The following is a 109,778-nucleotide window of genomic DNA, read 5'->3' on the forward strand; positions in this document are numbered from 1 at the left end:
GGTATTGCCGTTCCGTTTCGTCATGATGGCTCCTTAATCTCAAGAGGGGGAGCCTCCGGCAATCCCGGCGCGGTTCAGTCATTGGGTGCGATGTTTTCGGCCAAGTCAAGATCACCGGCGCGCAGGTTGAGCAGGCGCACATTGGTGTCGGTTATCGGCAGGTAGGTTACTCTGTCGAACGTGTACTCATCGGCGCGCCAATGGTCAGGAAACTTTTCAATGACCAGACGCTCTTGAGGGAGATATTCAGCAAGCTTGTAGGGTCCGGCGCAGACCGGCGCTTTCGCAAATTCCTCCGGGGTCACGGCTTCGGCAGCGGTCGGCGATACCATCATGCCTGCGCGGTCGGTCAGCTGAGTGAGCAAGGACACGGATGGCGCGGAAAGGATGAACTTGACCGTTAGGTCATCGATCACCTCAACCGTATCGATCACGGCCAACTCGGAAGCGCGGCGGGAACCGGGGAGCGTCCTGTAGCGTTCGATATTATACTTTACCGCTTCAGCGTCGAATGAGGTTCCGTCATGGAACACGACGCCGTCACGAAGCGACAAAGTCACTTCCGTCCCGTCGTCTGACCATTCCCATCCGGTCGCAAGCATCGGAACCAAGTTGCCCATTGGGTCGATATCGACAAGTTTGTCGCAAATGGATTGGAGCGAGACCCGGCCCACGAAAGTCGCGTTGGTCGCAGGATCGAGCGACCCTGGGTCGTCACGCATGCCGATGCGCAATTCGGTTTGAGCGTAACTGTTGCCGCTGGCGAGAACGCCCAGCAGCGCGACTGCAAGGGCGATGCGTTTCTTGGACATGAAGAGCTCCCTTTGAATGATCCGGCCACAGCCCTGCTGGACGCCGTTGCCGGTGCCAGTTGACTTGAAACCAATCTCATGATTGGTTGCAAACCAATTTGCTTAAGCATAAAAGCGAGCAACTTCGTCTCCGTCAATAGGCGGATTGCACTGGATTATCCAAACCACTTAGGTATTGGTTTGATCTTTATTCATCGCAGCACTTCAGATCGTCCGAAACGGAAACGCCGCTACAGTTTGTCATGGGTGGGGATTCAATTTGAGGTCGAAAGCCGCGGAGAATAGGGACGCGCTGCATGCTCGCATCCTGGATGCCCTGGAGTCCGGGGAGCTCGCAAAAGGAGGGAGGCTTTTTCCCGAGCGCGAATTGTGCACGCGCCTTGACGTCGGGCGATATGCCCTGCGCCGGGCGCTAAGCAAACTCGAAGCCGAAGGCGTCATTTGGCGCCGGCAGGGACAGGGAACTTTTCTTTCGGCCGTTTATCCTCCCATGGGAGAAAACTTCCTCCAGCAGACTTCGGATACGAGTCCGGCTGATATGATGGAAGTGCGGATCGAGTTTGAGCCGATTTTGGCGCGGCTCTGTGCCCTGCGAGCCTCTCGCGAGCAAATCCGGGACATCCGTGAAAAGGCGGCAATCGCGGCCCAAGCGGATACATCGCGTCGCTTCGAAAATTCGGATTTCGCCTTCCACCGCGCCGTTGCCCGAGGTACCAATAATGTTCTCTTGCTGGCAATGTACGATCTGGCGACCGCAACGCTGAGGAGGGCCGACTGGCGCGTTGCGCGGCAAAGCACGTTTTCCCATTCCCGCCGCAGCGAGGTTGCCAGAGAGCATGATGACATCGTGACCGCGATCGTGGAGCGCAATCCCCGCGCCGCCGAAGATGCCATGCGCAAACATCTGCAATCCGTTTACGACTATCTGCAACGCCAGCATATCTGATCGCCTTTATTCCAGACGATACGGAGGAAGCGAAGGGATAGCCGAGCTACGGTTCCGGACCGTCCGAGAGAAGGCACGGGCCGATGATTATCGTGGCGTTGGAATCAACCTGAGCAAGAACTGAACGGCATCGTTGGCCAGTACAGAGGGCCGGCCATTCAGCTCACCCTTACGGCAGCTGCAGATCGTAGACCCTGGCGATGTCGTCGAGCATAAGATTGGCCGCGATGACACCGCCAGCGGTGTTCCAAATCGCATCGTCCACGGGATAGACCTTGCCGGTCTTGACGGCCTCGAGGTTCTTCCACAGCGGCTCATCGGTCCACTCGGCGGCGCGCGCCTCAGCATCGCCGTCGCCGGTCTCGTAGACGAAGTAGAAGAGCCGGTCACCATCCATTTCCGGGATGCGCTCCTTGGTGACCTCGTCGGCAAAGGTGTCCTTGTCCTGGCTTGCGGGGCGCGCAAAGCCGATCTGGGACAGGATGATCCCCGCGAACGTATCCTTGTAGTAGATGCGGGTGCGGCCTGCCATGAAGCGGACGAGCGAGATTTTCTCCGCCTTGCGATCACCAAGCGCCTTCGAGAGCGCGGCAAGCTTGGCATCGAAACGGGCGAGCACGTTCTCGCCCTCGACCCTCTTTCCCACGGCCTCGGTATAGACCGCGAAATTGATCTTCCAGTCGCCGCGCAGCCGTTCGGAAAAGACCGTGGGCGCGATCGTCGAAAGCTGTTCGTAGATCTTCTCCTGGCGTGTCTTGTTGCCGATGATGAGGTCGGGCTGGAGCGCGGCAATCAGCTCGAGATTGACCGCGGACTCCTCGCCCACCACTTCGACGCCTTCCATCTGTTCCGCGATGTGGTCGTACCACGGGTCGCCGAGCCAGGACCGGACAGCCCCGACCGGCTTGATGCCGACCGCCAGAAGAGCCTCTGTGCCTTCGTTCGTCAGCACCACGACACGCTGCGGGTTTTCCGGCACTTCGGTGGTGCCCATGGCGTGGGTGATCTCAGCGGCTGAAAGAGCCATCGCGGAGGCAAGAAGAAGCGGCAGGGCGGCAAACGCGGAAAGAATGCGGCGTGGGAACATCTGGCACCTAACTTGACAACACCAGTCAAAATTGAGACAGCAACCAACACCAGAAGAAACAGGACTGTCAAGGTCGTCTTTTAGGAATCACTGGTGCTTGTAGCCCTGCCTGCCGGACAAGGAAGGCTGCCGCTCCTGTACGCGGCGCTCGGCCTGACGCTCTGCCTCATGCTGCTTGGCAGCCTACTGCTCGGCTACAGGATCTATTCACCTGCCGAGCTCTGGGATGCTCTGGCCGGCACGGGCGGCGAGGCGGGAACGGTCATCCGGGAATATCGCTTGCCGCGCGCCGTCGTCGCCCCGCTGGTGGGAGCGGCCCTCGGTGTCTCAGGCGTCCTCGTCCAGACGCTTTCGCGCAACCGCATCGCCTCACCCGACACGCTGGGGCTCAATGCCGGCGCCTCGCTCGCGGTCGTGGCGGCAAGCGCCGGTCTCGGGATCAGCTCGCTTGCCGGTCTTTCCCTCGCAGCAGCGGTCGGCGCATTTCTGACAAGCGTGCTCGTATTTGCGGTGGCGGCGACGGCGGGCGGGCTTTCGCCGCTCAGGATCGTGCTCGTCGGCGTCACCTTCGCCGGGCTCATGAACGCCCTTGTCGAGGTCGTGCTGACGGTGAACGAGGCAGAGCTGCAACAACTGCTGTTCTGGCTCGCAGGCGCCTTCGTCGATCGTCCGCTGAACCTGGTGGCGAGGAGCCTGCCGCTCCTGGCGATCGGTGGAGTCCTCGCGGCAATGCTCGCGCGGCCGCTCGACGCGCTGCAGACGGACGACACGACCGCGCAAAGCCTGGGTGCGCCGATCCGCCTTGTCCGCATCGCAAGCTTCATTGCCGTTTCGCTGCTTACCGGCGCCTCCGTCGCAATGGCAGGGCCCGTCGGCTTCGTCGGCCTCGTGGTGCCGCATGCCGCTCGCGTGCTCTCAGGCTCGCGCCACAGCCGGCAGATTCTCGTCGCAGCGTTGATCGGCGCGATCTACGCGACCGGCGCGGACATCCTTGCCCGCTTCGTGATCTTTCCGACCGAAGCACCGGTCGGTGCGATCACGGCGGTGGTGGGTGCGGCGCTTCTGCTGGTGCTGTTGCGGAGGCGTGCCGCATGAGCAGCGCCGCGCTCGGCATGTCCAGGGAAAGCTTCGCCCGGGACCGTGCAAGGGCGGTGATCGTGCTGCTTGCGCTGCTCGGCGCGGCGGCGGCTCTGCTGCTCGGCAGCACGGCATTCGGTTCGACCTGGATTCCTCTCGACAGGATTTTCGCCGTGCTGGTCGGGAGCGGAGAGCGCACCGATCAACTGATCGTCCTTCAGCTGCGTTTGCCACGCGTGCTATTGTCGGCCCTCGCGGGCGGTGCCATCGCGATCTCGGGCTACATGCTTCAGAAGGTGACGCGCAACGATCTCGCTTCGCCCAGCGTGCTGGGGGTCGTCGACGGCGCGGCCCTGGGAGTCGTCATCTTCCTGGCCTGCCTGTCGGATGAAAGCAACGCGCTCGTAACCAGCATCGCCTGGCAGCCGGTGGCTGCGGCGGCGGGAGCCGTTACGGCCGTCGTACTGGTCTTCGCGCTCAGCGGCAGCCAGGCATCCTCTGCTGTGCGCCTGCTCCTCTTCGGCATTGCAGTGGCTGCCGCAGCCAAAGCTGCCACGATGGTGCTGATGCTGATCGGCCCGATCTACCGCACCACGCAGGCCGCACGTTGGATTGCTGGCGCGGTCAATGAGACCAACTGGAACGAGGTGCAGCTCACCGCACTGCTCTTGGCGCCAGCGCTGCTTGCCGCGCTTTTACTCGCGCGGCAGTTGCCTCCGGCCGACCTCGACGAGATATCCGCCCGTTCGGTCGGCCTCAATCTTCCAGCCTTTCGGCCGCTGGTTTTCGCTCTGGCCGCCACGCTGACGGCGATCGCGGTCGCCTTCGCCGGCGGCGTCAGCTTTGTCGGGCTGCTCGCGCCGCACATGGCCCGTCTGCTGGTGGGCCGTTCGGTGTCGGCGGGTATCATTGCCAGCCTGCTTTGCGGCGCAGCCATGCTGATGGGCGCGGATCTGGTCGTCCGGGTGCTCTTTGCACCCACGGAAGTGCCTGCCGGCACGGTCACGGCAGTGATCGGCGCGCCTTACTTCCTCTACTTGCTTTTGCGGAAAGACCAAATTCATGGATAAGAGGGTCGCGTCGGAAAGCGGCGTAAGCGTCGAGACGCTTTCGGTTTCCTATGGAGCCCGAACCGCGGTGGATGCCGTTTCGCTCGCTATTCCGAAGGGCAAGATCACCGTCCTGGCAGGCCCCAACGGATGCGGCAAGTCGACCCTCCTGCGGGCGATCCGCCGGCTGCACCCCGCCAAGTCTGGCCGCGTGCTGCTCGACGGTTTGGAAACCGGCAGGCTGCGCGAGAAGGAAATTGCGCGGGAGATCGGCCTCCTCGGCCAGTCGCCATCTGCGCCGGAGGACATGCGGGTCGAGGAGCTGGTGCGCCTCGGCCGCTTTCCCCACCAGGCCATGATGCAGCCTTGGAGCGCTGAGGACGCGACCGCCATTGAGGACGCGATGTTCGGCACCGGCATCGGCCATCTGCGCGACAGGCGGCTCGGCTCACTTTCGGGCGGGCAGCTTCAGCGTGTCTGGATCGCCATGGTGCTGGCACAGGAAACCGACGTCATCTGCCTCGATGAGCCGGTGAACCATCTCGACATGGCTCACCAGATCGACTGCCTGGACCTTGTCAGCCGTCTGAACCGCGAGCGCGGGCGCACCGTCGTGCTCGTCCTGCACGACCTCAACCTCGCAGCCCGCTACGCCGATCTTCTGGTCTTCATGAAGGAGGGCCGGATCGTTGAAGCGGGCCTGCCGCGGGATCTCATGCGGGAGGATCTGATCGCCTCCGTCTTCGGAATCCAATGCCGGGTAATCGAAGATCCCGTACATGAGCGCCCCCTATGCATACCCATGCGCAACTCCTCTCCCCGCTTCCGCCCGGTCGAGTGAAGGCATCTCGCTAAAAATTCCGCCGTTTGCCTTCAAGCAAATCGAGGATAGTGTGTGCGGTATCGAGCACGTTGCTGCCGGGGCCGAAGACGGCAGCCACGCCGTGGTCGAGCAGAAACTGGCGGTCCTGCCTCGGGATCACGCCGCCGCAAACGACGATAATGTTTTCCGCTCCCTTGGTCTTCAGCGCCTCGATCAGGCTCGGCACCAATGTCTTGTGGCCGGCGGCGAGCGAGGAGACGCCCAACACATGCACCTTCGCGCGGACCGCCATTTCGGCGGCCTCCTCCGGCGTCTGGAAGAGCGGCCCGGCGAGCACCTCGAAGCCGATGTCGCCAAAGGCGGAGGCGATCACCTTGGCGCCCCGGTCGTGCCCATCCTGACCGAGCTTCGCCACCATCACCTTCGGCTTCTCGCCGATCCGGGATGAGAACTCCTTCAGCCGTGAGACGATCGTTTCGTATTCCGGCTCATCCTTGTAGGCAGCGCCGTAGACCGCTTCCACCACTTCCGGAACCGCATCGTATTCGCGGAAGGCGCGGCGCAGGGCATCGGAGATCTCGCCCACCGTGGCTCGGGCGCGGGACGCCTCGACCGCCGCTTCCAGTATGTTGCCCTCGCCGGAGCGCGCGACCTTCTCCAGCGCCTCCAGCGCGGCCTCCAAGCGCTTGGGATCGCGCTGCCGCTTCACCGTCTCGATGCGGGCGATCTGCGCGTTGCGCACCGCGGTGTTGTCGATGCTGAGGATGTCGATCTCGTCCTCGTTCTCGAGCCTGTATTTGTTGACACCGACGATCACCGTCTCGCCGCGATCCACCGCCGCCTGTTTCCTGATCGTCGCTTCCTCGATCATGCGCTTGGGCAGACCTTCGGCCACGGCCTTCGTCATCCCGCCCATGGCCTCGATCTCTTCCATCAGCGCCCAGGCCTTCTCGGCCAGCTCATGGGTGAGGCGCTCCACATAGTAGGAGCCGGCGAGCGGATCGACGACCTTCGTCACTCCGGTCTCATGCTGCAGGATGAGCTGCGTGTTGCGGGCGATACGCGCGGAAAATTCCGTCGGCAGCGCGATCGCCTCGTCGAAGGAGTTGGTATGGAGCGACTGCGTTCCGCCCAGCACGGCGGCGAGCGCCTCATAGGCCGTGCGTACGATGTTGTTGTAGGGGTCCTGCTCCTGCAGCGACACGCCCGAGGTCTGGCAGTGCGTGCGCAGCATCATGGAGCGCGGGTCCTTCGGGTTGAATTCCTTCATGACGCGCGACCACAGGAGCCGCGCGGCGCGCAGCTTCGCCGCCTCCATGAAGAAGTTCATGCCGATGGCGAAGAAGAAGGAAAGACGGCCGGCGAAGGCGTCCACGTCCAGCCCCTTCCTCAGGGCCGCGCGCACATATTCGCGCCCATCGGCGAGCGTGAAGGCGAGCTCCTGAACCAGCGTCGCCCCCGCCTCCTGCATGTGATAGCCGGAGATCGAGATGGAGTTGAACTTCGGCATCTCCCGCGCCGTATATTCGATGATGTCGGCAACGATCCGCATCGAGGGCTCAGGCGGGTAGATGTAGGTGTTGCGAACCATGAACTCCTTCAGGATGTCGTTCTGGATGGTCCCGGAGAGCTTCCCGCGCGGCACACCCTGTTCCTCGCCCGCGACGATGAAATTGGCGAGAATCGGGATCACGGCCCCGTTCATAGTCATCGACACGGAGACTTTCTCCAGCGGAATGCCGTCGAAGAGGATCTTCATGTCCTCCACGGAGTCGATGGCAACGCCCGCCTTGCCGACATCCCCCTCCACCCGCGGATGATCGCTGTCATAGCCGCGATGGGTGGCAAGGTCGAAGGCGACGGACACGCCCTGCTGCCCGGCGGCCAGCGCCTTGCGGTAGAAGGCGTTCGATTCTTCGGCCGTCGAGAAGCCGGCATATTGGCGGATTGTCCAGGGCCGGCCGGCATACATGGTAGCGCGCGGTCCGCGCACGAAGGGCTCGAAGCCCGGCAGGCTGCCGAGATGCGGGACGCCCGCGACGTCCTCCTCGGTGTAAAGCGGCTTGACCTTGATGCCTTCCGGCGTGTGCCAGGTGAGCGTTTCGAGGTCCGCCTTGATCTCCTTCTCGGCGAGCGCGCGCCACTGGTCGAGCTTGGACTGGGTCATGAGAGGCTCCTGCAGAAGGGCGCCTTATCCTCCCCCTCGTGAGTAGAGCAGTCGTATGTGGCGAATCTCCCCGCGCCGCCTCCCCCTCGATAAGCTAGGGGCAGGCATCTCTCCCACACACTGCAGGGGGGAGGAAACACGGCGCTCGAGCCCAGCCCTTCCTCTGCCCCATTTAGTGGGGGAGAGGCGTCGAGGCGAAGCCGAGACGGAGAGGGGATGAACGGGCGGCTGCAGCCATACGCAATCGCCCTGCACTTGCGGAGAGGATGACAGCGAAGCGACGGGGTGGGGATTGAGGCGGCACGGGTTTTCACACCCTCACCCCGGACCTTCGGTCCAACCCTCCCTACAAGGGGAAGGGTGAAAGCATACCCCACCATCACTCAAACTCCATGATCAGCTCGTCCACGGCGAGGCTCGCCCCGGCGCAGGCGGCGATGCGCTTCACCACGCCCCGGCGTTCGGCGCGCAACGTGTTTTCCATTTTCATGGCCTCCACGATGGCGAGCGCCTGCCCCGCTTCCACCGCGTCACCCTCCGCAACCATGACGGAGGTGATCACGCCCGGCATGGGGCAGAGCAGCATCTTGGACATGTCCGGCGGTCGCTTCTCCGGCATCAGCCGGGCGAGCTCCGCCACGCGCGGCGTGCGCACCCGCGCCACCACGTCGATGCCGCGCCAGCGCAGCCGCCAGCCGGAGCCCGCCGCACTGGTCTTCACCCCCATGCTTTCGCCATTGAGCGTGAAGACCGCATGAGTGCGCCCCGGCAGCCAGTCGCCCGAAACCGTCACGACATCCTTGCCGAAGCGGATGGTGGCCTTTTCCGTCTCGCTGTCGATGGTAAGCGCCAGTTCCTTGCGACCGAGCGTCACGATCCAATCCTTGCCCACCGTGCGCCTATGATTGTCCATCGCCCCGGAAATGAGCACGGCCCGCTTTTGCGCGCGCAGGTTCATCAGCGCGGCGACGGCTGCGAGAGCCTTCGCTTCCGCCTCGTCCGGCTCCACGCCCGAGAAGCCGTCCGGAAACTCCTCCGCAATGTAGGCAGTCGTCAGGCGGCCGCTCCTGAAGCGCTCCTGCCGCATCACGGCCGACAGGAAAGGCAGATTGTGGCCGATGCCCTCCACCTCGAAATCGTCGAGCGCCCGCGCCATAGCGTTCACGGCCGCCTGCCGGTCTGGCGCCCAGGTGCAGAGCTTGGCGATCATTGGATCGTAGTACATGGAAATCTCGCCGCCCTCGCAAACGCCCGTGTCGTTGCGCACGATCGTGCCATCCGGCTGCGCGCCCTCCTGCGGCGGGCGGTAGCGCGTCAGCCTGCCGGTCGAGGGCAGGAAATTGCGGTAAGGATCTTCCGCATAGAGCCGGCTCTCGATGGCCCAGCCGTCGAGCTTCACGTCTTCCTGTGAAATGCGCAGCTTCTCGCCGGCGGCGATGCGAATCATCTCCTCCACGAGGTCGAGGCCGGTGACGAGCTCCGTCACCGGATGCTCCACCTGCAGGCGCGTGTTCATTTCCAGGAAGTAGAAATTGCGGTCCTTATCGACGATGAACTCCACCGTGCCCGCGGAAAAATAGCCGACGGCCCTGGCGAGCGCGACGGCCTGAGCGCTCATGGCCTGCCGCGTTTCCTCATCGAGGAAGGGCGACGGCGCCTCCTCGATGATCTTCTGGTTGCGGCGTTGGATCGAGCATTCCCGCTCGCCGAGATGGATCACGTTGCCGTGCCTGTCGCCCAGCACCTGAATCTCGATGTGGCGAGGCTCGGTGACGAATTTCTCGATAAAAATGCGGTCGTCACCGAAGGAGGATTTCGCCTCGTTTTTCGAAGCCTGAAAACCCTCGCGCACCTCACCGTCGCTGAAGGCGATGCGCATGCCCTTGCCGCCGCCGCCGGCCGACGCCTTGATCATCACCGGATAGCCGATGGAACGCGCGATCCTCACAGCCTCATCGGCCGTCCCGATCAGGCCCATATGGCCTGGGACGGTGGAGACCCCTGCCCCGGCGGCGATCTTCTTCGAGGTGATCTTGTCTCCCATCGCCTCGATGGCAGCGGGCGGCGGGCCGATAAAGGTGACACCCTCCCGTTCCAGCGCTTCCGCGAAGGCCGCGTTTTCCGAGAGGAAGCCGTAGCCCGGATGCACGGCATCCGCGCCGCTCCGCCTCACCGCCTCCATTATCCGGGACATGTCGATATAGGACTGGCTGGAAGGAGGCGGCCCGATATGGACCGCCTCGTCCGCCATCCTCACATGCAGCGCCTCGCGATCCGCGTCGGAATAGACGGCCACAGTGGCAATACCGAGCTTCTTCGCCGTCCGGATGACGCGGCAGGCAATTTCCCCGCGATTGGCGATGAGGATCTTCTTGAACATCACTGCTGTGAAAGCTTGTCCTGCGTCTTCATCTCGAAATCGGACGCATCGTGACGCTCGCGCAGCTGCGTGGCCGGATCGCCGGAGGTTTTGTTGACCATGGCCCCGCGCTTCACCGCCGGGCGCGCGCCGATCTGCTTCGCCCAGCGCACGACATGGGTGTATTCATGCGTGCTCAGGAATTCGCCCGCGTTCGGATAGGACTCGTTGAGCGACAGCCGCCCGTACCAGGGCCAGATCGCCATGTCGGCGATCGTGTATTCGCTTCCGGCCATGAACTCGTTCTGCGCCAGATGCCGGTCGAGCACATCCATCTGCCGCTTCACCTCCATGGCGTAGCGGTTGATGGCGTATTCGATCTTCATGGGTGCGTAGGTGTAGAAATGGCCGAAGCCGCCGCCGAGATACGGCGCCGAACCCATCTGCCAGAACAGCCAGTTAAGCGCCTCGGTACGCCGCCGGATATCAGCCGGCAGGAAAGCACCGAATTTCTCGGCAAGATAGAGCAGGATCGAGCCGGACTCGAAAATGCGAATGGGTTCGCCGCCGCCCTTCGGCGCGCGGTCTAGCATGGCCGGGATCTTGGAATTCGGGTTCACCTTCACGAAGCCGGAGCCGAACTGCTCCCCTTCGCCGATGCGGATCAGCCAGGCGTCATACTCCGCGTCCGCGTGGCCCGCCGCAAGCAGCTCTTCCAGCATGATCGTGACCTTGACCCCATTGGGCGTAGCCAGCGAGTAGAGCTGCAGCGGATGCTTGCCCACCGGCAGTTCCTTCTCATGCGTCGGCCCGGCAACCGGCCTGTTGATCGAGGCGAATTCGCCGCCCGACGGCACCTCCCATGTCCAGACTTTCGGTGGCACGTAGCCGGCGGGGAAGTTCTTCTCGGGAGGGAATTTCTCGTCGCTGTCGCTCATTATGACCTCTATAACGGCATCGTGTCGTGTTTCTTCCAGGGCGACTCGGCGCGCTTGTTCCTCAGCATGGCAAAGGCGCGCGCGATGCGCCGGCGGGAAGAATGGGTCATGATCACCTCATCGATAAAGCCCCTCTCGGCAGCAACGAACGGATTGGCAAAACGCTCCTCATATTCCCTGGTGCGGCTGGCAATCTTTTCTGCGTCCTCCAATTCCGACCGGTAGAGGATTTCCGCCGCGCCTTTCGCTCCCATCACCGCGATCTCCGCGGACGGCCAGGCATAGTTGATGTCGGCGCCGATGTGCTTGGAAGCCATCACGTCATAGGCCCCGCCATAGGCCTTGCGCGTGATCAGCGTCACCATCGGTACGGTCGCCTGGGCGTAGGCGAAGAGCAGCTTGGCGCCGTGCTTGATGACGCCGCCATGCTCCTGCGCCGTGCCGGGCAGGAAGCCGGGCACGTCTACGAGGGTGAGAATAGGGATGTTGAAGGCGTCACAGAAGCGGACGAAACGCGCGCCCTTGCGCGAGGAATCGATATCGAGGCAACCGGCAAGCACCATGGGCTGGTTGGCAACCACGCCCACTGTCTGCCCCTCGATGCGGATGAAGCCGGTGATGATGTTGCGGGCGAAAGCCTCCTGGATCTCGAAGAAATCGCCCTCGTCCGCCACGGCGAGTATCAGTTCCTTCATGTCGTAGGGCTTGTTGGGGCTGTCGGGGATGAGCGTATCAAGTGCCATCTCGAGCCGCGCCGGGTCGTCATAGAAGGGCCGCACCGGCGGCTTCTCCCGGTTGTTGAGCGGCAGGAAGTCGAAGAGCCGCCGCACTCCCTCCAGCGCCTCGACATCATTGTCGAAGGCGCCGTCGGCCACGGACGATTTCTGCGTGTGCGTCTGCGCGCCTCCCAACTCCTCGGCGGTGACGATCTCGTTGGTGACGGTCTTAACTACGTCGGGGCCGGTCACGAACATGTAGGAAGAATCGCGAACCATGAAGATGAAATCCGTCATGGCGGGGGAATAGACGGCGCCGCCCGCACAGGGGCCCATGATGACGGAGATTTGCGGGACCACGCCGGACGCATCCACATTGCGCTTGAAGACCTCGGCATAGCCCGCCAGCGAGGCGACGCCCTCCTGGATGCGCGCGCCGCCCGAATCGTTGAGCCCGATCACCGGCGCCCCGTTTCTCACGGCCATGTCCATGATCTTGCAGATCTTCTGCGCGTGCGTCTCCGACAGGGAGCCGCCCAGAACCGTGAAATCCTGGCTGAAGACGTAAACGAGGCGGCCATTGATTGTGCCCCAGCCCGTCACCACGCCATCGCCGGCAATCTTCTTTTCCGCCATGCCGAAGTCCGTCGCCCGGTGGGTGACGAACATGTCGAACTCCTCGAACGAGCCTTCGTCGAGGAGCACTTCGATGCGCTCGCGCGCCGTCAGCTTCCCTTTGGCGTGCTGGGCCTCGATGCGCTTCCTGCCGCCGCCGAGACGGGCCTCATTGCGCCTCGCCTCGAGCTGATCGAGCACCTGACGCATCAAAAACCCGCCTTCGATGCCGCCGCCGCAAGCGCAGCAAGGAGGGCTGAAGGCGAGCCTGTACGCGCCGCCGCATCCCGCTGCACCCTCGAAGCGCGCCCTACGGTTTCCAAAAACGTCACCATACCCTCCCGGCAAAACGGACTTCGGGACTATAGAACAACGGCATAGGCGGCAAAACCGTTGAAAATGCGCAAAAGCATATTGTACGAATATGCAAACAGCGAATTGCGAAATTGCGAATGGCGCGCGGGAAACTCTATATCGGCCGCAAGGTTCGCGAACTACGAGGCAAGGCGACACAGGCGGCCTTTGCCGAACGGCTCGGCATTTCCACGAGCTATCTCAATCAGATCGAAAACAACCAGCGCCCGGTCTCGGCCGCCGTGCTTCTGTCGCTCGCGGAGAAGTTTCAGATCGATATCGGGTCGATCTCGGGAGGAGACAGCGACCGGCTGCTTTCGGCGCTTGCGGAGGTGATGACCGATCCGCTGTTCGAGGGTCACGCGCCGGGCCTCCAGGAATTGAAGCTCGTAGTGCAGAACGCTCCGGGCCTCGCCCATGCGCTGATCCGCTGCCACCAGGCGTACCGGCGCAACAGCGAGCAGCTTGCCAGTTTCGACGACCAGCTCGGACGTGCGAACACGTTCTCCGAGCCTACAGCTTATGACGAGGTCCGCGACTTCTTTCACTTCGTCGACAACTACGTGCACGATCTCGATGTCGCGGCGGAGCATCTGGCCAGAAAGCTCGGCATCCCGGAACGCGATGCCGGAGGCGCTCTCACCGAATATCTTGAAGCCGTCCACGGCGTGCGCGTGATGCGCGCGGCGCCGGAAGAGCAGTTCCTGCGGCGCTATGATGCGGCTTCACGGGCGCTGTTCCTTAATCCCTACTCGCCGGCCCCCACAAGAACCTTCCAAATGGCGTTCCAGATCGCGGCGCTGGAGCAGCAGGATCTGATGAACGGCATCACAGAAAAGGCCGACTTCCGCTCGGCCGAGGCGGCCGACATCTGCCGGATCGGACTGCAGAATTATTTCGCGGGTGCCCTGATCCTGCCGTACCAGACCTTCACGACGACCGCCAAGGAGCTGCGCCACGACCTCGAACTGCTCGCGGCGCGCTTCGGCGCGAGCCTGGAACAGGTAGCTCACCGCCTGTCGACCCTTCAGCGGCCGGGAATGAAAGGCATTCCGGTGTTCTTCGCCACCGTGGACCGCGCCGGAAACATCACCAAGCGGCACAGCGCCGCGAAGCTGCAGTTCGCCCGGTTCGGTTCGGCGTGCCCTCTCTGGAACGTCCATCAGGCCTTCGAAGCACCCGGCAGGATGGTTCGGCAACTGGCTGAAACGCCGGACGGCGTTCGCTATCTTTCGGTTGCGACCGAAGTCATCAAGAGCGGCGGAGGATACCGGGCGCCGCACCGCCGCTATGCCATCGCTCTCGGCTGCGAAATCTCATACGCTGAATATTTCGTCTATGCCGACGGCCTCGACCTGACCAACCGCGCAGCGTTTGACCCGATCGGCATCTCCTGTCGGATTTGCGAACGCATCAACTGTCATCAAAGAGCGGTGCCTCCGCTGAAGGCAAGGCTGAAGGTCGATCCCAACTTCCGCGCGGCATTGCCCTATTCCATCGAGTAATGGACATGCCGATGGAAACCGCACCGCCCCGGCATCTCACTCCCCGCAGAAGACCGCGTCAGGCCCGCGCCACAGCCACGCTGGATGCGATCTTCGAGGCAACCATCCAGGTGCTAATTGCCGTCGGGCCCAACCGACTGACGACGACCCGTGTAGCGGAACGGGCGGGCGTTTCCGTCGGCACCATGTATCAGTATTTTCCCCACAAGCAGGCGCTCTTCTACGCCCTGAACGAGCGCTATCTGGATGCGCTCGCAGAAAGGGTCGAAGGCACCTGCCGGGCGATGCAAGGAGCGCCGATCGGCCAGATGGTCGAGGCGCTCGTGGCCACCTACTGGAGCGCGAAGACGGAGCGGCCCGAGGTGACCCGCGCGCTCTACCGGTCCGTTGTCGAGCTGGACAACGGGGCGCTGATCGACGCCTTCGCCCGTCGCGTCGACAGGGCCACCGCCGAGATGTTCGCCAGCGCGCCGGACGCCACCTTCGCCGACCTGCAGACCGTGAACCTGACGCTGCTTGCATCGATCTTCGGGACGGTCCGCAGCGCATTCGAGCGTAACCTGCCTGAACTGCAGGGCGAAGCGGTAAAGAGACAGCTCATCACCATGTGCCGCGCCTATATGGAGACGGTCAAACTGCCTTCGCATGAGAGTGAGGCGGCGAAGAAGAACCCATCGCCCGGGCAGGAAGCAGCGCTGGCAGGCATCGGGAAAAGCTGAATCCCTGCCCTGCGATCAGTTTCCTGTAAACCAGAAAGATCAGTCAGTACAACTCTTTAGGCCAGCCATGATGGCGAAAGCTGGATGCGAATCCCGCAACCGAAACATCCTTCATATATTCGCCCCGACTTCAGACCAGCAGAAGGGGCAGTCATGGCCGACACGACACGCATTGCACTCGTCACCGGGGCGAACAAAGGCATTGGATTCGAGATCGCCAGGCAGCTTGGAGAGACCGGAGTCACGGTCATGCTCGGCACCCGCGATCCCGGGCGAGCGGAGGCGGCGCTGGCCGAGTTGAGGCGGACCGGCGGGGCATTCGAAAGCGTCCGCATCGACGACCGATGAGGAGAGCATCACCGAAGCTACAAGGCACATCGAAGAAAAACATGGCCGGCTGGACATTCTGGTCAACAATGCCGGCATTGTCGATGCCGACGACGGCCCTGCGGGAAAAGCTTCCATCGCCGCCATCCAGCGCATCATGGAGACGAACTTCATCGGCGCAGTCGCGGTGACGCAGGCCATGCTGCCGCTGCTCAAGAAATCCAAGGCGGCGCGGATCGTCAACCTCTCGAGCACGCTCGGATCGCTGTGGAGCAACAGCGACCCGGCCTCGCCGTACTATTCGCAGCGTCTGCTCGGCTACAACGCGTCCAAAGCCGCGCTCAACATGCTCACCGCTCAACTCAATGCGGAGCTGCGGGGCACGTCCATCGCCGTCAACTCCGTGAGCCCCGGCTTCGTAAAGACCGATCTTACCGACCACAGGGGTTTCATGACGCCCGCCGAGGGGGCGAGGCTACCGGTCCAATACGCGCTGCTTGAGGACGGCGCGGTTTCCGGAAAGTTCGTCGGGCCGGACGGGGAAACCCCGTGGTGATTTAGAAGCCCCGGCGGGCCGCTATGCGGGCAGGCCCGCCACCATGAAGAACAGCTCGGCCGAGGTCTTGGCTCCCACTTTCGCCATCATGCGGGAGCGATGGGCCTCGATCGTGCGGTGCGAAATTCCAAGCCGCTGGCCGATCTGCTTGTTGGTGAGCCCCTCGACGATCAGCATCGCGATCTGACGCTCGCGGCGCGTGAGATTGACCACCGGGCGCTGATGGGACAGGTCGACAAAAGACCAGACGCAATGGGCGAAGGGATCTTCCTTCGTCGTCGCCGTGCCGTGCACCTGGCACCAGAACTGGGTGCCGTCGCGGCGCTTCATGATGCGGTTGTCGCTGTAGTGCTGGGTCTCCTTCATCTGCACCCAGCCGCGATTGCCGATATCGATGAATTCCTGGGTCGAGGGATAGAGCAGAGCCAGAGACTTCCCTTCCAGTTCCTCAGGCGTGTAGCCGAACATCTGGGCAAAACGAGGCGAGCACTTCTCGATGAGCCGGTAGCGCGTGGCCACCAGGCCGATCGGCGCGTGCTCGACAATGAAATCCGAGGTCCCGTCCATTGTTCGCCAGTGCAGGAATAGCGTGCTCGCACTAATAGCGATTTTAGGTCACGTGTGCAAATTTTAGCATCATTCCAGGGAGGTATAAGAGCGAGCATGGCTGAGACGACCATTGCCGTCATCGGCACCACGGGCCGCACCGGCCGCCCCCTCGTTGCCGCGCTGGAAAGGCGCGGCGCGCATGTCCGCGTTCTCTCACGCAAGCCGCAGAAACCGGACCTTTTTCCCGGCACCGTCGAATGGCGCCTCGGCGATCTCATGGACATCGGTTCCTTGATAGAAGCGTTCCGGAGCGCGAACGCGATCCACTACATTCCGCCTTCGCTCGACAAGCGCGACCCGGATTACATGGGCAACATCATCGCGGCGGCGGAGCGCGCTGGCGTTTCGCGGCTGGTCTATCATTCGGTCCTGCACCCGAATACGCCGGAGATGCCCCATCATATCCGCAAAGCGGGGTGCGAGCGGCTCCTGCGCCACTCGCCGCTCAGCTGGACCGTGATCCAGCCCGCCATGTATGTGCAGACGATGCTGGGCTATCTGGACGCCGCTGAAGGCGTGCTTGCTCCGCCCTTCGACACTGCCCGGCAATTCACGCTGATCCATGAGCAGGACCTCGCGGAAGCGGCCGCCATCATCCACACCACTAGGGGTCATGACTTCGCGACCTACGAACTGGCGGGCGCCGAGCGGCTCGATTCCATGGCGATGGCGGAGATGCTGGGCACCATTCTCGGCCGGCCCGTCACGGCCCGCAAGGCCGACGCGGAAGCCTATGTCGCCCGCTTTGCGGAAAAGCGCGGGTTGACGCCGGAGCAGGCGCGCGAACGCCGGCTGATGTTCGACTATTACGACCGGCACGGGCTTGTGGGGAACCCCAACGTGCTGCGCATGATCCTCGGACGCGAACCCGCCAGTTTCATGGAAGCCGCGCGACACAGCCTGCCTGGCGAACAGAACGGGCCGGCGGCCCGAACCGGAAATGAGGGACGCCAATGATGAGTGAAAAGAAGCCTAAGTCCCTGCAGGACCTATTGGACGCCACGCCCGATCTCGTCAGCTACTTCTATAACGATACCCATTCGCCGCACGCCATGGCGACACCGGGCGCGGCACCGCTTCCGCCGGAATTCACCAACTGGCGGGACGAACAGCGCGCCTGGCGGGAATCGGTGCTGCTGTTCGATCAATCCTACCACATGCCGGAAACCTTCCTGCGCGGCCCGGATGCGCAGAAGCTCCTAAGCGACCTTGGCATCAACAGCTTCGAGAACTTCACCCCCCTGCGCGCAAAGCAGTATTTCTGCTGCAACCACCGAGGCTATGTCATCGGCGAATGCGTGCTGCAGCTTCTGGACGACGGCACCTACGAGCTGATCAGCGGAACTTATGTGCAGAACTGGGTCGAATACAACGCCAGGGCTGGCGGTTATGACGTGACCTTGGAGCGCGACCCTCCCTTTGCGGAAAATCCGCGGGGCCGCCGCATGTACCACCTGCAGCTCGAAGGCCCCTTTGCCCGGGATGTCTTCGCCGAAGCCATCGAGGGCGAGATGCCGGACATCCCCTTCTTCCGCATGGCGAAGGTAAAGATCGCCGGCAGCGACGTCTATGTGCTGCGGCACGGCATGGCGGGGCATTTGGGGGTTGAACTCTCCGGGCCTTTTGCCGAGCTCGACCGGGTCCGTATGCGCCTGCTCGAGGTCGGCGCAAAATACGGCATCAGGCGGTCCGGCACCAAGGCGCAGTATAGCGCTTTGGGTGAATCCGGCTGGTTCGGTTATCCCGTGCCGGCGGTCTATACAGACCCTGAGCTTGCCGATTACCGCAAGTGGCTGCCAGCGGATTCCTGGGAAGGAAGGACGCAGCTCGGCGGCAGCCTCGTCCTGCCTAGCATCGAGCAGTACTACGTGACGCCCTGGGATTTGGGTGCCGACAAACTGCTCAAGTTCGACCACGATTTCATCGGCCGCGAAGCGCTTCAGGAGATGGCCAAGCGGACGGACCACCGCAAGAAGGTAACGCTTGTCTGGAACGAGGAGGACGTTGCCCGGGTCTACGCTTCGCTGATGGGGCCGGACCTGCCCTTCAAATACATGGAGCTGCCGAAGTCTTCCTACAGTTTCCATCAGCATGACGAGGTGCGCAACGAACGCGGCGACATCGTCGGCTTCTCCAAATTCGTGGGCTACACGGTGAACGAGGCGAAGTTCCTCTCCATCGCCATCGTGGCGCCCGAGGCCGCCGCCCCCGGCACCCAAGTCATCCTGACCTGGGGCGAGCCCAATGGAGGATCGCGGAAGCCGATGGTCGAGCGCCATCGCCAGACCACCATCCGCGCGACAGTGGCACCCAATCCTTACGCCAAAGCGGCCCAGCAGCAGAAGAACGCCGCCCTCATGAAGGCGGCGGCCGTCTGAATTCAAAGAGCGAGGAAGATTATGAGGCTCGTAACGTTCCAGGAGATCGGCAGCTCGGAGGCCCGCCTCGGCGCGCTCTCTCCTGCCGACAAGGTGATCGACCTGCAGGAGCGCCACCGTGCGCTCTTCGGAGGCTCGCTGAGCGAGCTTGCATCGATGCTCGCCCTGATCGAAGGCGGGCCCGCCGTGCTTGATCTCGCGCGCTCGCTCGCGGCAAGCGAAGGCGAGGAGCTTTCTATCGGCAAGGATGTGCGGCTGCTTGCCCCGATCCCTCTGCCGCCGCAGATCCGCGACAGCATGAACTTCCTTGGCCACCTCGTGAACGCCATAGACGGCCGCAACAGGCGCAACGGCGTCACCGAGCGGACGAAAGCGCAGTAGGAGAGAATCGAGACCTTCCTGCGCCGGCCCTCCTGGTACAAGTGCAACCGTTTCTCGGTGGCTGGTCCCGACGTGGAGGTTACGTGGCCGCACTATTCCAACTATGTCGACTACGAGCATGAGCTTGCCTGCGTGCTGTGGAAGGGCGGCAAGAACATTCCGGTGGAGGAAGCCGAAAACCACATCTTCGGCTACATGAACTTCAACGATCTTTCCGCGCGCGACGTGCAGCCCGATGAGATGGCCATGTGTGGCCCCACCAAGAGCAAGGATTTCGACGACGGGAACGTGTTCGGCCCGTGGATTCTCACGGCCGACGAGTTCGACCCGAAAACCGCGCGGATGCGCTCCTGGGTGAATGGCGAGCTCATCAACGAAGGGCGGATGGCCGACATGCACTACAGCTTCCCCCAGGTGATCTCCTATATGTCCCAGGACGAAACGCTCTATCCGGGCGAGATCATCGGTTCCGGAACGGTGGCGGGCGGCTGCCGGCTGGAGTTCGGCGAGCAGCTCAACTTCGGCGACACGGTGGAGATCGAGACGGACGGTCTCGGCCGGCTGAAGGTCAGGATCGCCGAGCGTTAGCCCTTTCCGCCCAGAAGCTTCCAGACCCAGCGGCTCGGCCGCACGATAGCCGCGGTCTTCATCGCCGCGCGGCTGCAAGGCCCGCCTGAGGCGGGTTGCCCGGTTGCGTTCGGGGCGGGCGCACGTTCTCCCGTCTCAATCTCTTTCCTCCAGGAGGAAACAGGTGACGACTCCGCTTATCCATCCCGGCTGGGCGCCTCCTGCGGCCAATATGCTCAGCGGCTATTCGCTCGAGATGACGGCGAAGGACATCGATTCGCTTCGCGCGGCAGCACCCGCCATCAGGCCCGGCGCATCGGTCTCCATCGCCTTCCTGCCAAACGAGACTCTTGCCGCGCGCGTGGCCGCGGCGAAGGCCATACGCGAGCTCGGATTCGAGCCAATGCCGCATTTTGCGGCGAGGCGGTTCCGCTCGCCGGCGGAGTTTGAGGACTATCTTGCGGCAGCCGTGGCTGAGGCGGGCGTGCGGCGCTGTTTCGTGATCGCCGGTGATCCGGCAAACCCGCAGGGGCCCTTCGAGAACAGCATGGCGCTGATTGAGACCGGGGCGTTCGAGCGGTACGGAATTGCCGGCCTTGGCGTCGGCGGCCACCCCGAAGGTCATCCCAGGATGACCAAGGAGCAGAGCTTTGCGGTGCTTCAGGCCAAGTGCGCCGAAATCGTCCGTCGCGGCATGGCACCGTTGGTGGTGACCCAGTTCGCCTTCGATGCAGACCGCGTCCTTGCTTGGCTCAAGGCGCTGCGGGCGCGGAGGCTCGACGTGCCCGTGCGGATCGGAATACCAGGGCCGGCCGGCGTCAGCACACTCCTGCGTTTTGCCGCCCGCTGCGGCGTAGGCGCGTCTAAGACGGTGCTTGCGAAATACGGGATCTCGGTGGGCAAGCTTTTCGGCCCGGCGGGCCCTGACAAGCTTGTCGAGGCACTGGACCGCGGACTCGGCCCCGAACACGGGCCGGTGCGCCTTCACTTTTACCCGTTCGGCGGCTTAGAGAAGACCGTCGAGTGGATCAATAGATTCGATCGGGCACACCCATCGCGCATATCGGAAAGGGAAAATTGACGTGAGCAATTCGTATATCCTGCGTGTCGAGGCAAAGGACCGGCCGGGGCTGGTCGCCCGCGTCGCCGGTTTCATCGCCGGGCGGGGCGGCAACATCGTCGATGCCCAGCAGTTCGACGATGGTCTCAACGACCGCTTCTTCATGCGCGTGGCCTTCAGGGCAGCCGAGGACGACACGCTCGAGCGGTTCCGCGGTGCCTTCGCTCCTGTCGGCGAAGAACTCCGGCTCACCTGGTCCGTCCGAGACCAGCACCACCGAAGCAAAGTGCTGCTGATGGTCTCCAAATGGGATCACTGCCTCGGCGATCTGCTCTACCGTCACCGGATCGGCGAATTGCCGATGGAGGTGGTGGGCATCGCCTCCAACCATCCGAGAGAAGCGCTCGTCACCTATCTGCCGGAAGAGATTCCTTTCCACTATCTGCCGGTAACGCCCGAAACACGGCCGGCTCAGGAAGCGCAGATCAAGCAGCTCGTGGAGGAAACGGGGACCGAGCTCGTCGTTCTGGCCCGCTATATGCAGATACTGTCGGACGATCTTGCCGCGTTCCTATCGGGGCGCTGCATCAACATCCATCACAGCTTCTTGCCGGGCTTCAAGGGGGCGAAACCCTACCACCAGGCGCATGAGCGCGGCGTGAAGATGATTGGGGCGACCGCGCACTACGTTACCCGCGATCTCGACGAAGGCCCGATCATTCACCAGGACGTGGAAGCGATCAGCCACGCCGACACGCCGGACGAACTCATCCGCAAGGGGCGCGACATAGAGCGCCGTGTGCTGGCCGAAGCGGTTCGCCTGCATCTTGAAGGCCGCGTCTTCCTCAATGGAACGCGGACCGTGGTTTTCAGGGGTTAGAAGGCCGCAGCGGCGGCGCATAGCAGCAAGCAACGAGGCTGAGGCGACAGCGCAGCGCCGCAGCCTCTCTTCTCCAGCTTTGTACCCAGGCCGGCTTCAGGCGTGCCCGGGAGGCGTAAAGGACCCCATCTCCACCGCCAGCGGCGCGATGAGCCTGTCCAACTCCGGCCGGCTGGTGGCCTGTTTGTCGCCCCTGAAATGACGGTAGCACGTGTCGACATTGATGAGGATGCGCTCCGGCGCCTTCCACGTGCGGAACTCTCCGAGATCGATATCTCTTGCCGCTTCCGCGACGGACATTCCCTTCTTGAAGCGCAAGCGCGCTTCATGTTCCACCATTTCGAGATAGCGGCGCGTCGGCGCCAGCCCCGCCTTGTCCGTGATCGGTCCGTGGCCGGGAACGATGATATCGACGTCGAGCGTTTCCAGATAATCGAGCGCTTTAAGCCAGTTGCTGATCGGCCCGGCCCAGACGGCCGGCGTGTTACCCAGAAAAACGATGTCCGCCGCGTAGACGATGCGCCTTGCCGGCACATGGACGATGGTATCGCTCGGCGTGTGGGCGGGACCGAACTCGATGAACTGGACGTCGAGGCTTCCGACACGCAGATCCTTTCTTCCGGAAAAGGTGCTCGTCGGCATGGCTGGCTCGAAGCCCTCAATGTGAAAGGGCGGCCCCCACGTATAGTGAATATAATCGCCCACGATGCCCGCCGGCCTATTATTCACATAGTCCCGCATGCGCGCCACGGCCGGCGCCCGCTCGCGCATGTTGTTCGCCGTGGTCTCGGTTGCGATGATCTCGGCATGCTCTACGAGCCGATTGCCAAACGTGTGGTCGGCATCGCGATGCGTGTTCAGCACCCTGCGGATGTCCCTGGCCGCCACGCCCGTCTTTTGCTCGATCTCGCGCAGCATCGCCGCCGTAAGGCGCTCATCGCGCAAGGTATCGATCAGAAGCGTATCACCGTCATCGAGAATGAAGCCGGAGTTGCTCCAACCTGAATATGGCGGCCTGTCCGGCTGCATGTATGCGAAGCACCCGCCGCCGAGATCATGGAGACCCTGCGTGTAAGGCCATTTGCCATGGCCCAGGCTGCCCGTTGACGATGGCGACATGGTGCTTCTCCTCAACTTGCTTTTCCCGATGCTTCAGCGCGCAAGACTAGGTAGGAAGGTCACGATCTCCGGCACGAAAGTTAGGATGACGACGCCGACCATCGCGACCAGGATCATCGGAATGACCGCCTTGTAGATCTCGCTCATAGGCACATCCGGAGCGGCGGATTTGAACACGAACATCGTGTAGCCCAGCGGCGGGGTGATCCCGCCGAACATGAGATTGATCAGCAGCATCATCCAGAACCAGAGCGGGTCGAAGCCGAGCTGTTCGATGATGGGTGAGTAAACCGGCACCAGGATCAGCATCACCGCAAGCTGATCGATGAACATGCAGAGGATGAACACGGCGACCATCATAACGAGATAGACAAGCCAGGGATCGACCGTCAGCCCACTGGCAAATTCGATGAGGCCCTGCGTCGCGCCTGTATAGGCGAGAAGCTGGGTGAACAGCCGGGAACTCGCAATGATGAAGAGCACCGTGCCGGTGGTGATCGCCGCGCCGTAAAGCGTCTGCCCGATCATCTTGAAAGAGAATGTCCCGAAGAGGAAGCTCATCAGGATCGCCCCAACCACGCCGACAGCGGCCGCTTCAGTCGGCTGCGCGATGCCCAGCATCACCAGTCCGAGCGTCAGGAAGATGATGCCGCTCAGCGGAATGATGGGCAGGATTGTCTTGAAGCGGGCCCTGGCGTCCATCGGCGTGTCTTCGACGGCGGCGCCTCCGTGGGAGTCAAGCTTGGGATTGATGAGCACCCGCACCAGCGCATAGGCCATATAGCAACCGGCGAGCAGCAGGCCCGGGCCGATGCCGGCGAGGAGAAACTTCTGAATGGAAAGATTGGCAAGCGTCGCCAGGATGATGGCGACGACGCTCGGCGGGATGATCGCGTCGAGCGTGGCGCCGGCGAGGATCGTTCCCACTGCCAGGCGTCGGTCGCAACCACGCTCCACCATCGTCGGATAAACAAAGCGCCCGAGCACCGACACGGACGCCATGGTCGAACCGGAAATGGCGCCGATGAAGGCAGCCACCACCACGGCGATGAAATAGAGCCGGCCGCGGATCACGCCGATGAGCGTGTCGAAGGCCTTGAACAGGAGAGAGACGCCGCCTGTCCGGAACATCAATTCGCCAAGCAGAATGAACATCGGCACGGCGACAAAGGCCTCGACCGTGGTCGTGTCCAGCATCGAGTTGACGAAAAGGCCGAGCCCGTTCGGCCCTACGAAATAGATCACCGCCACCACGTTCCGGATCATGAAGCAGGCGAAGAGCGGAAGGCCGGAGGCGAACATCGCCAGCATGGCCGAGAACATGACGAGAAGGGTCAGCCACCACATGATCAAAATTCCACGGTGTCTTCCGGCGCCTCATCGGCCGGGGCGATAAAATTGAGGGCGGAAAGCACGAGGCCGAAGGTCATGACGGCGGTGAGCCACCAGCGCGGAATCTGGTTCGCCATCGTCGTAAGCACGCCCTGATGATACTGCCGGATGCACAGATCGAGGACGAAAGCGGCGACGATCATCAGCACGGTCGCCGAAACGAGCTCCAGCACGCGCGTCACCTTGCGGAAAAGCGGTTGCGGAAGCGCTTCCAGAACCATGGTGACGGCGATATGCCCCCGCTGCCGGGTGACCAGCGGCAGCGACAGAAAGACCATCACGCACAGCATGTAGCTGCCGGTATCGCCCGACCAGTTGAGCGGATTGTTCAGGCCGTACCGGGCGACCACCTCAGCGACATAGATTACCGCCGCGATGCCGACTGCAGTGGCGGCCAGGATCGCGCATGCTTTGGAGATGAACCGTAAAGCCGAGTTGACGAAATGCATTGAACCTCTCACCCGCGCGCCGCGTGCGCACGGTCTGTTTCAGGTCGGCGGAGGATCCGAGCTTGTTTCGACGCTGTTATTCACGCGTCTTTCGCTGGCGGTTCGTCCGCCGGCCATTCCGACCGGCTAGTTTTTGTCCGAAAGTTCGAGCAGCGCCTTTACGTCGTCGGGCCGCGAGCGCATTGCGATTTCGCGCTGGCCCGCGACGTACAGCTTATCAAGCTCGGGAGCGACTTCAGGGCTGAATTCGGTGAACTGGACGCCGTTCTCCAGCATGATCCTGGTTTCATCCGCCGCCTGCTTGGCGAAGAACTCCACCGCCCTGTGCTCAAGGTCGAGCCCTGCCTTCATGATCGCGTCCTGCTGATCCTTGGGCAGCGAGTCGAATTTGGCGGCGTTCATGAAGACGGCGTTGTGGCTCTTGCCGAATGTGGGCTTCGCCAGGAAACTGGTGACCTCGTAGAGCTTGAACTCGGCCGTAGCGATCTCCGGCCAGACGACGCCGTCAAGCGTGCCCCTCTGCAAGGCGGCGTAGGCGTCTGCGTGCCCCATCGACACGGGTGCACCGCCGAGGGCACGAACGATCCCTTCATAGCTCGCGTTCGAGCGGATTTTCCGCCCCTCAAGCCTAGTATCGCCGGTAAGCGGCTCACGGAAAACGAAGGTGGTCTCGCCGATCGCGAAAATGGCCAGGGGAAAGACGCCGAAATTCTCGCGGTAGTAGTCGTTCAGCCACTGCCTGATGCCGGAGGAAGTCAGAAGCTCCGGATCGGAAGTCTCGGGAATGGCGGAAATGCCCACGCCAATGCCGGTCTGCGCCTGATGATATGAGGGAGCCGTGTACATTATGTCGAAAACCCCCTGGGTGAGGGGCTCGAACTGCTCGAACGGCGGAACGGTTTCCGGGCCGTTGTCCTGAAAGGTAATCTCGCCGCCGGTCGCCTCGGTGACCGCCTTTTGAAAGCCGTAATAAAGTTCCGAGACCTGCTTCAGATTCTGCGGAAAGGCCCTGATCGACCGGAGGGTTTCGGCCGCCGCCGGGTTCGTGAAAGTCGCGACGGCAATTGCCGTGGCTGCCGCGAGAACGCAGGAAAGGTTGAGTCTCATTTTTTCCTCCCAGAGATACTCTGCCTGATGGGGCCGGAAGCGGTTTTTCCTGTCCGGACGGAGCTCTTCTCCCAAGAACTCCGTCTGGCCCAAACACCGCAACTCGTTCGGCAATTTTGAGGCAGGTGACCAAGGGAAGGTAGTCGTGCGAACACGCTATTTTTCTACGGGTGGCCGGACAATACCGCCTGAACGGCCGGCACGCCGTTCGATCCGCAGGAGAGCACCCGCAAGTCCCTCCGCGTTGGAGAGGAAAGGGGAATGATCGCAGTACAGTGTTTCAACCGCCTCCACCGGCAGAGATTCCTGCATCAGACGCTGTTCGGAAAGGGGGATCACGCGATCCTCCGTGCATTCCACGTAGAATCGGGGCACGGTTCCGAACCTGCCTTCGGAAAGGCGAAGCCGCGTGCGGGAAGGCTGAAAAGGATCGGCCATAAGGCGCCCGGCGGCCAAAAGCCGGTCCTCGGGAGCGCAGCAGTTGTAGAAGAACTCCGCGGCCGCGAGAGGGTCCACCCGTGTCCCGGCCTTCTCACCGATGACGGAAATGGCGTTGGCGCGGGAGAAGGGACTTTGCACCGGCTGTCTTGCCTTGAACGACGACGCCGAGTCGCCATCCGGAAGCATGAAAGCGGCGATGTAGACGAGCGCGCGTATGGCTTCCGGCGCGATTTCCGCTGCCGTGCTGATCACCACGCCGCCACGGCTGTGGCCGCACAGGATAACCGGCTCCGGCTGCACCCGCACAAGGCTGGCAACGAACCGGCCCCAGCCCTCAAGGGTGACGGCGGCAAGCTCCGCTTCCTCTCCGCCTATTCCCGGCAGGTCCGGCGCAAGGACGTGATGCCCCTCCCGGCGCAGGGCATCGGCCACCTTGGCAAAGCACCAGCCCGAATGCCACGCTCCATGCACGAAGAGGAAAAACGCCATATCTGAACATCGCCCGCTTCACGTTCGGGATTATGGCCTACCCCTTCCTGCCGGGAAATAGCGTGCTCCCACGAATATGCATTTCGGTTCGCGTGCGCAAATCTTCCATGTCATGAGAGGAGGTGTCATGACAGGCGCATTCATCATCGGCTGGGGCCACACCAAATTTGGCCGCCTCGAATCCAAGTCCATCGAGGATCTCATCGTCGATGCCGCCCGCGAGGCGATCGACCACGCGGGCATTCAAGCGTCGGACGTCGACGCCATCTTTGTCGGGAACTTCAACAGCGGCCTGATACCTGACGGCTTCGTCTCGTCCATGGCGCTCGCGGTCGACCCGTCACTGCGCTTCAAGCCGGCGACCCGGCTTGAAAACGCCTGTGCTTCGGGCTCGGCCGCGGTTTATGCGGCGCGGGACGCCATCCGCGCGGGCTCCGTGAAGACGGCTCTCGTCATCGGCGCGGAGAAGATGACGCTGCGCGACACCGCCGGCGTCACGGAAGCGCTTGCCGGCGCCTCGTACCAGCCAGAGGAAGGCGGCGTCTCATTTCCGCAGGTCTTCGCGCGTTTCGCGCAGGCCTATTTTCAGGCCTACGGCGATCACTCCGGAACGCTCGCCCGGATCGCGTCCAAGAACCACCACAACGCGATGCACAACCCCCTGGCGCATCTGCACAAGCCGCTCGATTTCGAGTTCTGCAACACGGTGAGCGACAAGAACCCGATGATCGCGGCGCCGCTCAGGATGTCCGACTGCTCGCTGATATCGGACGGCGCGGCGGCCCTCGTCATGACGAGCAAGGAGGTGGTCGCCGAGCGCGAGACGGCCATCGCCTTCCGGGCAGCCGTTCAGGTGAACGACTATCTGCCGATGTCGCGGCGCGACCTTCTGGCCTTCGAAGGCCCCTCGGAAGCCTTTCGGCGCGCCTTCGACGAAGCCGGCATCACCGTTCATGACCTCGACTTCGCCGAAGTGCATGACTGCTTCACCATCGCGGAACTCATGATCTATGAAGCCATGGGGCTTGCACCGAAGGGCCAGGGTCGCAGAGCCATCGACGATGGAACCGTCATGCGGGACGGGAGGCTGCCCGTCAATCTGTCGGGAGGCCTGAAGGCCAAGGGGCATCCGGTCGGGGCGACCGGCGTCTCGATGCACGTGCTTGCGGCCATGCAACTCTCCAATCAGGCGGGCGCGATGCAGAAGCCGGGCGCAAGCCTCGGCTGCGTGTTCAACATGGGAGGGTCTGGCGTGGCCAACTACTGCTCGATCCTCGAGCCGGTCAGGGCGGCTTCCCGATGAACGTGGCACTCTGGCTGGAGCGGGCGGCCCGTCTTCATCCCGACGCGCCCGCCCTGATGACCGGTACGTCCCTCGTGGCGGATTATGCTGAGTTCTACCGCGGGGCGAAGGCGATCGCGGGGGCATTCAGATCGCGGTACGGCATCGAGCCGGGCGATCACGTCGCGATTTTCATGGGTAACGCCACTCAGTATCTCGAAGCACTCTATGCAACGCTGATCCTGGGCGGCGCCATCGTGCCCATTAATGCCAAGCTGCATCCACGCGAGGCGGCATGGATCGTGAAGAACTCTGAAGCCAAGCTTGTCGTCAGCAGCGGCAAGGAACTGGCCGGCTTGCAGGCGCAGCCGGAGGCGAAGAATCTGCCCATCATCGACGCGAAATCCCGCGACTGGACCGCGCTTTACGATGCGGCGCCAGTCGACCGGCCGGTCCGGCGCAGCCAGGACGATCTGGCCTGGATCTTCTACACGTCGGGTACGACGGGCAGGCCCAAGGGCGTTATGCAGTCCCACGGAAACATCCAGGCGATGACCTTCGCCTATCTCGCCGATGTCGATCAGGCTGAGCAGACGGATTGCGCGCTCTACGCCGCTCCCATGTCGCATGGAGCGGGCAGCTACAATTTCGTCTTCACTCTCAGGGCGGCCCGGCACGTGGTGCCCCCCTCCGGCGCCTTCAACGCGGCGGAGATTCAGGAGCTCGCCCCGGTACTGCGCAACGTCTGCATGTTCGCCGCACCTACTATGATCCGCCGCATGATCGCCCATGCCAAGGAGACCGGTTATGATGGCGACGGCTTGAAGACCGTCGTCTATGGCGGCGGGCCCATGTATGTGAGCGATATCCTTGAAGCTGTCGAGGTCTTCGGCCCCCGCTTCGTGCAGATATACGGGCAGGCGGAAAGCCCGATGACTATCACCGCCCTGCCCCGCAAGCGGGTCGTGGACCGGGATCATCTGCGCTGGCGCGAACGCCTCGGTTCGGTGGGAACCGCGCATTCCTGTGTAGAGGTCAAGATCGCCGACGCGGAAGGCAACGAGGTGCCGCAAGGTGAGATCGGCGAAATACTCGTCTCCGGTTCAACGGTGATGAAGGGATACTGGCGTAACGACGAGGCGACGCGCGAAACGATCCGCGACGGCTGGCTTTGGACCGGCGACATGGGCTCGATGGACGACGACGGCTTCGTCACGCTCCGCGACCGCTCCAAGGATCTCATCATCTCGGGCGGCACCAACATCTACCCTCGCGAGGTGGAAGAGGTCCTGCTCAGCCATCCGTCGGTGGCGCAGGCCTGCGTCGTGGGCGAACCGGACCCCGAATGGGGCGAGATCGTCGTGGCGTTCATCGTTCTGGAACAGGGATACACCAGGGATGACAAAGCGCTCGACGCGCATTGCATCGACAATATCGCGCGGTTCAAGCGGCCCAAGAAATACGTCTACATCGACGATCTACCCAAGAACGCCTATGGCAAGGTTTTGAAAACCGAGTTGCGGAAGCTATTGTCGAAGGAAGCGCCTGGAGGATAGCAGAGGCGGCAAGCAGTCATAATGGACTTCGGAGGAGGGGCCGCCGCAACCGGCCCTCGCAGCAGGCCGCGCCTGTTTGCCGGCAAGCGCGAGAACAAGAAAGGGGAGGCAGCCCGGTGGACGCACATGGCGGCGAACTGCTCGTGACCAAACACGGCAGGGCGGGAATCGTTGCGCTCAACCGCCCCAAGGCGCTGAATGCGCTGACGCTTCAGATGGTCGATGATTTCACCCGGGCCCTGGAGCACTTCGAGGCGGATGAGGAAATCGCGTCGGTCATCGTCAGGAGCGATGTCGAGAGTGCGTTTTGCGCCGGCGGCGACATGCGCGCCATCTATCACGCGCGTAAAGAAGGCCGGCATGAAGAGGCTGATACATTCTTCGAGCGTGAGTTTGCCCTGAACCGGTTCATCCATGACTTTGCCAAGCCGTACATCTCACTGATAGACGGCATATGCTTCGGCGGAGGAATGGGCATCACGATCCACGGCCGGCATCGCGTCGTGGGCGAAAAGGCCGTTCTCGCCATGCCCGAAACCGCCATCGGATATTTCCCGGACGTCGGGGCGAGCTTTTTCCTCAACAGGCTGAGCAGGCCGATGGCGCGATTCCTGGGCTTGACCGGTTATCGGCTCTCGCCCGGGGACGCGGTCTTCACGGGTCTTGCGACCCGGTTCGTCCCGGTGGACCGTCACCCCGAAATCGTAAGCCGCCTCGCGGCAGGAGCACCGGCCGAGGCTGTTCTGGACGAACTGGCGGAAGCTCCCGGGGACAGCAGCCTTGCCTGCCACATCGATATCGTCCAGCGCTGCTTTTCACTCCCCTCCATTGCGGACATGAAGGAAGCCCTCCGCCGAGAGAAAGGGGACTTCGCAGCCGAAGCACTGGTGAGGTTGGAGCGGGCGGCACCCTCCAGTCTCGCCGTGACGATGAATCTTCTGGACCGTACTGCCGGCCTGTCCTTGTCCGAATGCCTCGCGATCGAACTTGACCTTGCCAAACAAGTCACGCGCAGCCCTGACTTCGCCGAGGGCATCCGCGCTGTACTTGTCGACAAGGATCGCAACCCGCAATGGGCCTCCGGTGAAGCAGAGATGAGCCTATGAGTAGCGAACGCGATGCCCCGTTCACTTTCGATTACATCGTCTGCGGCGCGGGATCGGCCGGCTGTCTGCTCGCCAACAGGCTGAGTGAGAACGGCCGCTATCAGGTCGCCGTGATCGAGGCTGGCGGCCGCGACGGCTGGATCTGGTTTCACATCCCGGCCGGCTATCTGTTCGCCATCGGCAATCCCCGTGCCGACTGGCTATTTAGGACCGAGAAGATCGCCGGTCTCAACGGCCGGGATCTCGCCTATCCGCGCGGCAAGGTGCTCGGCGGTTCCACCGCCATCAATGCGATGATCTACATGCGCGGGCAGCGCGAAGATTACGATTCATGGCGGGATGCGGGCCTCGAAGGCTGGGGCTGGGACGACGTGCTTCCCTATTTCCTCCGCCACGAGGACAATTGGCGCGGCAAGGGACCCTTTCACGGTGTGGGCGGCGAGTGGCGCGTGGAACAGCCCCGCCTGCGGTGGGAGATTCTCGACGCCTTCCAGAAAGGGGCGGAAGAATGCCAGATTCCGCCAAGCGACGATTTCAACACGGGCTCCAACGAGGGTTGCGGCTACTTTGACGTGAACCAGAAGGCAGGCTGGCGGTGGAGCGCCGCCCGCGGCTTCCTTAAGCCCGCTCTCAAGCGAAAGAACCTGCACCTCTTCACCGAGACGCTGGTCGACCGCGTCGTACTGGAGGGAAAGCGGGCTACCGGTGTTGTGGTGAGAGGCCCGGGCGGTAAGAGAACGCTCACGGCGCGGCGCGAGATCGTGCTCGCCTGCGGCGCCGTCGCCAGCCCCGTCATCCTCGAACGCTCCGGCATCGGCAATGCCGAACGCCTGCGTCGGCTGGGCATCGAGGTCACGGCCGATCTGCCCGGTGTCGGCGAAAATCTTCAGGATCACCTGCAGATCCGTCCCATCTTCAAGGTTCGCAACGCTGCGACCATGAACACGATCTACAAGTCGCTGATCCGGCGCGGACTGATGGGGCTGCAATACGCTTTCCTGCGTCGCGGCGCGCTCACCATGGCACCGTCGCAGCTCGGGGCGTTCACCCGGTCAAGTCCGCGGCACGACAGGCCAAACATTCAGTTTCATGTTCAGCCCCTCTCGCTCGACAAGTTCGGCGACGCTCTGCACGATTTCCCGGCGATCACCGTCAGCGTATGCAACTTGCGCCCGACCAGCCGCGGTTCCGTCCACATCCGCTCGGCTGACGCGACGGCGGCCCCCGCCATCGATCCGAATTATCTTGCGACGGAAGAGGACAGACTGGTCGCGGCAGAATCGATCCGTAAGGCGCGCCAGATTATGGGAGCGGAGGCGCTCAGGCGCTATGAGCCCGAGGAGTACCGGCCGGGGCCGCAGTATCAGACGGAGGAGGAGCTCGCCCGCATTGCCGGCGAAATCGCCACGACCATCTTCCATCCGGTCGGCACGGCCCGCATGGGGCTTGAAACCGACCGCCTCCCGGTCGTGGACAGTAAGCTCCGGGTGATCGGGATCAAGGGCCTTCGCGTGGCCGACGCTTCCGTCATGCCGCTCATCATATCGGGCAACACCAACTCGCCAACCATCATGATTGCCGAAAAGGCATCCGAAATGATCCTGTCTGCGGCTTGAGTCCGCTGTTCCCGCGGGCTCAGTTGCGGCGGGTCTTTCGCAAAGCCTTCCCCCCGGTGACGGCGGACGTGCGCTGTGCGCTCTTCCGCTCGCGTGGGGAAGACGGCTTTCCGGCACCGTCTGCCGAGCGGAGCGAGCCGCCCCGCCGCCTGCCGGCCGTGCTTTCGCGGCGCGCCCTTTCGGCCGCGTGCACGGCGCGAAGGCCGCCCGCGATAAAGGGAACCAGCAGCGAAACGGCCCGCGCGAAGTCTTGGGGATCGCACGCATCGTCGGAGAGCCGCTTCACGCGGTCCGTGCGCGAAATCGATGCCGTCATGGCCCCGACGGTAAAAATATAGATCCACGGCAGGCTTTTCATGTCGAGATCCGGCAGCGCCTTTGCCAGCGCGGCGATCGTGATGCGCGCGATGGGATCGAAAAATTCCCGTGAAATCCGTCGGGCATATTCGGCCGGCTCGTTCGAGACCTGGTTTAGGAGGGTCGCATAGTTCGCGCCGCCCGTCTCGTGGTCCCCTGCCCTCATCACCATGGGCTCGACGAGCGCGCGCACGATATCCTCCAGATGCGCATTGTCGAAGCCGGAATCCCGCTCGATCTTGTCGAGGCGCGAAAGCCGGTCTTCGTTTATGGCGCGGATACGCCGCTCAAAGACTGCGTGGTAGAGTTCTTCCCTCGTTTTGAAGTAATATTGCAGGTGGGAGATCCGGATGTCGGCCTTGGCCGCAATCTCCCGCAGCGAAACGCCGTTGATGCCCCGCTCAGTGAAGAGGCTTTCGGCGGCATCCAGGATTCGTCGGCGTGTTTCGGCGGGCGCCATTGTCTGTTACCTCCGTTGCGCCTGGATATCCTCCAGACAGCGCACACTGCTCATCCGGCCCGATGAGCGGCTTTGAACCTAAACGACACGGGCTCCTTACACGATTTTAGGGCATCCGTCCAAAATTTTTGTTGAAACGATCGTTAGCTTGAAATATAGGTCAGTTGTCCAATGGATGGGCAGCCTGCTCGAGACCCGATTGGAGGCAGGGTCGATCCCGGGCTGCCCCGGGAGGAACAACCGTGAAAGAATATCTTACCGGACCTGTTCGGCGGTCCCTACTCAGGCCTGCCGTGAGAGCATTGATTGTGGCTGCTGCGCTTGGTGCACAGATAGGGACAGCAGGCGCGCAGGAGATCGTGCTGAGATACAACAAATGGCTTCCCCAGACGCATCCGCAGGATGTGGAGGGCATGTTCCCGTTCTTCGAAGCGATCGAGCAGGTCACCGAAGGCCGCGTTCGCGTCGAGCCGACGACCGCACCACTGGCTCCGCCGCCGCGTCAGATGGAGGCTGTCCGCAATGGCGTGGTGGATATCGCCTATGGCGGACAGTCCCTTTCACCGGGTCTGTTTCCTCTGGCCGACATCGTGGCCCTGCCCTTCATCGGCGACTCAGCCGAGGCGATCTCGGTGGCGTTCTGGCGCACTCACCACGAATATTTCGCCGATGCGGAACCGTATGAGGGCGTGCATCTGCTCTCTCTTCTCGCCGTGGCCCCTTATCATGTCTATTCGATCGATAGGGAGATCGCGACGGTCGACGACCTCGAAGGCATGAAGCTTCGCGCGACCGGCGCGATTGCGCCCAAGGTCGCCGAAGCGATCGGAACGGTGCCGGTCCCCATCGATATCACCGGGATGTATGACGCGCTCTCGAAGAAGATTCTCGACGGCGCACTCAACAATGACGACCAGATGCGCGCGTTCGGCGTAACGGAATTCGTCAAGTACCGCCTGGCAATCCCCGGCGGAATACTCGGAGCGCCCCTCTATGTCGTCGTCAATGAAGCGAAGTGGAACCAGATCTCGCCTGAGGATCAGGAGGCGATCATGGCGCTTGCCGGTGAGAAGCTGGCCGCCCAGGTGAGCCGCCTCGCGGATATCAGCGCGGCCGAGGGCATCCGTCAAATGGAGGACGGCGGCACGGTCCTCACCACCGCAAGCGACGAAATGCTGGCCGAGCTGAAAGCGAGGCTGAAGCCCATCGAGGATGAATGGATCGCCAAAGCCGAAGAGCTCGGCGTGGATGGTCGGGCCGCGCTTGAGAGGATACGGCAGATCGCCGCCGAAGTCGAAGCGAATAAGGCACCGCTGAGGGTCGAATAGCCCCGTGATCACCCGCCCGGCTAGCAACATGGCGCATCGCGGCGGGTCGCATCAGGCAAACGAATTTCGCCACGAGCAACACTTTCGCATGATTATGCTGGAGCCTGGCGGGAACTGAATCCCACTGGGCAGGAGGAATGGCATCGTGAGTGAATCCATACCGGATACCGGGAGGAGAACGATCCTCAGTCGTAGCATCGTGACCCGGCTGGACCGCACATTCGGCCTTGCGGCCGGAGCCGCGCTGTTCGCTCTGATGCTCGTAGTCGCAGTCGACGTAATCGGCCGCTACGTTTTCAATGCCCCGCTGAGCAGCAGCTTCGAATACGTCCAGATCTGCATGGCGCTTCTGGTATTCCTGGCCCTTCCGGTCGTTGTGGCCCGGCAGGACAATATACAGGTGGAGGTGTTCGAAGTCTTCATCCCCAGATCGTTCCGCCGTTTCACGCGCCTGCTCGGCTTCGCCATTTCCGTCACCATCGTGGCCGGTCTCGTCTGGGTGTCGTACGCAAGGGCGAGCAGCTTTCATGAATCGGGCGAGCGCTTCGTTCTCCTTCCGATGCCGCTTTATCCCGTCGCCTATTTCATCTTTGCGATGTGGGCGGTCTGCCTGGCGATCATGCTTTTCCAGTTCGTAAAATATGCAGGGTTCACCGGGAAATCGGAGGACCAGGAATGATCCTGACCGCGATCGGTCTGGCAAGCCTTTTTCTGCTCCTCGCCCTCGGCGTACCGCTGGGCTACGCCATGGCGCTCGTGGGCTTCGCCGGGTTTGCGCTCCTCATCGGTCCGGACGCTGCAGTCTATTCCGCCGGCCAGGTTATCTTCGACAATGTCATGAGTTTCGACCTGTCGATCCTGCCCCTTTTCATTCTCATGGGCAGCTTCATCGCCCGATCGGGGTTGGCGGAAGACCTGTTCGGCGTGGCCGAAGCCTTTCTCGGCCATCGTCGCGGCGGCCTTGCCATGTTCACTGTCGCGGCGTGCGGCGGGTTCTCCTGCGTCTGCGGATCGAGCATGGCGACGGTGGCCACGATGGCGAAGGTGGCGCTGCCTTCCATGCGGCAGAGAGGCTATGCCAGCTCCCTCGCATCCGCATCGATCGTTTCAGGCGGGACCCTCGGAATTCTCATTCCGCCAAGCACGACGCTCGTCATCTACGGCATCATCACAGAAACGAATATCGGCAAGCTTTTCATGGCCGCGGTGCTGCCGGGCTTGATAGCGGTAAGCCTTCTCATGCTCGCGGTCCTCACCACCGTTTTGCTGCACCCGGAAAGCGGCCCGCGCAGCGAACGGCAGGGCTGGCGGAAGCGCCTGTTCTATCTGCGCAGGACGGGCGGAGTGATTGTGCTGTTCGTTGGGATGATGGGCGGAATCTATCTCGGCGTCTTTACCGTCTCCGAGGCTGCGGGGATTGGCGCTGCCGGCTCGCTCCTGTTCGTTCTCTGGCGCCGGGCGTTGACGTGGCGGGTGCTGAAGGACGCGCTGACCGACGCGGCGCTTACGACCGCGACCATATTCGTCATTCTGTTCGGGGCATTGATCTTTGCCAACTTCATCGAAGTCACCGGCCTGCCGGGCGAGTTGAAAGCCTGGGTCGCAAGCTCCCACCTGACCCCAATCGCCCTCATTCTAATGATCACGGCGGTCTATTTCGTTATGGGAATGGTGCTCGAAATCCTTTCCATGATGCTGCTTACCGTTCCGCTTTTCCTGCCGATGGTCACGGCCATCGGATACGACCCCGTGTGGTTCGGCATCTTCGTGATCCTCGTCTGCGAGCTTGGACTGATCACTCCGCCCGTGGGGCTCAATCTTTTCGTCTTCAGGGCGACCGCCCGCGACATTTCCGTCGCGGCCATCAGCCGTGGGCTCATCCCCTTCATCATCGCTCTCCTCGCCGTGGTCGGGATCATCGTCTCGATGCCGGAAGTGGTCTCGTTCCTGCCGGGCATGATGGGCTGATGACTCCAACAATGGGCTTAAGCCGCACGGCGCGGGCCTGGCGGCCCAAACCACAAAGGCGAAGAAAGGAATGCAAGGAATGGCGCAAATCGACCCTGGTCCGCAGACGTTCCAGGAGAATTACAAACTGATGACCGGTCTGGTCGTGCCCCGCCCCATCGCTTGGATCACGACCCTGTCACCGGAGGGAAAGGTAAATCTGGCACCTTTTTCCGCCTTCACCTTCTGCGCTCACAAGCCGCCGATGGTGACGATCACGGCCGGACTGCATGAATACGACCGCAAGGGCCAGATGAAGGACACGGTGGTCAACATCCTGAGGAATCGGGAATTTGTGGTCAATATCGCCAACCGGTCGCTGCTCAGGCCGCTTCATGCGAGTTCTGCAGAATACCCCGCGGGTCAAAGCGAGGTGGAAGCACTGGGGCTGGAAACCTGCGCGAGCGCGGCAGTAAAGACGCCGCGCATCGCCGCGGCACCTGCCGCGCTCGAATGCCGGCTTCATTCCACGATCGAGCTCGGCGAGGAAGGTGAGCGTATCGTGATCGGCCGGGTCCTGATGTTTCAGATCGCCGATCATCTTCTGCGGAACGGAAAGGTCGACACGCGGGAACTCGATCCCGTCGCTCGGCTAGGCGGCCCCAACTACGCAACCTTCGGAGACATCGTCACGATGCCGGCGGCCGAGGTGACCGTCGCACCTTCTCCATCGGCCGACGATCCATTCTACGCTGACAGACAGGAAGGCTTCCATGAAACTCGTTGATTTAGCGGTGACGCTGGATAACAGCCCCATCTACCCGGAAAATCACCGCCCTAAAATCGACTATTTCGATCACGAAGCGCCTTTCAACAACGGCGCCTTCGAGGCCGCCTTCCCGGGCGTCGGGCGGGAGGCGCTTCCGGAGGGGCAGTCCTGGGCCACCGAGCGGATCTATCTCGGCACCCACACGGGCACGCATATGGATTCGCCCTGGCACTATCATCCGACGACCGATCATGCGCTTCCAGACGGCCCGCGAAAGTCACCTGGGATCGACGAGGTTCCGCTCGAATGGTGTTTCCGGCCAGCGGTCAAGCTCGACTTTACCAGGTTTCCCGCGGGCTATGTCGTCACCGCGAAGGACGTGGAGGAGGAACTCGCCGCAATCGGCTATACGCTGAAGCCGCTCGACATCGTGCTCGTCCATACGCGCGGCGCCGCCCGCTATGGAGCGGAAGATTACGAAGACGCCCATTGCGGCATGGGCCGGGAGGCGACTCTTTACCTTACGGAGCGCGGCATCCGGGTCGTCGGTACGGACGGTTTCGGCTGGGACGCACCGTTCTCCTCGATGACCGCCGCCTATCGGAAGACCGGCGACAAGTCCGTGATTTGGGAAGGCCACAAGGCCGGCATCGAGATTGGTTACTTCCAGATGGAGAAGCTCATCAATCTCGACAAGCTGCCTTCGCATGGCTTCACCGTTGCCTGCTTCCCCATCAAGATCGCCGGCGCATCGGCGGCATGGGTCCGTCCGGTCGCCTTCCTCGAGGAGGACTGATGAGGAAGCCTGGGAGCGGGCGAATTTCCTGGAGGTTTGAGAGATGACCCGGAGCACCAGCAAAGTGGCCATCCTTGGCGCCGGCGGCCTGACGGGGCAGGCGCTCGCCGCAGCCCTCAAGGAGCATCGCATCGAGGCACGTGCCTTATTGCGCCGCGCCGAGTACGCCGGGAGGCTGCCCGAGGGCATGGAGACGGCGGTGGCCGACCTGGAGGACGTCCACGCCCTCACGGAGGCTCTTGGGGGCTGCACGGCTGTTTATCTCATTCCTCCCTCCTTCAATGAGGGAGAGGAGCGTTTCGCCGCCAATGTCATGGCGGCCATGGCGCGAAACGGGATCGAGCGCCTGGTCTATCACTCGGTCCTGCACGCACCGACACCCGGCATGCCGCACCATCTGCGCAAATCGCGGGTCGAGCTGATGGTGCGGGAAAGCGATCTTATCTGGACGATCCTGCAACCGGCCATGTATGTCCAGACCGTCCTGTCTTTTCTCTCCGAGGACGGGCGGACGCTCCGCCCCCCTTTCGACCCTGACCGCCCTTTCAATGTCATCGCCCTTACCGACCTCACCGACGCGATCGTGCGCGTCCTCTCCGATCCCGGTACGGCGTTCGGGACGTTCGAGCTTGCCGGCAAGGAGCGGCTTACCATACGCGAGATGGCGACGGAGCTCTCCAGGGCTCTCGGGCGTCCGATCAGCGTAGAGGTGGCGGACATGGACCGGCAGGTCGAAATACGCTCGAAAAGGCGCGGATGGACCGGCCCCCAGCAGGACGAGTACCGTGCAATGCTTGAATATTATGGCCGGCACGGTCTGCCGGGCAATGGTCTTACCCTCGAAATGCTGCTGGGGCGCGCGCCCACGCCATTCGCCAAGGCGGCTCTGCTGTCCGGCCGCTTCTGAAAAAGCTCTAGGAGACAGGTGCGATGCAAACGCTCGAATCCCGTATCGCCCAAGCCGGCTCGGCTGCGCAAATGCTCTATCACAGCCAGGATCAGTCGGTGACCTTTCCCCTGCCGGCGGAATTCACCAACTGGCGCGACGAGCAGGAGGCCTGGCACAAGACCGCGGCCTTCCAGGACATGTCCTTCCACATGTTCGAACTCGTGCTCGAGGGCCCGGACACCATCCGCCTTCTTTCCGATTTCGGCATCAACAGCTTCGCACGCTTCGGCCCCATGCAGGCGAAGCAGTATGTGGTCTGCAACAGTGACGGGTTCTATATCGGCGATGCGATTCTGACCTGCGAGGAGCCCGACAAGGTTTGCCTCGTGGGTAAATCCGCAGCGCTGCACTGGATACGCTTCCAGCTCGAACGCGGGCACTATGACGCAAAGGTCACGCATTTCGGGACGCCCTCGCCGAGGCTCAGCGACCGCCGCCTGTTCCGGTATCAGGTGCAAGGTCCCGCCGCACTGCGGATTCTCGAGGAAGTGCATGGCGGCCCGCTTCCCGATATCGGCTTCTTCAAGATGGGCCGGTTCACGCTAGCAGGACATGAGGTGACGGCGCTCAATCACCGCATGTCCGGTGCGCCGGGGTTTGAATTCTGGGGTCCTTCCGAATGGGGTCCAGCCGTTAAGGAGGCGATCCTCGCCGCCGGACGCAAATACGGGCTGCGCCAGATCGGCGCCAAGGTGTTCCGGGTGACGGCGATGGAGTCTGGCTGGATCGGAACGGCGCTGCCGGCGATCTACACGGGCGAGGCGACGCGGGCATTCCGCGAATGGCTGCCGGCCGACACATTCGAGGGGCGCGCCTCGTTCGGCGGCAGCTTCCCACTCGATGATTTCGAGGAGCTCTATGTGCGCCCATCCGAGATCGGCTATGGATTCATGACCAAGTTCGACCACGAGTTCTGCGGCAGGGCCGCCCTTGAAAAGGCCATGGGGAAGCCCATCAGAAAGAAGGTGCGTCTTATCTGGAATTCCGACGATGTGCTTGGCGTCCATGCGAGCATGTACGGCGAGAACGAGCGGGCCAAATATATGGAGATGCCTGTCGCCAACTATGCCAATTTCCTAGCCGATGAGGTGACGAAGGATGGTCGGCGTGTGGGCTTTTCCCTGCTTCCCGTCTATTCGGCGGCCGCGCGGGCGTGGATCTCGCTCGCGGTGCTCGATGAGAAGATTGCCGATTCCGCAGGCGAGGTCGTCGTTACCTGGGGCGAGCCCGACGGCGGCTCCACGAAGCCGGGAGTGGAAAGGCATGTGCAGCGCGCGATCCGGGCACGGATTGAGGAGGCCGTTCGCCGGGCATAAGGGCGGTTACGCTCCGAGAATGGGGTAGCTGACGGCCGCCGGTAGTGCGACCGACGCCTATCGCGCAAGCACAGACGCGCCGCCTGCCGCCTGAACGGAGCGGCTGCCGGCATCGATTGCGGCTGAGAGGCATTCGCCCGCGGGCCTGCCGTCCAGCCACGCATCCAGAAAGCCAGCGTTAAACGCGTCGCCGGCTCCGGTGGTGTCGACGACCGCGACCTGAGGCGCGGGGAGGGTCAAGATCTCCTGGTCCATGCTGAGCATGCCGCCATCGGCACCGAGCTTCAGCGCCACGACCGGAAAATGCTCGGCGAGGAACGCAATGGCGCGCCGCGGTTCCGCCGCACCGGCCAGCACGCTCGCCTCCTCCAGATTGGGCAAAAACACATCGATCCCGGCGCAGCGGTCGAGAAACTGGGGATCCCTGATGAGAGTGTCATCCCAGCTCGGATCAAGGGAAACGGTCAAACCCCGCGCTTTCGCGCGCTCCACGATCCCCGGCATCTCCACCAGCGTGGCGTATTCGGCAATGTGCAGATGCCTCGCCTCAGACCATGCTAGCGCCGCCTCGAGTGTCGCCGGCTCCGCCTTGCCGGCCCGCCGCGAGAGGAAAGCTCTTTCCTCGCCTTCGATCATGGCCACGGTGACCTGCGGCCCTGCCTCGGGATGCCGGTCGAGAAAACGCAGGTCGATGCCCTGGATGGCCAGTTGCGGCTCCATAGCCGCCGACAGCGCGTCCGTGCCGAACCGTGCCACGAGTGCGGTGGTCCGCCCGTGGGCGGCGCTGTGCGCAGCGGTGATGAAAGCGCCCCCTCCGAGGGACAGGGTCATGCCCTCGGCAAAAACCTCGCGGCCCAACCGAGGCATGGCCGGCAGTCCAATGAAGATGAGGTCGCAATAGATGCGGCCGAGGCTGAGCACAGCCCCGCCACGCGCCTGCCCAGATGTCATGCCCGACCCAGCGCTTTCTCGGTCTTGGCGTCGAACAGGTAAAGCGAGCCCGGCGCGGCGTGCGCCGTCACCGTGCTGTTCACCGCAGGCACCACCTTCCCGGGCGCCGTGGCGATGACATCCGTACCTGCGATATCGAGATGCACCAGCGTTTCAGCGCCAAGAGGCTCCGCTGCCGTGACGACGCCGGAAAGGGAGAGCCTGCCACCGTTATTTCCGTTGATAACGAGATCGTGCGGGCGGATGCCGACCAGAACATCAGCGTTGGGCAATCCATGGGGGCCGACGCCTTCGAGCGTTGTCTCACCCACTCGAAGACCGCCCTCGCCTGCCATGCCTGGTATCAAATTCATGGCCGGGCTGCCGATGAAGCGGGCCGTGAATACGTCCACCGGGTTCTCGTAGAGTTCGACGGGCGTGCCGACCTGCAGGATGCGCCCGTCGCGCATCACCACGATGCGGTCGGCCATGGTCATCGCCTCGACTTGGTCGTGTGTGACATAGACTGTCGTCGTCGTCAGCCGCTGATGCAGCCGCTTGATCTCGATGCGCATGGCGGAACGAAGCTGCGCGTCGAGGTTGGAAAGCGGCTCGTCAAACAGAAAAGCAACGGGATTGCGCACCATCGCACGGCCTATGGCGACCCGCTGACGCTGGCCGCCAGAAAGCGCCGCCGGCCGGCGGTCGAGGAGATCCTCGAGCCCCAGCGTGGCCGCCGCCTCGCGGATGCGCGCCTCTTTCTCCACCTTCGGCAATTTGGCCGTATAGAGGCCAAAGCCGATGTTCTGCCGCACCGTCATATGCGGGTAGATGGCGTAGTTCTGGAACACCATCGCGATGTTGCGCTGCTTCGGTTCGCGCTGGTTCACGACCTCGCCGCCTATCCTGAGCACGCCTGCGGAAATGTCCTCAAGGCCCGCGATCATGCGCAGCGTCGTCGACTTGCCGCAGCCGGAGGGGCCAACGAAAACCACGAATTCGCCGTCCTCGATGTCCAGATCGATTCCCTTTACCGCGGTCACTCGGCCGTAATTCTTCGTGAGACCTTCGAGTTCGATCCGTGCCATCAGGCCTGCTCCATCAGTGCAGCAAATCTTTCATTGAGCTCGCGCGCAGCCTTCGCCTTCCGCTCGGCAATACGCGTCATCCTTTCGGCAAAATTCCGGGACTGCGCCTCGTAGCTTTCGAGCGCGGCATTAAGCGGCTCCGGGGCGGGGCCGCCAAAGCGGGTCCGCACGGCGACGAAATGCTCCGGCGAAACGAGTTCCGCGAAGGTCTCCGCATCGATCGCCGTCTTGCGTCCCACGGACTTCTCGAAAGCTTCGACAAAAGGCGCATAGCCGTCTGTCGCGAGATCGCCTTCGATGGCCACCACCGCCCGCGCCACGGCGGCGGCGATCTCGTGCCCTTCGCGGAAAGACAGGCCCTCGCGCCGGACGAGACTGTCGGCAAGCTCCGTGATGGTGATGCAGGAGCGACGGATGTTGGCGGCCACGCGCTTGGAATCGATCCTGATCTGGGAAACGAGCGCGGCAAGGAGATCAAGCACGCGATAGGCGCTGTCGAAAGCCTGATAACCCAGGCTTTGAGTCTCGCCTTCCGAATCGTTCATGTCGGTGAAGGGCGTGTTGTGCATCACGTCCAGCATCGTGCGGGCGCGGCCGAAGGTCTGGCTGGCGAGATGCCGCAAATGCTCGATCGGCACGGGATTGCGCTTCTGCGGCATGATCGAGGAGATCTGCACCAGTGCATTCGGCACGTAGACCTGCCCCACTTCGAAGGCCGTCCAGAATTGGAGATCCTGGATAGGGCGGCCCAGATGCAGGAACATCAGCTCCATCGCACCATAGGTGGCGGTGGTGTAATCGACCGCAGCGATGCAGCTGTAGGAGTTCCGCAGCGGCGCCGAAAAGCCAAGGAGCTCGGCCACGCGTGCGCGGTCGATCGGGAAGCCGGAGGTGGTGATCGCCGCCGCGCCCATCGGAGAGAGATCGACAATCTCGCGCGCCGCATGGACCCGCTCGATGTCGCGGATGAGCACTTCGATCACCGCCGAAAGATAATGGCCGAAGGTCGTCGGCTGCGCCGGCTGGCCGTGGGTATAGGCAACGATGAGCGTATCCCTCTCACGCCGTGCCGCCGCGATCAACGCTTCGAGAAGCTCCTGCGCTTTCTGGAGCAGGACGTCGATGCGCTCCTTCAGCGCCAGCTTGAAGAGCGTGTGGTCGATATCGTTCCGAGAGCGCGCGGTGTGCAGCCGGCCGGCGAGATCGGGCCCGAGCCGCGTCTTCAGCTCCTTCTCGACAAGGAAGAAGAAATCCTCCACCTCGCCGGTGTAGCTGAGCTTTGAAACATCCACATTGCGATCGATGTCGACAAGCGCCTTGGCTATCGCCGCCGCCTGGCTCCTGTCCAGAATCCCGGTCTCCGCGAGCATCACGAGATGCGCCCGGTCGATGGCGCGGAAGCCCTCCACATGATGCAGCTTGGCGCCGTCGAACAGCGGCCTCAATACCGTCTCCTTGTAGACGGGATCGGGAAAAACGCTGGTGTCGGTCTTGCGCGGATCGTCCATCGTCACCCCTTGAGCCCCGCTAGCATCACGCCGCGGACGATAAAGCGCTGAAGCACGAGAAACACGATCAGCGTCGGTATCGTGGCGAGCGCTGCTCCTGTCATGATCATCTCCCACTGGATCGACTGCTCTACCGCGAAGCTCGAAAGGCCCACGGGCAGCGTGTAGTTCTCGGGGCTGGTGACGACGATGAGCGGCCAGAAAAAGGCGGTCCAATTGCCGAGGAAGGTGAAGATGGCAAGTGCGGAGATCGCCGGCGTCACCATCGGCATGGCGATCTTCCACCAGATGGTGAACTCGTTGAGGCCATCGACGCGCGCGGCCTCGAGGAAATCGTCCGGAACCGTCTCGAAGAACTGCTTCATGAGGAAGGTGCCGAAGGCCGTCATCATGCCGGGGAACATGATGCCCCAGTAGGTGTCGAGCCACCCGAGCTGGCTGGACATCAGGTACCACGGGATCACCAGCATCTCCGTGGGGATCATCAGCGTGGACAGGATGGCCAGGAAGACAAGATACCGTCCGCGGAACTCGAACTTGGCGAGCGTGTACCCCACGAGGCTGTCGAAGAAGACATTGGAGAGCGTGACGGTAGCCGCGATGAAGATCGAATTCAGGAACCAGCGCAGAAAACGCCCGTCGGAAAGCACGCGGATATAGTTGTCGAGCGTCGGCTCCGCCGGAATGAGCCTCAGATCATAGACCTGACCTGCGGTCTTCAGCGATGTCGAGAACATGTAGAGCAGCGGCGTGACCATGATCAGGCCGCCGATGAAAAGCAGCGTCCACGCCAGGATGCGCCCGGGTCTGATCTTGCGGCTGTTGGCGGCCAGCTCCACGGAAGATGCGTCGGCAGTCATCTGCGCTCCCTCAGCACCCAAAGCTGGACCAGCGAAACGACAAGAAGAATGGTGAAAAGCACCACAGTCTGCGCCGCCGCGTAGCCCATGTCATAGGACGAGAAGGCCGTCTGGAAGATCATCAGCACCAGCGGTTTGGTCGAGTTCAACGGACCGCCGGGATCGTTGGTCGTCATGTTATAGACCTGATCGAAGATCCGCAGGAACCCGATGGAGGAGAAGACGACCAGAAACACCGTGGTGGGCTTCAGGAGCGGCAGCGTGATCTTGCGCAGAATCGCCCATTCGCCGAGACCGTCGATGCGTGCGGCCTCATAGTAGGTGGTCGGGATGGCTCGCAGACCCGCCATGAAGATGATGATCTGGAAGCCCAGCCCAGCCCAGATGGCCGTCACCATGATCGCGGGCAGCGCCTGGTTCACAGAGCGCAGGAATGGCTGTTGCGGAAGGCCCATCAACTGCAGCACGTCGTTGATCACGCCGATGGGCACTGGCTGGTAAAACCACCGCCACACCCAGGCCATGGCCGCGGCTGTGGTGAGAAAAGGCAGGAAATAGAGCGCCCGGATAAATCCGTGCATGAACCGCACGCGGTCGAGATAAAAGGCGATAATAAAGGAGAGCACCAGGCTCACCGGCGTGCCGATGATCAGATAGGTGAACGTATTGCGGAACACCTGCCAGAACAGCGGATCGGCGAACAGGCGTTTATAGTTGTCGAGGCCGATGAAGGTGGCTGGCCTCAGAAGGTCCCAGTCCGTCAGCGAAAGCCAGAAGGCCTGCACGGTGGGGTAGAAGCGGATGGTCACGTAAAAGACGATCGGCAAGGCAAGGAAGCCCCAAGCCCAGATCACCCGCTTGGTGCGGATCGAAAAGCGATCCCAAAGCCCGGCGCTCTGCGCCGGGCTTGCCTGTCTCGCAACCGATACCATGGCGGTTTCGGGTCCTATTTGTTGTAGAACCGGTCGAGAATCGCCTGTTCTTCTTCCGCCGCCTGCGCCAGGGACTCGGCGGGATCCTGCCCTTGCAGGAGAACGCGGTTAGCCATGTCGATGGCGACCTGGCGCTGGGCCTGCTCGTCGACGAAGATCGTCGTATGGGCGTATTCAAGCCCCTTCAGGAACGGCCCGTAGATCGGGTCCGCGAGATTTTCCTCGGTCAGGGCCGCGGCCTTACGTGCGGGAAGTTCGCCCACGACGTCGAGCCAGATGTCCATCGCCTCCGGCGAAGAGATATAGGCCAGGAACTTCTGCGCCGCCTCCAGCTCCTCGCCTTCAGCCGTGGCGCCGATCGCATTCGCAAAGTAGCTGGCATAGTTGGAGCGCAGGCCGTCGGCATTGGCCGGCAGTTCCGTCACGCCCCACTCGAAGGGGTTATCGGCGAAGGCGCCGAGGCGGAACGTGCCGTCGATGGTCATGGCCGCCCGGCCGGCACGGAACGCCGCCTGACCCTCGTCCATGAAGCCGGATAGGCCGACTTTATGCTCAAGCTGCAGGTCGGTGATGAACTTGAGCGCCGCAAGGCCGGCCTCGTCATTATATGCCACGGACCGTCCGTCGTCGGAATAGGGCTGACCGCCGAACTGACGGATCAGCACCTCGCGCCACCACTGGTGGTCTTGTCCCTCCATCGAGACGGTAATGCCTTCGGATGTAATGTTGCCGGAACCGTCACGCTTGACTGTCGCCTTGGCTGCTTCGATGAGCTCATCCAGCGTCTGTGGCGGATTGTTCGGATCGAGGCCCGCCTCCTCGAAAAGCTGCTTGTTGTAGAAGAGGGCCAGAGAACGGACCGCCGTCGGCAGGCCGTAATACGAGTCCCCGCGCTTCATGGCCGAGACGATCGGGAAGAACTCGCTCTCGATCTGGTCATAAGGGAAGACTTCCGGGTCAAGCGGCTGGATCAGCCCGCCGGCAACGAAATTGTCCAGCCAGCCATAGAAAAGCTGCACGACATCCGGGCCCTGCCCGGCGACCTTCGCTGCCACCACGCGAGTTTGATAGTCGGCGTAGGGGAAGGTCACGTGCTTGACCGTGATGTCGGGATTAGCCTCCTCGAACTTGGCGATGAGCTGGTTCATCGCCTCCACTCTGGTGTCGAAGACATACTGCCAGTATTCGATCTCGACAGCCTGGGCCGAACCCATGGCCAGAAAGCTGATGCCGGCGGCGAGCCCGGCCAACCCGATCTTCTTGCGCATATCAAGCCTCCTAGTTTCCGCCGGACGGCACTGGCCGCGGGCGAGTTCCCCGTGGAGCCGCCCATCCGGCCGCTCCGTCCCTCAACGTCATCCAACCATTCGTCGCTTGTCAATAAAATAATCTACTTGAGTTATTCTTCGCGTGAAAATAGCCTCCCTGACAGTCACAGAAGGCGCCGAGGGCGTGCCCATGCAGAAGCAGCACAGGACGATCCGGCAGCGTGCGATTGCCATAGGCAGCAATCCCGAGCGCAACCGTGCGCACAACCGGCGCGTCGTGCTCGACGTGATCCGTATGCATGGACATCTCGGACGGGCGGAGATCGCCCGCTTTGCCCGCCTTACCTCTCAGGCGGTGGCTAACATCGTCCAGGAGCTTATCGAAGAGGGCATGCTGATCGACCTGGGGCGGCAGCGCAACGGACGCGGCCAACCGCCGATCCAGTTCGCGATCAATCCCGACGGGCCGGTGACGGCCGGGGTGGAGGTCGCGGCCGATCACATGGTGACAGTGCTGCTCGACCTTTCGGGACGGCTGAGAGCGAGTGCCACGACGCCTTTGGAGCGCACCGATCCCGAAAACGTACCGAAGCACATAGCCGGCGAGATTCGCACGCTGCGCGGGAGGCTCGGTCCGAAGGCTCCTCGCCTGCTCGGCATAGGTGTGGTTATGCCGGGCCCCTTCGAGATCGAGGGCATGACGTCCGTCGGACCCGCCACGCTGCGCGGCTGGACCGGCGTCGACCCCGTCCCTCTTCTTGAGAAAGCGACGGGTGAGGCCGTAACCCTCGACAACGACGCAACGGCCGCGGCGGTTGGCGAACGGCTCTACGGCGCGGGAAGGCAGATCAGCAACTTCTGCTACCTCTATTTCGGCGTCGGACTCGGGCTGGGCGTGATCCATGAAGGCAGGCCGCTGCGCGGCGCCTTCGGCAACGCCGGCGAAATCGGGCATGTCGTGATCACGCCGCGGCACCGCCGGCCAACCTACGATCCGGACGCCCCGCTGGAGCGCGTCGCCTCGGTGCTTGCCTTGCGCGAGCGCCTGATGGCGGCGGGGATCGCCGCGCCCACCATCGAGGCCCTGGAGGTCCTCTACGAGGAACGCCATCCAGTCATGATGGACTGGATCAGGGAAGCTGCCAACTATCTTGCGCCGACCGTAGCCATGCTGGAAAACATCTTCGACCCGGAGACCGTGATCTTCGGGGGCGGCTTGCCGGATGCAGTGCTCGATGCAGTCGTAAACGCGCTCGAGCCGCTACCCATGTCCGTCGCCACCCGCCGCAACCGCGGATTGCCGCGCGTGATGCGTGGCCAGACCGGGCAACTCACTGCCGCCCTGGGCGCTGCCGCCCTGCCGCTGCTCAACGAGGTTTCCCCGCATCTGAGCGTAGCGCCAGCGCCGCAGCAGCCTTCAGCACCCCTTTCATCTATCGCCCTGAACCAGGAATGAGCCATGCTGACGGATCATGAGCGCCTGCAGCGCCGCAAAGCCCGCCCTGCCCTTGTGGAACTTCATCGCGCCCTCTCGCGCCTCACGTCCACGCTGACCGTGATGAACACGGGCGCGCACCCCGACGACGAGCAGAGCGGCATGCTGGCGGCCCTGCGCCTCGCCTACGGGATGCGCGTCATCATTGCCTGCTCGACCAGGGGCGAAGGCGGCCAGAACAGCCTTGGATCCGAACGCACCGGCGCGCTCGGCGTGCTGCGCACGCGCGAGCTGGAAGAGGCTGCGCGCACGCTCGACGCCGATGTCGTCTGGCTTGGCCATGGCCCAGATGACCTGATACACGATTTCGGATTTTCCAAGAACGGCAAGGACACCCTTCAACGGTGGGGCCGCGAGCGGATCATCGAACGGCTCGTCCGCGCCTACCGCGCCGAGCGGCCGGATATCGTTATCCCCACCTTCCTGGATGTGCCCGGTCAGCACGGCCACCACCGCGCCATGACCGAGGCGGCGGAAGAGGCCGTGCGGCTCGCCGCGGACCCGAACGCCTTTCCCGAGCATCTGGCGGAAGGGCTTTACCCGTGGAAGGTCGCGAAATTCTATCTTCCCGGCTGGTCCGGCGGAGGCGGCACCTATGACGACGAAGTGCCGCCGCCGAACGCAACCGTGACGGTGAACGCACCCGGCCGCGACCCGGCGACAGGTGTTTCCTACTCGGAAATAGGCGAGTGGTCCCGCGCCTGCCACGCCTCGCAGGGCATGGGCTTCTGGAAAGCGGTGCCGCAGACGGAATGGCCGTTGCATCTGAAGCTTGGCGGCAACGGCGCGGAAAATGACATTCGCGATCACCTGCCGGCGACCCTGGCGGATCTCGCGGCGGGCCTGGACAGATCGATTGCCGATCAGCTTGAGGCTGCGCAGGCCCGCATCGAGGCGGCACTTTCAGCTTTCCCGCACCGCGAAAAAATCATCGAGGAGCTCACCGCCGCCGCCCGGCACATCGAAGAGACCCAGAAACAACTCCCGCCGGAAGAAGAGACGCGGTTCGGCCATCGCCTCACAAGGAAGCTGGCAGAAATCGACGCAGCTCTTGCCTGTGCCGCCGGGCTCATGGCGACGGTTTGGGCCGAGCCGGCCGCGGTGGCTCCAGGCGGCGGCACGATTCTGCACGTCCATGCCGATGCAGGCCTGCCCGTGAAAATCGAGCCGGTCCTGCCGGAATGGGCTTCTGCCGGCGCGGTCCGGCACGAGGAGACGATCACGTCCTTCCGCATCACCGTATCCGGAAAGGCTCCGGTCTCGAACGCTTACCCGCCGGCCTTCTCGAGCCTGCTCGGCGGCGCTGCAATCCGGGTGAAGCTCGCCTCGCAGGTGGGCGGGCGAGACATACAGATCTTCGTTGATCCAGAGGAACCAGTTGCCGTCGTCCCGGCACATTCGGTCACCTTGTCTCCCGAGGCTTTGGTGATTTCGACCCATTCGGTTCCGGGACCGGTCCATGTGGCCGCCCGCATCGAGGGCCCAGAAGCGGAGCTCAGCCTGGCCGGTTTGCCCGGCATTGATGCTCGGCCTGACGAAGGCGGCTTTGCCGTCGCGGTTTCTTCGGGCATCCAGCCGGGGCGTTACACATTGCCTGCGACGATCGAGAATGCGCAGGCCTACCGGCAGACGCCGATCGCCTATCCGCATATCGGCCGCACGCGCTTCATCGAGCCGCAAAACCTCGACGTGCTGGTGCTCGACCTGAAGCTGCCGCAAAACGTGCGCGTGGGTTACGTCGGCGGAGGGACGGACCACGTCGGTGTGTGGCTCCGGCGCATGGGTCTCGACGTGACCATGCTTGACGAGACCGCGCTGCGCGACAGCCTTTCCCGTTTCACTACCATCGTGGTCGGCATCTTCACTTTCGGGCTGAGGCCTGATCTGGCGACCGCAACGCAGCGGCTGCGCGAATGGGTCGAGGCGGGCGGTCACCTGGTTACCCTCTACCACCGGCCGACCGACGGTTGGTCGCCCGACACCACGCCCCCGCGCCGCGTGGTAATCGGCTCGCCTTCGCTGCGCTGGCGGGTGAGCGACCCGGCTTCGCCGGTCGAGATGCTGTTGCCGGATCATCCGCTGCTTGCGGGGCCGAACAGGATTACCATCGAGGATTTCGCCGGCTGGGACAAGGAACGCGGTCTCTACTTCGCCTCGGTTTGGGATGACGCTTACGAGCCGCTGCTCGCCATGCACGACGCCGGCGAAGCCCCGCTCAAAGGTTCGCTCATCTCGGCCCGGATCGGCAAGGGCCGGCACACCCATACCAGCCTCAACCTGCACCACCAGCTCGACAGGCTGGTCCCCGGCGCGTTCAGGCTGATGGCCAATCTGGTGCAGCCAGCTTGAGCGTCGTGTCCGCGGAAAATCAGGCGACCAACAGGATTGCCGCGGCATGGCTCCTGACGGACATGATCCTGGTTTCGGCCATGACCGCGCTCGTCAAGCTAGAGGGCGCGACCTACCCGGCGATCCAGATTGTCTTCATCCGGTCGCTGATAGGCCTAGTCAGCGTGCTTCCGCTCGCCTGGCGCTTCAGAAAAGAGGTCTTCGGCACCCGGCGCGCCGGCCGTCACGCTTTCCGCGTCGCCTGCAACGCCATTGCACTCACTAGCAATTTCCTGTCGTTGACGCTTCTGCCGCTGGCGCTCGTATCCGCCATCAGCTTTACCAGGCCGTTCGTCGTGATGATCTTCGCCGTCATCCTTCTCGGAGAAAAAGTGAGAGCCGTTCGCTGGGTCGGCACCGCGATCGGTTTTCTGGGCGTGCTCGTCATTGTCGCGCCCGGCAGCGTCAGCTGGAATATCGGCCTTCTCGCCGCATTCTCCTCCGTCGTATTCGGCTCTCTCGCCTCCGTCCAGATCCGGGCACTCAAGGACGAGAACACCGCCGTCCTTATGGTCTTCTATTCCGTCGGCCTCAGCGTCGTCACGGCGATCCCGGCCGTGCTCTACTGGCAGCCCGTCGCCCTGGCCGACTGGTCCATACTGTTGGCAATTGGCGTCTTGGCACAGCTCGGACAGTATTGCTACCTGCGGGCCTATCAAATGGCGCCCGCCAACTTCCTAGCCCCGCTCAGCTATCTCACGCTGGTTTTCGCAACCGCCACCGGATACTTATTCTTCAACGAAGTGCCTGCGGGGACGACAGTGCTCGGCGTCGCCATCATCCTCCTTGCACTGCACATGACGAACCTTCTGAGCCGCTCGTAGACAGTCGCCCGTCGGTCCCTAAGGCTAGCGTGCGGCGAGAGCGACCAGGCGCTGGTAAGCGGCCCTGAAGCCCATGAGCGAAATGTCGGCCTTGACCTGCTGGCCCGAAGTGGCCGTCATCAGTACGTTCGCCGTTTCGGCCGCTTCCAGCTTCGAGATCGTATCGGCCGGAATCTCCACTTCCGCTATGCAGCCGGCGGGCAGGCAGGTCCGGAAAGCCCCCCTAAGGATTTCTTCGTCAGCCATCTGGATGCGGAATCCTTCCGAAAGCAACAGGCCAAACGGGAGAACCAGGGTCGCTACGGCGCGATCCTCGCTCCTGCGCAGAGCAAAGGTCAGCACACGCTGCTGCGATTCCTTCTGCAAGAGCGTCTGGGACATCTGGCAGACGCGCCGCGTCACCTCGCCCTGCTGCTGATTGACGCACTGGACGGTCCAGGCATCATAGGTTTCCGAAAGCGATGTGGGGCCTTGCATTTCGATTTCTTCCTGGGCAGACGCTGCGTTGAGGGTCAGCAGGCAGATTGACGAAACGAAAAGGCGAATGGCGAGCGCGGCTTTTTTCATGGGGTGTCTCGATTGAAGAAGCTGGAGCGGCCGAGAGCGTGTCAGGGATAGGGGTTCGCCATTCGCTACCCCCTAGAACGCCACCCTGAGGGTTGCGTTGAGGGGGGAACGAGGCTGCCGAGTTCGTCGCCTTGGACGGCGTAGGCCAGCCGGTAAATTGAAAGTGCATGGACGGTGCTTTCTGGTTGGCTGTCGGATAGCAAGCACATGAAGGCCGCCGTAGCGGCCGATAGACTGTTTTCGTCATGGCCTTCCAGCAAGGACGGCCCCCGCACGCGGAAAGTCCGGTGCCTTGCCGCCAATTTGAAAGGAGGCGTCCGGCACAGCCGGATCGCGCAGGATAAGATGGGCGGCAGCGAGGCCAGGCTCGGTCAGCGCCCCCGCAAGCGCATCACGCAACACGTTGATGCGGGCGGCCGCCGGCTCGTCAAGCATTGCCGCGGCGAGCACGCCTCCCGTTCCCCGCCCGCGGAGAACGCCCGCGTGCAGCGCAAGCGCTTGAAGCCGCGAAAGGAGGCGCGCATGCTGCGGCTCCACGCCGTTGGCTCCGCCGGCAGTCGATCAGCGGTTCGGCCGTCCGAATTGCCTCGTCAACAATGCGGGACGAACGGGCGCCCCACGGATCGACGAGGTCGATCTCGACGAATGGCCTCGGTGCTTGCGATCAATCTCACGGCCCCCGTGGCGCTGGTGAAGGCGGTACTGTCGCCATATCCAGGCAGGTGCGGGACAATGAGGGTATTGCATGCGAGCTCCGGAGCGACGAACCGCCATGCACTGCCACGTCCAGATTCGAGAAACCGGGAAAGACAGCGGGCCATCCGTTGCCGTAGTGAAGATGTCACTCGTCCGGATTTTCTTCCTCTCCCCGAAGACATGGGTAAAGCCGCCCGCAGGTCAACGCCGAATGGCATCCCACATCAGCCGCCGAGACAATCCCTAAACCGTCAAGGTTAAGGTGAACCCGGATTGCTGGGACATCGATTTTCCCAAGTGACCTGCCGGCACGGATACCGAGCCGCCGCCGGTTGCCGCGACGAGCTAGTAGGATCCGCCGCGCAGCTACTCGCGAGTGTCGTCGATGAGACGACCAATGTTTGGAGTCACGACCCGAAGCGCCTGCGAAGCTCCGACACCACGTCCGACGGCAGGTGCCGCTGGGGCAAGCCGCGGGTGAGCAGCACGAGCTTCGCCGTTTCCTCTAGCTCTTCGGCGGCGAAGACCGCCGCCTCGAAGCTTTTGCCGGAGACGACCGGGCCGTGGTTCGCCAGAAGCACGGCCGGATGCTCGGCGGCCCGGGCGAGGATCAGGGGCTTCACGTCGGCCGATCCCGGATGGGTGTAGGGGATCACCGGGACGCGGCCGACACGCATCACCATATAGGGCGTGATCGGCGGCAGGGCGTCCTCGGGATCCGTATCGGCCAGGCACGAGAGCGCCGTCGCGAAGGTCGAGTGGAGATGCACCACTGCGCCCGCTTCAGGGCGTGCCTCGTAGAAGGCCATGTGGAGCGGCACCTCCTTGGTAGGAGGATCGCCCGAAACCAGCCGGCCGGCCGTATCGAGCTTCGTCAGGCGGGAAGGCTCGAGGAAGCCAAGGCACGAATTGGTCGGCGTCACCAGAAAGCCGTCGGGAAGCCTCGCCGAGAGATTTCCCGACGAACCCGCGGTATAGCCGCGGTTGAACAGCGAGGCGCCCCAGCGGCAGATATCGTCCCGCAGGCGGCTTTCTTCCAGCGTCATAGCGATTCACCTCCCAACACGGCCACGGCCCTTTCGAAAAAATCCTCCGTGCCGAAATTGCCGGATTTGAGGGCGAGAGCAAGCCTCGGCTCGCCGTCGCGCAGAAGGGCTGGAACGCCCGGCGCGATCTCCGGCCCGATCTCAAAGGCGGTCGGACCGAGCGCGCCGGCGACCGCGCCCGAGGTCTCGCCGCCCGCCACCACGATACGGCGAAAGCCCATCTCGATCGCCGCAAGAGCAAGCTCGGCGAAAAACCGCTCGAAGAGGATGGCCAGAGCTTCTCGGCCGTGGCGTTCCTGTGCCGCCGTTACCGCCTCCGGATCGGCGCTGGAATAGACAAGCGGAACCTTCCCGCGGTTTTCCGCAACGAATTCCAAGATGCGCGGCAAAGCGGCTTCGGCTTCCATGGCGTCCGCGGCATCGACCATGAGGGACGGGCGGCGCGCCCGGTGGTATTCCACCTGCCTGCGCGTCGCTGACGAGCAGCTTCCCGAAATCACGAGAGCCGGCCCTGCCGCGCCCTCAAATTGCCGCTCGCCGGCGCGTTCCGGGAGGATGCCGAAATTCCGCGGCAGACCTTCCGCGATCGCCGAGCCGCCGGTCACCAGTCTGTGGTTCGCCGCCGCCGCAGCAAGCTTCAACAGATCTTCGTCTGCCACGGCATCCGCCACGATCAGCCGCTCCCCGCGGGAAGCCGCTTCGGCCAATGCCCGGTCGAGCGCGCCCAAACGCACGATCGGAAGGGCAATGTGGCCGACCTTCGCCTTAGTCTGGCGCGCGAGCCAGCGTCGGATATCCGGGTCGGTCATCGGGTTCAGCGGATGCTTCTCCATGCCCGACTCGCTCAGCAGGCGGTCGCCCACGAAGAGATGTCCCTGGTAAACCGTCCGTCCGTTCTCCGGAAAGGCCGGGCAAACCAGCGCAAGCGGCGCATCGAGCTCGGCAAGCAGTGCCTCGGCCACGGGACCGATATTGCCGCGGGGGGTCGAATCGAAGGTCGAGCAGTATTTGAAAACGATCTGGACCGCCCCGTTGGCCTTGAGCCAGCGACAGGCCGCCAGCGATTGCTCCACGGCGTCCGACGGCTCGATCGACCGGGTCTTCAAGGAGATCACGGCCGCGTCGATGTTCTCCGGCGCAGCCTCGTCGGGAATGCCCCCGTACTGGATCGTGCGCGCTCCGGCCCGCGCCAGCGTGTTGGCGATGTCGCTCGAGCCTGTGAAATCGTCGCCGATGACACCGATCTTCATGCGTTCCGTCCTTCGCCCCGCTGGCGCCAGAACACCGAGGCGAGCTGCTCGAGATGTGCGCGCATTGCCGCTTCGGCCCGGTTCGGGTCACCGGCCTCGATGCCCTCGTAGATGGCGCAGTGCGCCTTGTAGGCCGTCTGCTCCTGGCCCGGAGCCGTCAGCGTCACAACACGCTGCTCCTTCAGCCATTCCGACATCTGATCGTGCAGGGCGAGGAAGACCGGATTGCGTGCAATCCGGGCGATCTCGAAATGGAAGGCGATGTCGGTGTCGGTGAAGCGCTCGCGGTCTCCTATCGCCTGACCGTTCGCCTCCAACGCCGCTTTCAGCGCATCGAGATCCTCTCGCGTTGCGCCGCGCGCCGCCTCCCGCGCCAGCCCGACCTCGAAGAACAGCCGCGCTCCCTGGAAATGGCGCTGTCCCTCCTCCGTCGACAGCATCTGCCGCACCGCCGGCGCCATGCCTGTGAAGATGTGCGTGGCCGTCGGCATCACCACGCGCGCCCGGGCACCGTTGGTAAGCTCGACGAGGCCTGCCTTCTGCAGCGCGATCAGCGCCTCCCGGATGGCCGGGCGTCCTACGCCGAAGCGCATTTGAAGGTCGCGTTCGGGCGGCAGTTGGTCGCCGGGCTTCAGCTTGCCGGCCAGGATCTGGGCTTCGAGATGTGCGGCGACGTGCTCGAAGAGCTTCTTACGCTCGATGATCAGAGGGTCAACCATAAACCTTTCATACCATTATGCTTAACAATCATGCAAGAGCTTGCAAGGATGAAAGTATAAGACTGCAATCGCGACAGGGACCCTGACTAGCCAGTCCTCGACATTGCGGTGTGACACATGAGATTGCGCCCGGCGTCAGTGCAGAGTCGGGCAGACCACCCGAAGGCGAGCAGCCGATCGGAGCAGTTGTCGAGGCGGCGCGCAGGCCAGGGGCCAGCATCCGGCCCGATACGGGCAGCGTGGGCAAGAATGATCAAAACCAGCGGAAAGGCACTGCTATAACCCTCCGGGAAACATCCGCGTGTCAATTGGCGGCAGCCTTATAGATGGAGATTTCGATCGGAGCGGCGGTTATGACGGGCATGGCTTCTATTTGGGAGGCTACTTCCAGCACGCGCCTGAGGAGGGCTTCCAGTTTCGCGGGTCAGGCGTAGTCGGCCTGTTCGACCTTGATGTCGACCGGACCTATGCAAACGGCAGCGGCACGGCGACGTCCTCCGGTGAGACGTCCGGGGAAAGCTGGGGCGTCGATGCCCGGCTTGGCTGGTCGTTCAAGCTGGATGACGAGACCTTCCTCACCCCGTTTGCACAGATATCATACAACCATGCGTCTGTTGACGGCTGGACGGAAAGCGGCGGTCTCTTCCCCGCGCACATCAATGGCTTCGAGTCGAGTACCACTATCAGCCGTATAGGCCTGTCCGCCAAGAGCTTCGTTTCCGAGACGACGACTGTGTTCGGATCCGTCGCATGGGCTCATGTTCTTGATGCCCAAAACCCGACGGTGACGGGTTCACTGCTGGTTGCGGAATGCGACGACTCCAACCCGCTGCAGGCTTTCTGCAACATCGGCGGCACAAGCGACGGAGTGATTGACGACTGGGCGGAGGTCACCATCGGCACCCGCGTTGAACTGTCCGCCGATGCTGTCTTCGACCTGTCCGTTACCGGAATGCTGGGAGAAGATCTGCTCGGAGGGGCCATCAAGGCCTGCATAAGCAAGGCTTTCTGATGCGTTGGTCCCGGGCGCTGGCCGGATTCGGAGGCTTTCTGCGGTCTGGTCAGCGCATCGCAGACGTCCTTTGCCGCAGAGAGAGCAGCTGTACGGGCTCTGGACACCGCGATACGAACACCATCAGCTAACTCCACGGATCGGTGCTGTCCTCGTCATTGGCCGGCGTGGTATGAGCGCCAGCGGCGCTTTGGCTCACCAGCCCTGCATCCTCGAGCGCTTCGAGGTCCGGCAGGTCGCGCAGGCTGTCGAGCCCGAAGTGCTCCAGGAATTTCCGCGTCGTTACATAAGTGTATGGGGCTCCGGGCTGCGGCGAACGCGGCCCGGAGGCGATCAAATCAAGCCGCCGCAACTGTCCGATCGTGTCGCGTGACACCTCGCGGCCCAATATGTCGGACAGGCCCGCGCGCGTGACAGGCTGGTGATAGGCGATCGTGGCCAGCACCAGCATTTCCCCCTCGGTGATGTCGGCGGCCATGGTGCTGCCGCCGAAGGCGGCCTTCAGCACGCCGGCCATGCGCGGCCGGGTGCGGAACTGCCAGCCGCCGGCGACAGCCACAATCTCGTAAGGCCGGCCGGCAAGCTCATTGACAATATCCTCGATCAGGAGATCGATGCTGCAGTCGCGGCCAACCAGAGGCGCCAGCATCTCACGGGTGACCGGCTCGGCAGAAGCGAAGATCACCGCCTCGACCCGCATCATCCATTCGCGCCAGCGCGCCTCGGGCGGCAGGTGGTCGAGCTCCCGGTCGAAGAGGCCGCCCTCCCCTGCTCCGTTCTGCAGTGTCCGGGCTGCCTTCGCCATGGCCGTCACAACCCGTAGAGCCGGAATGCGGGTCGGCCCGTGAGCTCGCGGACGGCGCCCAGGCTCACGAGCCGGCCAAACAGGCGCCGGCTGGAGCGGTCGCTGGCGGCCCTGCCCTGCCGCGCGGCAAGCGCATCTTCCTTAAGCAGCGCCAGGACCGTTTCATCGGCATCCCTGCCGCGCAGCCTGGGCGCGATCGCCAGAAGCCGCTCGGCGCGTCGGGCAAGATCCGCATAAAGGTCATGGGCGAAAGCGGCGGCCTGGCCATAGGCGCGCGCGCAGGCCGCCAACCACCGGCGCGGGTCGGCCTGCGGCCCGGCAGCAAGGGTCAGGGAGCTTCGGTCGAGACGGATGGCAAAGAGCGGGACAGGCGCGGGCCAGTTAAGGCTGCGCGCTAGCGCGACGTCGGCCAGCCACAGCGCCAACGGCCGGCTATCCGGCCGGAGCCGCAGGCTCAATGCCGCAACGGAGATTGCCGCCTCGAGCGGATTCCCACACCTCGCACCTTCGGCAAACGGGGCATCGATCGCCTCTTCCGCCGCCTCGTCTATCGTGAATGACAGCAGATTGGCTAGTGTCTCACGCCAGTCCGAATCCGGCGCTGGCGGCCTCAGGATCGAACCCTTGGCAAGCATCTGCCAGGCAAGAAGCACTGAGCCCGCTGGACCGGGATCGTCGCCGGGCCGCGTGAAATAGAGATGGTCGCGCAGGGTTGCGGCATCTTCCCGACGTCCTTGCAGCCTGACAACGGCTTCGGCCGAGGCGAGCGCCAGACGCTGCCGCCAAAGCTCTGTTATAGGATGGCTGGCGCAAGCAATGGGATGGATCGCGGCAAGCGCCGCCCCGGCGGAAAACAGAGCGTCCTCAGGGCTTTCGCATTGGCCCGCTGTCCGCGTCCAGTCCGGCAAAGGCGGGAAAGCTGGCGGCGGCTCTGGTAGGTGATGGGGGCGCGGCGGCATGATTCGGATCATACACCGGCGCGGCGCTTTACGCCATTGAAATGGCAGAAAACCGCCGCGCCTTTTCCAGCCGCCACAAGTCCGAACCGCGCTCGCATCGCAGCAAGCAGGCCAATCCGCTGCCGGCCACCGCCCACGTCGCACAGCGTGTGGCGTAGCCCTGAAGTGGAAAAGCCTCGGTGTAAGTTTCCGGGCAATGGCGGTGGTTGAGGAGATAGTCCCGGGACTATGCCTCCGGGATGACGAGCAGCCCGATATCGCCCTTCGCCGGCCGCGCCTGGAAAAGTTCCTTCTGCTCGGCACGGCGTTGGCAGCCTCCCGTTCTGCGCACCTGCCGCGCGTGAGCGAATTTGCGGTATGCCCAGTCGGGCACGGTGTGCGTCAATTCGTCGATGATGGTCTTGATGCCGTTTTTGGCGGTAAGATGCGTCTGCCGGTCGTAATTGTCCCAGTCGTAGTGACCAGGCCGTCTTTCGATTGCACTCCACATGAACCAGTGCCGGAAGACATTGAGCCCATCCTCCACCGCCGTCTGATAACCCACTTCCAGTCCTCCCGCGGTGGATTCGACTTGCGGAATAGACGGCCCCGAAGGAAATTTGCGGCACCTTGTCCGTAGGTATGTGAAACGCTCCTTTTCGCGCGCATCATTGGCAGACCGCAGTCCTGGCCATAATAGCCATAAGCCCTACTAGTCGTGGCGACGACGGGCATTCGTAATGATCCTGAAGATTGGCGTCGACGCCGGGCCGCGCGAGCCGCACGGGAATGCCGTGGCGGAGAAGCTCTTCCTCCGGGCCGATGCCCGACAGCTGCCGAAGTCTTCCTAGGATTCGCTCCTTAGGAATGTTCGTCAGGCACAAGAAAAGAGGGCGCCGACTTCCCGGCGCCCGCACTCACTGTCAGCGCATCACCCGCCGCAGCCGGGATTCCATCTGCGCAGCACCCTCCTCCGGCGTCATGGCACCCGCCATCACCCCGTTGAAGGTGGTACGGATGATCTCGCTGATCTCGTTGTAGCGCGGCGAGACCGGGCGAGAACGCGCCGTCTGGACCACTGGCAGGGCCTGGTCGAGCCACGGCACGGCTTTGAGCACATCGGGGTCGGTATAGAGGTCCGGTGTAACCGGCAGGTTCGACGCCTCGATGGCGCGCTTCTTGCTCACTTCGGGGCTCGCGAGATACTTGACCAGCTTCACCGCCTCCTCCTGATTCTTGGAATAGGCGGAGACCGCCCACTCCCAGCCGCCGAGGCAGGAGACCGGCTCGCCGCCCTCGACCGCAGGCAGCTTGGCAACGGCCACCTTGCCCTTCACCTGCGAATCCTCGTCGTTCTGGAAATGCGCCCAACCATAGGCCCACAGCACGGCGAAGACGGCGTTACCGGCCTGGAAATTGCGGCGGGTGTCGTCGGTCGCGATTTCGGCCACATTGGGCTTGGTCACGCCGGTCTCGACCATACTGCGCCATAGATTGAAGGCGTCGATCGCGCCCTGACGGTTGAAGGCGAATTCACCGTTTTCGGTCAGGTTGTGGCCCATGCTCCAATAGGGCAACAAGAAGGTCGACACCGCACCCTCGATCGCCGCACCCTGGAAACTCAGGCCCTCGAGATTGGGATTGTTCTCCCCCTCAAGGATGATCTTTGCCGTCTCCTGAAGCTCCGTCCAGGTGGTGGGCACCTCACGGTTATACTTCTCTAGCAGGTCCTTGCGGTAGTAGAGGAACATGGCGTCGGCATAAGCCGGAAGCGCGACCAGCTTGCCGTCCACCTGGTTGGCCTCGGCGTAGGCAGGCAGATAGCTGTCAAGCAGCGCCTGCTTGTCCTCGACATAATCGTCCATCGGGGTGATCCAGCCGGCGGCAGCAAACTGGGCGGGACGGATCACGTCAAGGATGAGCACGTCGAGCGAGGAATCCCGCGCCGACATCACCGTGTTGAGATACTGAGCCTGGAGTTCGGACGTGGCGCCGCCGAGTTCGATCTCGACGTTCACATCCGGGTTCTGCTCCATGTAGTCTTCGATGAATCCGCGCACCACGTCTGGATGGCCCTGGCTGGAGATGAAGACCCGGAGATTGGTCTCCGCCAATGCACCGCTGCATGAAAGCGAAACCGCTAGTGCAGCAGCGGCGGCCATGTATTTCTTCATATCAACTCCTCCCTAGATGTCGCCTCGCCCCGCGGCCGGTGGACATTGTCTGCCATGCATTATCGCACTGCCGAAGGCGCGAACCAAACGCATACGCATCAATTCATAGCGCTACGAAATCGTGAATGTCAATCCGAACAACCTATCGGCTGATTTCCCACATGTGATTGACGAATGATCGAGCCGACAATATCGTAGCGCTACGAAACCGGCTCTGGTGAGCTGCACAATCCTGTTCAGGTGGAGGAGCAATGTCGGCGGAAACAATAAGGTATGGGCTCATCGGCGCGGGCATGATGGGCCGGGAGCACATCCGGAACCTTTCCGTGATCCCCGGATCGCGCATCGTAGCGATCGCCGATCCAAATGCGGAATCGCGGCGGACGGCAGCGGAACTCCTGCACGAAAAGCCGATGCTGTTCGATGAGGCCGACGCACTTCTCGACAGCGACTTTTGCGACGCGCTGATCATCGCCTCGCCGAACGACACCCATGCGGGCCTGCTTGACCGGATCTTCTCGATGCAGAACCCGGTGCCGGTGCTCGTCGAAAAGCCGATCTGTACGGAGCCGTCCGATCTCGAAAGGTTACGCCGGGGTGCGGCCGAGTATCCCAAGCCGATCTGGGTCGGCATGGAGTACCGCTACATGCCACCAGTGGCCACACTTATCAAAGAAGTGCACGAAGGGCGGGTCGGCAGGCCTGCAATGATTGCCATGCGCGAGCATCGCCACCCCTTCATGCAGAAGGTGGATAATTGGAACCGCTTCTCCAAGCGCACCGGCGGCACGCTGGTGGAAAAGTGCTGCCATTTCTTCGATCTGATGCGATTTATCGCCCGTTCGGAGGCGGTCCGGGTGTACGCTTCGGGGGCAGCGGACTTCAACCACCTGGACGAGCGCTATGACGGCCGGCAGCCAGACATCCTGGACAACGCCTTCGTCATCGTCGATTTCGCCAATGGTATGCGCGCGCACCTTGATCTGTGCATGTTCGCCGACGGCTCATGGTGGCAGGAAGCCTTCGCGGTGACAGGAAACAAGGCCAAGATCGAATGCCTGGTGCCGGCCTCCCGCGGCTACGAGGAAAAAGTGCCGGCCGAAGTGCTGTTCAGCCCGCGCAACGAGCGCAAGACGCTGGAGCGGAGGCTGGTGGAGGTTGACGAGGAGGTTCTCGCCGCTGGTGCCCATCACGGCTCCACTTATTATGAGCACCTGGGATTCCGCCGCGCGATCCTCGGCCAAGGCCCGGTGGAGGTAAGCGTAGAGGACGGGCTGAAGGCGGTCGCCATAGGCATGGCGGCAGAGCTTTCCGTTCGCGAGAAGCGCGCGGTGGAGGTCGACGGGCTGCAGTTCGGCTGAACGGATGCCGGGACAGGGAGGGACGCATGGCCTCGGTCAAGCTGGAAGGAATCAGGAAGAGCTACGGCGCCGTCGAGGTCGTGAAGGGTATCGATCTCGAGGTGGCGGACAAGGAGCTGGTGGTGCTGGTGGGCCCCTCCGGCTGCGGCAAGTCGACGACGCTGCGTATGATTGCGGGCCTCGAATCCATCACCGCCGGGACGCTTACGATCGGCGACAGAACGGTGAACGGACTGCCGCCGCGCGAACGCGATATCGCGATGGTCTTCCAGGACTACGCGCTTTATCCGCACAAGACCGTCTACGAGAACATGGCGTTCGGGCTGAAGGTGCGAAATCACCCGCGCCATGAAATTGACAGCCGCGTCAAGCAGGCAGCTGAAACGTTGGGGATCGCGCATCTTCTGGACCGCAAGCCTAGCCAGCTTTCGGGCGGCCAGCGCCAGCGCGTCGCTATGGGGCGGGCGATCGTTCGCCGGCCGCAGGTCTTCCTGTTCGACGAGCCGCTGTCGAACCTTGATGCGAAACTGCGCGGCCAGGTGCGCACCGAGATCAAGAAGCTGCATCAGGACATCGCCGCGACGATCATCTACGTCACGCACGATCAGGTGGAAGCGATGACGCTCGCCGACCGCATCGTGGTGATGCGCAATGGCGAGATAGAGCAGCTCGGCACGCCCGACGACGTCTACAACACGCCGGCCACCATGTTCGTGGCAAGCTTCATAGGCGCGCCGGCGATGAATTTCCTCTCCGCAACCGTGTCCGGCGGCCATGCGCGCCTTGCCGAGGGTGGCCGGGTGCCGTTGGGCGCGCTGGCAGCGATCCTCTCAGACGGAGACAAGGTGAAGGTGGGCATCCGGCCGGAGCATTTTCTGGAAGAGTCGAACGGCGACTGCACTGTGACGGGCACGGTTCAGGTTGTTGAGCCGCTCGGAGCAGACACGCTGGTGCACTTCACGGTGGGCGGCGAGACGATGACGGCGCGCGTCGCGGCACAAACGCGGCCTGCACCCGGCACGAGAGTGACGCTCGGATGCGATCCCGCCCGCATCCATATCTTCGACCCTGTGAGCGAGCGGGCATATCGGCCGCAGGCAGCGCAAGAGAGGCACGGCTCCATGGCCGTGGAGGCATGAGATGAGCGGGGCGGTGCACTCCGCGCTGCGGCTTAAGCAGCGTCGCGACTGGGCGTCCTTCATGGACCCGTCGGATCGGGCGCTGGCGTTTTGGCTGCTTGCGCCGACGGCGATCCTCCTACTCCTGATCATCGTCTACCCGGTCGGGCGGCTGGTGTGGACGAGCCTCCACAACCTTTCGCTTACCTCCGGGCTGCCGGCAGAATTTGTCGGGCTCGAAAACTTCGAGATCATGCTGGATGATCCGATCTTCTGGGCGGCGCTCTGGAACACAGTGCTGATCACCATCATCACGGTGCCCGGCGCGCTGCTCGTCGGTCTGGGGCTGGCGCTCCTTGCCAACCTGCCCTTCCGGTACAGGTGGCCGGTGCGGCTCTCCCTGCTCGTGCCATGGGCGCTGCCGCTCTCGTTCGTGGGCCTGATCTTCGCCTGGTTCTTTCAGTCGCAGTATGGCGTCGTCAACGACATCCTGATGCGCTTCGGACTTCCGCGCATCATATGGTTCAATTCGCCTGAATGGTCCTTTACGGCGATCTGCCTTGCCATCATCTGGAAGACCTCCTCATTCGTTGGTTTGATCCTCCTTGCCGGGCTGCAGACGATCCCCCGCTCGCTCTATGAAGCAGCCGATGTGGACGGCGCCGGGCGGCTCAGGCAGTTTTTCGAGATCACGCTACCGCTGCTCAAGCCAGCCATCGTCGTGGCGCTGATCTTCCGCACGATCACCGCCCTGCAGACCTTCGACATTCCCTACACGATGACGCGCGGCGGGCCGGGCACCAGCACAGCGACACTCGCCATGTATATCCACCAGAACACCGTCAGCTTCCTCGACCTCGGCTACGGTTCGGCGCTTGCGGTGGCGATGTTCGTGCTGTCGATGGGAGTGACGGTCATCTATCTACGCATGATGGGCAAGGGGCACTGATATGGCGCAACTTTTCACTGGCCTCCCCCTTCGGCTGATCGCGGCCGGCGTGCTGCTCATCAATGGGCTTTTTCCCGTGCTTTGGCTGTTCCTGACTTCCCTCAAATCGGAACTGGAGCTGACACGCACACCGATCACGTGGCTGCCGGACCGGCCGACGATCGCCAACTACGTCGATGCGTTCTCAGACCAGCCGCTGCACATCTTTCTGATGAACTCCTTCGCGGTGGCAACGCTTTCGACCATTTCGACGCTTCTGGTCTCCACCTTTGCGGCCTATGCGATCGCTCGGCTGCAACTGCGCTTCCGCGCGCTTATTCTTTCGGTGATCATCGCCGTTTCCACCTTCCCGCTGGTGACGCTGCTTGTTCCGCTCTTTGAGACCATGCGGGCGCTCAACCTGCTCAACACCTACACCGCACTGGTGCTTCCTTATACGGTGCTCAGCCTGCCGGTCTGCACGCTCGTTCTTGTCTCCTTCTTCGACGGCATTCCGCGGGATCTCGAAAACGCGGCCATGGTGGATGGCTGCACGCGACTTGGAGCGCTGTTCAGGGTCGTCGTGCCGCTCGCTGGACCGGGCGTGTTCACCGCGGCGATCCTCGCCTTCGTGAATGCGTGGGACGAGTTTCTGCTAGCGCTTTCCTTCAACGCAAGCCCGATGCTCAGGACGCTACCGGTCGGCATCACACTCTATCAGGGTGAGTTCGCCTTCCCCTGGACGGTGATTTCCGCGGCCCTGGTGGTCGGCATAGTCCCACTCGCCATCCTCATCGTCATCTTCCAGGAGCGCGTCGTCTCCGGGCTGACTGCAGGGGGCATGAAAGGATGAGCGGTAAGCGGCGCACCGTGGACAGCCTTCGCAGCCAGCGCTGGTACGCGGCTACCGACATGCGTGGCTTCGCGCACCGCCAGCGCACGCAGCAGATGGGGCTTAGGCGCGAGGAGTTTCTGGGCAAGCCGGTCATTGGCATTCTCAACGCCTGGAGCGAGATCAGCCCCTGCCACGCGCATCTGCGCGAGCGGGCGGAGGCGGTGAAGCGCGGCGTCTGGCAGGCCGGCGGCTATCCCGTCGAGATACCGGTGCTTTCGGTGGGCGAAGTGATGGTGAAGCCCACCACGATGCTCTACCGCAACTTGCTGGCAATGGAGGTGGAGGAAGTACTGCGCTCGCATCCGATCGACGGGGCGGTGCTACTCGGTGGCTGCGACAAGTCCACGCCGGGCATGCTGATGGGCGCGATCAGCATGGACCTGCCGACGATCTTCTGTCCGGCCGGACCCATGTCGAACGGCCAGTGGCGCGGCGTAAAGACAGGTGCAGGCACCCATACACGCAAATACTGGGATGAGCTTAAGGCCGGCCGCATATCGCCGCAAGATTGGGTCGATCTAGAGACGGGCATGACGCGGTCGATCGGCACCTGCAACACAATGGGCACCGCCTCGACCATGACCTCCATCGTTGATGCGATGGGGATGACGCTACCCGGTGCTTCCAGCATACCTGCGGCCGACAGCGCCCATCCGCGCATGGCGTCGGCCTGCGGCGCTCGCATCGTGGAGATGGTATTCGAGGACCTGAAGCCTTCGGCAATACTGACGCGAGAGGCGTTCCTTAACGGCGCGGTCGCCTATATGGCGCTCGGCGGCTCCACCAATGCAGCCATCCACATGATCGCCATGGCGCGGCGAGCCGGTATCGACCTGACGCTGGACGAGTTGGGCGAAGTGGCGTTGAGGGTTCCGGTTTGCGCCGACATCTTCCCGACCGGCCAGCATCTGATGGAGGAGTTCTATTTCGCCGGCGGCCTGCCCGCCCTGCTTGCGAAGCTGAAGAACTTCCTTGCCCTTGGTGAGCGGACGGTCAACGGACGCACGCTTGGGGAGAATATCGAAAACGCACCCTGCTGGAACGATGAGATCATTCGTTCGCCAGAGAAGCCGGTTGTGCCGCTTGCCGAAGCACCCACGCTTGCGGTCCTGCGCGGCAATCTGGCGCCCTCCGGGGCAGTCATGAAGGTGGGTGCGGCCGATCCCGCGCTGCTCAGACATACCGGGCGCGCGGTGGTGTTCGACAGCCCGCGGGAAATGTTCGCGCGAATAGACGATCCGGACCTGGAGATCGACGAAACAAGCGTGCTGGTGCTGCGCTATGCCGGTCCAGTGGGAGCGCCGGGCATGCCGGAATGGGGAAACCTGCCCATCCCGCAGCGGTTACTCGCCAAAGGCGTGCGCGATCTCGTGCGTATATGCGACGGGCGCATGAGCGGTACCCATTACGGCACCTGCATTCTGCACGTCTCTCCGGAAGCCGCCGTCGGCGGGCCGCTGGCGCTGCTTCGGACCGGCGATCAGGTGCGGCTTGACGTGCCGGCCCGGCGGCTCGACATGCTGGTTTCCGAAGAAGAGCTGGAGCGCCGCCGCGCGGAGTGGAAGCCGCCTGTCCGTCCTGCGGGAGGGGCCTATACGGGACTATACCGGGAGCATGTGCTGCAGGCCGATCAGGGCTGCGATTTCGATTTTCTCGGCGGGCCGCGCGAGGTGTCCGAGCCGGATATTTTCTGAGGGGTGAACCGTGCCGAAGCAAAACCCGTTTTTGAACCTGCTTGAGCAGCATGCGGCACCGCCGCTCGGTACCTGGCTCATGTCAGGCGCGCCCGCGACGGCGGAGGCCCTGGGCTTTGCCGGGTTTGATTTCCTGGTGCTCGACATGGAGCACGTGGCAATTGACCTGGCGGATGCCGTGGAGATCCTGCGTGCGATCGCCGTCACCCCGGCGCGGCCCGTGGTACGGCTGCCGTGGAACGATCAGGTCACCGTCAAACGCGTGCTCGATTCAGGGGCGCAGACGCTCATGTTCCCCTTCATCGAAAATGCCGAAGAGGCGCGGCGTGCCGTGAGCTTCACGCGCTACCCGCCGGAGGGGGTGCGCGGTGTCGCCGCCGTTCACCGCGCGAGCCGTTTCGGGCAGGACAAGAGCTATCTCAAGGAGGCGGCCGATGGCGTGTGCGTCATCGTGCAGCTCGAAACGCCGGGCGCGGTGGAACGGCTCGAGGAGATCGCACAGGTATCGGGCGTGGATGCGCTTTTCATCGGCCCCGGCGATCTCTCTGCCTCGATGGGCCATATCGGCAACATCGCGCATGAGGACGTGCAGGCTGTGCTTGCCGATGCAGCGCGCCGCGCGAAGGCCATTGGCAAGCCTGTCGGCATAGTCGGGCCCACCCCGCAGATGGTGCGGGACTTCCTTGGTTATGGATACAGCTTCTCGGCAATCGCCTCCGACATCGCCATGATGACCGGGCGGGCCGCCGAATACCTTTCGCAACTGCGCGACGGGCCGGCGCCTGCCGCTTCAACGAGCGCATACTGATCCCATGGCCGACGTCCTCCCAGACCCCCTCGAGAAGTACCGGACCGTCTCCTACCGGTCGCTGTCGGGCCGACATGTGCTGGTCACGGGGGGAGCTTCCGGCATCGGTGCGGAGATTGTCGCGGCGTTCCGGGCCCAGAACGCGCAGGTGGATTTCATCGACATCGACAGCGATGCTGGCCCGACCTGGGCAGAGACGACGGGCAGCCGCTTCACGTTCTGCGACGTGACGGATATCGCCGCGCTACGCACTGCCATAGCAAAAATCCAGGACGCGTCGGGGCCGATCGACGTTCTCGTCAACAACGCCGGTAAGGACGACAGGCACGCCATGGCCGAAGTCGAGCCGGACTATTGGCGACGCGCCCTGGCACTCAATCTCGACCACCAGTTCTTCGCTACGCAGGCGGTGGCGGCGACCATGGCCGAACGGGGCCAGGGCTCAGTCATCATGCTGGGCTCGGTTTCCTGGATGCGCGGCCGTCCCGGCCTCGTCGGTTACACGACGGCAAAAGCGGCGATCAACGGCCTCACCAAGACCCTTGCTCGCGAGCTCGGGCCTTCGGGCATCCGGGTCAACTGCATCGTACCCGGCGCGATCCTGACGGAGCGGCAGAAGAAGCTGTGGCTCACGCCCGAGCTCGACCGGCAGTTCATCGAACTGCAGGCACTGAAATTCCGTCTCGACGGAAGCCACGTGGCACGCATGGCGCTGTATCTCGGCTCTGACGAGAGCCTGGGCTGCACGGGTGCCAACTTTGTTATCGATGCGGGCCTGGTCCAAAACTGAAGGGTGCGCGGCGTGACCGGTTCGACAGCCAGCCTCCGTCGCCGCAGGCGCAAAGCGCAGCGCGTGACCCTCAACGAGGTGGCGGAGCTGGCGGGTGTATCCCCGTCGACAGTGTCCCTCTACATCCGCAAACCGGATGCTGTCTCGGAGGATCGGGCGCACCGGGTGTCGGAAGCGATCGCCAAGCTTGGCTATGTCCCCAACCTGATGGCCGGCGGCCTCGCGGCGGCAAGCTCCCGAATCGTCAGCGTCATCGTGCCTTCGATCCGCAATGCCTTCTTCGCGGAGACGGTATCGACGATCCAGGCGGCACTCGGATCTGAAGGGTTCCAGGTACTGCTTGGCCACACGGAATACAGCGAGGCGCAAGAGGAGGCACTGGTGCGTGCCGCGTTATCCTGGGCGCCGGCGGCAATCGTCCTGACCGGCCTCAGCCATTCGCATGGTACACGTGCGCTTCTTGCCGCAAGCGACGTGCCTGTGGTGGAGATGTGGGAGCTGGGCGGCCCGACGATCGACATGGCGGTGGGGTTTTCGCACGAGGAAGCGGGTGCCGCCGCAGCACGCCACCTGATCGCCCGCGGCCGTAAGAATATCGCCTATGTCGGAGCGCGGCTCCACGAAGACCATCGAGCCGCCCGCCGGGCAGACGGTTTCCTGCGGGAACTGGCGCCGGAGAGCGGCCAGGCGGGGCGCATCATCCGCCACCCAGGTCCAGCAACGGCAGATGCGGGGGCGCTGCTCCTCAACCGCGCGCTTCAGCAGTTCCCCGGCCTGCAGGGGCTTGCCTGCTCCAATGACCTGGTGGCCCTCGGCGTGCTTTTCGAATGCCAGAGGCGAGGCATCCGCATCCCGGAGGACCTGGCGGTGATCGGCTTCGGTGACCTCGGCTTCAGCGCCTCATGCAACCCACCGCTTACCACCATACGGCCTTCCGGCGACGTGATCGGTCTCGAGGTCGCCCGGCTGGTGCTGGCGAGCGTGAAGGGAAAACCGGAAGCGCCTGAGCCCGTCATCGATACGAGCTTCCTGCTCGTCGAACGACGCAGCACATAGCCTAAAAGCGGGCGCGCCTGGTTCAAGACATGTTCATCTGGAAGATAATTAACTGCCGCTCGACACGTTCACAGCGGTGATGCTGATGGAAGCGGGTGTGTCGTCGAAAAACTGATCACAATGACTTGCCCCGTGCGGATACGGGCCAGAGCACCTCAACCCTCCCGCCGCGCAGGCCGACATACCAATCGTGCATGTTACAAGTTGGATCGCAATGGCCCGGGACCAGCCGCAAGCGATCACCAATTCTCAGCCTATCTTGCGGGTCTTCTATCACTCCGTGCTCATCGGTCCATTTCACATATCGGAGGTCAGCGCGGCCATAAACCTGCGGCAGGCCCGAATCCGCGGATTGCACCTTCAGTCCAGCATCGCAAATTGCCCGGCCAGGTCGGCGGGACATGACGGAGGTCAGGAGGAACATTGCGTTCTCCCACCCCGCACAATCCAGACGCCGACCTTCTGCGTCGAGGATGCGTCCATAGTCAGCGTCCAAAAAAGCATAGGATCCGCATTGCAGCTCTCCGTAGAGACCGGAAGCGGCTTCCAGAGGGTAGCTACCAGTGCCGCCACCAGTAACCAGGGGAACAGCGACGCCGTTCGCCTCCAGATGATCGGCCACAGCGCGGGTAATTTCCAGCGCTTGGGCAAAGGCCGCTTGCCGCTCGGACCATGTCGGCAGATGCTGGAGCGCCCCCTGGTAGGATTGGAGGCCTTCAAAGCGAAGCCTCGGTACAGCGAGGATAGCACGGGCAATCTCCAAAGCGGCTGGTCCATCCATGACCCCGCAACGCCCTGCCCCGCAGTCGATCTCGACGAGACATCCGAGCGTGGTGTCGTGCCGCTCAACAGCAGCGGCCAATTCACCGACATTGGCGGGATCGTCCACGCAAACCGAGATCTTTGCTCCCCGCCGGGGTAGTTGTGCGAGGCGGTCGATCATGACTGGATCGCGCACCTCGTTGGTTACCAGCACGTCGGTGATTCCGCCGCGCACAAAGACCTCAGCCTCGCTCACCTTTTGGCAACAAAGACCTGTTGCACCGCCGATCGTTGTCTGAAGCCGCGCAATGTCGACCGACTTATGCATTTTGCCGTGAGGGCGCAGACGCAGCCCATGGGCACGGGCGAATTCACCCATGCGCCGCAGATTGCGTTCCAGCGCATCCAGGTCGAGGATGAGACAAGGCGTCAGAACATCCGCCTCGCTCATCCCCGGTAGAGCAGGAACATCGAAGCCGATCTCAAGATCGCCTGACCCTGCGTCGAGCATCATTCTGCTCCTCGTTCGATCTCGACTTAGGAGTTCAGACGGCTTCCGGCACGGGCACCTTGGTGTCCGACATGCGGTAGCGGAACTTGGTGTCAGTCAATCCGGCAGCATCAGAGAGCTCAGCCGCGAATAATTGTGCGGTCAGAATGTCAAGGATGCCTTGCGCGATAAGGTTGTCGGCCTTCGGTACCTTCACCACGGTCAAAAGCTCACCATCCGCCACATCCGCTGTGGTGACAAGCAGTGCGGGGCAGCCGATGCGATCAAGATGTTGCGCCAGTTCGACTTCGCGGCCTGCGCCGAACAAAACAACCCCGGTGGTCCCATCCATGGATTCCATGGGGCCGTGCAGGTAATGGCGGGTGTCATAGGCGGAGGCGGGAATGCGGGCTGCCTCCCGAAGCAACAGCGACGCGCCGTCCGCCGTGCCCAGCGAGGCGCCTGCGCCTACACAGTCAATTGCCCGGCGCGCGGGAAACAGCTTGCCCACCCGCTCCATGCGACTTCCGGCAGTAGCCAACACCTCGCTCACCAGCTTCGGAATGGCAGCGAAGGCGTCAGAAGTGTCGCCCAGCAGCTTCTCGAAGGCCATGCCCATGGCAAGCAGAGTGGCCGTATAGCCTGTGCTGGAGGGCGTGGCGTCCGAGCCATTGTTCAGCCGCAGGTGCAACTCGGCAGCTTTTGCCAGCGGGCTTTGGGGATCGTTGGTAATGGCGAGGCGGCGGGCGCTGGACAGCTTCTCTAGTGCCGCCACGGTCTCCACGCTGCGGCCGCGATGCGACAGCCCAACAAGCGCGTCGCAGAGATTGCGGCCGTCGACCATGTCCACCGCGCGGATGGCGAAGGCGCGGCGGCCTTTGGCCTGAAGTTCGGCCGCTCCTACCACAGCAGCGGCGAAGCTGGCGCCGATCCCGGTCACGCCTATCACCGGCCGGTCGAGGCTGGAAAGGTCGAGGACGGCCAATTCCTCGCGTGCTGCGGCATAGGTATCAGCCAACGCTTCCGGCTGACGGGCAATGGTGGAACGATAGCTCATGGATGTCCTTCCTTCGTTCGCGAACTGGCCCGCAGCGGGACCGCGCCCGCCCCGGACTGTCTTGAATAATTAAGGCTTGCTGCGAGGCGACAGGCGCCCTCGACCGGCTTGCCCGTGAAGAGATGCGGGGTCAGACGGCCAGGGGCGAGTTCGGCTAGGCCTTCGGTGAAGGCCTGCCAGAGCCGCGGCTGGGAGACGATCACGCTGCCGCCTGCGACCGCATGCGTTGCGCCCGCGCCGCGCCGGTCGAGCAGCGCAACCAGTCGGGCAAGACCCCGCCCGCCTTCGCGGATCACCTGGAGAGCCAGGGCCGAACCCTGATCCGCGGCATCGAAGACTGCCACAGCATGACGACCGACCGCAGCGGCCGACCCCTGGCGCGAGAGCGCGCTGCCAAGGCGTGGAACGGATGGGACGGAAAGCGCCTCAAATATCGCCTCTACGAGAGGCTCGCCCCGGTCTCCACCCTCATCGAAATGACGCGCCACGGCCCGCACCGCCTCGCGAACCAGACTGGCGGCGCTGCCCTCATCGCCGACGATCCAGCCCCAGCCACCGGCCACCAGCATTTCACCCGAGGCCGAGCGGCAGACGGCTATCGATCCCGTACCGGCGACCACGCCTATTTGCCCGGAAAGGCCAAGGGCGAGCGGCATCAGCTCGGCGTCATTGACCACCGTGAGAGGTACATCGGTGCGAGCGGCCAGGGCTGACTGAAAAGCCCTGCATTCCTCGGCGTCATCGCATCCATGCGCGCCAACGGCCAGCGCAGCGACAGATGCGCCCCCAGTCAGCCGGGCTACCAATTCCAGAAGCGCGGCGGCATCCGCACCCCAATCACGCCGGCGCCACTCAGCACTTGGCAACACCAGATCGCGGGCCGCCCCTCCGCCGATGGGAATGGCCCGCAAGTGGGTCTTGGTCCCACCGATATCGACACCAACGATAAGCACATCCGACCGAGCATTCGGTCCTGTCGGTTCGGGAAGGTTCATACCTTACGTCCATCCCCGGCGCGCAGGCGCTGACCGTCAGACCCGAAGAGCAAAGCGCGGGACAAATCGGGGCGGACTCGGATGCGTCCTGCGGGCCGGGCAGCACCGCGTCCGGCCCGGACCGTGACGTGGGTACCGTCTGCAAGGTCCATATGGACGAAGCTTTCAGCGCCCAGTTCCTCTACGAGCGTTACCTCACCTTCCAGCACCAGCCCCTCCTCATCCGCCCCGTCGGACAGCAGGTGCAAGTGCTCCGGACGCACACCAATCTCGACCGGACCGGGGGCAGCCGCAAGGCCCGGAAGCGGCAAGGTAGCCGTGCCGAAGCCGCCGATTCCCTCCAGCCGAACCCCCTGGGACTCGGCCGCGGCCAGCCGGGCGGGCAGGAAATTCATTCTGGGCGAGCCAACAAAACCAGCCACAAAGCGATTGTCGGGATCGTCGTAGAGCGCCAGGGGTGCGCCCGCCTGCTGGATACGGCCGCCGTTCATAACGACCATCTTGTCCGCAAGCGTCATCGCCTCGACCTGATCGTGGGTGACGTAAATCATCGTGGTACCAAGGCGGCGGTGCAGTTCCATCAGCTCGGCACGCATCTGCACCCGCAACTCGGCATCGAGGTTGGAAAGTGGCTCGTCGAACAGGAATACCCGCGGCTCGCGCACGATGGCCCGCCCGATGGCGACACGCTGCTTCTGCCCGCCCGAAAGCTGAGCGGGCCGGCGGTCAAGCAGCTTGTCGAGCTGCAGAATCGACGACACCTGCCGTACCCGTTCGGCTATGAAGTCCCTCGGCTTTCGGGCCATGCGCAGCCCAAACGAAACGTTCTGAAAGATGGTCATATGCGGGTAGAGCGCATAGGACTGGAAAACCATAGCCGTACCGCGTTTTGCCGGCTCGATGTCGTTCATCACCTCGCCCTCGATCGTGATAGTGCCCGAGGTGATTTCCTCCAGTCCTGAAATTATCCGCAGGAGCGTCGACTTTCCGCAACCTGATGGACCGACGAAGACGACAAACTCTCCGCGCTCGATGGAGAGGTCAATGTCGTCGAGGATGCACAAGTTGCCGAAGAATTTGGAGAGCGACGAAATTTCGAGAAATGCCATTCTTTGCTCCGCTCAGCCCTTGGTGCCCGACATGGCGATGCCCTCGACGATCTTGCGCTGGAAGATCAGAAAGAAGAGCAGCGGAGGCACCGCGGCCAAAAGGTTGGCGGTCATGACGGTATCGACGGTGTGGTGTGACAGGGGCGAGTTGAACAGTCCAACGACCTGCCCGACCGTATACATTTCGGGACGGGTGCTAATGACGAGCGGCCACATGTAATTGCCCCAAGTCTGCATAAAGGTGAGGATCGCGAGCGTTACCAGCGCGTTACGGCAAAGCGGCAGGGCGACGTGCCAGTAGATCTGCAGATGGTTGGCGCCATCCAGTCGCGCGGCCTCGATCATATCCTTCGGGATTGCGCGCATGAACTGCACCAGCATGAACAGCCCGAACGCTGAAGCGAGGCCGGGTACCACCAGCCCCTGCATGGTATTCAGCCAGCCGAGGCGTGAGGTTAGCAGGTAAGTCGGTATGATGGTTACAGCAGTCGGCACCATCAGCGACAGCATGACGATACCAAACAGCAGGCGGCGGCCGGGAAAATCGAACAGCGAGAATTCGAAGGCCGCAAGAGAGCCGATGAGCAGCACCCCGGCAATCGTCAGGAGAGCGTAGACGACCGAGATGCCGTAGGCACGGAGATATTCGGTTTCCATGAAGATCATGCGAATCTTCTCGATCCCCGCCGACAGCGAGGACGGCCAGAGTCGCGGGTTAAGCGACACCGGCTCTCCCGGCAGGGCGAAGACCACGTTGATCATCCACCAGATCGGGAAGATAGCGATAGCAGCGACAATGAGCGCTAACGCCCATTTGAGCACCGTCCAAACGGTGATGCGACGGAAGACGATGGTAGCGCGGCTCATTTGCGCTCCCTCCACGCCCGCAGCCCAAACATCAGCGCAGTGACGGCGACGATCGTGATCGTCAGCAGGAAACCGTAGGCAGCGGCCTCGCCAAACTTCACCTCACCAAAGCCGCGCCCCATCATATCCATGACAGGGAACAGCAGCGCGTTGCGCCGCCCACCGTAGCTAGTGAACGAAGAGCCGGTGAGAAGCCAAGGCTTATCGAAAACCTGCATCGCCGAGATGAAGCCATAGGTGAAAACGAAGAACAGCACGGGCCCGAGCATGGGAATGGTGATGTGGATGATCTGCTGCCATTTCGAGGCGCCGTCGAGACGAGCCGCCTCATAGAGTTCCCCCGGGATATTCTTCAGCCCGGCCAGTAGGATCACCATGTTGAATCCGGCCGAAACCCAGACGTCCACCGCGATCAACGCGTAGAGCATCGTGTCGGTATCGTTCAGGAAATTGACCGAAGGCACGCCGAACCAGCCGAGAATCATGTTCAGCAGGCCGAAGTTCGGGGCATAGATCCAGCGCCAGATGGTCGCGGCGAGAAAGGCCGGCAGGACCACCGGCAGGAAATAGGCGTTACGGAAGAAGTTGGCCCAGCGCCCTGTGAAACTGTCCACCAGCAGGGCAAGTCCCAACGCCACCAGGATACCAAGGGGTACGGTAATGCTAATATACCAGAGCAGATTGGTCATTGCCGTGGAGAAGTCGCGCGAGGCGAGGATCTTCTGATAATTGGTGAGACCCACGAACTCTGGCGTTTTCACCCCATTCCAGTCGTGAAAACTGTAATAAAGGCCGCTGAGGATCGGGTAGAGGAAGAAAGCCGCGAACAGTACCATAAACGGCGCGATCATCAGGTAGTGCGGCAGGTAACGGCGCAACGTCATGGGTATATCTCGTCTAGGCCGCGGCCAGTGAAACAAGGCCGGCCGCGGCAAAGGCGGTCTGGAACAGCGGATTACTCAGCGAGGCAGCTATTGAGTTCGGCGATCATCTCCTGCGCGCCTTCCTCGGGCGTGTACTCCCCGTCAGCCGTCGCAGAGGCATAGTCGATCACTGTTGAGTTGTAGCAGCTCGGAACCGAGTCGATGAAATAGGGTGCCGCAACCTCCATTGCTCCGCGCGCAGCTTCGACCGAAACCTTGATGAGCGGCAGGTCCGAGACCTCGGGATCAGCCATGGCGGCAGCATTGGCGTTGTAGCGGGACAGCAACTTCGCCCAGCGGACCATCTGCTGCTTCTCGGTGATGTAGGTCGCGAACTCGAAGGCAATGTCCATATTCGGGCCGGGAGCCACACCGACGATCTCATAGCTGCGGATGCCGCCGGTCTTGCCCGGCTCGTCGCCGGGGATCAGCACGAAATCATATTTAAGGCCACTTGTCTTCGCTGCCTCCTCATATGTCGGATTCACCCAAGGTCCAACCGTGTGGAAAGCAAGCTGATTCGAGATGAACAGGTCCTTGGTCGCCTGATCGTTGCGGCTGGTGCCGCTGGTCAGAGGCGCCATATCAACGAACTTCTGCAGGACCTTCGCCATGATCGCAGGATCAATGCGGGTGGTACGGTCGTCCCAGTTGAAGCCCCAGGTCTCGCTGCTGCCGGAAGTGGCGTAAATCTCGGCGATCGAGTTGAAGACCAGCGTCTCGTCCGGAATCGCGTACAATCCGGCGTCCTTCACCTTCTGCATTTGGGCAAACCACTCATCCCAAGTAGCGGGGGGCACTGACGGATCGATGCCAGCCTGCTCCAGCACCGTCAGGTTTCGGAACAGCAGCGATCCGAAGCCGGTGTAGGGAATGCAGTAGAGCTCTTCTGGCCTGGGCATGCAGCTTGCCAGAGCATCCTCGTCGAACTGATCCCGGAACTCCTGCGGCATCGCCATCCACTTCTCGTAGATGTTGGCCAGTGCTCCGACCTCGACGAGCTGGGCGCCGACAGACTGCGCGTTCATAAACACGTCCGGCAAGTTGCCGCTGGCTGCGCCGGCTACCTGACCGGCTGTCAAATCGTCATCGCCCTTGCCGGTGATATTGATCGTCACCCCTGGATGGGCCTCGGTGAATTCCTTGATGAACTCCTGCTGGAGAGCGAGAGCCTCCCCCTGAGCAAAGTCAGAATAAACCCAATATTCCAGCGTCACGTTCTGAGCCTCGGCCATTCCGGCTGTCCCGACGATTAGCGCAGCGGCTCCGGCAATGCCTGCCCGAAGTCTGGTGATCCTCTTCATGGTTCCTCCTGTTGGCTCCGCCCGGTTCGAACGGATGCCGGTCATTCAGCGTTAGGCATCTTAACTAACAAATTGATCGAAGCAACATCCATTGTGGTCTCGTCTTCAGTTTGGCTTTGAAAATTTGCCTTAGAGCTTCAGGCGTCCTCGCCCAGGGCAGCACTCAATGCGCGCTCGATAGCCAAGCGCTCGATCCCGAGCACTGTTGCATCAGCTCCCAAGAGACTGCTCCGAATTTCCGCAGCATAAGAGAGGCGGTTCACTGTCTCGCGCACTCTAGGCAACAGCAGTGGCGAAGCGCCAAACCCACCGCCTAGCACCACCAATCCGGGATCGACGACGCTGACGCACGTAGCAACGATAGCGCCGATGTCCGCGGCATGCCGATCCACATGACGCTGGGCCGCCTGGTTGCCCCTCTCGGCCAGAAAAAGCAATTCGGCTGTGTCGCCAGGCGGCGGCCCAGCATCAACCGGCCAATCCGCGCGGACGCGGACCATGAGTGACTCGGTGCCCAGATAGCGTTCCACCTCACCTGCTTGCGGTTCCATCCCGGGGGCGAGCGGAAAGCTGAGGTGCCCGATCTCGCCCGCAGCGCCGCTGCGGCCGCGTACAAGCTGGCCGCCCAGCATCAGCCCCATGCCGATCTTTAGGCCAATTTGGATATAGGCGAAGGTCTCCTCGCCCTCAGCCGCTCCGTAATACCGCTCGGCCACCGCGGCGCAGTTAACGTTGTTCTCGAGCACCACCGCCACCCCGGATGGGGGACGGAAAGCCGTGAAGACCACATTTTGTCGGCTGGCCTCAGCGTCTCCGCCGGGGCCTACGACGCGGGTAGGCACAGCTATGCCCAATGCACGAAGGGGACCCCACTCAGGTTGTGCCTGCGCCAAGGCAGCAGCCACCTGCCCCGCCACAGCTCGACTGATTTCCTCGTTCATAACAAACTGCCGGACCGGCAGACGATAGACATGGCTGTAGAGGAGCCGCCGGTCCAGTGTTGATACACGCAGGCGGACATGAGTCGAGCCCGCGTCCACCGCAATCACATGTCCCGCACCCGGCCCGATACGATACTGCACGGCCCTGCGCCCCAGCGGACCCTGGACCATACCAATCATCTCAACATAGCCCAGCCGCTCTAATTCGGCGATGGCGGCTGACATGGTGGGACGCGATAGCCCAAGCACTGCACCAATCTGCGGCCGGGTGGAGGGCCCGCTGAACGCCAGCGTGCGGAATACCGCCTTCGCGCTACCGGTCAATGCTGCCGGGGAAGAGGCCACCCCGTTCTGCTCCAATTTCCACTCCAAAATGCCCTCCCGCTGAGGGGTCGTGCATCATACGTGATGTTGCCGACCGGATTCATAAAGGATTAGCAGCGAGGCCCAAGCGCGCCTAGTTGGTGTGAATGCCTGCGGTAGCAAGACTTAGCCGAACGGGATGGTATGTGGCCCGCCCCTCAAGGAATCTCGAGAGCCCTGCTCGACTGTTTGCAGGCCTTCCCTAGTGATCGCCAGCCGCTATACCCGAATCAACGGGGCACGCCGTAGGCCCGAAGCTTGTTGACACTTACCCTCCAACCTCTTTCCTGAAACCCAATGTAATAATTCAATACGCTTCCCTTCTGTAGTCGGGGCTTCGGTGTCAAGCTCGTGATCGATCCCTCACCCCTCTGGAGTCATGCTTCTGTTCGCGGTCGGCAAGGGCGCGCCGCAGGATGGGGGCTGAAGGTGAGACGGACCATGCTAAACGGCGGCTTGCAATTGCGTGTTGAAGCAGCACCAGACACTCGTGCGGCCTTCGCCTCATCCCCGTCCCTGATGGGACTTCGGATCGATTGGGGATGCCCCCTTCGAAGTTCTCGATCAGATCATGCCGGAGCTCCCCAGCGGAACAGGGTATCGTCGCGCCACATCCGGTCCATGACGACTGCCAGTTTGCTCGCGACGGCAATCTTTGCCTTCTTCAGCGTGCTGCGCCTAGCGATCCGCACCCCAGGCCTTGATGGACGTCCATTGGCACGACGACCGGGTCAGCATCATATGCGCCGCGGTGAACAATGCCGTCCGCGTGAACGCATCCCTCGAGCGGCTGATGCGACCTCGCACGTCGGTCTTTCCGGATTGATACTGTCGTGGAGGCCCAGATGAGCGCCGACGTCGCTCGAGCGTCGGAACCGGGCCGGATCATCGATTGCCGTCCTGGAGGCCAGCGCCGTCACCGGCCCCACACCGGGAATGGTCATGAAGCGCCGGCATAGCTCGTCATTGGCCGTTACCTTCAGAAGTGCCCGGTGTAGGATCGTCATCCGCGCCATCATCGCCGCCCGGCCGTCGGGCAAGGCGCCGATACAAAGCGTAAGCCGCGGGTGACCATCGACAAGATCGCGCACGCGAGCGTCGAAACCCCTGGCGCTCACCCGTCCGACCTTCAGCCCGAAGGACCGTAGCAAACCCCTGATCTCGTTCTCATGATCACGCGGAACTCGTTTCTTGTCGGCCTGCATTCAATTCCCCTCCCACCCACTACGGAACTGCCCTCCCCTCCAGTCGGTCACCGCCCAGCCACCCAAAGGTAAACTTGCTTCATCACAAAGCAGCACTCGCGATCACCTCTATCTCGCGCTTCAATGATACTTCTCAGTCGACGTGTGGGAGGGGCAAATGACAGTACCCTCGTTTCTCTGCGAGAAGTTGTTTCCAGCGCTATACGATCCAGCAGCTACTCTGGTATTTGGAAAAAGGCGCCTTAAGAAGACAGACGACACATTCAAGGCGCAAATGCTAGCACACCACATGGTTCGCGAGCTGATGTTCTGGGATCGCTATAGTGCGTATATGTCTTCTATCGACGTAAAGTCCCAAACACTCATCGCTTACACATCAGTTGTTCTGGTTGTCATAAGCCTATTCTATACAGCCGCTTTTCCGCAAGATAGATTTACACAATTATTCTCACTTGGGATGCTGATTGCCCACCTAGCAATTGTCGCATGCCTTCTACGATGCTTGAGCATCACAGGGTACCGCTTCAGCTCCATCGATTTCACTGAGGTTTGCAAGAATTTTGAAGAACTAAGCACTTGGGGACAAAGCACTGAAAGCAACGCACACAAACCGCCGATCTGGGATTTGCGATTTGAGCAAGAAGCGCTCGTGGATACGATACTCGAAAAGCATCGCGCGTTTGCACGTTCCTACGAACCCGAGCGTTCGAAGCGGCGGCACGAACTGGAGCAACTAATTTCCTCAAGACTAGGCGACAAACAAGCTTCAATGCCCAAAAATAGCAACGAAACGTCCTCAAAGGCTCAAGATTTTATACAGATGCTTCATGAAAAATTTGAGGAAATTAGGGAGTCCATCACAATCTGACAGGCTAGCCTGAGGGACAAACTAGGCAGTGGTAGCCACAAGTACGGCGCACCGCTCGCATTCAGGTGGTCTACCTCCTGTGAATGCCCTGGCATGGGGTTAGAGTTTTCGGCGTCATTCCTGGCTGGGATAGGCAAAGCGATGAAGGCATCGCGCTATCAGCGCCACTGGAACACGCCCTGCAGACATCAAACGGACGGCCGCACATCACCTGCCGAAAAGATACACCCAGGCCTAGTGGGCCTGGACCTGTCGAAGGATCTGCTGTCCGTCCGCCTGCTCGGGATGAGCTGAACGGAAGCCCTGCCTAGATCAGCTCGCCGCAGGTGATTGTGATCCAATCTGGCAAGCGATCTGCGGAAGCAGACGATGTTCGGTTCGCTCGCGGCGCCTCCCCCTCCCCCTCGGTGCAATTCCTGGCGAGCAGGTGAATACTTAACTGTTCAGATGCAGCCTCGACGTCCTGATCCAAAGCAGCTTCGCGATAGCTGAGTCAAGGATCTCTGCGATCGTGAGACGAATATGCCGGCTGCTGGGTCGTCTTTGCGGTCGACACCGCGCCGCTGTTGTCGTGGCGCTTCCGTGAAGAACCTGGCCTTTAGCGCATCCCTTGATCCGCAAGACGAGGATGCCCCATCAAAGCCCCGGAGCAATCATCTCTAGCGCGCCTAAGTTATCCAAGGTCGACGGAAAAGAGCCTTGCCAGGTTCGCCCACTGTTGGGGAGGTGAAGCTCCCGAGGATTAGAGCCCCCCGGACACCGTGATCAAGGTGCCAGTCACGAATCCCGAGCCAGGCGATGCAAGCCAGAGTGCCGCGCGCGCGATATCTTCAGGCTCCGCAATCCGGCCCATAGGGGTTATCGCCGCAATTTTCGCCGGGCGCTCGGGGTTGCCACCCTGTGTATGTATCCGCGTATTCGTGGTCCCGACACGTATGGCATTCACTCGAATGCCCTCCGGTGCGAGTTCCTTCCCCGCGCCGATCGAGATGGATTCCACTGCGCCCTTGCTCGCGGCATAGTGTACATATTCATTGGGGCTACCAAGGAAGGCGGCAAGCGAGGACATGTTGATGATCGTTCCGCCTTTGCCACCCTTGCGGGTCGACATGCGTTTCGCAGCTTCCTGGATGCAAAACAGGACGCCGAATACATTCACCCTAAAGGTTCTCTCCAAGGTCGCAGGCTGCAAATCCTCGATTCTGCAGGCATTGCCGATGATCCCTGCATTGTTGATAAGACAGGTCACTCGCCCAAGTGCATCGTCGCACGCGGTGAACAGAGCTTGAATATCCTCGATCTTTCCCATGTCTCCCTGAACCGCGATCGAGCGCGCGCCCTTGGCCTTGCAGTCCTCTACTACTCTGGATGCAGCGGCAGTATCCGAGAGATAATTTACGCAAACATCGTAACCCTCGGCGGCGAACAACCGAGCCGTCGCGGCTCCGATGCCGTGGCTTGCGCCCGTTACGATCACAATTGGCCTCAAGGGACTTACCTCCTCGCTTCCCGTGTAAGGGTGTTCACGGCTCAGAAAACGGACTCAAGGATCGCAGCGTAATCTTCCTTGGTCAGCGGTCGCGGATTGGTGGCATGGCTATGATCTGCGATGGCCCGCTCACACACCCAATCGATGACATGCCGGGACACACCCAATTCTGACAATCTCGACGTGATGCCCGAACGGCGATTCAGGTCGTCCAACGCGTCTGCGAGCGTCGTACTCTCCAGTCCTGCAAGGCGCTCGAGATAAGCAACCTTTTCGGCCGCGGCATCGACTTCCACGTTCCACCGAAGGACGGGCGGCATCAGGATGGCGTTGAGCGTCCCATGGTGAAGCTTCGCCTCCTTGAGGCCGCCCAGGGCATGGCTGAGCGCGTGGACCGCACCAAGCCCCTTCTGAAACGTCATGCCTCCTTCGAGGGCGCCCATCATGAGTTCGGTCCGGGCCTCCACATTGGAGCCATCCGCGTAGGCGACAGGCAAAGCCTTCCAGATGCGTTTGAAACCGTCGACAGCAATGGCATCGGCAGGCGGATTGTAGCGGGGAGAAAGATACGTTTCGATACAGTGGGACAGAGCGTCGATCCCGGTCGCAGCGGTCAGGTACGGAGGAAGACCCATCGTCAGCTCGGGATCGCAGATCGCCCTGCGCGGGATCAGATAGGGGCTGATGAACCCCAACTTACGGCCATCATCGAGCGTGATCAATGCTGCGCGCCCGACTTCGGACCCCGTGCCGGCCGTTGTCGGCACGGCTACGAGCGGTGCCACCGCGCTTGTGATGCGTGCCACGCCACCCAGAATTGCCGCATAGCGCTCGAGCTCGCCATCGTGCGTGGCCAGCAGCGCGACCCCCTTGGCCAAGTCGATCGGAGAGCCCCCGCCAATCGCTACTACCCCGTCGCAGCCGCTTTGCCTGTATAGCTCCAGGCCAGCAGCAACTGCGCTCTCGGTTGGATTGGAGGGAACATCAAGGAAAGTCGGCGCGGTCTTCAGAAACTCGAAAGCAGAACGCTCGAGCAGGCCAGCGGCTTTGACTCCATGGTCACTGATTACCAAGGGGTTCGATACCCCTAGTTCCTGCAAAGTATCCGCCAGTAAATCAGCCGCCCCTAACCCAAAACTGACATTTGTAAGATAACTGATAGTATTCACGCTGCCATTGGTCACGCTGCCACTCTCCTCGACATTCCCACCTTATGCACCGCCGCAGGCACCGCTAGACGCCTCGCGCCGTATCGAGGAGCCGTGCTGGGCGCGGCGCTCTCAGCATAAGGTCCACAATGTGGACATTATGCCCAAGCATCGGCTGGAACCGCACATTTGTCAAGCGCCGCCGGTCGCTTGCTGTTCAGGCACGGCGCTTGACACACAGCGCAAAAGCATTTAGCCCTATGTGGGCAAAGTGCCTATATTATGGACACTTTGCCGCCAGCCCGCTGGCAGTCCAATTTACCGGAGGATCTGGCCGGCCACCAGCCGGCGCAAGTTGGTGTCGTCAGCGTATTCACTGATCCGCTCGTGGAAATTCGCGCCGGCAGTGCTTCCGCCCCAGACCGCAGGAAGACCGTTTGTCCAATTCCGCCCCGACCGTGTTGATACAAGGCTGGATGCACGATCATGCCAGCTGCCCGAACTCGCGCATGCAGTCGACGTGTTGATTGCCATCGTGCCAGGCAACCCTTCGACCGCAAAGACCGTGAATGCTGACGTGCTGTCCGCCCTCGGACCTGAGGGCGTATTCATCAATGTCGGCCGCGGAACCGTGGTGGACGAGGGTGCATTGATCGAAGCCCTGCGCACGGGGACCATCGCGGCTGCCGGTCTCGACGTCATCGCGGACGAACCTAACGTCCCGAATGACATGCTCGCGCTGGATAATCTTACGATTCTGCCGCACATCGGATCCGCGTCCGTTGCTATCCGCACCGCGATGGCAGATCTCCTCGCGCGGAATTTGATCGCCTGGTTTCAGAGCGGAACGGCGATTACGCCTGTGCCCTAGCCGGGCCCGCAGCCTTCAAGCGGTGGTCCCTGGATGGTTAGCCAGACGTGCGGCATTCATCACAGGCTCTCGAGCGTTGATGAAGAAGCGTTGACAATCGGCGAGTAGTCTGCCCATCATATATTGTTGGACAAAGCGCCCATATTATGGGCAGCGTCTCTCAGTACCAAGTTGGGGGCGCAATTTGTACTGCCGGGCTTGTGCGCGTTTTTGCGGACAGTCTGTACATCCTGGTTCCTTGAACCTTCTTGGGAGGAAACTTTATGAAACGCTTGCTTCTGACGGCGGCCTTTATCGCGGGCTTCTTGGCGGCTCCGGCGATGGCCCAGAATGCCCGCTTGGGCTACGTGCCCACGGAGGATCATCCTGTGGGGGAGGCTTCGCGCTTTTTCGCGGAGCGGGTGAAGGAAAAGACCGGCGGTCGCATTACGATCGAGACCTTCGGCAACGGAGTGCTGGGTAGCGAACCCGACATGCAGGCGTCGGTCCAGGCCGGCTTCATCGACATCATGGTTGGCCCGACGCCCAACCTCGTCGGCGTCGTTCCGGAGTTCATGATCTTCGACCTGCCTTTCTTCTACAAGGACTTCGCGGCGGTGGACGCCGTCATGGACGGCGAGGTTGGCGAGAAGCTGTTCTCGCTCCTGCAGGAAAAGACGGGCATCGTCGGCCTCGCATGGTGGGACAACGGGTTCCGTCACATGACCAATGCCATCCGTCCTGTGAACACGGTTGAGGATATGGCTGGGCTCAACATTCGAGTCATCCCCAACCCGCTGTACATCGCGACCTGGACAGCCCTGGGAACCAACCCGACACCGCTTCCGTGGCCCGAGCTTTACAGCGCCCTCGAGAATCACTCAGTGGACGGTCAGGAAACGCCGTACGCCCTGATCTACACCGCCAGGTTCTATGAGGTGCAGAAGTACCTGGCCAAGACGGGCCACGTCTATACGCCGTTCGTCCTGCTCGCGAGCCAGAAATGGTTCAGCAGCCTCTCGGACGAAGACAAGGCACTCGTTATGGAAGCCGCGAAGGAATCCGCAGCCTTCCAGAGGGAGATTTCCCGAAAGGCGTCCGTGGATCTGGAGCACGAGCTGATCGCGAAGGGCTTCGAGATCACCCAGCCTACGCCGGAAGCCATGGCGGTCATGCGCGAGCGCGTCGCACCTGTCGTACAGGAATACAGCGAGAAGATCGGCGTGGATTTGGTCGAGCAGGCACGAGCGGCCATGGCCGCGGTCGACGGTTAGTAAGGAAATTTCTATGGCGGCGGTGCGGCGGTCCCGCATCGCCGCTTCTCTACATTCGGATCGCGATCACGACACGATATGCGGTGCGATTCCGAGGAGCTGCTCAAGCAGCAACGCGATGTGGTGAGCAGGGGTCTAGATGTCCTCGAATATGATCGGCGCTCCCAGGCGCAATGTTCGATAGACGGTGGAACCACCGGTACCATAAAGGCTATAGGTGAGCGGTGCTCTTGCGTAAGCTCTGATGGTTGCCTCCATCGCCTCGCGATACTCTCCCAGCCTGTAATGGGCGGCGGCGAGGCCGGCCATAGGTTCCCACAGATCGGGCGCCAGACAGGCTGCGGTCTGGAAAGCGCTTTTCGCAAGCTGAATGTCGGCCTGAGTGCGGTTGGCGCGGCACAGAAGCCGCAGCGCCGCGTCCATATGGGCACGGGCGTTGAGCGGTTCACGCCGCACCTCCTCAAAGCCTTCGGCAACGGAAGCCACGCTCACGTGTTCAAGAGCCTGGCCGAGATCGGCGCGGACGCAGCCACCGGCAAGTCCCCCAAGCGTCAGCAACAGAATCAGCCGCGCTACGCCCGTTCCCCGACCTTGCCTCAACGTCATTCCGTACCGCTCCAGCCAGACCCAGACCGTCAACTAGCCTGCTGGCTGACCGGCACCATCCCATATTTAAGGGGGGCGGCAAGAACGAATAGCAACTGTGTTTATTCGTTAGCCGGCTTGCCGCGATGATGTCCCAGCTTTGCGGATCGCATTTGCAAGAGTGACAAGGTCCCTAGAGGATCCACACCCGAGCTCCCTGCCGACTTCGTGGCGGCCTATAGCTTCGGCCGCCTCTCGCTTTAGATTTCAATGCAGGAAGGAAGCTGGCACCGTTACCAGTTGCGGGAAGAGAACCAGCAGCACGATGAGGATCATCTCGGCGAAAAGGAAAGGCCAGACACCTTTGAGAGCGGTCCCCATCGTGATTCCGCTGATCCCGCACACCGTGCTGAGCACGGTTCCGACAGGCGGCGTGATCATGCCAACTGCGGCAGTCATGATGAATATGACACCGAAATAGACCGGGTCGATGCCGGCGGCATTTACGAGCGGCATGAGGATGGGCACCAGAATGGTGATCGAGGGCGCAAAATCGAGCAACATGCCGATGACAAAGACCGTCAGAACGATCATCGCCATCAGGAGGGTCGGCATCTCGATGAATGGCCTGAGAAGGGTGACAAGCTGACCCGGAAGATTGGAAATCGCCATCATGAATGCGGTGACCATCGAGGCAGCAACCAGCAGCATGATCACAGCCGTCATGCGACCGGCGGCAAGCAGCGCTTCGTAGAGAAGCCGCGGCGTCAGCTCCCGATAGACGACCAGACCGACAAACAGTGCATAGGCGGCAGCTATGACGCCCGCTTCTGTAGGGGTGAAGACGCCAAATCGAAGGCCGACCAGGATAATCACGGGCAGCATCAACGCCCAACCGGCGGTAAGGATCGCTTTTGGGATATCCCTGCGCGGTAGCTTAGGTCGTACCGTCGCCGTTTCACTCCTGGAGATCAGCCACCATACGACCGTGAGACTCAGCCCCATCAGCAGGCCCGGCACGATTCCGGCCAGGAACAGGCCGATGATGGATACGTTCGCGGTGACACCCAGGATCACGAATCCGACAGAGGGCGGGATAACGGGAGCAATTATGCCCGTCGAAGCCATCAAGCCCGCGGCTCGATCCATATTGTAGCCCGCATCCCGCATAAGGGGGATCAGCATCACCGCGAGCGTCGCCGTATCGGCGATTGCGGACCCCGACAGGCTGGCCATCAGGACACCTGTGCCAATGACCACGTAACCGAGGCCGCCACGCAGATGGCCGACGAGTGCCAGCGCCACATTCACGATACGGCGGGAAAGGCCGCCGGCGTTCATGAGTTCGCCAGCGATGAGAAAGAACGGGATCGCCATCAGCGGATAGCTGTCTGCGCCGTTAACGAGGCGTTGTGCGAGGATCTGCGCATCCAGATTTCCCATCAGCAGCATCAGAGCGACCGCCGAGAGCATAAGGGCGAAGCTGATGGGAATGCCGATGCCAATCGCACCAACGAGGGAGCCAAGAAATACAAGGCCACTCACTGCATTTTCTCCGAAGATAGCGCGGGGAGCACGGTCTCGTGCGGCTCAGTGGCATTCCTTCCCGCCCAAGTGCCGGGAAGGGTACCGCGCAGTGAGTGCCATAGCCCGACAATAAGACACAGCGCCATCGTGATGGCGGCGACGAATCCCGCAGCATAGGTGAGGCCGACCGGAAGTCCCGACAGCGCAGCGCGGTTGTTCCATTCTATGACGGTTAGCGACCAGCTTCCCTTTGCCAGGAGCCAGCAACACCAGAGCATCAAGCCGTATGAAACGAGAAAGCACGCGAAGCGCGCTCTTCGAGGCAACAGGGTGACCAGCGTGTCGACGCTCAGATGCGCGCCCCTCGCCAAGGCCACGACGGCTCCCAGAAAGATGATCCACACGAAGAGCACGCGAGAGACTTCTACGGAAAACGCAATTCCCGAGTCGAATCCATACCGCAGCACAACATTCGCGAAGACCAGAAGGCTCATGACGGCCATGCCGACGGCTACCAGGACGTCAAAAACCTTGAAAAGCCACTGCAACGGTGAGGGCATAGCTGCTCCCAGAAAGTTTTGCACTCATGCGACGGCCTCGCTTTGCTCCGCACTCCACCGGCATGCAGATCGGGCAAGAAGCGCCCTGTGGCGTGTGGGGCACTTGTGCTGCCGCTCCGGTCGGACTGAACCAAGGGCAAAAGCGACGCTCCCTCCGACTACAATGAGATGAGGTTTCGGCGGAGCTTCCGGCGTCAGACGCCTTCGACGATGGTCAAATGTGCCTTGGAATACTTCACGCGGGTCTGGACCGCTTTCTGATACTCAGGAGAGTTGTAGCAAGCGAGGGCGGTTTCGTAGTCCTTGAACTCGATTACAGCCACGCGATTCGCATCCGGTCCTTCCATGACCTGATGTCTTCCGGCGCGAACGACAAAGGTTGCGCCGTATTTGTCAAACGCAGCCTTGTTCAGGGCAATGTATTCCTTGTAGCCCTCCTGGTCTGCAATATCGACCATTGCAACCCAGTACCCTTTTTTGGCCATTACTTTCTCCTCCCAACAGCAATCCCTCGCCCTCGCGCGAAGTTTGGACCGCCCGATGCATTACGGTCGGTGCGCGTGAGCTTGCCGTTGATCCTCTTCGATCATACGACTAAACCGAAACCCGGACTCGCTGACTACAATATGGACAGCTTGTCCACAAACGTGTAGTGCCCGCCTGTTCCGTTGTCAAGCTTGCGAGGAGTTGTGCCATGAGCTTGAACGATCTCCAGGACGAACCCAATGTGAGGGCTCCCAATCCCGTGCAGGGAGCGGCTTCGTTCTCGAAGTTCATGACGGTTCTGCAGATCATCGCGGATGCCCCCGGCACGTTGGATATTGCCCAGCTTACGAAGCGCGCGCGGTTCCCTCGCGGGACGGTCTACCGGCTCGTTTCTGCGCTTATCGCCGAGGGTCTCATCACGCAGTCCGGGGAGAACGGAACATTTCGCCTGGGACCACGCCTTCTCCAGCTGGCTGCCAAGACCTGGGAAGACTCGGACCTGCGAACGATTGCCAGGGAATTTCTGGTAGCGCTCCGTGACGCAACGGACGAGGCCGTGCATCTTGCGGTGCCCAGCAACAATCTGATGGTCTACATAGACAAGCTGGTCGGCTCCAGTACTGTCCAGATGAAGACGAGCATTGGCGGCCAGGTCGAGCTTCACTCTACATCCGTGGGCAAGGCATGGCTGTCGGGCCTGCCGGAAGACCGCCTCATGGAAGTCCTCAAGGAGTTGGAACTGAGGCGCCATACCCCGAACACGATAACGACGACCGAGGCGCTCCTCGAGGAACTGAAGCGGACGCGCGAGCAGGGATTTGCGTTCGATGACGAGGAAAACGAGCCGGACATCCGTTGTCTCGGCAGTCCGATCTTCAATCGTCAAGGCGAACCGGTTGGAGCGATAAGCGTCAGCATGCCCGTGTACCGGCACGATGCACGACGCCACGAACTTTGCGCCAGGCTAGTGCGTCAAACGGCGCAACGGATCACAGCCGAATTATCCAGGATTCTCTAAGCGCTGCATTTAGCACTGCCTGACAAGTCGCTTTCCACCAGAAGAGCGACGTGCAGGTCTCGCCAAGTGCTTCGTCGGCTCGGCATTCCTACGATGGCGGACGCAGATGCAGCGAGAGGCCGGTCACCCACTCGTCGACTAGCCGCGCGTATTGCCTCGAGCTCATGGGGTGAGAATGGTCGATCCGGCTCGGGAAGACATAGTCCTCCACTGACCCGCCACCCCGTTCGAGCCAGACGAGAAGGCTGGCCGAACATCGCTCGTGATTTCGAACTGAACGGGCCGCCTCGTCTTTTGCTGAACGACGATTGCGCGAGTCCTGATCTCTGGCCCAACGACCACATCGCGAATCCTGATTTTGACCAGGTCGCAGCCACGAAGCTTGCTGTCAATTGCTCGAGCGCTTCAACGAAAAGATCCGCCGCAGGACCTATGTCATGCGCATCTTCCCTAACGCGGCAAGCTGTTTGCGCCTGGTCCGCGCCTCGCTGTCGAAACCCACGAGAACTGGCTCGAAGCCAACCGCTACATCAACATGGACGATTTCAAGGGCATAAAAAGAACATGCTTAGAGCCGCCGCATGACCAGAACCATGGCCGGCCCCTTTCGCAAAACTGCAAAGTCCTGCCTCAGGAATGAGACCGGGGCACTGCTATCAATATCCGGTATAAGGCCGCAAGTCCGTATGTGGCGTATGTGCTCCCGATCGGCTTTTTGCGCAAGCCCACGGGCATAACGCGGCGTAGCCTCCGCCTGAACCCCCGCTCTCATAAGGCACAGCGGCGAGCTCGCCGCCGTTGCCGACAAACCATGACATTTAATCGGTTGGAACTTCCGGGCAGAGTTTCATTGCAAGGGCGGAAACCGTGCCCTTGCGTATGCGGGCGGCGTTCCCGGCGTTCTTCGCCTCGCTTATGTAGCGACAGGGTTTAACCGGCTTCCGGCGCAGCATCTCTTGTGTAGCTACAGGAAACCGCCGGGTTCTGCCGCCCGGTTGGCGGGGGATACTGCGTTCCCGTCACACATAACCCGCAGCCTTGTGCGGTCCCTGTGCTGTGCGATAGACGAGCAGCTTGCGCTCGTACCGGCACACTTCATGGCCGCCGCGGACAAGGCCTCGTGTGGCGATGTGCAGTATACCCTGGTCGGGCCGCGATTTGGACACGCGCTTGTCGAGGATTCTGGATTCCGCGAACACCATGTCGCCGTCGCGGACCGGGTTCGCGAAAACTACGTTCTCCCAGGCGAGATTGGCCACCACACGGCCAAAGGCCCGCGTAGTCGTCGCCGCAAAGGCGGCCACGATCCATGTCTGCGAGATCTCTGCCTGACCCCCGCCGGCCTGAGCCGCGACGGCGGGATCCATAAGGACGGGGGCGTGATCGCCCGCAATGGCCGCGCGATAGCGGGCCTCGTCCCAGGAGAACAGGAAACCGGGCCTATGTTCAATCACCAACCCCGGCTCAAGGTCGTCGAACTCAAGCCCCAGGGTCTCCACGAACTCACTATTGCCGATGGCGATATGCGAAAGGTGTGTGATCATCGCAGTTTCTTAGTATCCCAATGCCTCGAAGGGTCCGCGGCCGTGCCTGTAGATCGCCTGGACGTAGGTCACGGCCGCGACGACTGTCTCGCCGCGCGTCACGGTGGCTTCGCATTCCAGAAGCCCGCAATCCGGATCGGAGGGATCATCGGCGGTGGACAGTATCTTCGTCCGCGCATAGAGGGTGTCCCTGTCGTAGACGGGCGCTGTGAGCCGGATAGAGGAAAAACCGACTATGCGCTTGCGGCGGCCGAAGGTCTTCCACCCCATGCCCACCGCCCTCTGCAAGGTGAGCGTGCTGACCACCAGCGGCCTTCCGAATTCCGTCTTCGAGGCATAGTGCTCGTCATAGTGGATGGCCGCCTGATTGAGCGTCACCAGCGCCTCGTTGGCATTGTCGTACTGATAGACAGTGATGCCCGGCCGGTGGTGGAACACCTGCCCCGGTACAAAATCCTCGAACGCGAGGCCCACCGACTCGCGAATCCTGTTTTCTCCTACATCCTTGAAGGCGACAAACATCACGACTCCTGTTTGACTGATGTGGCGAGCTCTCCGGCGCGCACCAGCGTCCGGCGGGCCGCTTGTGCGACCGGCGGATCGATCATCTTGCCGTCGAGGCTCACAGCTCCTCCCCCGGCCGTATCGAGCGCATCGACGATCCGGCGCGCACGCGCGATCTCCTCCGCCGTCGGCCGGAAGCCATCACGGATCGTTTCGACCTGTGACGGGTGGATGGCGAGCTTGCCGGTGAAGCCCATGGCGCGCACCCGGGCCACTTCCGCGGCAAGCGATTCCTGATCGCCGATTCCGAGATGAGGCACATCGAAGCAACCAATCCGGCCGATCGCAGCGGCCTGAACGATTGCGGCCCTGCCCGCGTATAGTGCCTCCCAAGTAAATTCGGCGCCGAGGTCCACTGCGAAATCCGCGCCGCCGAAGCCCAGTGCGCCGTCCGGGCCGAGCGCCGCCGCAATCTCTCCCGCGGCCTTCATGCCGGCCGCGGTTTCTATGGCGGCTAGCAAAGGCAAAGGCGCAGGCAGGTGCCCACGCACGATCTCGATGTCGCGCGCCGCCTCAACCTTCGCCAGAAATAGGCCAGCAGGCCTCAGCGCACCGTCCGCAATGGCGGCGAGATCGTCCAGGCCTGCGCGTGTGCTCAGCGGGTTGATCCGTACCAAAACAGGCCGGCCGGGACGTTCCTGCCTCAGAAAGGCAATTACGGCTTCGCGTGCAGTGCACTTGTCTGCAGGGGGGACGGCGTCCTCCAGGTCGATGACGATCCCTTCCGGCGAGGCCGCGCAGGCCTTTTCGAAACGCTCAGGCCGACTGGCGGGCACGAACAGAAGGCAGGCGATCCCGGAAAGCGCGAGCCTCATCGGGCCGCCCCCAACACAAGATCGGGCAGCCAGGTGGAAATCTCCGGAACGAAGATGACAAGCACCCACATCAGGAGCATGGCGATGAAGAACGGAATCATCCCGCGTTCGACTTCGGAAAAAGGCGCCTTCGACACCTCAGCCATGACGAACAGGTTCAGCCCCACCGGCGGCGTCAGCATCGCAAGCTCGATGCCGATGACCATGATGATGGCGTAATGCACACGGTCGATACCGAGCGCATCCAAGATGGGGAGCGTGAGCGGCAGCGTGAGCAGGATGATCGAGTAACCCTCCAGCACAGTGCCGAGAACCAACAGCACGCCCGCCATCATGAACAGGAACTGCGTCTGGGTGAGTTCGGACTGGGTCACGAGCATGGCGAGCTGGGTTGCGAGGCCCGCCCGGGCCAGCCAGTCGGCCAGAAGATCCGCCCCCGCGATGATGAGCAGTATCGCGGCGGTGCGTGACATGCCTTGCACCACCACATTGGGAATGGCTGTCACGCGCAGGGACTTATAGAAAAACAGCGAGACCGCGAGGGCCACAGCCGCCGACAGCGCCGCCGCCTCGGTAACCGTGACGAAGCCCCCATAGATGCCGCCGAGCACGATCAGCGGTACGGAGAGAGCGGGAAGCGCCACCACATTTGCCCGGGCGACGCCGCGCCAGCCCAGGAAAGCACGTGCCTCGCCGCCCTGCCTGCGGGCCATCAGCATGATGACGACGGCGAAGCAGGCCATCTGGAGCAGCCCCGGCAGGAGCCCTGCCAAAAACAGCCGCGGAACCGACGTCTCGGAAACCAGGCCGTAGACGACCAGCGGCATGGACGGCGGTATCAGGATGCCGAGCGTACCCGCCGCAGCCGTTAGGCCAAGTGCAAACGGCCGCTTGTAACCGCGCTCGAGCATCTCCGGCACCACCAGCGTGCCCATCGCAAGCACGGTCGCCACCGATGAGCCGTTGATTGCGGAAAAAAGTCCTGTCGCCAGCAGCGCGGCCATGGGAATGCCGCTTGGGAACCGGCCGATCCAGGCCGACGCCATATTAATCAGCGAGCGTGCGATGCCGCCGCCCTGGATGAAGCCGGCGGCGATGACGAAAAAAGGGATCGCCAGCAGCGTCGCCGAGTTCATATGGTCGAGAATGTCCTGGCCGATACCGCCGACGGAGCCTCCCTCGGCAATCAGCAGGACGATCGCCAGGCCTGCAAGAACGACGTAGATCGGCACGCCGACTGCAAGCAGTCCGAAAAGGGCAGCTGAGCCGAGAATGATCTGGGTTGTCATGGTGAATTTCAGTGGTTTTGCGCGACGTCATCGTCTCGTACGCTGCCCGAGAAGAGCTGCGCGGAACGGACGAGCAGGTGAAAGGCAAGCAGCGCCATTCCCAACGGCAGGCTGAGATAGTAGATCCACAGCGGCAGGCGCAGCGAAGACGTTGTGCGCTCATCCCAGCGGAACGCTTCCTCCACAACGGTCCAGCCCGACCAGAAAAGAAAAGCGGCGGTGGCGATGCCGAGCAGGCAGGCGAATATCGCAAGCCAGCAGCGAACGCGCCCGGGAAGGTGGACCAAAAGCGTATCGACGCGCACGTGCTCGCCCATGCCGGCGACGCGGGCGCCCGCTATGAAAGTCGCCCATATCGTAGCGAAGATCGTCACTTCGAAGGTCCAATCCAGCAGCAGTCCAGGAACGATGTAGCGGCCAATCATCGCCAGACATGCAAGCAGCAGGGCGACGCTTGAAAAGATCGCGATCAGCCAGAATTCGATCGCATCCACAATCGCGAGTACACGCGCCATGAGTTCGACTTCCGATCCGTGAGGCGGGACGGGAGCCGCAGCCGCGGCTCCCGGCGTCGAAGCTAGTTCAGCTTCGCGATCTCATCTTGCGCCAACTTTACAGTGGCGGGGTCCACGTCGAGTTGGGCCGCAATCTCCGGCACCAAAGCCAGAAGCTCAGCATTGACCTTGGCTAGCTCCTCCGGGTCGGGCTCGTAAATGACGACGCCATTTTCAGCATTTTCCTGGGCGGCGGCGTCCTGACGGCGCATCGCCTCGGCCCGTTCCTCAAGGATTACGCTTTCCCAGGCATCTCTGAACTGCTTCTGCTGCTCTTCGGTGAGCTTGTCCCAAAAGGCCTTGTTGACCAGCGGAATATAGTAGAGCACCGAAACCTGATCGACGAAGGCGGACTTCACGCCGGCCTCGTGCAGCTTGCCTGAACGCAATGTCTCGTTGGTGGTCAGCAGCGCATCAATGGTGCCCTGCGTCAGAGCCAGAGGCACATCGGCGAATGGTATCGACACCCCTTCGGCGCCCAAAGCTCTGTAGCGGGCAATGAAACCAGCGCCCCCAGGCACTCTTATGCGCAGCCCCTTAAGGTCGGCGAAGCTCTTGATGTCCTTGCTTGCGCCAAAGGTACTGGCGAAGCCCAGCAGAAACCAGCGGCCTGGAACCACGACGCCGAGCTTGTCTTCCACGCCCTTGGAAAGCTGCTGGCCGAGGGGGCCATCGAGGAGCGCATTCACCTGATCGGGAGACCGCCCGGAAAACAGCGGCAGATCGAGCAGATTCAGGTCCGCCGAAAAGGCCGCAACCGAAGAGTTGGTGGTTACCGTCATCTCGATGTCGCCGCGGGCGACAGCCTTGGGCTCGTCGCGTGCCGCGTAAAGCTGACCCGACTCGAACAGCTCGCCGACGAGCTCGCCGCCGGAGGCTTCTTTCAGCCGCTCGATGAACGTCCGCAACGTGATGTTGCGGACATGGTTCGGCCCGGTGTCAACAGAGATGCGGAATTTAGTCTCCGCCGTCGCGGGCCCGAGTGATGCCCCAAGGGCGAGTGTGGCGACAAGCGCCAGACGGCCAAAAAGGCGTCGCGTGATTATTGGCATGTACTCCCTCCCATTGATTCCAATCGCTCGCCGCTCCTCTGGAGCCGCCACGGCTATGGAACATGTGTTGTACTCAAGACCCCTTGACTTTGTCCGGACAACTGGACAAATGGCAAGAGCCTTTTCTAACCGGGAGTTTGTGAATGGGTCTTCTGACCGGAATTCGCATTTTGGCGATTGAGCAATACGGTGCGGGCCCTTTCGGCACGCAGGCGCTTGCGGATTTGGGCGCCGAGGTGGTCAAGATCGAAAATCCGCGCGAGGGCGGCGATGTCACGCGTTCGCTGGGGCCTTATTTCGATGAATCGCTGGGCAGCACGGCAGATAGCCTTTTCTTCCAGTCCATCAACCGCAACAAGAAAAGCGTGGTGCTGGATCTGTCCGCTCCCGAGGGCCGCGAGGCGTTTTTGGACCTGGTTCGCGGCGCGGACGCCGTCGCCTGCAACCTGCGCGGCGACGTACCGGCCAAGCTGGGCATCACCTACGAACAGCTTAGCGCGGTCAACCCGCGGATCGTCTGCTGCTTCCTGTCCGCCTACGGGCGCGAGGGTAGCCGCGCCGCATGGCCCGGCTACGATTACCTCATCCAGGCCGAAACCGGCTATTTCTCGATAAACGGCGAGCCGAACTCCCCGCCGGCCCGGTTTGGCCTATCGATCGTGGACTTCATGACCGGATACTGCATGGCGTTGCTGCTGGTCGCGGGCGTCATGAAGGCGCGTGAATCTGGGCTCGGCCGCGATCTCGATGTCTGTCTCTACGACGTCGGCCTTGCCAATCTGAACTATATGGCCGCATGGGCGGCCAATCATGGGTTCGAACCGCAGCGGCTGGCGCGTTCCGCCCATCCTACCTTGGTCCCCTGTCAGCTTTTCCGCACAGCCGATGGCTGGATCTACATCATGGCCAACAAGGAGAAGTTCTTCCCGGCACTGTGCGAGAAACTGAACCGGCCGGAACTCGCATCGGACCCCCGCTTCCGCACCTTCCGGGACCGGCTGGCAAACCGTGAAGTCCTGTCCGATCTTCTTGACGCCGCCTTGATGGAAAGACCCACCGCCGAGTGGCTCAACCTCCTGGCCGGCGTCGTTCCGTGCGCGCCTGTGGCCGATATTGTCTCGGCCCTGAATTCTCCCTTCACCGCCGAGCGCGGCATGATGATGGATGCCGTCGCCGAAACGGGCGCCAAGGCGCGCGTCGTCGGCCCGCCCTTTCGGACAGGAGAGGCCGTGCCGACGAATGCCGCCCCTCGTCTGGGTCGGCACACTGAGGAACTGCTTGCGCAAGCGGGATGGTCAGAGGCGAGAATTGCAGAACTGAGGACTCGCGGCGTCACTATCTGATAGTCATTTCCAAACAAAGATCCGAATCGGAAGCACCTCTTGGCATACGGTCGTACGGCACTTTTTCGACAGCTCGCACAGGCACTCGTAGAAGCGATTGAAAACGGCACGATCGCGGTAGGCGACCTTCTGCCGACGGAGGCGGAACTCTGCCGTCGCTACAATGTCAGCCGCCACACGGTCCGCGAAGCGCTGTCGGATCTGCGCAGCCGCGGCCTCATCGAAAGCAAGCAGGGTGTTGGCAGCGTCGTCGTGCGCCAGCATTCACGCTCGGCCTACATCGAGACCTATTCCTCAGTCGAGGAGCTGACGCGCTTTGCCCAGGGCACCCCGATCCGCACCCACGCGGTCGACGATGTCATGGCCGACGATGACCTTGCAGCCAGGTTGCGCAGCCGGCCCGGCCTGGCTTGGCTGCGGATCCTCGGCGTCCGCCTCGACCGCCGCGACGCCAGCGTGCCGGTGGGTCATGTGGAGGTGTATCTGGATGCGGCCTATGCCGGCATCCGCGAACAGGCCTGGGCGCTGGAAACTTCCGTCATGGAAGCTGTCGAAAAACGGTACGGCCTCGCCGTCGGCCGTATCGAGCAGGAGATCGCCGTCGAATTGCTCACCGCTGAACAGGCCGCCGCGCTGCAAGCCGAACCCGGATCGCCAGCCCTCGTCATCCGCCGCTGGTACTTCGCCGACAATGGCCGCAATTTCGAGATCGCGTTCAGCCGTTATCCGATGGGCCGATTTGCGTACCGCAATGTGCTGCTGCGCACCGCCGCCATCTGATCAACCGAAGAAAGATATATCTGGCCGGCAGGCTGGTCGATCATGATAGCGATCGATTGGCCAGCACATCCCCAACGATTGAAGGCAAGCAACGGAATCGTGCTTCGGCATAGCCTGCCCTCTCCTCAAAGCAAGGCCAGTTGCTCGCCCTTGGACCATTAGCAGCCGGGGTGAAAACCAGGTCGCGTTCGGCGGCCATGTGCTCAAGCTCGACGCCGCGCCAGTCTCGCGCCGTTAATAGAGCTGTGGTCCGAGCGGAAGCTGCGGCACAATAAAAACCTCCTAATCGACGAGCTCGGTAGCGACATTCAAATGAAGCTCGAATGGCCGGGATACCGCATGCCGATGATCAGATCATATAAGCGCGGCGTTTTATGCTATCAAAATGACGAAAAACCGCCGCACCTGTCTCGGTCTAAAAATGAACGATAAAATTGCATTATCGTTCATTTTGTGCCATCCATCGAAAATGGCCGATTTCAGCGACCGGAAGCCTGCCGATGGCACCAGTTGCCCGTTTGCTCGGCGAGAGAGCACGGCTTTTTTTCGCGCATTTTTAGGCCGCAGAATGAAATTTCGGGTAAATATGCCGGAAGCCGGCCATGCCGCTGAGCATCAAAGATCTGAAAGCGGACGCTTAGCCCGGAAACTGGTTCGACAGATCGGCAAATCTATTGTTGCCATTGGGCGGGCGTTTGAAAAGCGCCTGCGCAGAATAACTCCAAATGCATTGCCGAAGATCTCCTTCGGCTTATTTTCGCAGCCGGGCTCGTTGAGGCTGAGGTGGTCATTGAGGCGCGGTACGGCGAGGCTGGGTGCACCGGACTCGATCTGTGGCAGCGCAGGGCCGATGGAAGTCCAGACGGTATTGCCGAATATGGCGATCAGGCATGCTACGCATGACGGCGTCTGTTCGGCGTGGCTGAATTTGATGGCTGCTCTCCCGCGCATAGGGAGCTCGGCAGAAGCCCCCGATGTTCAGGGAGACGGCTTTGAAAACAGATTTCCCAGTGCATATCACCGGCGCGGTGGGGTCAATGAGATGACATGACGAAACGACAATCACAGCGGATTATCTTCGCCCCAGAACATGGCGAAGGCGCGATTTTTACCATGAGGGAACGGCGAGTTCTATGAACATAAACACCGACCCAAAATCTGCCTCCGAAATCGATGATGCCGACGATCTGCCTGATGTCGTGGATATCATCATCGAGATGGGCAGGAGCGGTGACCCAGAGGCGCAAAATCTCCCCTCCCCTGCTCCGCCCTCAGGAACCCCGGCGCATCTTGAAGAGCTGACCCAGAGAGCACGCGGCTATGTCGAGGCTGCCAGTTCGGCCAATACCCGGCGGGCCTATACCTCTGACTGGAATCACTTCTCCAGCTGGTGCCGGCGCCAAGGCTTTGCCCTGATGCCGCCCGACCCGCAGACAATCGGGCTCTACATCACCGCCTGCGCTTCCGGCGCGGTGAGCGGCGGCAGGAAGCCGAATTCGGTGTCCACCATCGAGCGCCGGCTGTCGTCGCTCGCCTGGAACTATGCGCAGCGCGGCCAGACACTGGACCGGAGAGACCGCCACATCGCCACCGTGCTCGCCGGTATCCGCAACCGGCACGCCGCTCCTCCCCGGCAGAAGGAGGCGATCTTGCCGGAAGACCTGATCGCCATGCTGGAGACGCTCGCCCGCGGGACGCTGCGGGGCCTGCGCGACCGGGCCATGCTTTTGATCGGCTTCGCCGGGGCCTTGCGCCGCTCGGAGATCGTTGGCCTCGACGTGGGCCGCGACCAGACCGAGGACGGGCGGGGCTGGGTGGAATTTTACGACCGGGGCCTGCTGGTGACGCTGCGTGGCAAGACCGGCTGGCGCGAGGTCGAGATCGGCCGCGGCTCGTCGGACGCCACCTGCCCGGTCGCCGCCTTGCAAACCTGGCTCAGGCTGGCGCGGATCGAGCACGGACCGCTGTTCCGTCGCGTGACCGGCGGCGGCAGGAAGGTGGGCGCTGAACGGCTGCACGATCAGGAGGTGGCGCGGCTAGTAAAGCGGGCCGCGCTGGCGGCGGGCGTGTGCGGCGATCTTCCAGAGGGCGAGCGCGTGAAGCGCTTTGCCGGTCATTCGCTGCGCGCGGGTCTTGCGTCGTCGGCCGAAGTAGACGAACGCTACGTCCAGAAGCAGCTCGGCCACGCCTCGGCTGAGATGACGCGGCGCTACCAGCGCCGGCGCGACCGCTTCCGCGTGAACCTGACCAAGGCGGCAGGGCTATAGCAGGGCCCTGTCCCGCCTGCGTTTAAAGAATGCTTCTTTGCTTCTTCTGTTGCCTGGAAACGCGCGTCTATATCTACGCGCCCAATACTCAGCTGGCTGTGAGGCATTTAGCATCAATGCTACCGGCCGGAAGGTTCCTGATCACGCACTTCGATCCGCTGGAACAGCCAGCAATCCTATGCGCCGGATTTAGAAGGTGACAAGCGAGGGCTCCGCCAGGTCGTAAGCCGGTTACCGGTTCAGAAACAGTAAGCGTTGAGCTGCCTTGTTCCTTGTGGAGCGGATAGAACCGGAAAGAGACCGGTTCGGGTTTTGGCTCGAACCCAAGCACCACTATGCGGTTCAAACCACTAAAGCTGATCCCTGGGAATAACCAGGGATCGCGAGGCCGCCGCACCGAGGCATTTGGCTAAATTTCCGTTCATGGTCTGAAACGCACTTTCTAGGGCGAGCGATCGCAGCGCGTTGCCGTAGGCTGCGGTCTAGGATTTTTGCGGGGCCCTTCTAAACCGGCTCGCTGACCCCAAAGTCACGCGGCCCTCCACCACGCTAAGCCCACCTCCTTTGCAGGGGCAAATTTCTAAGGGAAGGAGAGTCGCCAAGTCCGAGTTGACAGCTGTCAACTTTGCCGAATCTCCCGTGCCTCAGGTTGCAGACAGGTAAATTTCCATTAACCAAAATCTTCTTGACAGGAATCGCGGCAGAACTCACGCTGATTACGGTTGGAGGGCAAAACTAGCCTCGAATACCGTAAGTAGCCTTTGCGGCTGTAAGTTTCGGAGGTTTTGCGTAAGCTGTAGCTGAGTGAACTGAGTCGCGCCATACACGCGGCCGGGGTTCGCGCTTATGCTCTACTAGCAGGTGAGACTTTGGCAACTGATGTTGACATGACTGCTGAACCGGCGGACAGGCTCATCGCCCAGGATGCGGAGCTGTTGTCGGCACAACTCGCTTCGCTGCGCTCCCGGCTTTTCCCGCCGAGCGCGAGCAAGACATTGCGCCCCTTCACCAGCGGAGAAGCCGCAAGGCTTATCGGCGTAAGCGATGGCTATCTGCGGCAACTTTCAATCTCGGGCGAGGGACCGACTCCGGAAACGGGAGCCGGGGGGCGCAGGCTCTACACGCTGGCCGATGTCAATGCGCTGCGCGCCTATCTCGCCTCCCAGGGAGGTCCCAAAGCCAGACAGTATGTGAAGTGGCGGCAGCCCGGAGAGCACCTGCAGGTGATCGCCATCACCAATTTCAAGGGCGGTTCCGGCAAAACGACCACGTCCGCGCATCTGGCGCAGTATTTCGCGCTTCAGGGCTACCGCACGCTGGCGATTGACCTTGACCCGCAAGCGTCCATGTCGGCGCTGTTCGGCTATCAGCCGGAGCTCGATCTCACCGGCAACGACACGCTTTACGGCGCGATCCGCTACGACGAGGAGCGCGTGCCGCTCTCGCAGGTGATCCGCAAGACCTATTTCGACGGGCTCGACATCGTTCCCGGCAATCTCGAGCTTCAGGAGTTCGAGCACACGACACCACAGCATCTTGCGCGCCGCGCGGAAGGTTCAACCGACGATCTGTTCTTCACGCGCGTGCAGCAGGCCATCGCTTCGGTGGAGGCCAACTACGACGTGGTGGTGATCGACTGCCCGCCGCAGCTTGGCTATCTCACCCTCAGCGCGCTGTGCGCGGCCACGTCCGTGATCGTCACCGTTCACCCGCAGATGCTTGACGTGGCGTCCATGAGCCAGTTCCTGTTCATGACGTCCGACCTTCTGGCGGTCGTGCGCGAGGCGGGCGGAACGCTCAATTTCGATTTCCTGCGCTATCTCATCACTCGCTATGAGCCCAATGACGGCCCGCAGGCCCAGATCGCGGGCTTCCTGCGCACGCAGTTTGGCGACCGCGTGCTGATTTCGCCGATGCTGAAATCGACCGCGATTTCCGATGCCGGGCTTTCTAAGCAGACGCTTTACGAGGTGGGCCGGGAGAATTTTCACCGCGCCACTTACGACCGCGCGTTCGAATCGCTGAACGCGGTGAACTCCGAAATCGAATCCCTGATCCTCAAATCGTGGGGACGGACGACATGAAGAAGAAGCTGTTGACAGCTGTCAACTTCGCGCCGAACACCTGGTATTGCAAGGCTTCGCGTCGGCCGTCCCGAAATTTCGCAGGCAAATTTTATCCCCGGCTTCCGGTTCTGAAGCATCCTTGCCGGCAAGGAGGCGTTCCATGAACACACGCAAGGACAGATTACGCTCGCTCTTTGCCGGAAACACGCCTGACGGGGCAGGGGAGGGGACTGGCGCCAACCTGCCATCCGCGCCCGCTTTGCCTGAAGCGTCGGCGCGGCGCAGCCCATCCACGGCGGTGAAAGCCATGGGGCTTTCCCTCGGAAATCTTTCCGTGGAGGCGCAGGAAGCGCGGCGCCTGCGCGAGATGCTTGCCGCTGGCGAAACGGTTGTCGAGCTCGATGCGACGAAATTGGAGCGCTCGCCCTACGTCGACCGCCTGAGCGAGGGCGCGCAGAATGACGAGGATTTCGCCACGCTTCTCGAAAGCATGCGTGAGCATGGCCAGCAGGTGCCGGTTCTGGTGCGGCCTCACCCCGATGCGGAGAAGGCCGCGCGCGGAATTTATCAGATCGCCTATGGGCACCGCCGCGTGCAGGCGGCGAGGGAGCTCGGTATCCCCGTCAAGGCGGTGGTGCGGGAGCTGACGGACACCGATCTTGTGCTGGCGCAGGGCAAGGAAAATGCCGAGCGCCGGTCTTTGAGCTTCATCGAGCGCGCATTCTTCGCCAAGTCGCTGATCGATCATGGCTTCGACCGGGCAACCGCGCAGGCCGCGCTTGCTGTGCATAAGTCGGAAATGTCGCGTCTCCTGCAGGTGGCCGAAACGGTGCCGCTCAAGGTGGTACGCGCTATTGGACCCGCGCCCAAGGCGGGGCGGCCGCGCTGGCTTGCGCTCGGCGCGCTTCTTGAGAACGACGTCGCAGGCTTTGCCGAGATGGAAATGGCGTCCGATGCGTTCCGCCAGGCCGACAGCGATGCACGCTTCCAACGCCTGTTCAAGCGGCTGGAAGCCTCCGCCAAGCCGAGGGGCATCATAAAGGGCAAGGCCGCGCAATCCATCAAGGCGAACGGCAAGCCCATTGCCGAGCTCACCAGGGCTGGCAACGCGGCGCGGCTGACGATTCCGGACAGCGCGGGCAGCGGGTTTGCGGACTATCTCGCGAGCCGCCTGCCCGAGATCTACAGGGATTTTGAGCAGCAAAAGGGAGGTGAAGCTGGAGAAGCATGACTTATCGGGCGGCGTCCTCGCCCGCAAACGGCAATGAGAGAGAGGTAGGAACCAGAGGAAAGGCAAGAAAAAAGGCCCCCAGAACGCAGTCCCGGAAGGCCCTTTCGATGTAGCGATCTGAAAGAATCACTTCCGAGTCGTCATGTCAAGGCGCGGATGCGTTCCGGCCGCAAATTTCTTCGCCTCCAAACGAGGTTTGAAGCATGACGGAACGTTTTGCAACGACGCCATTCGGCGGCGGCAGGATAAGTGCGTCCAGTTTTTTGCGGCGCGAAAAGATCGATCAAAGGCGCAGGAGCCTCAGCCAAGAGAGGAGAGGCGGCAACGACACCGGCGCTGCCGACAAGTGGCAGCTCCTGCGCGCGCTGACCGAGGCACGCGCGGCTTTCAACCTGTCGGACCGCACCATCTGCGTGCTGGAGGCTCTGCTGAGCTTCCATCCGGAGACGGAGCTAAACGGCTCCGCGCCGATCATCGTGTTTCCCTCCAATGCGGAGCTTTCGCTGCGCACGCGCGGCATGGCGGATGCCACGCTCAGGCGGCACCTCGCTGCTCTGGTAGAAGCAGGGCTGATCCTGCGCCGCGACAGCCCGAACGGCAAACGCTATGCATGCCGGGATGAGAACGGCGAGATCGAAGCGGCTTTCGGCTTTGATCTTTCGCCGCTGGCGCTGATGGCTGCTCAAATTTACGCGGCAGCAGAGGAGGCGAGGGCCCATGTCCGGCAATGCCACGCGCTGCGTACGGAGATTACCATCCATCAGCGCGATACGGGCAAGATCATCGAGGCCGCGATCGCGGAAAAGCGTGAGGGCGACTGGGAGAGGTTCTCCGAGCGTTTTCAGCCACTCGCGCGGCGCCCCAGCCGGCAGGCTTCCCTGGAGATGCTGAAGACACGCAGAGATGATCTCGTCCGCCTTCGCGCCGAGGTCGAAACTGCCTATCTCAATGCGCTTGCGGAACAGGAATTGAGCGCCAATGATGTCGATTCTGAGCGGCACTATCAGAATCAAAACCCAGATTCCTGTTTAGAATTTAACATCGAACAAGAAATGAAGCCGTGTGGCGGCACCCGGACTGCCAACACCGAGACGCCAGAAGCGGATGGCAGGCAGGGCAGGGGGGTGCAGGATCGCAGCAGACAAATGGCTTCGCCTTGCGCGTCCTATGCGAAAGCGGAGCATGTACCGCTCAGCTATCTCGTCAAAGCTTGCCCCACGCTCTCCAGCTATGCGAAGGATGGCATTTCGAGCTGGGTTGACGTGATGCGAACCGTAGAGCTGGTGCGCTCGATGCTCGGAATCTCGCCCGACGCCTGGCGCAAAGCGCGCGTGGCGATGGGGGATATGGCTGCAGCCTGCACGATCGCCGCCATTCTGGAGCGTGCTGAAAAAATCCGCTCTCCAGGCGGTTATCTGCGGGTGCTGACGGCTCGGGCAGAACTGGGCAAGTTTTCCATCCAGCCGATGCTCGCGGCTCTTGAGGCCCGGGCGCGTAAATCACCCGGCTGATGGGAAGTGGCCAGGAGAGTAAGACCGGGAAACCCCCATGTCGATCCCGGACCACATCAGCGCACGTCATGAGGATCTGGAAGTGCTGTTTTGCAGGGCTGATTGCGTTCGACCGGCAGGCGTCCCCCATCTCGATCCGGTTGCCGCGGCGACGACGGCAGGCTCTCACAGCATGCGCGGAGCGGGGAATTCGCAGCGCTCACCGAGGAGGAAGTCGGCCGCCACAAGGCTATCTTTCGGGAGATATTTTAGGAATCCGGCAGCAAAGGCAGCTCAAGAACCCTGCCATCATCCGTCACGGGCCATGCAGAGGTTGAATTCCGCTGCGGCATTCCGCTCGTCCGAATCCGGAACCGTTCTGCTGGTGGATTTCAGACAATCCACGCCGAATCGCCCGGCAAAAGCGCACCGGCGCGTCTCCGTCATCGCCGATGAGCATGAACTCGGAGATGCCCGCCTGAACGAATGCCGCAAGCGAGGCAGCGCCCGGCAGCGGGTGCGGGTCCTTGCGCCGCCGAACCGAAATTGCCTGCGAGGCCGAGCGGGAATCCAGCGGAACCTGCAGCGCGAAACGGATCTTGTCCGCGCGGCCGTAGGGTGCCGCCAGGTCTCGCACACGGGAGATCAAGCCATGGGAGATCTCCGGCGTGAGGGCGGAAAGTTCGACGACATGCGCGTGCCGCGCAGCAAGCCGGAGCGCTTCGTCCGACTGTCCGCCGATCCGGATGGGAATATCCATCCCGCTTGGGCCCTTGCAGGGCACGAAACCGTTGCGAAGGCTGTAGAACGGGCCCTCGTGATCGAACGGCTTATCGTTAGACCAGAGACGCTTGAGAAGCGTGAGGTACTCGTCCGTGCGTTCGAGAAGAGTGGCCTGTTCGCCTGATGCGCACGCAGCCGCGCGCCCTTCGATGCTTTCCGTCAGCATCCGCAGGGCAAGCCGGCCCTGGCAGATCCTGTCCAAAGCCGCGATCTCGCTTGCTGCCACGGAAGGCGACAGTACGCCCGCCCAATGTGTGAGAACGATCTCCATCGCAGGAGCCAAGGCAGCTGCCGTTCCGGCCAGATCGAAGTTGCCGATCAGCCCCGACGCATCATCGATGATGATCCGGCGAAACCCGGCGAGCCGTGCCTCCATGAGGGTCGCACGTGCCGATTCCGTATTGAAGAAGAACGAATAGGTCGCCGAAGCGGGGAGGGCATCTGCGTTGAGTCCGGGGGCGAAAGTGAACTCGACCGACATTGCATCTCCTCCTTGCAGCAGACAGCGTTAGGGCGCGATGCCCAGGACGACCGCCAGGGCAAACCCGAAGGACAGCGCGAAGACGGCAAAGCCAAACGCCGTTTCCGCGCTGGCTGGAGCAGGCATCCGGGACCGTGCGGTCTGCAGGCGAGGGCTGGTTCGTTCAGCCTTGATTTTACAATTTGGCATTGCTGTTCTCCTTCGCGTCAGTGCAGGCCGAATTCGCGCAGCAAAACCTCGCGCTGGCGCACGAAGGCGGAGGCGCTGCGGTCGCGCGGGCGGGGCAGGTCGATGTCGATCAGCTTCACCCTTCCGCCGCGCACTTGGGGCAGCACCAGCACGCGGTCGGCGAGGAAGATGGCCTCCTCTATGTCGTGCGTGACCATCACCATGGTGACGTTCTCCTCTCGCCAGATGCGGGAGAGTTCCTCCTGCATGGTGATCTTGGTCATGGCGTCGAGCGCGCCGAAGGGCTCGTCGAGGAGCAGGATCTCTGGCTGGACGGCAAGCGCCCGGGCGATGCCCACACGCTGCGCCATGCCGCCCGAAAGCTGGCGGGGATAGGCTTCGGCAAAATCGTCGAGCCCCACGAGGCTGAGATATTGCCGGGCCGTCTCGCGCGCATGGGCCTGCGGCTCTCCACGGACTTCAAGCCCAAAGGAAATGTTGCCCAGCACCGTGAGCCAGGGCAGGAGCCGCGGCTCCTGGAAGATCACGGCCCGTTCCGAGCCTACGCCGTGAACGGGCCTGCCGTCGATCAGCACCTCGCCGTCGTCGGCCGTCTCCAACCCGGCAAGGACGCGCAAGAGCGTCGTCTTGCCGGACCCGCTGGCGCCCACGATCACCAGGCATTCGCCGGATCGGATTTCGAGCGAGAGCTGCGAGAGCACGTCGAGCCTGCGGCCGCTGATCTGGAAGGATTTGGAGAGATCGCGGATGGCGACCTCTCCGCGGCGTGTCGCGGTGAGGTTCATCGTTCACTCTCAGTCCGCCCGCGCCTGCTTCTCAGGCTGGAAAAGAAGGTCCGCCGCTTTGAGCCTGCCTGCAGGAATGCTCCCCTCCCGCTCGAGCACGCCAATCCAGAATGCGAGGTCGTTCTCAGTCGTAACCGCGCCGGGCCGAACGCCGAAGCCGCGCCAGTATTGCGCGATCTCGGGGTTCTCGCCGCGCTCCTCCAGGATGCGGGCCAACACCTTGCGCGCCTCGTCCGGGTTCTCGCGCGACCAGTCCGCGGCGCGGGCGGCCTGCTCGACAAAGTGGCGCGCCGCCTCCGGATGCGCCGCCACAAAGTCGCGGCGCAGCGTGACGAAGCCGCCCGCGATCTCGCCCAGAACGTCTACATCGGTAAAGATCGGACGCAGGCCACCGTTCTCCTTCGCCACCCCCTCGAAGGTGGTCTGCCAGTAGCCGAACGCGGCCACGTTCACCTGGCCGGAGCGCAGCGTCTGCTCGAGCTGGGGACCGGGGACGACGACGAGGTTCGCTGCGTTCTGCGATAGACCTTCCCGGCGCAGCGCCTCGCGGACCGTGTAGTCGAGATGGGCGCCGAGCGTGTTGACGGCGATCGTCGTACCCTCAAGATCCTTTATGCTCTGGACCGGGCTGCCCTCGAGCACATAGAACGTGCTGTTGACGGTCGCGTCGATGCCGTTCGAAGGGTACGCGGGGACGAAATCGTTTCCGCCGGCGATGGAGTTGAGAACGGCGGGCGTGGCGGCCGAGCCGACTTCCACGCTCCCTGCGGCAAGGGCGAAGAGAGACTCCGGCCCACCACCTGCATATCCGATGTTTTCGAGCTTGACGCCCAGCCCGTCATAGTAGCCGAGCGCCTCGGCAAGCTCATGCGGGCTGACGCTGCCGTGGCTGGCGAGATAGCGAAAGGTGACATCCTCGTTCGTCTGTGCGTGGAGTGCGGCGGGCAGGCCGGAAAGGCTTACAATCGCTGCCGCAAGCCGGATGGAACGGGTGAGAAAGGCCATGGTGGTTTCCCTCTGTGTTGATCGTTCGGATTGTTGGCCTTGGCGGCCTAGATGCTCACCGGCTCGCTCCAGCGGCAGAGTCGCCGCTGCAGAAGAACGATGGCGGAGTTGGCGATGAGGCCGAGCGCTGCCAGGATGACGATCGCCGCGAACATCAGCGGGATCTGGAAATTGTACTGCGCGTTCATCACCTGAAAGCCGATGCCTTTGTTAGCGCCGATCATCTCCGATGCGATGAGCAGCAGGAGCGCGGTGGTCGCGCTGAGCCTCATGCCGACGAAGATCGACGGGATGGCTCCCGGCAGCACCACACGGCGGAAGATGGCGAGCCGCGAGGCGCCATAGACGCGCGCCATCTCGATGAGCTTGGGGTCGACCTCCTTCACGCCGCCGACGGTGCTGAGCAGCAGCGGGAAGATCGTCGCCCAGAAGATGACGAAGACCTTCGAGGCTTCGCCGAGACCCAGGAGCAGGATGAACACCGGATAGAGGGCGAGCGCCGACGTCTGCCGAAAAAGCTGCAGGATGGGATCTATCGCCCGCTCCACCGCAGGGATCGACCCCATGAAGAGGCCGAGCGGGATGGCGAACACCACGGCGGCAGCGAAGGCAAGGCCGGAGCGCTGCAGGCTGATAGCAATGTCGTCTACCAGCGCACCTCCGGTAATACCCTTCCATAACGCTGACGCGATGGCGTTGAGCGGCGGAAACACCGCCGGATTCACCCAACCGTGGGTACTCGAGACCTGCCACAGGACTAGAAAGGCCGCGACCAGGCCGTAGCGCGAAAGGGCGAGGCGCGAGGCGCTGCCCATGCGGGCGAGCAGCGCCGCCGCAGGCGAGGGCTTGTCCCTTCCGACGGCAAAGGAAACGGATCGGCCGATGTTCTGAAGAGTCATTGCCGGTCTCCTCTGTTGCAGGGTTAGGCGGCGGCCTGCGGGTGGCTGCGCGCGGCCGTCCACGGGTTCTCTGGCCGCGGCAGACCGAGATTTTCCCTCAGGGTTGTGCCCTCATAGGCCGTGCGGAACAGGCCGCGGCGCTGCAGCTCGGGGATGACGAGCTCGACGAAGTCGTCGAGGGCGGTGGGAAGGTATGGCGGCAGGATGTTGAAGCCGTCTGCAGCCTCGTTCTCGAACCAGAGCTGCAGCATGTCGGCTACCTGCACGGCGGAGCCAACTATGGTGAAGTGACCGCGCGCTGTTGCGATCCACTCGTAGAGCTGGCGGATCGTGAAATTGTGCTCGTCGGCGATCTGCCGGATCAGCGCCTGCCGGCTCTTCATGCCTTCCGTGGCGGGAAGGGGCGGCAGCGGCCCGTCGAGAGGAAAGCCTTTGAGGTCCAGCGTTCCGCCGGTGAGCCCTGAGATGAGCGCGACGCCGTCTGCCGGCAGGATCAACTCGGTGAGCTTGCGGTATTTCTCCTGCGCCTCCTCCTCCGTGCGGCCGACGAAGGGAGCGACGCCCGGCATGATGAGCACGTGATCCGGATTGCGGCCCGCTGCGCGCACCCGCTGCTTGATGTCGCGGTAGAACTCCTGGGCGGAGGCGAGCGTCTGGTGGGCGGTGAAGATCACTTCCGCGGTGTCGGCGGCAAGGCGGCGACCGTCCTCCGACTGACCGGCCTGCACGATGACGGGATGACCCTGCACCGGGCGGGCGACATTGAGCGGTCCCTTGACGCTGAAATGCTGGCCGCGATGGTTGATCTCGTGGACCTTGTCCTGGTCGAAGAAGCGGCCCGTTTCCTTGTCGCGGATGAAGGCGTCGTCCTCCCAGCTGTCCCAGAGGGCCTTCACCACCTTCACATGCTCGCGGGCGCGCTCATAGCGCTCGGCATGGGGCAGCTCCTGGTCGAGGTTGAAGTTGCGGGCCGTGTCGTTACCGGTGGAGGTCACCACGTTCCAGCCGGCGCGTCCGTTGGAAATGTGATCGAGCGAGGCGAACTTGCGGGCCAGGTTGAACGGCTCCTCATAGGTCGTCGAGGCCGTGGCGATGAAGCCGATATGCTTCGTAAGCGGAGCGAGCGCCGAGAACAGCGTGACGGGTTCGAAGCCAACGATCTTGGCGTTGCCGCCCTCGCGCCCGCCGATGAGAACGGCGGTGAGAAACTAGTCCACGGAAGCGGCGGCATGGAGCTGCTGCGGGCGGCGTAAAAGTCGTCCACCC

Annotated in this window: 98 protein-coding genes and 5 pseudogenes; 48 read left to right on the forward strand and 55 right to left on the reverse strand. The window is 62.4% G+C overall.

Going from position 1 to position 109,778, the window contains the following annotated elements:
• Positions 1-74: 74 nt before the first annotated feature.
• Entirely contained in the window at positions 75-812 is a 738-nt protein-coding gene (locus NYR54_RS14400) for an ABC transporter substrate-binding protein (RefSeq protein WP_261516399.1), read from the reverse strand.
• 259 nt (positions 813-1,071) lie between these two features.
• Between NYR54_RS14400 and NYR54_RS14405 the strand changes: the two genes are divergently transcribed.
• Positions 1,072-1,758, forward strand: a complete 687-nt coding sequence (locus NYR54_RS14405; RefSeq protein WP_261516400.1) for a FadR/GntR family transcriptional regulator — start codon at positions 1,072-1,074, stop codon at positions 1,756-1,758.
• Positions 1,759-1,927: 169 nt separating this feature from the next.
• Here NYR54_RS14405 and NYR54_RS14410 read toward each other — a convergent pair whose 3' ends face one another.
• Positions 1,928-2,845 (reverse strand): ABC transporter substrate-binding protein, encoded by a 918-nt coding sequence (locus tag NYR54_RS14410; RefSeq protein ID WP_261516401.1) that lies wholly within the window; start codon positions 2,843-2,845, stop codon positions 1,928-1,930.
• A gap of 93 nt (positions 2,846-2,938) precedes the next feature.
• Here NYR54_RS14410 and NYR54_RS14415 point away from each other — a divergent pair, with 93 nt between their 5' ends.
• Genes NYR54_RS14415 through NYR54_RS14425 form a run of 3 tightly spaced genes read left to right on the forward strand, consistent with a single transcriptional unit; the run spans position 2,939 to position 5,812 of the window.
• The gene (locus NYR54_RS14415) at positions 2,939-3,940 is read left to right on the forward strand and encodes a FecCD family ABC transporter permease (RefSeq protein WP_261516402.1); all 1,002 of its coding nucleotides are present in this window, start codon (positions 2,939-2,941) and stop codon (positions 3,938-3,940) included.
• A complete protein-coding gene (locus tag NYR54_RS14420; RefSeq protein ID WP_261516403.1) occupies positions 3,937-4,992 on the forward strand; it encodes a FecCD family ABC transporter permease in 1,056 nt (351 codons plus the stop codon). Before NYR54_RS14415 ends, NYR54_RS14420 begins: the two co-directional genes overlap by 4 nt.
• On the forward strand, positions 4,985-5,812 hold the full coding sequence (locus NYR54_RS14425; RefSeq protein WP_261516404.1) for an ABC transporter ATP-binding protein: 828 nt from the start codon (positions 4,985-4,987) through the stop codon (positions 5,810-5,812). The genes NYR54_RS14420 and NYR54_RS14425 overlap by 8 nt, the downstream gene beginning before the upstream one ends.
• Before the next feature lie 10 nt (positions 5,813-5,822).
• Here NYR54_RS14425 and scpA read toward each other — a convergent pair whose 3' ends face one another.
• From scpA to NYR54_RS14445, 4 genes are all read right to left on the reverse strand, one after another.
• Positions 5,823-7,961, reverse strand: coding sequence for a methylmalonyl-CoA mutase (gene scpA / locus NYR54_RS14430; RefSeq protein WP_261516405.1), 2,139 nt, complete (start codon positions 7,959-7,961; stop codon positions 5,823-5,825).
• A gap of 379 nt (positions 7,962-8,340) precedes the next feature.
• On the reverse strand, positions 8,341-10,341 hold the full coding sequence (locus NYR54_RS14435) for an acetyl-CoA carboxylase biotin carboxylase subunit (protein ID WP_261516406.1): 2,001 nt from the start codon (positions 10,339-10,341) through the stop codon (positions 8,341-8,343).
• Positions 10,341-11,258 carry a glutathione-dependent disulfide-bond oxidoreductase gene (gene yghU, locus NYR54_RS14440; RefSeq protein ID WP_261516407.1) on the reverse strand — a complete coding sequence of 306 codons (918 nt, stop codon included), beginning with the start codon at positions 11,256-11,258 and terminating at the stop codon, positions 10,341-10,343. Before yghU ends, NYR54_RS14435 begins: the two co-directional genes overlap by 1 nt.
• An 8-nt stretch (positions 11,259-11,266) precedes the next feature.
• On the reverse strand, positions 11,267-12,799 hold the full coding sequence (locus NYR54_RS14445; protein WP_261516408.1) for an acyl-CoA carboxylase subunit beta: 1,533 nt from the start codon (positions 12,797-12,799) through the stop codon (positions 11,267-11,269).
• 242 nt (positions 12,800-13,041) lie between these two features.
• Here NYR54_RS14445 and NYR54_RS14450 point away from each other — a divergent pair, with 242 nt between their 5' ends.
• From NYR54_RS14450 to NYR54_RS14460, 3 genes and pseudogenes are all read left to right on the forward strand, one after another.
• Entirely contained in the window at positions 13,042-14,448 is a 1,407-nt protein-coding gene (locus NYR54_RS14450) for a helix-turn-helix domain-containing protein (RefSeq protein ID WP_261516409.1), read from the forward strand.
• 11 nt (positions 14,449-14,459) lie between these two features.
• Positions 14,460-15,167, forward strand: coding sequence for a TetR/AcrR family transcriptional regulator (locus NYR54_RS14455; protein WP_261516410.1), 708 nt, complete (start codon positions 14,460-14,462; stop codon positions 15,165-15,167).
• A 153-nt stretch (positions 15,168-15,320) separates the two neighbouring features.
• Positions 15,321-16,050 (forward strand): annotated as a pseudogene (locus NYR54_RS14460) (SDR family oxidoreductase).
• Between the two features lie 21 nt (positions 16,051-16,071).
• Here the strand turns inward: NYR54_RS14460 and NYR54_RS14465 are convergent.
• Complete coding sequence (locus tag NYR54_RS14465; RefSeq protein ID WP_261516411.1) at positions 16,072-16,617, reverse strand: PAS and helix-turn-helix domain-containing protein; 546 nt, start codon at positions 16,615-16,617, stop codon at positions 16,072-16,074.
• Between the two features lie 96 nt (positions 16,618-16,713).
• Here NYR54_RS14465 and NYR54_RS14470 point away from each other — a divergent pair, with 96 nt between their 5' ends.
• From NYR54_RS14470 to purU, 6 genes are all read left to right on the forward strand, one after another.
• The gene (locus NYR54_RS14470) at positions 16,714-17,616 is read left to right on the forward strand and encodes an SDR family oxidoreductase (protein ID WP_261516412.1); all 903 of its coding nucleotides are present in this window, start codon (positions 16,714-16,716) and stop codon (positions 17,614-17,616) included.
• The gene (locus NYR54_RS14475; RefSeq protein WP_261516413.1) at positions 17,616-19,037 is read left to right on the forward strand and encodes an aminomethyl transferase family protein; all 1,422 of its coding nucleotides are present in this window, start codon (positions 17,616-17,618) and stop codon (positions 19,035-19,037) included. Before NYR54_RS14470 ends, NYR54_RS14475 begins: the two co-directional genes overlap by 1 nt.
• A 21-nt stretch (positions 19,038-19,058) precedes the next feature.
• On the forward strand, positions 19,059-19,418 hold the full coding sequence (locus NYR54_RS14480) for a hypothetical protein (RefSeq protein ID WP_261516414.1): 360 nt from the start codon (positions 19,059-19,061) through the stop codon (positions 19,416-19,418).
• 18 nt (positions 19,419-19,436) lie between these two features.
• A complete protein-coding gene (locus NYR54_RS14485) occupies positions 19,437-20,006 on the forward strand; it encodes a fumarylacetoacetate hydrolase family protein (protein ID WP_261516493.1) in 570 nt (189 codons plus the stop codon).
• Positions 20,007-20,169: 163 nt separating this feature from the next.
• Entirely contained in the window at positions 20,170-21,066 is an 897-nt protein-coding gene (locus NYR54_RS14490) for a methylenetetrahydrofolate reductase (protein ID WP_261516415.1), read from the forward strand.
• A 1-nt stretch (position 21,067) separates the two neighbouring features.
• Complete coding sequence (gene purU, locus NYR54_RS14495; RefSeq protein WP_261516416.1) at positions 21,068-21,925, forward strand: formyltetrahydrofolate deformylase; 858 nt, start codon at positions 21,068-21,070, stop codon at positions 21,923-21,925.
• Between the two features lie 96 nt (positions 21,926-22,021).
• Here purU and NYR54_RS14500 read toward each other — a convergent pair whose 3' ends face one another.
• The 5 genes from NYR54_RS14500 to NYR54_RS14520 all read right to left on the reverse strand — a co-directional run bounded on the left by NYR54_RS14500 (position 22,022) and on the right by NYR54_RS14520 (position 26,922).
• Positions 22,022-23,044: an MBL fold metallo-hydrolase gene (locus NYR54_RS14500; protein WP_261516417.1), complete on the reverse strand. Its 1,023-nt coding sequence runs from the start codon at positions 23,042-23,044 to the stop codon at positions 22,022-22,024.
• 33 nt (positions 23,045-23,077) lie between these two features.
• The gene (locus tag NYR54_RS14505) at positions 23,078-24,391 is read right to left on the reverse strand and encodes a TRAP transporter large permease (protein WP_261516418.1); all 1,314 of its coding nucleotides are present in this window, start codon (positions 24,389-24,391) and stop codon (positions 23,078-23,080) included.
• Positions 24,392-24,393: 2 nt separating this feature from the next.
• A complete protein-coding gene (locus tag NYR54_RS14510; RefSeq protein WP_261516419.1) occupies positions 24,394-24,885 on the reverse strand; it encodes a TRAP transporter small permease in 492 nt (163 codons plus the stop codon).
• Between the two features lie 126 nt (positions 24,886-25,011).
• Positions 25,012-25,992 (reverse strand): TRAP transporter substrate-binding protein DctP, encoded by a 981-nt coding sequence (dctP, locus tag NYR54_RS14515; protein WP_261516420.1) that lies wholly within the window; start codon positions 25,990-25,992, stop codon positions 25,012-25,014.
• A 156-nt stretch (positions 25,993-26,148) separates the two neighbouring features.
• A complete protein-coding gene (locus tag NYR54_RS14520) occupies positions 26,149-26,922 on the reverse strand; it encodes an alpha/beta fold hydrolase (RefSeq protein ID WP_261516421.1) in 774 nt (257 codons plus the stop codon).
• A gap of 127 nt (positions 26,923-27,049) precedes the next feature.
• Here NYR54_RS14520 and NYR54_RS14525 point away from each other — a divergent pair, with 127 nt between their 5' ends.
• The 4 genes from NYR54_RS14525 (at position 27,050) to NYR54_RS14540 (ending at position 32,482) form a co-directional block, all read left to right on the forward strand.
• Entirely contained in the window at positions 27,050-28,225 is a 1,176-nt protein-coding gene (locus NYR54_RS14525) for an acetyl-CoA acetyltransferase (protein ID WP_261516422.1), read from the forward strand.
• The gene (locus NYR54_RS14530; RefSeq protein ID WP_261516423.1) at positions 28,222-29,760 is read left to right on the forward strand and encodes a class I adenylate-forming enzyme family protein; all 1,539 of its coding nucleotides are present in this window, start codon (positions 28,222-28,224) and stop codon (positions 29,758-29,760) included. Before NYR54_RS14525 ends, NYR54_RS14530 begins: the two co-directional genes overlap by 4 nt.
• 116 nt (positions 29,761-29,876) lie before the next feature.
• Positions 29,877-30,866, forward strand: a complete 990-nt coding sequence (locus tag NYR54_RS14535) for an enoyl-CoA hydratase/isomerase family protein (protein ID WP_261516424.1) — start codon at positions 29,877-29,879, stop codon at positions 30,864-30,866.
• The gene (locus NYR54_RS14540; protein WP_261516425.1) at positions 30,863-32,482 is read left to right on the forward strand and encodes a GMC family oxidoreductase; all 1,620 of its coding nucleotides are present in this window, start codon (positions 30,863-30,865) and stop codon (positions 32,480-32,482) included. The genes NYR54_RS14535 and NYR54_RS14540 overlap by 4 nt, the downstream gene beginning before the upstream one ends.
• Before the next feature lie 19 nt (positions 32,483-32,501).
• Here NYR54_RS14540 and NYR54_RS14545 read toward each other — a convergent pair whose 3' ends face one another.
• Entirely contained in the window at positions 32,502-33,299 is a 798-nt protein-coding gene (locus NYR54_RS14545) for a TetR/AcrR family transcriptional regulator (RefSeq protein ID WP_261516426.1), read from the reverse strand.
• 359 nt (positions 33,300-33,658) lie between these two features.
• On the opposite strand from NYR54_RS14545, the gene NYR54_RS14550 reads away from it, so the two are divergent.
• The 7 genes from NYR54_RS14550 (at position 33,659) to NYR54_RS14580 (ending at position 40,404) form a co-directional block, all read left to right on the forward strand.
• Entirely contained in the window at positions 33,659-34,627 is a 969-nt protein-coding gene (locus NYR54_RS14550) for a TRAP transporter substrate-binding protein (protein ID WP_261516427.1), read from the forward strand.
• Positions 34,628-34,772: 145 nt separating this feature from the next.
• Positions 34,773-35,306 (forward strand): TRAP transporter small permease, encoded by a 534-nt coding sequence (locus NYR54_RS14555; RefSeq protein ID WP_261516428.1) that lies wholly within the window; start codon positions 34,773-34,775, stop codon positions 35,304-35,306.
• Positions 35,303-36,595: a TRAP transporter large permease gene (locus tag NYR54_RS14560; protein ID WP_261516429.1), complete on the forward strand. Its 1,293-nt coding sequence runs from the start codon at positions 35,303-35,305 to the stop codon at positions 36,593-36,595. The genes NYR54_RS14555 and NYR54_RS14560 overlap by 4 nt, the downstream gene beginning before the upstream one ends.
• 79 nt (positions 36,596-36,674) lie before the next feature.
• Positions 36,675-37,361 carry a flavin reductase family protein gene (locus tag NYR54_RS14565; RefSeq protein ID WP_261516430.1) on the forward strand — a complete coding sequence of 229 codons (687 nt, stop codon included), beginning with the start codon at positions 36,675-36,677 and terminating at the stop codon, positions 37,359-37,361.
• Positions 37,348-38,139: a cyclase family protein gene (locus NYR54_RS14570; protein WP_261516431.1), complete on the forward strand. Its 792-nt coding sequence runs from the start codon at positions 37,348-37,350 to the stop codon at positions 38,137-38,139. The genes NYR54_RS14565 and NYR54_RS14570 overlap by 14 nt, the downstream gene beginning before the upstream one ends.
• Positions 38,140-38,182: 43 nt before the next feature.
• On the forward strand, positions 38,183-39,046 hold the full coding sequence (locus NYR54_RS14575) for an SDR family oxidoreductase (RefSeq protein ID WP_261516432.1): 864 nt from the start codon (positions 38,183-38,185) through the stop codon (positions 39,044-39,046).
• A gap of 23 nt (positions 39,047-39,069) precedes the next feature.
• Positions 39,070-40,404: an aminomethyltransferase family protein gene (locus NYR54_RS14580; RefSeq protein ID WP_261516433.1), complete on the forward strand. Its 1,335-nt coding sequence runs from the start codon at positions 39,070-39,072 to the stop codon at positions 40,402-40,404.
• 57 nt (positions 40,405-40,461) lie between these two features.
• On the opposite strand, the gene NYR54_RS14585 is transcribed toward NYR54_RS14580, so the two are convergent.
• From NYR54_RS14585 to NYR54_RS14610, 6 genes are read right to left on the reverse strand one after another with little or no spacing between them, the layout of a single operon-like run.
• Positions 40,462-41,355 carry a carbohydrate kinase family protein gene (locus NYR54_RS14585; protein ID WP_261516434.1) on the reverse strand — a complete coding sequence of 298 codons (894 nt, stop codon included), beginning with the start codon at positions 41,353-41,355 and terminating at the stop codon, positions 40,462-40,464.
• Positions 41,352-42,422 (reverse strand): ABC transporter ATP-binding protein, encoded by a 1,071-nt coding sequence (locus NYR54_RS14590; RefSeq protein WP_261516435.1) that lies wholly within the window; start codon positions 42,420-42,422, stop codon positions 41,352-41,354. Before NYR54_RS14590 ends, NYR54_RS14585 begins: the two co-directional genes overlap by 4 nt.
• A complete protein-coding gene (gene argH, locus NYR54_RS14595; protein WP_261516436.1) occupies positions 42,422-43,930 on the reverse strand; it encodes an argininosuccinate lyase in 1,509 nt (502 codons plus the stop codon). The genes NYR54_RS14590 and argH overlap by 1 nt, the downstream gene beginning before the upstream one ends.
• Positions 43,931-43,932: 2 nt before the next feature.
• Positions 43,933-44,790: a carbohydrate ABC transporter permease gene (locus NYR54_RS14600; protein ID WP_261516437.1), complete on the reverse strand. Its 858-nt coding sequence runs from the start codon at positions 44,788-44,790 to the stop codon at positions 43,933-43,935.
• Positions 44,787-45,722 (reverse strand): carbohydrate ABC transporter permease, encoded by a 936-nt coding sequence (locus NYR54_RS14605; protein WP_261516438.1) that lies wholly within the window; start codon positions 45,720-45,722, stop codon positions 44,787-44,789. The genes NYR54_RS14600 and NYR54_RS14605 overlap by 4 nt, the downstream gene beginning before the upstream one ends.
• Positions 45,723-45,736: 14 nt before the next feature.
• Positions 45,737-46,990 carry an extracellular solute-binding protein gene (locus NYR54_RS14610; RefSeq protein WP_261516439.1) on the reverse strand — a complete coding sequence of 418 codons (1,254 nt, stop codon included), beginning with the start codon at positions 46,988-46,990 and terminating at the stop codon, positions 45,737-45,739.
• Between the two features lie 190 nt (positions 46,991-47,180).
• On the opposite strand from NYR54_RS14610, the gene NYR54_RS14615 reads away from it, so the two are divergent.
• The 3 genes from NYR54_RS14615 to NYR54_RS14625 are packed head-to-tail and all read left to right on the forward strand — an operon-like array spanning position 47,181 to position 51,697.
• Positions 47,181-48,446 (forward strand): ROK family protein, encoded by a 1,266-nt coding sequence (locus NYR54_RS14615; protein ID WP_261516494.1) that lies wholly within the window; start codon positions 47,181-47,183, stop codon positions 48,444-48,446.
• Between the two features lie 3 nt (positions 48,447-48,449).
• Positions 48,450-50,834, forward strand: coding sequence for a PIG-L family deacetylase (locus NYR54_RS14620; protein ID WP_261516440.1), 2,385 nt, complete (start codon positions 48,450-48,452; stop codon positions 50,832-50,834).
• Entirely contained in the window at positions 50,831-51,697 is an 867-nt protein-coding gene (locus NYR54_RS14625; RefSeq protein WP_279327551.1) for a DMT family transporter, read from the forward strand. The genes NYR54_RS14620 and NYR54_RS14625 overlap by 4 nt, the downstream gene beginning before the upstream one ends.
• 24 nt (positions 51,698-51,721) lie before the next feature.
• Here NYR54_RS14625 and NYR54_RS14630 read toward each other — a convergent pair whose 3' ends face one another.
• From NYR54_RS14630 to NYR54_RS14650, 5 genes are all read right to left on the reverse strand, one after another.
• Positions 51,722-52,264 carry an invasion associated locus B family protein gene (locus NYR54_RS14630; protein ID WP_261516441.1) on the reverse strand — a complete coding sequence of 181 codons (543 nt, stop codon included), beginning with the start codon at positions 52,262-52,264 and terminating at the stop codon, positions 51,722-51,724.
• 243 nt (positions 52,265-52,507) lie between these two features.
• Positions 52,508-52,801, reverse strand: coding sequence for a hypothetical protein (locus NYR54_RS14635; protein WP_261516442.1), 294 nt, complete (start codon positions 52,799-52,801; stop codon positions 52,508-52,510).
• 566 nt (positions 52,802-53,367) lie between these two features.
• Positions 53,368-54,000 (reverse strand): 3-oxo-tetronate 4-phosphate decarboxylase, encoded by a 633-nt coding sequence (gene otnC / locus NYR54_RS14640; protein ID WP_261516496.1) that lies wholly within the window; start codon positions 53,998-54,000, stop codon positions 53,368-53,370.
• 2 nt (positions 54,001-54,002) lie between these two features.
• Positions 54,003-55,256 (reverse strand): 3-oxo-tetronate kinase, encoded by a 1,254-nt coding sequence (otnK, locus tag NYR54_RS14645; RefSeq protein WP_261516443.1) that lies wholly within the window; start codon positions 55,254-55,256, stop codon positions 54,003-54,005.
• Entirely contained in the window at positions 55,253-55,975 is a 723-nt protein-coding gene (locus tag NYR54_RS14650) for an FCD domain-containing protein (RefSeq protein ID WP_261516444.1), read from the reverse strand. Before NYR54_RS14650 ends, otnK begins: the two co-directional genes overlap by 4 nt.
• Positions 55,976-56,276: 301 nt before the next feature.
• Here NYR54_RS14650 and NYR54_RS14655 point away from each other — a divergent pair, with 301 nt between their 5' ends.
• On the forward strand, positions 56,277-56,987 hold the full coding sequence (locus tag NYR54_RS14655) for an autotransporter outer membrane beta-barrel domain-containing protein (RefSeq protein WP_261516445.1): 711 nt from the start codon (positions 56,277-56,279) through the stop codon (positions 56,985-56,987).
• 127 nt (positions 56,988-57,114) lie between these two features.
• Here NYR54_RS14655 and scpB read toward each other — a convergent pair whose 3' ends face one another.
• The 4 genes from scpB to NYR54_RS14680 all read right to left on the reverse strand — a co-directional run bounded on the left by scpB (position 57,115) and on the right by NYR54_RS14680 (position 60,904).
• Positions 57,115-57,792 (reverse strand): SMC-Scp complex subunit ScpB, encoded by a 678-nt coding sequence (scpB, locus tag NYR54_RS14660; protein WP_261516446.1) that lies wholly within the window; start codon positions 57,790-57,792, stop codon positions 57,115-57,117.
• A 5-nt stretch (positions 57,793-57,797) separates the two neighbouring features.
• Positions 57,798-58,751, reverse strand: a complete 954-nt coding sequence (locus NYR54_RS14665; RefSeq protein ID WP_261516447.1) for a DUF1403 family protein — start codon at positions 58,749-58,751, stop codon at positions 57,798-57,800.
• 226 nt (positions 58,752-58,977) lie between these two features.
• Entirely contained in the window at positions 58,978-59,295 is a 318-nt protein-coding gene (locus NYR54_RS14670; RefSeq protein ID WP_261516448.1) for a beta-galactosidase, read from the reverse strand.
• A 358-nt stretch (positions 59,296-59,653) separates the two neighbouring features.
• Positions 59,654-60,904, reverse strand: coding sequence for an ABC transporter substrate-binding protein (locus tag NYR54_RS14680; protein ID WP_261516449.1), 1,251 nt, complete (start codon positions 60,902-60,904; stop codon positions 59,654-59,656).
• Between the two features lie 251 nt (positions 60,905-61,155).
• Here NYR54_RS14680 and NYR54_RS14685 point away from each other — a divergent pair, with 251 nt between their 5' ends.
• From NYR54_RS14685 to NYR54_RS14720, 8 genes are all read left to right on the forward strand, one after another.
• Complete coding sequence (locus NYR54_RS14685; protein WP_261516450.1) at positions 61,156-62,265, forward strand: Gfo/Idh/MocA family protein; 1,110 nt, start codon at positions 61,156-61,158, stop codon at positions 62,263-62,265.
• A gap of 26 nt (positions 62,266-62,291) precedes the next feature.
• The gene (locus tag NYR54_RS14690; protein WP_261516451.1) at positions 62,292-63,404 is read left to right on the forward strand and encodes an ABC transporter ATP-binding protein; all 1,113 of its coding nucleotides are present in this window, start codon (positions 62,292-62,294) and stop codon (positions 63,402-63,404) included.
• 61 nt (positions 63,405-63,465) lie between these two features.
• The gene (locus NYR54_RS14695; RefSeq protein WP_423738623.1) at positions 63,466-64,332 is read left to right on the forward strand and encodes a carbohydrate ABC transporter permease; all 867 of its coding nucleotides are present in this window, start codon (positions 63,466-63,468) and stop codon (positions 64,330-64,332) included.
• A 1-nt stretch (position 64,333) separates the two neighbouring features.
• On the forward strand, positions 64,334-65,164 hold the full coding sequence (locus tag NYR54_RS14700) for a carbohydrate ABC transporter permease (RefSeq protein ID WP_261516453.1): 831 nt from the start codon (positions 64,334-64,336) through the stop codon (positions 65,162-65,164).
• Entirely contained in the window at positions 65,161-66,900 is a 1,740-nt protein-coding gene (gene araD, locus NYR54_RS14705) for an L-arabinonate dehydratase (RefSeq protein WP_261516454.1), read from the forward strand. Before NYR54_RS14700 ends, araD begins: the two co-directional genes overlap by 4 nt.
• A gap of 10 nt (positions 66,901-66,910) precedes the next feature.
• A complete protein-coding gene (locus NYR54_RS14710) occupies positions 66,911-67,708 on the forward strand; it encodes an HpcH/HpaI aldolase family protein (RefSeq protein ID WP_261516455.1) in 798 nt (265 codons plus the stop codon).
• Positions 67,709-67,712: 4 nt separating this feature from the next.
• Positions 67,713-68,498, forward strand: coding sequence for an SDR family NAD(P)-dependent oxidoreductase (locus tag NYR54_RS14715; RefSeq protein WP_261516456.1), 786 nt, complete (start codon positions 67,713-67,715; stop codon positions 68,496-68,498).
• 12 nt (positions 68,499-68,510) lie between these two features.
• Complete coding sequence (locus tag NYR54_RS14720) at positions 68,511-69,554, forward strand: LacI family DNA-binding transcriptional regulator (protein ID WP_261516457.1); 1,044 nt, start codon at positions 68,511-68,513, stop codon at positions 69,552-69,554.
• A gap of 115 nt (positions 69,555-69,669) precedes the next feature.
• Here the strand turns inward: NYR54_RS14720 and NYR54_RS14725 are convergent, their stop codons facing one another.
• The 9 genes and pseudogenes from NYR54_RS14725 to NYR54_RS14765 all read right to left on the reverse strand — a co-directional run bounded on the left by NYR54_RS14725 (position 69,670) and on the right by NYR54_RS14765 (position 79,570).
• A complete protein-coding gene (locus NYR54_RS14725; RefSeq protein WP_261516458.1) occupies positions 69,670-70,830 on the reverse strand; it encodes a DSD1 family PLP-dependent enzyme in 1,161 nt (386 codons plus the stop codon).
• A 31-nt stretch (positions 70,831-70,861) separates the two neighbouring features.
• The gene (locus NYR54_RS14730) at positions 70,862-71,863 is read right to left on the reverse strand and encodes an SIS domain-containing protein (protein ID WP_261516459.1); all 1,002 of its coding nucleotides are present in this window, start codon (positions 71,861-71,863) and stop codon (positions 70,862-70,864) included.
• A complete protein-coding gene (locus NYR54_RS14735; RefSeq protein WP_261516460.1) occupies positions 71,860-72,858 on the reverse strand; it encodes an N-acetylglucosamine kinase in 999 nt (332 codons plus the stop codon). The genes NYR54_RS14730 and NYR54_RS14735 overlap by 4 nt, the downstream gene beginning before the upstream one ends.
• Entirely contained in the window at positions 72,855-73,967 is a 1,113-nt protein-coding gene (locus NYR54_RS14740; RefSeq protein WP_261516461.1) for an ABC transporter ATP-binding protein, read from the reverse strand. The genes NYR54_RS14735 and NYR54_RS14740 overlap by 4 nt, the downstream gene beginning before the upstream one ends.
• A 12-nt stretch (positions 73,968-73,979) precedes the next feature.
• Positions 73,980-74,834 carry a carbohydrate ABC transporter permease gene (locus tag NYR54_RS14745; protein WP_261516462.1) on the reverse strand — a complete coding sequence of 285 codons (855 nt, stop codon included), beginning with the start codon at positions 74,832-74,834 and terminating at the stop codon, positions 73,980-73,982.
• Positions 74,831-75,718: a carbohydrate ABC transporter permease gene (locus NYR54_RS14750; RefSeq protein ID WP_261516463.1), complete on the reverse strand. Its 888-nt coding sequence runs from the start codon at positions 75,716-75,718 to the stop codon at positions 74,831-74,833. Before NYR54_RS14750 ends, NYR54_RS14745 begins: the two co-directional genes overlap by 4 nt.
• A gap of 71 nt (positions 75,719-75,789) precedes the next feature.
• Positions 75,790-76,992: an ABC transporter substrate-binding protein gene (locus NYR54_RS14755; RefSeq protein WP_261516464.1), complete on the reverse strand. Its 1,203-nt coding sequence runs from the start codon at positions 76,990-76,992 to the stop codon at positions 75,790-75,792.
• A 206-nt stretch (positions 76,993-77,198) separates the two neighbouring features.
• Positions 77,199-78,374 carry an ROK family transcriptional regulator gene (locus tag NYR54_RS14760; RefSeq protein ID WP_261516465.1) on the reverse strand — a complete coding sequence of 392 codons (1,176 nt, stop codon included), beginning with the start codon at positions 78,372-78,374 and terminating at the stop codon, positions 77,199-77,201.
• A 669-nt stretch (positions 78,375-79,043) separates the two neighbouring features.
• Positions 79,044-79,570: pseudogene (locus NYR54_RS14765) on the reverse strand (transposase).
• Between the two features lie 157 nt (positions 79,571-79,727).
• On the opposite strand from NYR54_RS14765, the gene NYR54_RS14770 reads away from it, so the two are divergent.
• On the forward strand, positions 79,728-80,438 hold the full coding sequence (locus NYR54_RS14770) for a hypothetical protein (protein WP_261516467.1): 711 nt from the start codon (positions 79,728-79,730) through the stop codon (positions 80,436-80,438).
• 742 nt (positions 80,439-81,180) lie between these two features.
• Here the strand turns inward: NYR54_RS14770 and NYR54_RS14775 are convergent.
• Both NYR54_RS14775 and NYR54_RS14780 read right to left on the reverse strand, forming a co-directional pair.
• Positions 81,181-81,927, reverse strand: coding sequence for an SDR family oxidoreductase (locus NYR54_RS14775; RefSeq protein ID WP_261516468.1), 747 nt, complete (start codon positions 81,925-81,927; stop codon positions 81,181-81,183).
• Between the two features lie 41 nt (positions 81,928-81,968).
• The gene (locus NYR54_RS14780) at positions 81,969-83,096 is read right to left on the reverse strand and encodes an iron-containing alcohol dehydrogenase (RefSeq protein ID WP_261516497.1); all 1,128 of its coding nucleotides are present in this window, start codon (positions 83,094-83,096) and stop codon (positions 81,969-81,971) included.
• Between the two features lie 451 nt (positions 83,097-83,547).
• On the opposite strand from NYR54_RS14780, the gene NYR54_RS14785 reads away from it, so the two are divergent.
• Both NYR54_RS14785 and NYR54_RS14790 read left to right on the forward strand, forming a co-directional pair.
• Positions 83,548-83,946, forward strand: a complete 399-nt coding sequence (locus NYR54_RS14785; RefSeq protein ID WP_261516498.1) for an NAD(P)-dependent oxidoreductase — start codon at positions 83,548-83,550, stop codon at positions 83,944-83,946.
• 263 nt (positions 83,947-84,209) lie between these two features.
• Positions 84,210-85,199, forward strand: a complete 990-nt coding sequence (locus NYR54_RS14790; RefSeq protein ID WP_261516469.1) for a TRAP transporter substrate-binding protein — start codon at positions 84,210-84,212, stop codon at positions 85,197-85,199.
• Between the two features lie 135 nt (positions 85,200-85,334).
• Here the strand turns inward: NYR54_RS14790 and NYR54_RS14795 are convergent, their stop codons facing one another.
• From NYR54_RS14795 to NYR54_RS14810, 4 genes are all read right to left on the reverse strand, one after another.
• Entirely contained in the window at positions 85,335-85,838 is a 504-nt protein-coding gene (locus NYR54_RS14795) for a hypothetical protein (RefSeq protein WP_261516470.1), read from the reverse strand.
• A gap of 213 nt (positions 85,839-86,051) precedes the next feature.
• Positions 86,052-87,329 (reverse strand): TRAP transporter large permease, encoded by a 1,278-nt coding sequence (locus tag NYR54_RS14800; RefSeq protein WP_261516471.1) that lies wholly within the window; start codon positions 87,327-87,329, stop codon positions 86,052-86,054.
• A complete protein-coding gene (locus NYR54_RS14805; RefSeq protein WP_261516472.1) occupies positions 87,326-87,805 on the reverse strand; it encodes a TRAP transporter small permease in 480 nt (159 codons plus the stop codon). The genes NYR54_RS14800 and NYR54_RS14805 overlap by 4 nt, the downstream gene beginning before the upstream one ends.
• Positions 87,806-88,065: 260 nt before the next feature.
• Positions 88,066-88,356, reverse strand: a complete 291-nt coding sequence (locus tag NYR54_RS14810; protein WP_261516473.1) for a DUF1330 domain-containing protein — start codon at positions 88,354-88,356, stop codon at positions 88,066-88,068.
• A 209-nt stretch (positions 88,357-88,565) separates the two neighbouring features.
• Between NYR54_RS14810 and NYR54_RS14815 the strand changes: the two genes are divergently transcribed.
• Entirely contained in the window at positions 88,566-89,375 is an 810-nt protein-coding gene (locus tag NYR54_RS14815) for an IclR family transcriptional regulator (protein WP_261516474.1), read from the forward strand.
• A gap of 109 nt (positions 89,376-89,484) precedes the next feature.
• Here NYR54_RS14815 and NYR54_RS14820 read toward each other — a convergent pair.
• Positions 89,485-89,768: pseudogene (locus NYR54_RS14820) on the reverse strand (site-specific integrase); the annotation flags it as partial.
• Here NYR54_RS14820 and NYR54_RS14825 point away from each other — a divergent pair.
• Positions 89,768-89,960: pseudogene (locus NYR54_RS14825) on the forward strand (transposase); the annotation flags it as partial. The pseudogenes NYR54_RS14820 and NYR54_RS14825 overlap by 1 nt on opposite strands.
• Before the next feature lie 434 nt (positions 89,961-90,394).
• On the opposite strand, the gene NYR54_RS14830 reads toward NYR54_RS14825, so the two are convergent.
• The 6 genes from NYR54_RS14830 to dctP (NYR54_RS14855) form a co-directional block, all read right to left on the reverse strand.
• Positions 90,395-90,919: a MaoC/PaaZ C-terminal domain-containing protein gene (locus NYR54_RS14830; RefSeq protein ID WP_261516475.1), complete on the reverse strand. Its 525-nt coding sequence runs from the start codon at positions 90,917-90,919 to the stop codon at positions 90,395-90,397.
• 9 nt (positions 90,920-90,928) lie between these two features.
• Positions 90,929-91,441 (reverse strand): MaoC family dehydratase, encoded by a 513-nt coding sequence (locus tag NYR54_RS14835; RefSeq protein WP_261516476.1) that lies wholly within the window; start codon positions 91,439-91,441, stop codon positions 90,929-90,931.
• A complete protein-coding gene (locus NYR54_RS14840) occupies positions 91,441-92,298 on the reverse strand; it encodes an HpcH/HpaI aldolase/citrate lyase family protein (RefSeq protein WP_261516477.1) in 858 nt (285 codons plus the stop codon). The genes NYR54_RS14835 and NYR54_RS14840 overlap by 1 nt, the downstream gene beginning before the upstream one ends.
• The gene (locus tag NYR54_RS14845; RefSeq protein ID WP_261516478.1) at positions 92,295-93,587 is read right to left on the reverse strand and encodes a TRAP transporter large permease; all 1,293 of its coding nucleotides are present in this window, start codon (positions 93,585-93,587) and stop codon (positions 92,295-92,297) included. The genes NYR54_RS14840 and NYR54_RS14845 overlap by 4 nt, the downstream gene beginning before the upstream one ends.
• A gap of 8 nt (positions 93,588-93,595) precedes the next feature.
• Entirely contained in the window at positions 93,596-94,102 is a 507-nt protein-coding gene (locus tag NYR54_RS14850) for a TRAP transporter small permease (RefSeq protein WP_261516479.1), read from the reverse strand.
• 62 nt (positions 94,103-94,164) lie between these two features.
• A complete protein-coding gene (gene dctP, locus NYR54_RS14855) occupies positions 94,165-95,193 on the reverse strand; it encodes a TRAP transporter substrate-binding protein DctP (RefSeq protein WP_261516480.1) in 1,029 nt (342 codons plus the stop codon).
• Positions 95,194-95,336: 143 nt separating this feature from the next.
• Between dctP (NYR54_RS14855) and NYR54_RS14860 the strand changes: the two genes are divergently transcribed.
• The 7 genes from NYR54_RS14860 to repC all read left to right on the forward strand — a co-directional run bounded on the left by NYR54_RS14860 (position 95,337) and on the right by repC (position 104,391).
• A complete protein-coding gene (locus NYR54_RS14860) occupies positions 95,337-96,536 on the forward strand; it encodes a CaiB/BaiF CoA transferase family protein (protein ID WP_261516481.1) in 1,200 nt (399 codons plus the stop codon).
• Positions 96,537-96,575: 39 nt separating this feature from the next.
• A complete protein-coding gene (locus NYR54_RS14865; protein ID WP_261516482.1) occupies positions 96,576-97,316 on the forward strand; it encodes a GntR family transcriptional regulator in 741 nt (246 codons plus the stop codon).
• 385 nt (positions 97,317-97,701) lie between these two features.
• Positions 97,702-98,367 (forward strand): hypothetical protein, encoded by a 666-nt coding sequence (locus NYR54_RS14870; RefSeq protein ID WP_261516483.1) that lies wholly within the window; start codon positions 97,702-97,704, stop codon positions 98,365-98,367.
• Between the two features lie 82 nt (positions 98,368-98,449).
• Entirely contained in the window at positions 98,450-99,583 is a 1,134-nt protein-coding gene (locus NYR54_RS14875) for a site-specific integrase (RefSeq protein WP_261516484.1), read from the forward strand.
• A gap of 887 nt (positions 99,584-100,470) precedes the next feature.
• On the forward strand, positions 100,471-101,667 hold the full coding sequence (repA, locus tag NYR54_RS14880; protein ID WP_261516485.1) for a plasmid partitioning protein RepA: 1,197 nt from the start codon (positions 100,471-100,473) through the stop codon (positions 101,665-101,667).
• A 142-nt stretch (positions 101,668-101,809) separates the two neighbouring features.
• On the forward strand, positions 101,810-102,880 hold the full coding sequence (gene repB, locus NYR54_RS14885) for a plasmid partitioning protein RepB (protein WP_261516486.1): 1,071 nt from the start codon (positions 101,810-101,812) through the stop codon (positions 102,878-102,880).
• Positions 102,881-103,083: 203 nt separating this feature from the next.
• The gene (gene repC, locus NYR54_RS14890; RefSeq protein ID WP_261516488.1) at positions 103,084-104,391 is read left to right on the forward strand and encodes a plasmid replication protein RepC; all 1,308 of its coding nucleotides are present in this window, start codon (positions 103,084-103,086) and stop codon (positions 104,389-104,391) included.
• A gap of 295 nt (positions 104,392-104,686) precedes the next feature.
• On the opposite strand, the gene NYR54_RS14895 is transcribed toward repC, so the two are convergent.
• From NYR54_RS14895 to NYR54_RS14915, 5 genes and pseudogenes are all read right to left on the reverse strand, one after another.
• On the reverse strand, positions 104,687-105,634 hold the full coding sequence (locus tag NYR54_RS14895) for an LLM class flavin-dependent oxidoreductase (RefSeq protein WP_261516489.1): 948 nt from the start codon (positions 105,632-105,634) through the stop codon (positions 104,687-104,689).
• A gap of 206 nt (positions 105,635-105,840) precedes the next feature.
• On the reverse strand, positions 105,841-106,608 hold the full coding sequence (locus tag NYR54_RS14900; RefSeq protein ID WP_261516490.1) for an ABC transporter ATP-binding protein: 768 nt from the start codon (positions 106,606-106,608) through the stop codon (positions 105,841-105,843).
• Between the two features lie 9 nt (positions 106,609-106,617).
• Positions 106,618-107,613, reverse strand: a complete 996-nt coding sequence (locus NYR54_RS14905; protein ID WP_261516491.1) for an ABC transporter substrate-binding protein — start codon at positions 107,611-107,613, stop codon at positions 106,618-106,620.
• Between the two features lie 47 nt (positions 107,614-107,660).
• Complete coding sequence (locus tag NYR54_RS14910; protein ID WP_261516492.1) at positions 107,661-108,512, reverse strand: ABC transporter permease; 852 nt, start codon at positions 108,510-108,512, stop codon at positions 107,661-107,663.
• A 23-nt stretch (positions 108,513-108,535) separates the two neighbouring features.
• A pseudogene (locus NYR54_RS14915) lies at positions 108,536-109,699 on the reverse strand (LLM class flavin-dependent oxidoreductase); the annotation flags it as partial.
• Positions 109,700-109,778 lie beyond the last annotated feature (79 nt).

It is taken from the genome of Chelativorans petroleitrophicus (assembly GCF_025398195.1).
GTDB lineage: Bacteria > Pseudomonadota > Alphaproteobacteria > Rhizobiales > Rhizobiaceae > Chelativorans > Chelativorans petroleitrophicus.

Excerpts from the sequence above, each read along its gene's own strand:
- NYR54_RS14790 (WP_261516469.1), top strand. The coding sequence starts at position 84,210 with ATGAAACGCTTGCTTCTGACGGCGGCCTTTATCGCGGGCTTCTTGGCG.
- NYR54_RS14685 (WP_261516450.1), top strand. The coding sequence starts at position 61,156 with ATGTCGGCGGAAACAATAAGGTATGGGCTCATCGGCGCGGGCATGATG.
- NYR54_RS14870 (WP_261516483.1), top strand. The coding sequence starts at position 97,702 with ATGACGAAAAACCGCCGCACCTGTCTCGGTCTAAAAATGAACGATAAA.
- NYR54_RS14725 (WP_261516458.1), bottom strand. The coding sequence starts at position 70,830 with ATGATGCTCGACGCAGGGTCAGGCGATCTTGAGATCGGCTTCGATGTT.
- NYR54_RS14525 (WP_261516422.1), top strand. The coding sequence starts at position 27,050 with ATGACAGGCGCATTCATCATCGGCTGGGGCCACACCAAATTTGGCCGC.
- NYR54_RS14755 (WP_261516464.1), bottom strand. The coding sequence starts at position 76,992 with ATGGCCGAGGCTCAGAACGTGACGCTGGAATATTGGGTTTATTCTGAC.
- NYR54_RS14875 (WP_261516484.1), top strand. The coding sequence starts at position 98,450 with ATGAACATAAACACCGACCCAAAATCTGCCTCCGAAATCGATGATGCC.
- argH (WP_261516436.1), bottom strand. The coding sequence starts at position 43,930 with ATGGACGATCCGCGCAAGACCGACACCAGCGTTTTTCCCGATCCCGTC.
- NYR54_RS14840 (WP_261516477.1), bottom strand. The coding sequence starts at position 92,298 with ATGAGGCTCGCGCTTTCCGGGATCGCCTGCCTTCTGTTCGTGCCCGCC.
- NYR54_RS14745 (WP_261516462.1), bottom strand. The coding sequence starts at position 74,834 with ATGAGCCGCGCTACCATCGTCTTCCGTCGCATCACCGTTTGGACGGTG.
- NYR54_RS14420 (WP_261516403.1), top strand. The coding sequence starts at position 3,937 with ATGAGCAGCGCCGCGCTCGGCATGTCCAGGGAAAGCTTCGCCCGGGAC.
- NYR54_RS14695 (WP_423738623.1), top strand. The coding sequence starts at position 63,466 with ATGGACCCGTCGGATCGGGCGCTGGCGTTTTGGCTGCTTGCGCCGACG.
- NYR54_RS14590 (WP_261516435.1), bottom strand. The coding sequence starts at position 42,422 with ATGGCACGGATCGAACTCGAAGGTCTCACGAAGAATTACGGCCGAGTG.
- NYR54_RS14700 (WP_261516453.1), top strand. The coding sequence starts at position 64,334 with ATGGCGCAACTTTTCACTGGCCTCCCCCTTCGGCTGATCGCGGCCGGC.
- repA (WP_261516485.1), top strand. The coding sequence starts at position 100,471 with ATGACTGCTGAACCGGCGGACAGGCTCATCGCCCAGGATGCGGAGCTG.
- NYR54_RS14615 (WP_261516494.1), top strand. The coding sequence starts at position 47,181 with ATGCAGAAGCAGCACAGGACGATCCGGCAGCGTGCGATTGCCATAGGC.
- NYR54_RS14895 (WP_261516489.1), bottom strand. The coding sequence starts at position 105,634 with ATGTCGGTCGAGTTCACTTTCGCCCCCGGACTCAACGCAGATGCCCTC.
- dctP (WP_261516420.1), bottom strand. The coding sequence starts at position 25,992 with ATGAGACTCAACCTTTCCTGCGTTCTCGCGGCAGCCACGGCAATTGCC.
- NYR54_RS14565 (WP_261516430.1), top strand. The coding sequence starts at position 36,675 with ATGGCGCAAATCGACCCTGGTCCGCAGACGTTCCAGGAGAATTACAAA.
- NYR54_RS14500 (WP_261516417.1), bottom strand. The coding sequence starts at position 23,044 with ATGTCGCCATCGTCAACGGGCAGCCTGGGCCATGGCAAATGGCCTTAC.
- NYR54_RS14400 (WP_261516399.1), bottom strand. The coding sequence starts at position 812 with ATGTCCAAGAAACGCATCGCCCTTGCAGTCGCGCTGCTGGGCGTTCTC.
- NYR54_RS14435 (WP_261516406.1), bottom strand. The coding sequence starts at position 10,341 with ATGTTCAAGAAGATCCTCATCGCCAATCGCGGGGAAATTGCCTGCCGC.
- NYR54_RS14750 (WP_261516463.1), bottom strand. The coding sequence starts at position 75,718 with ATGACGTTGCGCCGTTACCTGCCGCACTACCTGATGATCGCGCCGTTT.
- NYR54_RS14830 (WP_261516475.1), bottom strand. The coding sequence starts at position 90,919 with ATGATCACACACCTTTCGCATATCGCCATCGGCAATAGTGAGTTCGTG.
- scpA (WP_261516405.1), bottom strand. The coding sequence starts at position 7,961 with ATGACCCAGTCCAAGCTCGACCAGTGGCGCGCGCTCGCCGAGAAGGAG.
- NYR54_RS14650 (WP_261516444.1), bottom strand. The coding sequence starts at position 55,975 with ATGGTTGACCCTCTGATCATCGAGCGTAAGAAGCTCTTCGAGCACGTC.
- NYR54_RS14410 (WP_261516401.1), bottom strand. The coding sequence starts at position 2,845 with ATGTTCCCACGCCGCATTCTTTCCGCGTTTGCCGCCCTGCCGCTTCTT.
- NYR54_RS14900 (WP_261516490.1), bottom strand. The coding sequence starts at position 106,608 with ATGAACCTCACCGCGACACGCCGCGGAGAGGTCGCCATCCGCGATCTC.
- NYR54_RS14580 (WP_261516433.1), top strand. The coding sequence starts at position 39,070 with ATGCAAACGCTCGAATCCCGTATCGCCCAAGCCGGCTCGGCTGCGCAA.
- NYR54_RS14630 (WP_261516441.1), bottom strand. The coding sequence starts at position 52,264 with ATGAAAAAAGCCGCGCTCGCCATTCGCCTTTTCGTTTCGTCAATCTGC.
- NYR54_RS14810 (WP_261516473.1), bottom strand. The coding sequence starts at position 88,356 with ATGGCCAAAAAAGGGTACTGGGTTGCAATGGTCGATATTGCAGACCAG.
- NYR54_RS14520 (WP_261516421.1), bottom strand. The coding sequence starts at position 26,922 with ATGGCGTTTTTCCTCTTCGTGCATGGAGCGTGGCATTCGGGCTGGTGC.
- repB (WP_261516486.1), top strand. The coding sequence starts at position 101,810 with ATGAACACACGCAAGGACAGATTACGCTCGCTCTTTGCCGGAAACACG.
- NYR54_RS14680 (WP_261516449.1), bottom strand. The coding sequence starts at position 60,904 with ATGAAGAAATACATGGCCGCCGCTGCTGCACTAGCGGTTTCGCTTTCA.
- NYR54_RS14445 (WP_261516408.1), bottom strand. The coding sequence starts at position 12,799 with ATGCGTCAGGTGCTCGATCAGCTCGAGGCGAGGCGCAATGAGGCCCGT.
- NYR54_RS14610 (WP_261516439.1), bottom strand. The coding sequence starts at position 46,990 with ATGCGCAAGAAGATCGGGTTGGCCGGGCTCGCCGCCGGCATCAGCTTT.
- NYR54_RS14585 (WP_261516434.1), bottom strand. The coding sequence starts at position 41,355 with ATGACATCTGGGCAGGCGCGTGGCGGGGCTGTGCTCAGCCTCGGCCGC.
- NYR54_RS14770 (WP_261516467.1), top strand. The coding sequence starts at position 79,728 with ATGACAGTACCCTCGTTTCTCTGCGAGAAGTTGTTTCCAGCGCTATAC.
- NYR54_RS14850 (WP_261516479.1), bottom strand. The coding sequence starts at position 94,102 with ATGGCGCGTGTACTCGCGATTGTGGATGCGATCGAATTCTGGCTGATC.
- NYR54_RS14665 (WP_261516447.1), bottom strand. The coding sequence starts at position 58,751 with ATGCCGCCGCGCCCCCATCACCTACCAGAGCCGCCGCCAGCTTTCCCG.
- NYR54_RS14510 (WP_261516419.1), bottom strand. The coding sequence starts at position 24,885 with ATGCATTTCGTCAACTCGGCTTTACGGTTCATCTCCAAAGCATGCGCG.
- NYR54_RS14730 (WP_261516459.1), bottom strand. The coding sequence starts at position 71,863 with ATGAGCTATCGTTCCACCATTGCCCGTCAGCCGGAAGCGTTGGCTGAT.
- NYR54_RS14910 (WP_261516492.1), bottom strand. The coding sequence starts at position 108,512 with ATGACTCTTCAGAACATCGGCCGATCCGTTTCCTTTGCCGTCGGAAGG.
- NYR54_RS14545 (WP_261516426.1), bottom strand. The coding sequence starts at position 33,299 with ATGGCGCCCGCCGAAACACGCCGACGAATCCTGGATGCCGCCGAAAGC.
- NYR54_RS14835 (WP_261516476.1), bottom strand. The coding sequence starts at position 91,441 with ATGTTTGTCGCCTTCAAGGATGTAGGAGAAAACAGGATTCGCGAGTCG.
- otnK (WP_261516443.1), bottom strand. The coding sequence starts at position 55,256 with ATGAAGATCGGTGTCATCGGCGACGATTTCACAGGCTCGAGCGACATC.
- NYR54_RS14425 (WP_261516404.1), top strand. The coding sequence starts at position 4,985 with ATGGATAAGAGGGTCGCGTCGGAAAGCGGCGTAAGCGTCGAGACGCTT.
- NYR54_RS14600 (WP_261516437.1), bottom strand. The coding sequence starts at position 44,790 with ATGACTGCCGACGCATCTTCCGTGGAGCTGGCCGCCAACAGCCGCAAG.
- NYR54_RS14470 (WP_261516412.1), top strand. The coding sequence starts at position 16,714 with ATGGCTGAGACGACCATTGCCGTCATCGGCACCACGGGCCGCACCGGC.
- NYR54_RS14530 (WP_261516423.1), top strand. The coding sequence starts at position 28,222 with ATGAACGTGGCACTCTGGCTGGAGCGGGCGGCCCGTCTTCATCCCGAC.
- NYR54_RS14845 (WP_261516478.1), bottom strand. The coding sequence starts at position 93,587 with ATGACAACCCAGATCATTCTCGGCTCAGCTGCCCTTTTCGGACTGCTT.
- NYR54_RS14740 (WP_261516461.1), bottom strand. The coding sequence starts at position 73,967 with ATGGCATTTCTCGAAATTTCGTCGCTCTCCAAATTCTTCGGCAACTTG.
- NYR54_RS14905 (WP_261516491.1), bottom strand. The coding sequence starts at position 107,613 with ATGGCCTTTCTCACCCGTTCCATCCGGCTTGCGGCAGCGATTGTAAGC.
- dctP (WP_261516480.1), bottom strand. The coding sequence starts at position 95,193 with ATGCCAATAATCACGCGACGCCTTTTTGGCCGTCTGGCGCTTGTCGCC.
- NYR54_RS14455 (WP_261516410.1), top strand. The coding sequence starts at position 14,460 with ATGGAAACCGCACCGCCCCGGCATCTCACTCCCCGCAGAAGACCGCGT.
- NYR54_RS14735 (WP_261516460.1), bottom strand. The coding sequence starts at position 72,858 with ATGAACCTTCCCGAACCGACAGGACCGAATGCTCGGTCGGATGTGCTT.
- NYR54_RS14860 (WP_261516481.1), top strand. The coding sequence starts at position 95,337 with ATGGGTCTTCTGACCGGAATTCGCATTTTGGCGATTGAGCAATACGGT.
- NYR54_RS14805 (WP_261516472.1), bottom strand. The coding sequence starts at position 87,805 with ATGAGCCTTCTGGTCTTCGCGAATGTTGTGCTGCGGTATGGATTCGAC.
- NYR54_RS14465 (WP_261516411.1), bottom strand. The coding sequence starts at position 16,617 with ATGGACGGGACCTCGGATTTCATTGTCGAGCACGCGCCGATCGGCCTG.
- NYR54_RS14575 (WP_261516432.1), top strand. The coding sequence starts at position 38,183 with ATGACCCGGAGCACCAGCAAAGTGGCCATCCTTGGCGCCGGCGGCCTG.
- NYR54_RS14450 (WP_261516409.1), top strand. The coding sequence starts at position 13,042 with ATGGCGCGCGGGAAACTCTATATCGGCCGCAAGGTTCGCGAACTACGA.
- NYR54_RS14715 (WP_261516456.1), top strand. The coding sequence starts at position 67,713 with ATGGCCGACGTCCTCCCAGACCCCCTCGAGAAGTACCGGACCGTCTCC.
- yghU (WP_261516407.1), bottom strand. The coding sequence starts at position 11,258 with ATGAGCGACAGCGACGAGAAATTCCCTCCCGAGAAGAACTTCCCCGCC.
- NYR54_RS14540 (WP_261516425.1), top strand. The coding sequence starts at position 30,863 with ATGAGTAGCGAACGCGATGCCCCGTTCACTTTCGATTACATCGTCTGC.
- NYR54_RS14570 (WP_261516431.1), top strand. The coding sequence starts at position 37,348 with ATGAAACTCGTTGATTTAGCGGTGACGCTGGATAACAGCCCCATCTAC.
- NYR54_RS14690 (WP_261516451.1), top strand. The coding sequence starts at position 62,292 with ATGGCCTCGGTCAAGCTGGAAGGAATCAGGAAGAGCTACGGCGCCGTC.
- NYR54_RS14815 (WP_261516474.1), top strand. The coding sequence starts at position 88,566 with ATGAGCTTGAACGATCTCCAGGACGAACCCAATGTGAGGGCTCCCAAT.
- repC (WP_261516488.1), top strand. The coding sequence starts at position 103,084 with ATGACGGAACGTTTTGCAACGACGCCATTCGGCGGCGGCAGGATAAGT.
- NYR54_RS14505 (WP_261516418.1), bottom strand. The coding sequence starts at position 24,391 with ATGTGGTGGCTGACCCTTCTCGTCATGTTCTCGGCCATGCTGGCGATG.
- NYR54_RS14480 (WP_261516414.1), top strand. The coding sequence starts at position 19,059 with ATGAGGCTCGTAACGTTCCAGGAGATCGGCAGCTCGGAGGCCCGCCTC.
- NYR54_RS14560 (WP_261516429.1), top strand. The coding sequence starts at position 35,303 with ATGATCCTGACCGCGATCGGTCTGGCAAGCCTTTTTCTGCTCCTCGCC.
- NYR54_RS14620 (WP_261516440.1), top strand. The coding sequence starts at position 48,450 with ATGCTGACGGATCATGAGCGCCTGCAGCGCCGCAAAGCCCGCCCTGCC.
- NYR54_RS14605 (WP_261516438.1), bottom strand. The coding sequence starts at position 45,722 with ATGGTATCGGTTGCGAGACAGGCAAGCCCGGCGCAGAGCGCCGGGCTT.
- scpB (WP_261516446.1), bottom strand. The coding sequence starts at position 57,792 with ATGGCGAAGGCAGCCCGGACACTGCAGAACGGAGCAGGGGAGGGCGGC.
- NYR54_RS14475 (WP_261516413.1), top strand. The coding sequence starts at position 17,616 with ATGAGTGAAAAGAAGCCTAAGTCCCTGCAGGACCTATTGGACGCCACG.
- araD (WP_261516454.1), top strand. The coding sequence starts at position 65,161 with ATGAGCGGTAAGCGGCGCACCGTGGACAGCCTTCGCAGCCAGCGCTGG.